We start from the raw sequence: 115,343 nt of genomic DNA on the forward strand, positions 1-115,343 counted from the left end.
TCTACGGTTTTTGGTGCTTTTTCTTCGTTGAGTTCGATAACGATCGCACCCATATTAGTTTCAAGTTCTACTACTGGTGGCATGTCTACCATGGGATATTCCTTTTTGATTGCAGCGCCTTAAATAGCACTATTGTGAGTGGTGGTTAAAAAGTTACGGGTAGTCTAACGGCTTTTTTATCCTGTGTCATGTATCAGGCTGTTAATGCGTTTGCGAAACCTGATAGAATAACGCAACTTTACCCATTTTTGACAAATTTTGATAATGCGGTCGCACTATCTAAGTTTTAATATTCTCGTTTTATTTTAACACTTTAGTTTAAACGTTTCGTGATGCGTGATGGCACGCACCATGAACTGACAATTTGCGTTAGGAGCAATGCCCGATGAGTGATCACTCAAGCAACAATGCACAAAAAGACGAAGCAAAAAACGATTTTATTCGTAATATCATTCGTGACGATGTCAATGCGCAAAAATACCAGCAAATTGTAACGCGCTTTCCGCCTGAGCCAAATGGCTACCTGCATTTAGGTCACGTAAAATCTATCTGCTTAAACTTTGGTGTGGCCAAAGAGTTCGGCGGTGTGTGCAACCTGCGCTTTGATGACACCAACCCAACCGCTGAAAAGCAAGATTACATCGACAATATTAAGAACGATGTGCAGTGGTTAGGTTTTGAGTGGGCAGGCGAGGCGCATCATGCCTCAGGTTATTTCGATCAGTTACATGCCTGGGCAATCCAGTTGATTGAGCAAGGCGACGCTTATGTTGATTTGCAAACCCCTGAGCAAATCAAAGAAAACCGTGGTTCATTCAATGAAGCGGGAACGCCTTCACCATATCGTGATGCCAGTGTTGAAGAAAATCTAGCGCTGTTCAACGAGATGAAAGACGGTAAATACGCTGAAGGAAAGGCTATTTTGCGCGCCAAGATTGATATGGCTAGCCCAAATATGAACCTGCGTGATCCTGTCATCTATCGCGTGATGCATCAAGCGCATCATCAGACTGGTGATAAATGGTGCATTTATCCAATGTATGACTTTGCTCATCCACTCTCGGATGCGTTAGAAGGGATTACCCATTCATTATGTACGCTTGAGTTTGAAGATCATCGTCCATTCTATGATTGGGTCATCGAAAAAATCGGCTTTGACGTACCACCACGTCAGTACGAGTTTAGCCGCTTAAACGTTGACCATACATTGACCAGTAAGCGTAAGCTAAAGCAACTGGTAGATGAAGGTATCGTCAGTGGTTGGAATGACCCACGTATGCCTACCGTCGCTGGTATGCGTCGCCGTGGTTATACGCCAGAAGGCTTGCGTGATTTTTGTGAGCGTGTGGGCGTGACCAAAGCGGATAGTGTGGTTGATTTCCGTTTGCTAGAGTTTAGCGTTCGTCAGTCGTTGGAGACGACAACTGGTCGCGGTATGGCGGTGCTAAAGCCGTTAAAAGTGACTATCACTAACTTTAGCGAAGCGGTCAGCAGTTGGGAGTCGCAAAAAGCCGATAGCGTTAATGCACGTTTTGACAATGCGACTCAGACGCTTTGGTTGACTCAGCCGAACCATCCTAACGTCGATATGGGTGAGCGTGAGATTCCGTTTACCGAGACGCTATACATCGATCAAGGTGATTACGAGATTGAACCGCCAGCAGGCTATAAGCGTCTCTCTCCAGAAAAGCCAGAGATTCGTCTGCGTAACACCTACGTACTAGCCGTCACTGAACATATCACTGATGAAAATGGTAATGTCGTTGAGCTAAAAGCGACGATTGACCCTGCTACTTTGGGCAATAACCCTGAAGGGCGTAAGGTCAAAGGCGTGATTCATTGGGTATCAGCCAGTCAAGGTGTGCCAGCGACTGTGCGTATGTACGAGCAGTTATTCAGTGCTGAGGACCCAAGTGGTGCCGCTGATGTTCATCAAGCGCTAAACCCGAACTCGCTCACCGAGCTAAATGCAGTGGTTGAGCCATCTTTGGTCAATGCAGATGCTGGTACACGCTTCCAGTTTGAGCGTGAAGGTTACTTCATCTCCGACAGCGAAGATCACAGCACGGATAAGCCAGTATTTAACCAAATCGTTAGCTTGCGTGATAGCTATAAGCCAGCTTAATTTATGTTGGCTTAGTATTTAAAAGTATCCTTATCCAAATAGATATTTTGAAATAATACTGAACAATAGTAGTTTGCAAGTTAGCCCATTTCTAGTACGCTAGGAATGGGCTTTTTTATGTGCAGTTATAAATTTAAGCATAGTAAGATTTGAGGAAATAAGAATGGCAAAGTTTCTAAACAGCAGTGGTACAACGTATCATTTAGAAGAGTTGATTGAAAACGCTTCTGACAGGTTGATTATTATTAGCCCATATTTGAAGCTTAATGAACGTATCAAAGAGTTATTGGAAGACCGCAACCGTCTCAAGATCGACATTCGCATCGTTTATGGCAAGAATGATTTGCACCCTGAAGAAATAAACTGGCTCAAAAACCTGAGCTTTATTCGTACTAGCTTTTGCAAAAACTTACATGCGAAATGCTACCTGAATGAAAATGAATGCATTATTACCAGTTTAAATCTTTATGAGTTTAGCCAAGTTAATAACAATGAGATGGGCGTACTGATTTATCGTAATGATGATGCCAAACTTTATGTCGACACCTATGAGGAAGCGCAGCGCATCATTCGTATCAGTGATGAAGTGAGAATGTCCCTTGAAAAAGTGACCGAAACTGAAAGTAAGTCTGAGCCTAGTACCAAAACAACAAACTCTACTACCAACGTAACCGGTAACTCTACGACAGAAACCACACCTAATTACTCTAAACTGACCACCGCCAAGCTTGCTAAAGAGTTGGGCTTTAAAACGCAAGAGTTGAATGACAAGCTGCTTGCAGCGGGTTATCTACAATCGCAAGATGGTGAGCTAGTATTGACTGATGCTGGACGTGCAGCTGGTGGTACCAGTAAAAAGGGTAAGTTTGGCGAGTTTTGCTTATGGGATGCAGGTATGGTGGTTTGATTATTTATCAAAGATGCTTGTCCATAAAATTCATTAAAAGATTTGTCCATCAGCTTAGAGTTAAACGGAATAACCGCATTACAATCCATCACAAGACATTCATAACCAGTTTGTTAAGATAAAGTCAGTTTTTACGGATGTGCTTTATGTTATATTTGATAGCTGAGCACGTCGATGATAATAATAGAACGCGAGGCCGACGTGTCGATATAAGCGTTCATTCACATAGCTAAGGAATCAAGCATGGCACATTTACGTTTAGGTGATACCGCACCAAATTTTGACGCTACAACCACAGAAGGTGACATCAATTTTCACGAGTGGGCAGGTGATCATTGGGTTGTTTTCTTCTCGCATCCAGCAGATTTTACGCCAGTATGTACCACTGAGCTTGGTCGCGCCGCTGCATTAAATGGCGAGTTCCAAAAGCGCAATGTAAAGCCGATTTGTATTTCTGTTGATAGCCTAGAAGATCACAAAGCGTGGGCGAGCGATATTGGTGAGACTCAAGGCACAGATATGAACTTCCCAATCATCGCTGATCCTAATAAAGAAGTCGCTGAACTATATGACATGATGCATCCTAATGCCGATAGCACTCATACAGTACGTAGCGTCTTTATCATTGATCCAAGCAAAAAAATCCGTCTAACGCTGACATATCCTGCCAGCTGTGGCCGTAACTTTGATGAAATTATCCGCGTAATTGACGCACTACAGTTGTCGGATGAGTATAACATTGCAACACCTGTAGACTGGAAAGATGGCGACGATGTGATCATTCCACCAAGTGTGAAAAACGAAGATATTGCTGCAAAATATCCAAAAGGACACAAAGAGATTAAGCCGTATCTACGTACCACACCTGCACCAAACAAATAACTAGACTGATGTGTAAATGTAATTAAATAAAGCCCCATGACTCAAGGTTATGGGGCTTTTATTATTTCTACTTTATGATTAATAACACTTTGCCATGATGGCCAGATTAGGCTATAACTGTGGTATAGCGTATTAATATTTGTGCTTATCAGTACAACAACCATAATAAAGCGTATCAGCGTCAAATCGCTGTCCAATCATTCTTACAAGGAGTTTGCTATGAAAAAACTATATATTACCCGTACAGCGCCCAATCCACGTAAAGCGCTTATCTTATTGGCTTCAAAAGGTATCGATGTCGATGATATGGATGATGTCGATGTGATAGACATTGATTTTGCGGCAAATGAGCAAATGTCAGAAGCCTTTACGCAAATGAATCCGATGCAGACCGTACCTGTTTTAACCTTAGATGATGGTACCGTATTAAATGATTCTCAGGCAGTTTGTGAGTATCTGGATCGCGTTTACGGTGAGCGTTCAGTCATGGGTAATGATGTGGTACAGCGTGCGCAAGTTTGCTCTATGCGCCGTGTTGCAGAGTTTGAGGTGATGTATAACTTGATGCTCGCGTTTCAGCACAGTCATCCATCTAAAGCACAACGTGTTGAGCAAGTGCCAGAGTTCGTCGCACCATCAATTGCTCGTGCGGTTAAAGCCATGGCGTATTTTGAGACGATATTAGAAGGTCGTGAATACCTAGTAGGTGAACAATTAAGTTTTGCGGATATCGTGCTATATCTAAGCTTGGATTTTGGTAAAGTATTGAAAATTAATCCTAATGAGCAAGGCGAAAACCTAGCTCGTTTTTATCAAAAGATGAATGAACGCTTCAGTATTAAAAATATGGCTAAAGCCAAACCTGCCAGTGTGAATGACTAAAAGGTTCTAGAAAAATAGTTTAAATCATAAAATTTATCTATTAACCTATCCGATAAATTGATCGCTATAAAGCAAAACAGCTAACCTCAATGGTTAGCTGTTTTTTTATGAAATATAATAAAAATCAACATTTCGTTACATAGGTTAGTAGTGCCAAGGTTATAGTAGTTAATCTAGCTTAGTTATATCAATTATGTTTTTAAAACGTTTATTTAAGAAGAATACTTTTAAATTATGACTTCTTTTGAATAGGTTTTTAAAACATAGATGGTACGCGAGATAAGTTGTACAAGCTTACTAAGAGGTATGTAATATGGTAGGTAGCCGAAATAAGCCAACGTTAAAAGTACTGCTATTACCCAGTATGATGGCAGTTAGTCTGATGCTAAGTGCGTGTCAAAAAGAAGCAGCGCCTAGCGAAAATGATACATCGCAGGGTGCTGAAGCTGGTGAGATGACAGACTCAGCCGTAAGTGAAGGTCTGGTATCTAGTATGAGCCCTACATCAGACGAATCTGAACCTGTTGAATTAACTGCTCAAGAAAAGCTGACGACCACCTTATCTCATCATCGTTGGACGTTAGTAAATGCAGTCGACGCCAATGAACAACCTATGGCTGAATTTGCGAATATCAACAGTCAGGTAACGCTTGCGTTTAACCAATATCAGGGGCAAGACACGCTAAGCTATAGCGTAGGCTGCAATACGATTAGTGCTGGCTATCAGTTAAAAGGGCATACCTTAACTACTGAAGAGGGCATGAGTACGAAGATGTCTTGTGGCGATTTAGACGTGGCTGAAAACACCTTGAATACGTTGATGCAGGGCAATAATGAGTTCAAAATTGATCAAGGCGATAATCCAGTATTAACGCAGTTTACTGACGACGATGTGACTTTAGTATGGAATGGTAGGCTTACTGCACAAGCGAAATATAACAGTAAGGGTGAAACAGTGTTTTGGGCAGTAAACTCCGAAACAGTACCTTGCGAAGCAGGTAACTCTGAGCAGTGTCTACAAGTCAAGCCTATTACTTATAATGATCAAGGCATCAAAACTCACGAAGGACAGTGGCGAGTATTCGTTGGTGAAATCGATGGCTATCAGCATGACAGCAAACACGAAGAAGTATTACGCTTACAACGCTACCCGCTAAACATCGATGAATTATCAGAGACCAGTAAGCCAACTAAAGATGATACTGCTGATGAAAAGTATGCCTATATATTGGATGCTGTCATTGAAAGTGCAGTTGTAGAGTAGCCTATTATAGTTTGAGCTTTGAAATGCTCATAGTCATAAAAAACACGCGTCTAGTAGCGCGTGTTTTTTATGGGGTCTCTAATTTGCTGTTTATCTATTTTGACGATTGTTTGCTCTAACACCTAGCTATTTTGACGCTGATCTTTAACGCAAGTTACCCAAGTCTTCTTCAGTCAAACGCCAACGGCCTTTCTTTTTAGAAGCACCGCGACCACGCATGGCGCTATTCAATATCAGTTTGTTCATTGAATGGCTTGAGTGAGCATGACAGATGGCGCAGGCAAGACCATCTGCAGCATCTTGTTGCGGTACGACTTCTAACGCTAATATCCGGCACACCATCTCCTGTACTTGCTCTTTGGCCGCCGCTCCATAGCCACAGACGGCTTGTTTGATCTGCCGAGCCGTATATTCTGATACTTCTAAATCTAGTGCAACCATCGCTGCAATCGCTGCACCTCGTGCTTGCCCAAGCTTAAGTGCAGAATCAGGGTTTTCCGCCATAAATACTTGCTCAATCGCCGTATAGATAGGCTCGTCTGCGTATTTTAAATGATGCTGTGTGATACGGGTTAGTCCATTAAAGATACGCTTGAGGCGTTCAGGCATCTCTTTGGTATCTGTACGAATCGTCCCTGCATCGATATAGGTCAGCTTGTCACCTGTCTGCTGTACTATCCCATAACCGGTCATGCGTGACCCTGGGTCAATGCCTATAATAATTGCCATAATATTCCGTCTTGCTTACCTGTCATTTTATATTCAATACAATATAGATTGGATACGGACTCGCTTAGCCTACTATTCGTAGCACTGACGTTTGCCTTTCTTGTAGCCAAATTATATTGTACCGACTATATAGCTTAAAAATTAGCCTTAAGTTTGATAGTATAGCAACCAATCCCCATATACATCATATGTTAGCCATTTTAATTTTCATGGCGCTCAATTTATTGGTTTTTATTTTATAGGACGACACTTTATGGGTCAGATAGTTGGTATAGCCATCGTTTGGTTTATTATCGAGATGCTACTGTGGTATTTGCTTGCTCAGTTTATGAGCGGCTGGTGGGTGTTTATGTGGTTTATTATCGCTGCGGTTATCGGTATCTCTTTGATGCGCAAAGGTATGGCTGCTCTTAATCCAATGGCACAGCAAATGAAAGCTGGTGGCATGATGAACCCTGCGATGCGTCCGCCAGAGACCACGATGATTAAGAGTATCGCGATGGCAGCTGCTGGTATTTTACTGCTTATTCCTGGGGTGCTTAGTGATTTGATGGCGCTGTTGGTCGTATTGCCACCTGTGCAGAAAAAGCTAAAAGACTTGGCCAATAATTACGTCATGAATAATCAGCAGAAAATGATGGAAATGATGGCCAAGCAGATGGGTGGTGGTCAAAATCCATTTGGCGGTGCTGGTGGCATGGGTGGTCAAAACCCGTTCGGTGGCGCAGGTGGCATGAATGGTCAAAATCCATTTGGTCAACAGCAGCAAAACCCATTTGGTGATGTGTTTAAACAGCATACTACGGTTGATGGTACTGCCAAAAACATCCCTAAAGATGTAAAAAAGATTACTAAATCTGCTAATGACGAATAACTATTTAGTTAAATCATAAGCATAAAAAAAGCCCCTCTCGTCGATGACGAAAGGGGCTTTTTGGTGGTAGTAAATAAATGACTTATAAGAAATATATTTACTAACCGAATGAAACAACCGAAGTGCCGCTGTAAGATGGTGACCCATGAACCGTGAAGTTCAGGGCGGATGCGTCATCACCTCTGCAGGTTTCCTGATACACCGCAAGCGGTGCAGGCATACACAATGAGACAATAGGTACCACATCCTGGTAAAGCATTATCGGCTCAGGGAATAAACATCTACTAGCCAACACTTCAGAATAGTTTTATCTTAACCAATGAAAAGAGTGATTGCAAGTCTGAATTACAGATTGATACGTAGCTTGGTTAATTGGCCGCATCCATATTGTCTTGTATAGAAAAGTCATCGCAAGATAACCCTATAAAATTATTCATAAACTCACGAAAAATGCTCAGTTTTTCAGCTATTTCAAGATGTGTGTTAATATAGAGGGCTTTATATTCCTTTACACAGCATTATAGGCGTTCATTCACTCGAGGAGCGGTAATATATGACCAGTACCCAACAAGCATCAGACTCTATTGATAATAATAAAACACAGCTTAGCAATGACCAAGACGGTGCACAGAATAAAAAAATACCGCATGTCTTGATGATATTGGACGGCTTTGGTCATCGTGAAGAAGATAAAGATAACGCCATCGCTGCCGCCAATATGCCAAATTTAGACAAGATTTATCAGCAATATCCTCATGGGCTGATTTCAGCTTCAGGGGAAGATGTTGGTTTGCCAGATGGTCAGTTTGGTAATTCAGAAGTCGGTCACATGAATTTAGGGGCGGGGCGTGTTCTGTATCAGGACTCAACCCGTATCTCAAGTGAACTTGCCAATCGTGAGTTTTATAAAAACGAAGCATTGGTCAATGCCGTAAAAGCGGCCAATGAACGTGGCGGTAACGTCCATATTATGGGTTTGCTCTCTGATGGCGGCGTCCATTCACATCAAGACCATATCGAAGGTATGTGTCACTCAGCATTGGTCCATGGTGCCAAGAATGTCTTTATTCATTGCTTTTTAGATGGCCGTGATACCCCGCCTAAATCTGCTGATAAGTACATCAATCGTCTGCGTGACTATATTGATAAGTTGAATGCTCATTACGAAGGTGGCCGCGTACAGATTGCAAGTATTATAGGTCGCTACTATGCAATGGATCGCGACAATCGTTGGGATAGAGTGCAAAAAGCCTATGAGCTGATTACTGAAGGCAAAGCTGATCGTCTATCGACACGGGCAGATGGCGCTGTTCAAGCTGCTTATAAAGCGCGTGAGACCGATGAGTTTGTCAGTCCAACGACCGTGATTGGACGTGATGAAGTGCCATATACTGTCAATGATAACGACGCACTTATTTTTATGAATTTCCGTGCTGACCGTGCTCGTGAGCTTGCCCAAGCGTTTGTCTTGCCAGATCATGAGTTTTCTGGATTTGCGCGTCAAAAACAGCCAAAATTGGCGGCGTTTGTGATGCTAACTAAGTATTCAGATGTCCTAGCTGACAATTCAAAAACCAGCATTGCTTACTACCCAACATCTTTAGCCAATACATTGGGAGAGTACTTGCAGGATCAAGAAAAAACTCAACTACGTATCGCTGAAACTGAAAAATATGCGCATGTGACGTTTTTCTTTAGTGGCGGCCGCGAAGAAGAGTACCAGGGTGAAACTCGTATTTTAGTGCCATCTCCAGACGTTGCGACTTATGATCTACAGCCTGAGATGAGCGCGCCTGAAGTCACTGATAAATTAGTAGAAGCAATTGAGTCTGGTAAGTACGATGTATTGGTGGTCAATTATGCCAATGGTGATATGGTTGGGCATACAGGTATCTTTGATGCAGCGGTAAAAGCGGTAGAGGCTTTGGATGTATGTGTTGGCCGTATCGAGTCAGCGGTGCGTGCTGCTGGTGGTGATATGCTTATCACAGCTGATCATGGTAACTGCGAGCAGATGCAAGACTATGAAAGCGGACAAGTACATACACAGCATACGACAGAGCATGTGCCATTGATTTATGTGGGCGAGCAAAAGCTACAAGTACGCCGTGGCGGCAAACTTAGTGATGTGGCACCGACTATTTTATCATTGATGAATGTTGATGCCCCTACCGAAATGACAGGTGAGAGCTTATTGACTCCAGCAGTCTAGGCCAGTCGAATTAAAACACAGTACTTAAATGACTGTGGTTTATACTGACTTGACAGCTGTACCAGAAGATATCGAAAAGGAAAGGATAACCTATTATCCTTTCCTTTTTTTGTGATACATTTTACTTAATTTACTTGCAATACTATGCTAGTTCGAAATATGCGTTTGGTGCTATCTTATAAGTCGCTATATAACGATAAATTCGTATTCTCTATTATTCAAATGAGTTCTTTTATGCAGCCTATTTCTTTTGCACGTTCTTTTTTATCCAAAGGGTTAAGTAAATCAGTAGGGAAGGCATCAGTCGCGTCCAAGGTTTTGCAGCCCACAATTTTAATAGGTGTACTTGGTTGTGCGATTAGCATAAATGCACAAGCAGCAGTGGGAGCTTCTACAAATAATGATAATCCTACGAATGGTCTACAGCTCATCAGTTTAAATGCAGATGAAATAGCTGATGAAAACGACGCTGATAATTTATCTAACATTGCTGATATGTTAGATGTCGCCGATGAGCCAGATGACTCGATAGATAGTGTGCCAGATGAAAGCGCGCTAACGGATGATGCTGATGATATTGATACGGAGATTCCCGCAGAAGTTGCACAAGTATCGTTAAATGCTATCTCTCCTGAGACGCTAAAGACATTTGTGGCTGTGGTGGATTTAGTACGTCGTCAATACGTCGATGCGGTCAATGACGAAGAGTTATTTAGCAATGCGATGAGCGGTATGCTGACCAAGCTTGATAGCCATGCTGAGTTTTTAGATGCAGAAGCTTATGAGAATCTACGTGCTTTCACTGAGGGCGACGTTGGTGATATTGGTATTAAGGTTAATTACCAGCCAGAAGCAGGTTATTGGGTCGTCACAGAGGTTATCGATGACTCACCTGCAGACAAAAAAGGCATCGCAGTTGGTGATTACTTGCATCAGGTTGATGAGTTTAAGCTAGACGAAGGGCGACAGGTCAATGATGTTGAGCAGCTCTTAACAGGTATCGCTGGTACGCAGGTAGATATTATTACTTCCAGAGCTGGTCGCCGTAAGCATACAACGACGTTGCAGCGTAATAATAGTCATCCGCAGATTATCGAGACCAAACTGGTTGATGGTATTGCCATTGTCAAATTACCAGCGTTTCAAAATAACAGCCGTGAAAAATTACTAGAAGGTTTAATTAACCTAAACGCTCCAATATCAGGCATTTTACTAGATATGCGTGATAATCCAGGTGGCGTACTGACATCGGCAGTGAGCGTGGCCAGTTTATTTATGGATGATACCGATGTGGTGCGGGTGCAAGCACGTCAGAATAAATCACGGGTACTATCGACTCAAGGTGATGCGATACTTAAGCCTTTACCATTAGTGGTATTACAAAACCGCTATTCAGCATCAGCAGCAGAGGTGCTTGCCAGTAGTTTACAAGCACAAAAACGCGCTACTATTATCGGTGAAGTTAGCTATGGTAAGGGCTCAGTACAATCGGTCATACCGTTAAACGATGAACAAGCCGTTAAATTGACTGTGGCCAATTATATGACGGCAGCAGGCAAACAAATAGATGAGATCGGTGTAGAACCTGATGTGACCTTATCTGGCAGCGAGAACACGTGGGAGCAGAAAGCTTTAGAATTAGTAAAGGCGCGCGCACTTGATTCTGGCATTCGCTTTATTAGAAAAAATGCTACGAAAGAATAGATTTTCGTAGCAGTCAATTAACCGCACATACCATTCAACGCTTAAAAATATTTGATGATGACGTTCAAAAGAAACTAGTCGAACGCATCTTCAGAAATTTCGAGCTTTTTCATACGGTAGCGTAAAGAGCGAAAGGTGGTTCCTAATAATTCAGCTGCTTGGGTTTTGTTCCAGCCAGTTTGTTTGAGTGCTGTGATAATCAGCTGCTTTTCCTGTTCCTGCAAATAATGTTCTAACCCTTGAGACGGTAATTGACCGTCAAACAATTCTTGTAAACCTGATATGTCTTTAGAAGTTTCTTGTTGGGCGGTGGAAGCAAGGAGCGATTCTTCGTCATAAGTATTTGCTACGTTGGTTGACGAACTGTTATTACTAGCTGACGAATGCTGTACCATTGAGGGGTAGTGATTGGTGTTAGTACGATAGGGATGTAAATTGGTCGGTCTTTGCTTAACCTGTGCCGTTGTATTATTGCCAGATTGAATAGTTTGCTCACTGTTCTTCTTAGATTGAACGTCTATTTGATTTTCTACGCTACGAGCAAGTAGCTCAGAGCTATCGATAGCTGAGCTATGATTTTGCTCTTGTGTATTTACAAGCTCAGGTTCAATGTCAGGAAGACCTAAATGACTAACGTCAATGTATGAGGTTTCAGCTAACGTAACTGCACGCTCCAATAAGTTGCGTAGTTCACGGACATTACCCGCAAAATTGTGGCGTTGTAAGCGTTCGCAGGCTTCTATCGTCAATGACGGCGGCGACTCTAATTGCCAATCATCGGCGATCATCGCCAAAAAGTGGTCTGCTAACACAGGAATATCATCACGGCGTGTGTTAAGCGTTGGAAGCTTTAGTTCAATGACATTGATGCGATAATACAAATCTTGTCGAAATGCACCATCTTGTACCAGTTGGCTCAGGTCCTTGTGAGTGGCAGACAAAATGCGGATGTCCACGGGCACTTCTTTTGTATCACCAATTGCCCTTACTGTTTTTTCTTGAATGGCACGTAACAATTTAACCTGCATGGCTAAAGGTAAGTCTGCCACTTCATCTAAAAATAACGTGCCGCCATTGGCTTGCTGGAATAATCCCTGTTTATCAGCGACAGCCCCTGTAAAGCTACCTTTTTTATGACCAAAAAACTCCGATTCCATTAGCTCTGATGGTATTGCACCGCAGTTCACTGGTACAAAGCTGCCATCACGCCGTGGACTTAGATCATGGATCAATCTGGCGACCACTTCTTTACCTGTGCCAGAAGCGCCCGATAAAAACACAGGTGCCTGTGAGCGTGCTAGCTTTAGAATAGTGTTTTTGAGGGGATGCATGACAGCAGAATTACCAATTAATCTACTATCTAGCATTTTTTGTTCAGGAGAGCATTCCGGTGCGGCATGTACTTCATTATCTTGATGAATAACTTTTATGGCATTCTCTACCAGTTGACGTAAACGTGGTAGTTCTAGCGGTTTATTGACAAAATCGAAGGCACCAAGCTTTAATGCCTCAATAGCTAAATCCATGCTGCCATGAGCCGTAATCACCGCTATTGGAATATTAGAGCTATTGCTAATTTCTTTTACCAGCTCCAGTCCAGAGCCATCTGGCAATTTTAAATCTGTCAGACAAAAATCGTAGTCATTGTCTTGCCAAAACGTTCTTGCTTGCGACAATGTATAAGCCACATCACTTTTGATACCCATTTTAGTCAGGGTAATTTGCATCAATCGACATAAATCTACTTCATCATCGACGACTAGCGCGGTTGTTGTCATACATCATCTCATCGTATTTTATGGCTATAAAATCAATAGCTGGGTCTAAATGGGCGTAATAGCTTTCAAAGGGTAAATTTAGGAAAGGTTTTCTTCGATAGTTTGAAATTTATTATCAGATTTAATAGAAGGTACAATCAATCGAAAGCATGTTTTCTCATGTTCAGGAATATAGAGTAAACGTGCTTGATTGGCTTCACAAAATGCTTGTGATAAATAGAGCCCCAGTCCTGTACCAGCTTTATCTGTTGTAAAAAACGGATCGAACAAAAGTTGTAAGTTTCCAGCACTAACACCATTACCATTATCTAATATATCGATTATAACATCGTTGTCTGCGCAGTAAATGTCGATTTCCACATAAGCGTGGGGATGAGCATAGCTGCTATAACGCAAGCCATTGTTGATTAGGTTGATCAATATCTGCTCTAACTGATGAGTATCAAATGATATGATGGGTTTGGTTTTTATTCGTAGAAAAATGTCGTGTCCTTGAAAGTAATTTTCCAAAAACGATGGCATCCATTCAGCTAATTCGAGCACCTGCTGGGTAGCCGTCTGCTGACGAGACAGCTTTAAAATATCCTCAATGATACGGTTTACACGCTTTGTCTGTGAAAATATCATTTCATAAAGCTCATGGTTTCCAGTCATGGCAGCATTCGATTCACTTGTTAATGCACTGTCATCTTCCATTTGTTCTGCAACATCTTCCATTAATAGCTGGCTGGCTTGTGATATCGCTGCTAATGGGTTTCTGATTTCATGGGCAATACTGGCAGTTAATTGCCCTAAAGAAGCCAGTTTCAGTTGTTGAGCACTGGCTTGCTCACGGCGTAAATCTTCTAATATGACAAGCTTGCTATCGTCTTTTAGTGGAATAATTTGTACACGTAATTTGCCAAATATTGAGGCATTTGCGACAGCTGGCACGTCGTAGGTAAAAGCGCGTGACTGCCCAGATGCTACCGACAAGCAGGCATTAAACAACTGTGAATGCTGCTCATTGAGTTGCTGCTCAAAATTAGAGAGAAGTGCTTGGTTCTGAGTCTCTTTTGTATCGTCAAGGGTATTCTGTACTGTGACAGGCGTGGCAGGCGTGACAAATGAAAGGCTCAGCAACTGATGTGCGGCAAGATTTGCTAAGACAATATGTTGCTTATCGATAACGATAACACCATTCACCATCTGCGTGATAACCTCTTGATTAATCACGTTGAGTCGCTCGACTTCCTTAGCATGGTTTGCCGCGACCTTTTCAAGCTGTACCAATCGCTGAGAGATAGACCAGCTCAAACCGCCCACTGCTAAAAAGCTCGCTGACATTAGTAGCGCATCACCTAGGTTGGCTAGACTCATGCTATTAGCAATAGCGTAAAAAAACTGCTGATAAATAACCAGAATGATGGCAAGTAAAGTAATAACCAGCGCTTGTGAACCATGTAGTAGCATAAAGCTAGCTGCGACGACCACCATGTATAGCATGGTTAGCTGCAAATCAGGGTTGCCTGTCGTGTAGAGCAGTAGACTTAATATAATAACGTCTAAGGCCAGTCCGAATGCCAGCTGGCGGCGCATATGTTTTCTAACAACATAAAATAGCCCAAGCAATATCAAGCTTAACAGTACATAAAAGCTTAGAGTCGTTTGTTGTAAAAAACTCGGTAAAGAAGCGCTATTACCAGTACGAGCAGAGATGTATAGCATGAGCATAGAGAACAGGCTAACGACGAAGCGATAGCTGCTATAGATCAGCCCCAACTTACGCAACTGCGGCAGAGGAAGCGTATCGTCATGATGTACATAACGAGTAATGGCAGAGCTAAGATTGGTAGCAGGGTTCATAAACTGGCCGTAATTAAAATAAACGCTAAATGGTTTATGGTTGAATCAGACCATGACGAATGGCCAAATGAGTTAATTTAACATCACTATCAACCCCAACTTTTTCATAAATACGGTAGCGATACGTATTAATGGTTTTGACACTAACAAACAATTGATCGGCTATTTGCTGAGGGCTCTGACAATTAACAACCATCATGGCCACTTGTTTTTCTCTGTCACTTAATAAGTCAAAAGGTGAGTTTGCATTATCAGACAATAAAACATCTGCTAACTGTTCAGCAACATCTTGGCTGAAGTAACGACCTCCCTGATAAATCTTTTTGACCGCACGTATCATTTCATCAAGCGGCGTGCCTTTGGTAATGTAACCATTCACACCTGCTTTGATCAGCATTGAGGGATAGGGCTGTGCAGACATACTACTGACCGCCAAAATCTTGATACCCATGTCGAGTTGTATCAGACGTTTGGTTGCTTCGAGCCCGCCAATATTCGGCATATTGACGTCTAGCAAAATCACATCGGGATGTAGTTGTTTGGCTTGTTTGATAGCCATGTCACCGCTGTCTGCTTCACCTACTACTTCAATATCGGGGCTGTCTGACAACATACGGCTAATACCCATCCGTACCAAATCATGATCATCTACCACTAATACTTTAATCATAACCATACTCTTTATTAATTGTCAGAATGAACGCTTTATTAGGTTCAAATAGTATAAAAAATGAATATATTTCAACCATTATTATTATCTTCGTATATTCAAAATACTGCTGATTAATATAACAAAATACGAGTAATCATAACATTCGAAGTTAAATTATATTGCTGCAGTGTGAATTGATGTTTCTAGAATATAAATTGGTTGTAGTAAAGTTTGAACGAAGCCAAAAAAAACTACTAAATCAGTTTGATAGATTAAACTTAAATGTAAACCATGATACACTAAAAATACAAAAGCTCTATGTGAGTACTTACAAACACATCTATAAACGCTACGTACGTTTTTGGCGTCAGACAATATGTAACTGGCGTAATAGCGACAGCAGGAGGCATAATGAAGCAACTACCATTAACCAAACAGCAATTGATCGCTGCTATGATTTCATTGAGTTTGGGCAGTGTTGCACAAGCCGCACTTACAATTAATGGTAGCACTGATACTACTTCTAGTGCACGCCTAAGTTGGGGCGGCGCTGATAGCTTGTCTGAAGCTCGCAACATTATGTACAAGTCTAATGGCTCTGCTATTAAGAAAGTCGATAATGGCTACGGCACTACCAATATTACAAATACTAATAGTTTTGCTAGTAGTAATAACACCAATAGTGCCCGCTATAACACAACCTACCGTGGGGCTTTCGGTAGCAGCGATATGATTCCGATTAGCACGGATTCACGTAGTGTTGCGGTGATCGACGCTGAGACTGGCGAATCTATCTACGAAAAAGATGCTGATATCGCGCGTCCTATGGCTAGTATCACCAAGGTTATGACGGCTATGGTCGTATTGGATGCAGGCCTTGATATGCGTGAAGAAATCACACTTGATCCAGAAGATTTTGTTGGTCCAAAGCGTGCAAGCTCACGTTTGAAATCAGGTGATCGTTTAAACCGCGCTGAGATGCTATTAATGGCGTTGATGAAGTCTGAAAATCCAGCAGCGAAGAGTTTAGCGCGTAATTACCCAGGTGGCTATGATGCCTTCATGCGTGCGATGAATCGTAAAGCGCAAGACTTGGGCATGAATACGGCATTTTTTGGTGATCCAACTGGACTTGATAAGCGAAACGTAGCTTCTTCAAAAGATTTGGTCAAAATGGTACGTGCTGCTGGTAACTATGATGTGATTCGTCGTTTTTCTACCACTAAGAGCTATGACTTTTTCGTCTCAAACTACTCAAGTGGTAACCGCACCTATAAAGCCAGTAATACCAGTACATTGGTTCGTGACGGCAGCTATCCAATCGGTATCTCTAAAACAGGCTTTATCAATGAAGCCGGACGTTGTGTTGTAATGGAAACTCGTGTCAATAATCGTCCTGCGATTATTGTTATCTTGGGGGCAAACAGCTCAGCAACACGTTGGGGCGATGCTAAAAATATCTTAAATAGTTTGGCTACACGCCGTACAGTATAAGCTATCTGTTCTAAATGTATAGAAAAGCTGTTATATCATATAACGGCTTTTTTATTGTGTTGAATTAAGAATTAAGGATACACGCTATGAGTTATTCACCATTCTCCTCAGTTATGCCTAAGCTATATTTGTTGACCAACGACGATGAGTTCGAGCTGTTGTATCAAAAGCTAGAGGCAGCCTTGTCAACAGGATTGATTGCGTTATTACAAGTTCGTCGTAAACAAGTTCTAAGCCTACCTGATGGGGCTTTAAAGCTTTTTGATGAGGCGCAAAAAATCGTTGAGTTAGCTAAAACATACAACGTGCCAGTTGTTATTAATGATGACGTGAAGTTAGCCGAAAGGCTTGGCGTAGGGGTGCATCTTGGACAAACAGACGGCAGTATCGGTGATGCTCTACAGTCCCTTTCACCGCATCAAATCATTGGTCGTACCTGCCATGGTGATGTAGATCTAATTAAAGAAGCAAAAAACGACGGCGCAAGTTATGCTGCGATGGGTGCTGTATTTACTTCTACAACTAAGCCAAATGCTAATATCATTTCGCGTCAGCAGCTTGTGGAAGGGTGTCAGCAAGGCATACCAATATGTGTGATAGGGGGGTTAACCGCAGAAAATGTCTCAGAGCTGGTAGATTTGCCCATTGCGCTTGTGGCAGTAGTCGGGGATATCATGGATCTACCAGTAGCAGATATAGCTCAGCGCTGTCATGAATGGCAGCAGGCATTTTCTAAATGGAAAATACCTACTTGAAGTACTCTTTTTAGAGAGGTTTTAGAGTAGCAATAGTCTTATAATAGAATATTAATATGACAGCGCTACTCAGCGTGTTCCATACATAAGGTGGCATAGGGTAGCGCTTCTAAGCGTTGCTCTTCGATCTGTTCACCGCAGACTTCGCACTCGCCATAAGTACTGTTTTCAATTCGACTCAATGCATTTTCGACATAGATTAAGCTTTGACGTGCCTCGCTCATCAAATTTTTACGCATGTCATTTTGACGATAGGATATGGCCTGATCTTCCCAATGTTCATTGAGATCATCTTGCGGATTTTGAATGTGATCTTCTATCTTATCAATTCGAGATTCGTACTCATCTTTTAATTTTAATAGGTTTTGTTTCGCAGTGTGTAAGTTGATGCTCATTATTTTCTCCTAATGGATTATTTTTATTGTCAATGTTTCTATCATAAAGAGCTTGACTGCTGAGTACCACCACGAAATGTTACGGTTTATTGACTATGCTCAAAGCTAGCAACGGCAATTGTTGTCATCGAATAATGGTCTGAGAATATAGACTAAATATTTTAAACATGCTGAAATTTGTGTCAGGTTGCTTGTGAGACTGCGCTAGAAAACTGGTAGAATACATCGCCGCTAAATTCTGCTTACTTGATCGATCCATTAGAGTGGTTTGATAAGTGTCAGAGCCAAGCGTTAAAAACATTAATAAGTAATAAAGCGGATAGTGGCTATATGGCAGGCGAGTGAGAGTGCTACAAAATAGTAGCTCGAGCTTAGCACTGAATCTGATTTATATAGAGTTGACTATAATGGTCATATTAGTAACGACAGTAATCGCAAATTAACAGGCATATTGATGCATAGGAGCAGGTAATGAATTTTTTGCGTATGAGTGAGTTGAACTTAACGGATAAAGTGGTCTTAATCCGAGAAGATTTAAATGTGCCTATTAAAGATGGTAAGGTCACGAGCGATGCGCGCTTACAAGCCAGTCTTCCTACTATCAAGATGGCGCTCGAAAAAGGTGCTGCGGTAATTGTTTGCTCACATTTAGGCCGCCCAACAGAAGGCAATCCTGAAGCTGTATATTCATTAGCACCAGTCGCTGAATATTTGACGGAAAAATTAAGCTCGCAATTATCGACACCTGTACGTCTTAATAGTGATTACCTTACCCAAGGTGCCAATGTAAAATCTGGCGAAGTGGTTCTATTAGAAAATGTACGCTTCAATGACGGTGAAAAGAAAAACGATGCCACGCTAGCGAAAAAGTACGCTGATTTGTGCGATGTGTTTGTGATGGATGCTTTTGGTACAGCGCACCGTGCACAGGCATCAACAGAAGGCGTTACGCAAGCGATGCGTCAAGCAGATAAAACTGTGTGTGCAGGGCCATTGTTAGCTGCTGAGCTTGATGCTTTGAGCCTAGCGCTTGAAACGCCAGCACAGCCAATGCTCGCTATCGTTGGTGGGTCAAAAGTGTCTACCAAATTAGAAGTGCTACACAGCTTGGCCGAAGTGTGCACGCAAATTATTGTTGGTGGCGGTATTGCTAATACTTTCTTAGCAGCACAAGGTCACAGTGTTGGCGCCTCATTGTACGAAGCAGACTTGCTTGATACTGCACGTGACATTATGACCAAGACTGAAATTCTACTGCCTGAGTACGTCGTAGTCGCTGATAAAAACGACATTGATTTTGCTGACTTTACTGGCTCATTGCAAAAAGCCACCGCAACGATCAAATCAGTTGATGCGATTGGTGACAATGACATGATATTGGATATCGCACCAGAAAGCGCAAAGCGACTTGCTGATGCCATTATTAATGCAAAAACCATCTTGTGGAATGGTCCAGTGGGTGTATTTGAGGTCGATGCTTTCGGGCAAGGCACACAGATATTAGCTACTGCTGTAAGAGACAGCGATGGTTTCTCTATCGCGGGCGGCGGTGATACGTTAGCGGCTATCGATAAATATCAAGTTGCTGATGGTGTGAGCTATATGTCAACAGGTGGCGGTGCGTTTTTAGAGTTTGTTGAAGGTAAAGTACTTCCGGCAGTCGCTGCGCTGCAAATAGATGCCTAACTAGTTAACGATACTCTGTAGCTTAGTAACATTAGACGTACAACTAACTTTAAATAACTAAGGTAGTCTGTAAAAATAATATTTTAGCTGTTGATTTGCTTGTTTTTATTGATATAAGTAAGCGCAATAGCCATCGATTATTATTAAGCAGTCATTATTTATTTATATACTGAAAATTATTATTGCATGTCTGATTCGCACTCTATAAAATAGCGCGACCATGTATTTTGACATGCATTATTTACGAGAGGTTTATTATGTTAAAACGTCATTTATTACTTGCTAGCATACTTGCTGGTACCTTTGCAATCACTGCATGTAGCCAACAAACAGAAGAAAACACAGAAGCTGCTGTTGAATCTGCTGGCGATGATGCTGCTGCAAACGCTGATGCTGCTGCCGCTGAAACAGACGCTGCTGCTGCTGAAGCTGAAGCTGCTGCTCAAGACGCTGGTGCTGAAGTTGCCGAAGGCGCTGATACTGCTGGTGCAGCTGCGACAGACGCTCTAGAAAACACTGGCGATGCTATTGCTGAAAGCACTAACACAGCGGTTGAAAATACTGCTGAAGCTGTTGCTGATGGCGCTAACGCTGTCGCTGATGGCGCAAATGATGTTGCAGTTGATGCAGAGCAACAGTACTAAGCTACGCGATAACTAAGCACTATAATGACTGATTTACTGGGATTATATCGATTGATAGATAATCCCAGTAAATAGTATCTAAAAAGGGTCATTGCTTTATAAGCCTCAAAATACTAGAAAAGCCTTGGTGATTGCCAAGGCTTTTTGCGTTGTATGTCATTGTGCAGTTTATAAAGTAACAGTTTATGAAAGTTAAACTGAGATCAAAAGACGGTATAGACTGACAAATAGTCGGTCAACTGCTACGAAGACAGAACAATTTTTGCTATAATCACCGCGTGGTAATCATATCCAATAGCATTCAGATTTTTACTAACCTATATACGGTCAGTATGGTCGAATATACAGTGAAATGATTGCTATCAAGCTGTTTTTTAAAATACTATTCAAAATCTAATCAGAGAGCGTCTTATGGCCCTAATATCCTTACGTCAACTTCTAGATCATGCCGCTGAACACAGCTATGGTGTTCCTGCCTTTAACGTCAATAACTTAGAGCAAATGCGTGCAATCATGATGGCTGCGGATGCTTGTGATTCACCTGTTATTGTCCAAGCCAGTGCAGGCGCACGTAACTATGCAGGGTCAGCATTTTTGCGTCATTTGATTATCGCTGCTATCGAAGAATGGCCACATATTCCAGTAGTGATGCATCAAGATCATGGCATGTCACCAGCTATCTGCCAACGCTCAATCCAATTAGGTTTCTCATCAGTGATGATGGATGGCTCACTCGGTGAAGATGGCAAAACGCCAATGGACTATGATTACAATGCTAGCGTCACGCGCGAAGTTGTTAAGATGGCTCATGCTTGCGGTGTCTCTGTAGAGGGCGAAATCGGTTGCCTAGGTAGTCTTGAAACTGGTATGGCTGGTGAAGAAGATGGCTCTGGCGCTGAAGGCGTATTGGATCATGAGCAGCTTTTGACCAGTGCTGATGAAGCTGAACAGTTTGTAAAAGATACCAATGTCGATGCGTTAGCGATTGCTATCGGTACTAGTCATGGTGCCTATAAGTTCACACGCCCACCGACAGGCGATATCTTATCTATTGAGCGCGTAAAAGAGATTCATGCCCGTATTCCTAATACTCACCTTGTTATGCATGGTTCTTCATCAGTGCCACAAGAATGGCTGAAAGTTATTAATGAAAATGGCGGTGATATCGGCGAAACTTATGGCGTGCCAGTTGAGCAAATCGTTGAAGCGATCAAGCATGGCGTACGCAAAGTAAACATCGATACGGATTTACGTCTGGCATCAACCGGTGCTATCCGCGAATTCCTTGCAAAAAATCCAAGTGAATTTGATCCACGCAAATACTTTAAAGCGTCTATGGTAGCGATGTCAGATATCTGTACCAATCGTTTTGAAGCGTTTGGTTCTGCAGGTCAAGCACATAAAATTCGCCCAACCAGTCTTGAAGGTATGGTGAACTTTTACCAATAAGACTGTGTTGTAGAACGTAGTTGTTAATCATGAAGTAGCAGCTGATTTTATAATATTCTACATAAGAGGTTGTAAATAATGATTGGATTGATTACCGGACAGGTGCAGTACTTGATGGCACCAACGGCTTGTATCATGACGACCTCTGGTGTGGGTTATGATATCGAACTGCCATTACCTTCGTTTTGTCAGTTACAGCTTAATGAACAAGCCAGCATTTGGACACATTTCCATGTTCGCGAAGATGCCCAGTTGCTATACGGCTTTATCGATCGAAAAGAGCGTGATGTCTTTCGCCAGTTAATTAAAATTAACGGGGTTGGGGCAAAAATGGCCTTGGCTATGCTGTCTGCAATGTCAGCAGCTGAGCTAAAGATGCACGTCGAGCAAGAGTCGGAGACGGCATTAACTCGTATCCCAGGAATCGGTAAAAAGACGGCGCAACGTTTATTGATTGAGCTAAAAGACAAGCTAAAAAATATCGACGTTGATAATGGTACGTTTGAATTGACGCCTCAAGAAACTACGATTTCTCACGAAGGCAGTATCATCGCTGAAGTGGAAGGCGCGTTGATTAGCTTGGGCTATAAAGAAAAAGAAGCTCAGCTAGCGATTAAAGCTGCTAAGAGTAAAGGAGATACTTTTGCTGATACTCAAGGCTTATTAAAAGCTACTTTACAGCAGCTATCTGGCTTTTAATTCATATTAATTAGCCGTCTATCGATGACAACCACATAATGTATTAAATTAATAAGCGACATTAAATGTCGCTTATTTTCGTTTTAGTGCTCACTTAATGAGGTTTTGCATGACTTATGCGCAGCGTTTGGTTATGCTATTTGTTAACTAATTTTTTAATATAATGATAAATTCTATGACGCAAGATCGTTTAATTAATCCGCTAGAAGGTGCAAGTGACGCTCCTGATGCCAATATCCGACCAGCATTATTGGCTGAGTATATTGGTCAGCCGGTGGTACGTGAGCAGATGGAAGTGTTCATCGGTGCTGCTCGTGGCCGTGACGAAGCGCTAGATCACACACTTATATTTGGTCCACCGGGTCTGGGCAAGACAACCCTCGCTAATATCATTGCTCGTGAAATGGGCGGCAATCTGCGCTCGACTTCCGGGCCTGTGCTTGAGCGCCCAGGAGATTTGGCAGCCATGCTGACCAATCTAGAAGCAGGTGATGTGCTGTTTATTGATGAAATTCACCGTTTAAGCTCGGTCATTGAAGAAATTCTTTATCCAGCGATGGAAGATTTCCAATTGGACATTATGATTGGTGAAGGGCCTGCTGCGCGTTCTATCAAGCTTGATTTGCCGCCGTTTACTTTAGTAGCAGCAACGACGAGAGCAGGACTGCTAACCTCACCACTGCGTGACCGTTTTGGTATTGTACAGCGCCTCGAGTTTTATAATATTGCTGATCTAACAACGATTGTCAGTCGGGCAGCACGTCTAATGCGTGTACCAATGAGCGAAGACGGCGCTGTAGAGATTGCCCGCCGTGCACGCGGTACACCAAGGATTGCTAACCGCCTATTACGCCGTGTGCGTGACTATGCCGAGGTAAGAGGTGACGGTAGTATTAATGGTGCGATTGCAGGTAGCGCGCTAGATATGTTGGCAGTGGATAGACGCGGTCTTGATCATTTAGACAGACGCTATATCGAAATATTGCATGAGCGCTTCGATGGTGGTCCTGCGGGTGTTGAAGCAGTGGCAGCAGCGATGGCTGAAGACCGTGGTACGCTTGAAGATGTGATTGAGCCGTATCTGATTCAACAAGGTTATGTGCTGCGTACTGCTCGTGGCCGTGTACTGACACAGATGGCAATCGATCAGATGCTATAGTAATCAGTATTTAACAAAAAGAATGCGCCTACTTTTGTTTGAAAGTAGGCTTATTTTTTTGGCTATTGCTTTGGTTTTAGTATGGTCTTAGTTTTTCTAATAGTATTAGGAAATAGATAAAGCCTCAGGCCATATTTTCCCTGGGTTAAGGATGTTTTTAGGATCGAGGGCTGCCTTGATAGCTTCCATAAGTATCAGCGCATTACCATGTTCTTGCTGCATATATTTTTGTTTGCCTTGTCCGATCCCGTGTTCACCCGTACAAGTACCGTCCATCTCGATAGCCCGCGTGGCGAGACGACCGATAATACCCTCAGCAGTAGCTACCTCTTCAGGATTATTGGTATCGACCAATAATAAAACATGAAAGTTACCGTCGCCTACATGACCCACAATTGGTCCAATCATCCCTGATGCTTCAATATCTTTTGCAGTGGCGCTGACACATTCTGCCAAGCGCGAAATAGGTACGCAAGCGTCAGTCGATAGGGCGCTTGTCTCAGGACGTAACGCACAGCTAGCATGATAAGCATTGTGTCTTGCCTGCCAGAGACGTTTACGCTCAGCTTCATTGGTATCCCAAGCAAAATCACGACCATCAAACTCTTCGATAATATCAGCAAACATTTGCGCCTGTTCAGCAACACTTGCCTCTGTACCGTGAAATTCAACAAATAGGGTAGGCGTTTCGGTTAGATCGAGATTGGCATATTGATTACATGCTTTGATTTGCATTGCATCAAGCAGCTCGATACGAGCAATAGGTAAGCACATCTGAATCGTTAGCATTACTGCCTGGCAAGCATCTTCGATGGTTGAAAAATGACAAATGCCGCTGCCTATACACTCGCTAATACCAAATAGTTTCAGCGTGACCTCAGTGACAATACCAAGCGTACCTTCTGAGCCTATCATTAAGCGTGTTAAATCATAACCGGCCGCAGACTTCTTAGCGCGTGTGCCTGTTCGTACGATATCGCCACTTGCGGTTACTACTTCTAGTGCGAGTACCACATCTTTCATAGTGCCATAACGTACCGCATTAGTACCTGAGGCGCGAGTGGCGACCATGCCACCGATACTGGCATTAGCGCCGGGGTCTATCGGAAAAAACAGCCCTGTATCACGCAGATAGTGGTTTAGCTGCTCACGCGTCACACCAGGCTGAACGGTAACAGTCAAATCTTCATTATTGACCTGTAAAATAGCATCCATCGCATGCATATCGATGCACAGTCCACCATAGGGAGCATTTAATTGTCCTTCCAAAGAAGAGCCGATACCAAAAGCAATCACTGGCATTTGATGCTGATGACAAATCTCAACAGCTGCAGCTACTTCCTGTTTGTCCTGTACGGTTAATACTGCATCTGGCGGCTGATTGGCTAACCACGTCATGGTATGGCCATGCTGCTCACGCACTGTAGTGTTCAAACTCAGTTGCTTGCCAAAACGTTCTTGCAAAGCTGTGATAGCCTCACTATAGTCTGGTTTACTAGTGTTATGGGTCTGTGACAGTGGTAGCGCTGACATGAGGGTTCCTATAGATAACGAGAATATTTAGCATTAACTTAGCATATTCAATATCCATTTGATATGCTTTATTGACAGACATTTGTTCTATTATAACTAAGTTAGGATGCGCCAAACAACCACTAGAACAGCTAGTATATAAAATATAGGTGATAGCCAGCCGATGACTTGCGTAGCGATAGCGATAAATATAGCAAACCCTGCGAGTGCCAACCAATCACGACGACGGTCATTTAGCATGTCAGCACGAATCTGTTGTATTTCACGTAGTTGACTGTCTTGACGAGAGCCTTGTGAAGCAAGGCTTTGTAGCCCTTGATCTAATAGTTTAGGAATATCGGTGGTCGACAGGAGCATTTCAGGCAGTTGTTGGCGCAGTTGCTGTAGATTACGCATAGGATCTAACTGCTCTTTAATCCAACTGCTTAGAATTGGCTTGGCAAGTGACCAAATATCAAGGTCAGGATATAAATCACGACCGAGTCCTTCCACATGGACCAAGGTTTTTAGCAGAAGCATCAGCTGCGGTGGGATACTCATATGATGTCTACGTGCAATGTCCAAAATCTGCATCAGTACGCCAGCAAAGTCGATATCATCGATTGATTTTTGTAGCATAGGACCAACGGTACGTTTCATATCACGCATCAGGGCATGCTTATCAGCATTTGGTGGTATCCAACCTGCACGACTGACGATATCAACTACAGCGGTAAAGTTATTGTTCATTACGGCAAGTAACATCCGCGCCACGATGAGCTGATCGTCTTTTGATAAAGTACCCATGATGGCGCAATCAAGCCCGATATAACGTGGCTCATGACCTAAATCAACTGCTTCCATACCTGCATGTAGAGTTTGCACAGGTGGCGTCTCTACGAATACATTGCCTGGATGCATATCAGCATGAAAGAAGTTATCACGGAAGACTTGGGTGAAAAATATGGTTAGGCCTTTTTCTGCAAGCGCTGCACGGTCATAACCTAACTGATCAAACATCTCAACTTGTGAGATAGGGACGCCTTGGATACGCTCCATGACCATCACGTTTTTTGCAGCGTCATAAACTTCAGGCACATACATCAATGCTGAACCCAAAAAGTTATTACGCATCTGAGTAGTATTATCAGCCTCAAGCGTTAAATCTAACTCGTTGAGCATGACTTGCCGATAATCTTCGACAATATCAATGATATGGATGGCACGTGCCGCCTCAATGCGTGCAGATGCCCAACTTGCCAATTCCCGCAACAGTTCAAAGTCAGAAACAATCACAGTGCGAATATCAGGGCGCACTACTTTTACCACGACTTCACGCCCATCATGTAGGGCAGCGGTATGAACTTGGGCGATAGAAGCGGCCGCTAACGGTTTGATATCAAATCGGGCAAACAGCGTTTCAATCGACTGGCCAAGACCATGTTTAGGGTGTTGAATTTGGGCGACAGCGATATCAGCGTCAAAAGGCTTAACTTTGTCCTGCAATTGAATCAATTGAGCGATAATCTCAGGTGGTACCAAGTCGCGACGCGTTGAGAGTAACTGGCCAAGTTTCAAAAACAGCGTACCCATGTCCTCAAGCGCATACTTAATCGCATTTGGTTGGTGCTTTTTGCCCCATGCTGCTGGATGAATGCGAATTAATCGCGCCAAAGGTTGCAGCTGCGGTGCTTCTTCAATAGAAAAATGGGTATCAAGGCGATACATTGCGGCGATACGCCAAAGCTCAAGTAGACGAGCGCGGTGCGATAATAGCATGAGGTTAGGTACTCTAAACAAAGACGAAAATGGGGTAAGCGCTGTGCTTAATCGTAAATAGTACTATCGGTAATAGCGTTCATTTATAATTGATGCAGTCGGCTATTGATGAAACGAGTTGTTAAGAAACTGCGCTTGCTCTTCTTTGATAGCAGCAAGTTTGGCTTCTTCTCGTTCGACGTCAGCACGTAATTTTAACAATTGCTGCTTAAGATCATTTACTTCAGCCACCTCGATAGGGTCAGGTGTGCTATTGCCAGCCACTTCATTGGCCCAATCACTAACGTCATCAAAAGCACGTTTTGCACTATGACGCCAGCTACCTTTGAGCTGAGAGATAAGGAGATGTAACTGGCTAGCCATTGGCTTACCAATAAACGGCTCAAGCTGTCCAGCCACGTCAGGATCAAACCCTGCAACCAGTTGTTTGAGCTGCATCAGCACCTTGTAATCACCAGCGATTGGCAGGTTACCTTCTGCGCCACGCATTAGATTGAGCAGTTGAGCGGCATTGTCTACAGTGATGGTACAATCTGGACGACTATGACCAAAACGTGCGCGCTCTATGCTGGCTTTTTGGCGCTCATTCATTTGGCCACTTGGCTCAAATACGCTCTCCGTCGTGACCGGCTCAAAGCGCAAACGCTCATGAGTGAACAAGATGTCTAAATGAATCTCAGGCAATCCCATATTAAGACGTAACACTTTACCTGCAAGCGGTGCTAAACCTGCTTTGGTAATCTCATCACTAGCAATAGCAATGTTAATTAGCTTTTCGGCACCAGCTAATAGAAGGACAGTCAGCATAAGGCTCTCGCATCGTTAAGTGAGCGCCTTTGCATTAGCTGCATCAGCGCATCATGTGTTCGTGTTAGTTTCAATATAGTCTATTAAACGTAATAGTCTTGCCAATCGTACTTTGTCGTTACGATTTAAATCCGCGATGGACAGCCACGATGCCAGCAGTCAAGTTATGATAATCGCAGTTCTCAAACCCAGCTTGTTGCATTATTTGCTTGAGTGTCTGCTGATCAGGGTGCATACGAATTGACTCAGCCAAGTACTGATAACTTTCAGCATCATTAGCAATTAGCTTACCCATCACTGGCAATGCAGTAAATGAATACAAATCATAAGCCTTAGATAATGGCTCAAATACTGGCTTTGAGAATTCTAAAATCAATAGACGACCGCCTGGCTTCAGGACGCGATACATAGACTTTAGCGCGGCATCTTTGTCTGTGACGTTACGCAGACCAAAGCTAATGGTGACCAAATCAAAGCTTTCGTCATCAAAAGGAGCTAATGTCTCAGCGTTTGCCAATACAAAATCAACGTTATTACAGCCTGCATTGATCAGGCGCTCACGACCGACTTCCAGCATCGCAGCATTGATATCAGATAGTACCACGTGGCCATTTCTACCAACTTCACGGCTAAATACTTTAGCCAAATCACCCGTACCACCCGCAATATCAAGGACATGCTGACCAGCGCGCACGCCCGATAAACTAATCGCATAGCGCTTCCATAGACGATGAATACCGAATGACATCAAGTCATTCATGATGTCGTATTTTTTGGCAACAGAAGTGAATACGTCAGCCACACGTGCTTGTTTTTCTGCTTTATTGACTGTCTTATAGCCAAAATGCGTCTGCTCATTACCATCTGTTTCAGGCGTGTGCGGATTATTGATGTCATCACGCTGATTGAACAGTGTCTGTTTTATCGTTTGCTCTGAAGGGTTTGTACGAGTCGTTTTGTCGTTGTTTGGCATAGTGGTTTGTTGGCCTTGCGGTGTCCCAGTTGGTAAATCTTGAACTTTAGTAAAGTCGCTATTGTCGTCATTAGCAACGCTATTATTCTTGCTCGGCACGACATTGGTTGTTTGGTTACGTAATATCTGCGCGCTAATCTGTTGGTTATGAGCAATACTGTCTTTTACTAGCTTGTCTTGCAAATGACCATTGGTCGTTGTGGCTTGATTAGAAGGAGCGCTGCTATCTTTTGAATTATCAGTCATCATGTTGTCCTAGAATTTATTTTTATGATTGTCTTTATCGGAGGAAATCGTTAAATAGTAAGCGTCAATTAGCTATTTAGCGTATTGACCTTATGATACACCAAACGCTACTGGCTTACTGCCATTATCCGTATCATGAACCTGATCGATAATGGACAGTTCACGCTCGCAGAACGGCTCAATAAAATCGCTGACGCTGCTCAGAGGTTTCATGGCCTTAAAGCCTGTATCAATAAAATCATAAAGCGGCTGGTAACCATGACGATAGGCTGTACTTTTTGCTAGTGCAAAGGCTTTTTTGAGCATAAACGAGTTTAGGTGTTTGTCCGTGCGATAACAGACATCTTTTAAATTGGCAATCTGAACTCGTCGCTCATCTTCTTCATCGACAGTACGATAGGCGGTTAGCATATTCTCTTCGTTCACTGGCAAATCTTGAGTGAGTAACCACTGGGCTAAATGAAGATCTAGCTCAATGGCAAAAATCGCCGCTTGGATGCCCATGCTACCAGCCTCTAGGGCTGACTCTTTAGCAAGACGTTCTAGCTTTTTTGCTTTTGGCAAGATACGTGCTAACTGCTCTGCCAATAACTTGAATTCTTCGCCGCCATATAGTTGGGTGAGGAAGTAATCTGCCATTAGTTGGTTTTTAGGTTGTTCAAATAGCTCGCGATGCGTTTGCTGGAGACGTGCTTGTTGCCATGATTGTACTTCTTTGAGCTTAGCGTTTAATGCATCATCTTGGTGATGAGGCATCGCCCAAAAACGTGTTAAATGCTGTTGTAAATCAGCTAAAGCGGTCATGGCAGTGAATCCTGTAGAAGTAAATAGGGTGATCAAATTTAAGTATGGTTGTTTTAAGTATCGTGATTCAGGGTTATGAGCTTTTGAACAACTGTTCTATCCTATACTCAAAATTGCGTTCACCTTAAAAGAAAATAATTAAGAATTCAAATACCAATCTGTTACACAGTAATATTATTTACCCGATTGGCGTAGTGCTATGATTAAATGAAATAAAAATGAACAATAAGATCGAAATATTGAGAGTTGTCCTATTAATAGCTATCCCATAAGTCATTCAACGGTAAAGCAGCCCAATAAGAATAATAGCGAGTGTAGACATGTCTAAAAAAAATGATACTACTGAACCAAAAGCACCACAAGCGGTAAGTACACAATTTAGTGAGCAAGTTGTGGAGCAGCGTCTAAAGCCCAATCCTTTAAGTCAGTTTTCACTGGATGAGGATTCGCTTAGACTGGCATTGGTAACTGCTCAATATGCTTTAAAAGCCACTCGCCAGCAAACGCCGCCGACTCTCAATAAACCAACAGGTCTATTAGTGCTAGTTAATGGGATGGAGCAGGCGGGTAAAGGTACTGCCGTTAAACAGTTACGGCAATGGGTGGATCCCAGGCTGCTTAAAGTTGAGGCCACTATTGGTCATTCGCCATTGAACTATCAACCCATTTGGCAAGCGCATACCCGCGCCATGCCGCGCCATGGGGATGTCATGGTATATTTCGGCAACTGGTATGCTGATTTATTATACAACGTCATGCGACTAGCGACATCAGATAATGAGAACCTTGAAGCATTATCAAATGATAAAGGTCAAAAAAGTAAAAATCCGCTTCCTATCGCTCAGTGGCAAGATTATCTACAGCAGCAATTGGACACGCTAAAAGCATTTGAAAAGGATCTCATTGCCAATCAAACCAAATTATTAAAATGCTGGTTTCATGTTGATATCGAAACGTTGCACAGTCGCTTAAAGGATGATGAGGCAGATCCGCAGTTTCTGTATCAAATTGACTGGAATAATAAGCAAGTTATCGAGAAGTTCAATGAGGTGGCTGCGACCTTGCTGCGTCAGCAGGATGATTGGGTCATTATTGATGGTGACGATAAGTTAGAGGCCGCTGATAACTTTTGTCATTTGGTGCTACATGCTATACAAACCGCGTTGGCGAGTAGTCAGACAGATAGCAATGACAATAATAATGAAAAATCAAAAAACCATTCTCAGTCCGAGACACTAAAACTTAACTCAGATACCAAGCAAAAACAGTTTGAGCCTGTATCGATACCTAAGCAGCTGACGTCTATTAAAGATAAAAAAATCAGTAAGTCCGACTATCGTGAGGCATTGGCGGAGAAGCAAGCAAGGCTCGCTGAATTGCTACGTGCACGCAATGGCCGGCATGTGGTGTTTGCCTTTGAAGGAATGGACGCTGCTGGCAAGGGCGGTGCAATCAAAAGATTGGTCGCACCGCTAGATCCCCGCGAGTATCAAATCTATAATATTGGCGCACCGATGTTATATGAGACTCAGCATCCTTACTTGTGGCGATTCTGGACGCGATTGCCTGACGAGCAAACCAGTCGTATTAGCCGTATCGCTATTTTCGATCGTACTTGGTATGGGCGTGTGCTGGTTGAGCGCATCGAAGGATTTGCATCTCCTAATGAATGGCAACGAGCATATGATGAAATCAACCGTTTCGAGGCGGACTTGGCAGCAGCAGGAACGTTGGTTATCAAGTATTGGTTAGCGATTGATAAAAAAGAGCAGCTTAAACGGTTTGAAGATCGTCAAGAAACACCGCATAAGCAATTTAAACTAACGGATGATGACTGGCGTAACCGTGATAAATGGTCAGACTACGTGCAATCTGCAGCAGATATGCTGGCACGCACGGATACAACGACAGCGCCATGGTGTGTTATTGCAACCAACGAAAAACGTCAAGCGCGTTTAGATGTGTTAGATCATGCTATAGAGCAGTTGTCGGCAATCACCAAAAGCAAGTAGTTGTTAAAGATGCCTGAAGTTTAAGGATTCTTATAGGCTCATATAATTGTATTTTTCAAGTATTTCCTAAGTAGGATGGCTCGAAACATATTCGAGCCATCCTGTCTTTTACAGAGTGTGGTCTTGTCCGTATACACTCGCAGTTACAAATCTCGCAATATCATCATGCATTATGTGCTCATATTTAATATAATAGAGCGCGAAACAGCTTCTGCTAAATAATAATTTTAATTTAGCAAATAACGTGTTTTGGTTATTTAGTATAGATAACTTAATAATTACGACAAAAATTGTTACAATAGCTGTTAGTAGTACCACAAATATCGCTAAGAAATATATAAGCCGCAAGATGCTGTAATCAGACGATTTGGCAATATCACTTGCGGCTTTGTGACATGTTGAGAGATGTATTATTTACTTTCGCTCTAGTCGGTTTAAGACCTTCTAATCGCATGTTGTATATTTTATATATGCTACTTCATTAGATGCCGTAACAAGTACTGTGAGTAGCAGCGCAATATTATCAACCTCATATAATTTTAATCAGCTTACGCAGGACGTACTAACGTATGGGTATTAGCAGCAGTTCTACAGAGTCAGTCAAGCCAGTTGGCTCTATGAGAATAAATCTATTTTTTGCCATTTTACTGATTGCGATGACTTCCTACTTTTTGTGGTGGGGTTTAGATTACACCATGCGTCAGCAAACGACGCTATTCATCGTGGCGACCGCTTTTGGTGTCTTTATGGCATTCAATATCGGTGGTAACGATGTCGCCAACTCCTTTGGTACTTCGGTGGGTGCAGGGACGTTGACTATCCCGCAAGCATTGGGTATTGCCGCGATATTTGAAGTATCGGGGGCAGTCCTTGCAGGCGGGGAGGTTACTGATACGATTCGAAGCGGCATCGTTGATCTAGATGGTCTATCAGTGACGCCCAATCAGTTTATTTATGTCATGCTCTCCGCATTGGTTGCAGCAGCATTTTGGCTGTTATTTGCGACCAAAAAAGGTCTGCCCGTTTCGACCACTCACTCCATTATTGGTGGTGTGATTGGTAGCTCCATTGTTTTAGGTATCACGTTAGGTGGTACGGACATGGCGCTATCAACGGTAGACTGGGGAACAGTTGGAACCATCGCTATTTCTTGGGTGCTGTCACCGCTACTAGGTGGCGTGTTGTCTTATCTTTTATATGGACAAATTAAGAAAAACATCATTGAATATAATGATAAAACCGAAGCTCATATTGCGACGCTAAAAGGCAATAAAAAAGTCTTAAAGCAAAACCATAAAGAGTTTTTGGATGGTTTGACAGAGTCTGAGCAATTGGCCTATACGTCAGCAATGCTACGTGATCAGGAAATCTATAAAGATGACGATTGTATTGTTGAAGACCTAGAAACTGATTACTACAAAAAGCTTTATGATATTGAAAATGAGCGTAGTAGCCTTGATACTCTAAAAGCACTTAAGCAGTGGGTACCTATCATTGCTGCCGCAGGTGGTGCGGTGATGACTTCTCTAGTCGTCTTTAAAGGTCTGAAAAATGTTAATAGCGGCCTGACCACACTACAGGGCTTCCTGATTATGGGTATGATAGCGGCGCTAGTATGGTTAGCGACCTATATTTATACCAAGAGTATCCGCGGTAAGCATAAAGAAGATTTGACCAAAGCGACATTCATTATGTTTAGCTGGATGCAGGTCTTTACCGCGTCAGCTTTTGCCTTTAGTCATGGTTCAAACGATATCGCCAACGCGGTTGGTCCTTTTGCCGCCATTATGGATGTGATTCGTACTAATAGTATCGCTACTGAAGCTGCTGTACCACCTGCTGTCATGCTGACCTTTGGTGTCGCACTAATTGTTGGTCTTTGGTTCATTGGTAAAGAAGTGATTCAAACCGTTGGTACCAATCTAGCGAAAATGCATCCAGCTTCAGGCTTCTCAGCTGAGTTGGCAGCAGCAGCTGTTGTGATGGGCGCATCGACTATGGGTCTGCCTGTATCAAGTACTCATACGCTAGTAGGTGCGGTATTGGGTATCGGTATCGTCAACAGAGATACTAACTGGAAGCTTATGAAACCGATTGGATTGGCTTGGATTGTGACGCTGCCTGCAGCGGCTACTATGTCTGCTATCAGCTATCTAGTATTGAGCAACATTTTTTAATGCGCTGTTTTTATCAGTGAATTATCATAATTGAGTTTGAATAACTAGGTTCAACGCAATAAAAAACGCTTATCAGCATCATGCCGATAAGCGTTTTTTTTAATGATATATAACGATTTACTCGGTACCAAACTGCTTACGTTTTTTGGCAAAAAATCTGTCCAATCTATCCATCGCATTTTCTAGGTCAAGCAAGTTAGGTAAGAACACCAGACGGAAATGGTCGGGTCTATCCCAGTTAAACCCAGTACCTTGAACCATCAATACGTTTTCTTCAACGAGCAAATCCATCATAAAATCCATATCATCGGTGATAGGGTAAACCTCTGGATCCATTTTTGGAAAACAGTAAAACGCGCCTTGAGGCATAGTACAAGAAATACCTTTGATAGCATTAAGACGTGAGACTGCCATTTCACGTTGCTTATATAGGCGACCCTTTTCAGAAGTCAGGTCTTGCATGCTCTGATGTCCACCCATCGCTGTTTGAATGGCATACTGTCCTTGCACGTTAGAACAAAGGCGCATAGATGCGAGCATATCTAAGCCTTCAATAAAGTCAGCTGCGTGCTGCTTGCGGCCTGATACCATCATCCAACCTGAGCGAAATCCTGCAATACGATGCGACTTCGACAAACCATTGTAAGAGAGTACTAGCACGTCGTCAGTTAAGGTGCTCATCGGCGTATGTACATTATCATCATAGAGAATGCGGTCGTAAATCTCATCGGCCATGATGATTAAATCATGCTCTTTAGCGACTTCGATGATTTGCTTTAATAGCTCATCACTATAAAGGGAGCCTGTCGGGTTATTTGGGTTAATAACCACGATACCTTTCGTTTTACTCGTGATTTTAGACTTAATATCTTCAATATCAGGATGCCAGTTGTCTTCTTCATTACAGCGATAGTGCACAGCAGTACCGCCAGCGAGGTTGGCCGCTGCTGTCCAAAGCGGGTAGTCTGGCATAGGAATTAGGACTTCATCGCCATCATTCATTAACGCCTGCATAGTCATGACAATAAGCTCAGAAACCCCATTGCCCAAATATACGTCACGTACGTCAACGGCCGACAGTAACCCCTTTGATTGATAATATTGCAAAATGGCTTTGCGCGCTGAGAAAATCCCTTGCGAGTCTGAATAGCCTGTCGCCTCAGATAAGTTCATAGCGACATCACGCAAAATCTCATGCGGGGCTTCTAAGCCAAAAGGCGCTGGATTGCCCACGTTTAGTTTTAATATGCGTTTGCCTTCTGCTTCCATCTTATTAGCAGTCTGCAATAGAGGACCACGAATGTCATAGCAAACGTTTTGTAATTTATCAGATTTCTTTATGGTGTTCATAGCATGACCGTTTTTCGGATTGGTTGTCGAATTGGTTTTTGAGTCTTTACTAGCGGAATAAGGTGTCGTCGATTGAGCATCAGTTATTTTAATATCTGACTGGGTGTGGGAAATCGTATCTATCTCTTGATGTTCACTGCGCTCTACAGATGATGTTGGCTCGTCTGTATCAATAGCTTCATTGTTGAGGTCGCCGCGCAACAGATATCCCTCACTACAGCCCAAAATACGTGCGAGTGTAGGCAGCTTGGATGAGACAATACCGTTGGTACCGCGCTCCCAGTTTGAAATAGCACCACGACTCACTTTTGCACCAGCGGCTGTCATTGCCTGTGCCAACTGCTCAGCAGTAAACCTTTTGTCACGGCGCAACTGTACCAGTCGTTCCGCTTGCGTACTTTTGCTATTGTCGTTAGACATTGTCGTTTGAGCCTTTATTAATCAGTAATTATTCAATATAGAGATATATTAAACATTTTAATTAAACACTAATGCAAGATATTATTGCATTGATAATTAATTTGCAAATGGTTTTACAATCGCTTCAAATAGTATTTGCAAGATATACTTGCAATTACTATTTTGCTTATATTCATATGGCTCTAAATCTCTTATATAGACTATAAAATGTATGGGTATCAAGATTACATCTTTACCCATCATTATCTAAAATTAATTTGCTATATTTAACTAAATCAATCGCTTCAATCATGCTGTCTATCTCACAATATAGAGAGTACTTTTCTTATATATGCCTTGAATAGTGCGTCGATAACCAACAGATAGAGCACGTCGTTCTCATAATCATATGGCGATAGAATATTTACCGAGATTAGATAACAAATACTCGAATAAGGATAAATTATGCAAGACAACCAACTAAGCAAAGAAGAAATCAGCCAGTTGACTGAAGCTGACTGGAAAGAGCGTTTGACCGCTGATGAGTATCATATTATGCGTGAGAAGGGCACTGAACGCCCATTTACAGGTGTATATAATGATGCGACTGATGATGGCGTTTACCGCTGTAAAGGCTGCGGTGCAAGCTTGTTTGACTCAAGCAATAAATTTGATGCGAGCTGTGGCTGGCCAAGTTTTGATCAAGGTATCGATAACAGCGCGATTGAAGAGCACGTCGATAACTCGCTAGGCATGACTCGTACCGAAGTCACTTGTAGCAACTGCGGCGCACATTTAGGCCATGTATTCCCTGATGGTCCTACTGAGACAACAGGCATGCGCTATTGCATCAACTCAGTATCTATCGATTTGGATAAGTCTGAGAAGTAAGTAGTATTAGAAACGTGAAAGGGAAGTGCACGGTGCTTCCTTTTCAATAGTTTTATTATGTGTATGATAGAAAAAGAAGTAGTGCATAGACACCCAAAACAATAAAACTCTCAATTTAAGGATAAATGATGAGTACAATTTATGATTTTACGGCTGAACGCATGGATGGTAGCTCGCAAGCGTTTTCAGATTACCAAGATAAAGTATTATTAATCGTCAATACTGCAAGCAAATGTGGATTTACGCCGCAGTTCGAAGGCTTGGAATCACTATATCAACAGTATAAGGATCAAGGACTGGTGGTTATCGGTTTTCCTTGTAACCAATTTGGTAGCCAAGACCCAGGTAGCAATGATGAGATTGGTGCGTTTTGCCAAAAGAATTATGGAGTCAGCTTTCCTATGATGGCAAAGACTGATGTTAATGGCGCAGATGCTCATCCTATCTATGAATGGCTCAAAGAACAAAAGGGTGGCGTGCTGACAGATGGTATCAAGTGGAATTTCACTAAGTTCCTAGTCGATAGTAAAGGTCAGGTGATTGACCGCTATGCACCAACGACCAAGCCAGAAGCCATCAAAAACGACATCGAGCAAGCATTAGCCAATAAATAAGCATTGAATCTAAGAAATATTGATTTTGTATGAAAATATAAAATCAATAAAAACAAATGCTTGCTAGATATTCTAATAAAAATCGAAAAAATATCTAAAAAAGTGGTAAATACTGTTTGACACCCAACAGTAAATCTATATAATACACACCCACAGCAACGGAGCTTAGTGACAAACTTAAGAGCTCAGTTGATGTTGAATAAATTGCCTAGCAATTGTTCGAAGGGTGATTAGCTCAGTTGGTAGAGCGTCTGCCTTACACGCAGAATGTCGGCGGTTCGAATCCGTCATCACCCACCACTTCTTAGCAAGTGGCTAAACAAGCTAAGAGACCTAAGCAGCGGTAGTTCAGTTGGTTAGAATACCGGCCTGTCACGCCGGGGGTCGCGGGTTCGAGTCCCGTCCGCTGCGCCATATTTAAAACGAATTTAAACTGTTAAGTTTAAGCAAGTTTCGCCTCAAACATTAGATTGTTTGGGGTTTTTTTGTGTTTGGGTGTTTAAATTAAGCTCTGCCTTAAGTAATAAAATAAATTCACTTATCATTCTAATGACAAATTTTTCAAAAATGCTTCTCTGACATTTTTTGGTATTCGACTAGGACAGATAAAGTCTTCCCCCGCTTTTTTGGCGAACTTTAGTCCTTGTTCACGATTTGGTGCGTTACTTTCGCCTTCCACATCATAGATAATATGGCTTTCGACATCTGTTACCCCGCAGTATGAGAAAATACCAAGATCAATTTGAGTATGCATAGCATGTTCATAATTATACTTATCGTAGGTTGCCTTTTTTGAACCACCGACACCAATTAAAATTGTTGGTATATTTGTCAAAAGGCCATCCAATGGCGCTTTACCGCGATCTTCAACACCTGAACCATATTGATATGCCCAGCCACCAGTGAAGACGCGTTCAATCCAGCCCTTCATTAATGCAGGCATACTCCACCAGTAAACGGGAAAAATAAAAGCAAGTTGATCTGCTTTAGCAACTCTTTGGTGCATTTCTCTTATCTCATCAGGCAGCTCGCCACCCCAAAAACAAGCATGATCTGCTTCAGTAAATCGAGGATCGAACCCTTCGGCATGCAGATCTAATATATTTACCGAGTGACCTGCGTCGATGATAGGTTTGTGAAAAGCCTCCATGACTGCTGCTGGATACTTGTCTCTAAATGGATGGGAAAAAACGGTCAATATATTCATATGATTGCCTCTTACAGTACGGTTGATAGAGAGATAATAAATCCTGTAACAAAAATTTATTTAGTGATTATCCATCACTACGCTTGATAATAATGGATGTATTAAAAAAGTAGAACGTTCGCTCTACTTGAAATAGTATAGAGAACGTTCTACATTGTCAACTATGAATAAAACACAGAAAAAAATCGCAGCAGGTCTTGAAAAAGCATTTGCCCAAAGTGGATTCACCGAATTGGGTGTCGATCAATTACGTGATTCGGCACAGGTGAGCCTGCGGACCCTCTACAAATATTGTCCTTCAAAAGAAGACATGATCATAATGGCACTTGAGAATCGTCATACACGATATCTCAGTTATATTTTTGAGGATTTACCTGACAATACTGAAAATATATCAAACGTCATATTTGATAGAGTCGGGAGGTGGATGTTTGAAAATGTATCGCAGGGATGTCTTTTTCATAGCGCCGTTGCTTCATATCCTCATAGCGAGCCTATCCGCAAGATTATGGAACAGCATAAAAAAGAAGTCGCCGATAAAATGGCTGAGACGACAAATCTCCTAGATAGAAGAGATCATTTGTTATTGATACATGAGGGTGTTGTTCAAAGTTGGCCGATATTAGGATCAAAGGCTGTTATGACTGCTAAATGTCTCTTGGTATCTCTGCTAGAAAGTCATCCAGCAATGGAAGATGACAAATTGCTATAGTGTACGGTTCTAAGTTTTATCTTTGTTATTTACCTAAAGGATCACGAATATTGGAGTAACTAGTTTTACACATGATATATATCTAATCTTATTGGCTTGGTCTATTTAGTAAACTCTGATGTTGGCAGCGGTTCTAATTAATTGGTATATCTGTGCGTGTAACAAAGTGACATGTGGCTAAGGAATAAGTTTTGGGTGATAGTAAAAAATTAGATGTTGATATTGGACAAGATCATATTGTGATACAGCGGCGCTATGATGCCTTGGGCGCGGTAAATGACTTACTTATCGCTATTTGGTTTCTGATCGGTAGCTTTTTCTTTTTAAAAGAATCACTGACAACGGACGGTACTTGGCTATTTATCCTTGGTAGTGCGCAGTTGCTTATAAAGCCACTGATCAAGCTGGTCAGCTTAATTCATGTCGGTAGGGTATACAAACGATCAAGTCAGCGATAAGTTATAGCGTTAGGTAGTACCTCGCTTGTTATAACCCATAAGCTTTAACTATAAATACAATCAATTTATCCAGTATCACTCCCAAGGACAATAGTCATTATTGCTAGAAGTAATTTGGTTCATTGAACGATGGTGAGTGATCTCTGATACTCTTAAAAGACAAAAATTTCATCCAAAAACCATTGAATTATTTCCATATGTCTATATTATTGGACATATGGAAATAACTAATGCTATCGCAAGCTTTGCTGCGCTCTCTCAAGATACTCGTTTAAAGGCTTTTAAGCTGCTAGTCAGCCATGAGCCTGAAGGCCTACCTGCGGGCGAAATAGCCCGTCAGCTCTCTGTTCCTCATAACACAATGTCAGCCCACTTATCGGTGCTAGCACGGGCAGGATGGGTGGTCTCACAGCGTCATAGCCGACAGATTATCTATCGTGCTTCGCTATCACATATGGATAACGTCATTCAGTTTCTGTTGCAAGATTGCTGTGCGGGACATCCAGAATTATGTGCGTCACTCATGGATAGTTTGAGTGGCTGCAGAGTAAATGAGTCTGCTGAGCAAGGTAACGATTAAACCAATTATCATTTCAATAAATACATAAAATAGGTGTAAACACTATGAAGCCATTAATCTTTCATAATCCTAAATGCGGAACCTCTCGTAATACGCTTGCCATTATTAAAGCGTCAGGTGAAGAGCCAGAAGTGGTGGAATATCTGAAAAATACACCAACCCGCGACCGTTTAGTGGAGCTGTTGGCACAAATGCAGATTTCGCCTAGAGAGCTGTTAAGAAGTAAAGAAACTATCAATGATGAGCTTGGTCTAGATAATCCTGAGTTGTCTGACGATCAGATTATCGATGCCATGATTGCGCATCCTATTTTAATCAATCGTCCTATCGTAGTGACTGATAAAGGCGCTGCTCTATGCCGTCCTTCTGAACGTGTGTTTGAATTACTAGCCAATCCAGTAAGTAGCTTTACAAAAGAAGACGGCGAGGTTGTTACTCATGACAAACACTGAGGTTGACCAAGCATTGGAAGCCGAATCTACTGTTTCGCCAGAATCTGGCCTCAATGATCTGCCCAATATCGATATAGACAATCTCCAGCCTATCGATATTGAGTCTTTGGTTGCGCCAAATGACTCATGTCATCCGCCAAGAATACTAGTGCTATACGGTTCTGTCCGTGCGCGCTCGTTTTCTAGATTGGCTGCTGAAGAGTCAAGCCGGTTGCTACGTTGGTATGGTTGTGAAGTAAAAATATTTGATCCATCTGGCTTACCATTGCCTGATGATGTAGATTCAGACCATCCTAAAGTGCAAGAATTGCGGGAGCTTGCGCAGTGGTCGGAAGGCATGCTGTGGGTGAGCCCAGAGCGTCACGGTAGTATCACCAGTATCATGAAAGCGCAAATCGACTGGATACCACTGTCACTAGGTGGCGTACGTCCAACTCAAGGTAAAACCCTAGCACTGATGCAAGTCAGCGGCGGCAGTCAGAGCTTTAATACGGTTAATCAGATGCGTATTCTCGGGCGCTGGATGCGGATGATTACTATCCCCAACCAATCTTCGATACCCAAAGCGTTCTTAGAGTTCAACGACAACAATCGCATGGATATGTCTCCGTTATATCTGCGTCTTGTCGATGTCTGTGAGGAGCTAGTGAAGTTTACTTGGCTCACACGCGGACGTTCAGATTATCTCACTGATCGTTATTCAGAACGCGTTGAGAGTGCTGAAGAACTATCGAGCCGCGTCAATCAAAAATCGATCTAACCCCTTAATCGATCTGATTCCCTATATTAAATCGGCTGAATAAATTCAGCTTAAGTAAGGTCGTATAATGCTTGCATTTGCCATTTTTGTGGTCACTTTAGTCTTAGTTATTTGGCAACCTAAAGGATTGGGCATCGGCTGGAGCGCCATGGGTGGTGCTTTAGTCGCGTTAGCGCTTGGCGTCGTGCAGTTATCAGATGTGGGTATCGTCTGGGATATTGTCTGGGATGCGACCTTTACTTTTGTGGCGCTGATTATCATCTCGCTTATCTTAGATCGGGCAGGGTTTTTTGGCTGGGCCGCATTGCACGTGGCACGTCTTGGCAATGGGCAAGGGCGCTTGTTGTTTCCGATGATTGTCATATTGGGCGCCTTTATTTCTGCCTTTTTTGCCAATGATGGTGCTGCGCTATTACTAACCCCGATTGTCATTGCTATCTTGCTACGTCTGAAATTTTCGCCACCATCAGCTTTAGCATTTATCATAGCGACTGGTTTTATCGCTGATACGGCAAGCTTGCCATTGGTCACCTCAAATTTAGTCAACATTGTCAGTGCCAATTATTTCGATATTGGCTTTGGTCGTTATGCGGCGGTAATGGTACCGGTCAATATAGTGTCTGTATTAGCGACGCTACTGGTATTGTGGGTTGTCTATACGCGTCATATTCCAAAAACCTACTCAACTAGCGAGCTAAGCGCTCCAGAATCTGCCATTACCGATCCATTAGTATTCCGAGCTGCTTTTCCACTATTAGGCTTGCTACTGGTCGCCTACTTTGCAACAGAGCCGTTGGGGCTGCCTATTTCACTGGTTACAGGTATCGCTGCTGTTGCACTAATGGCAATCGCTGGTCGCATATGGCAAGGCGGGCGTGGTGCGGTGGTCTCTGTGAGCGATGTAGTACGCAAGGCGCCTTGGCAAATCGTACTATTCTCAATCGGCATGTATTTGGTGGTATATGGTCTGGGCAATGCGGGGCTTACTGCCTATGGTGCGCAAATACTCAACTGGTTGGGTCAACAAGGCGCAGTCATTGCTACGGTTGGAACTGGGTTCTTGTCCGCCATAGTCGCGTCTGTTATGAATAATATGCCAGCAACTTTAGTCGGCGCGCTTGCGATTGATCAAGCACAAGTGCCTGCTGCGACGCGAGAGCTAATGATTTATGCCAATGTCATTGGTAACGATTTAGGACCTAAGTTTACGCCGATTGGTAGTCTGGCTACTTTACTATGGCTACATGTATTAGCAGAGAAGGACTACAAAATCAGCTGGGGACAGTACATAAAGATTGGTCTACTGATCACGCCGCCTGTGTTGTTAGTGACATTGTTAGCGTTGGTATTCTGGTTGCCACTGTTGCCAAGCTAAGCTAGCCAATATTAAACGATACGCATAAAAAAACCCTCATCAAATTGATGAGGGTTTTGGCAAATGCCATAATTGAATCAAAGTTGACTCAAGAAATTTACTACTAAAATGTGGCTCTCCAACCTGGGCTCGAACCAGGGACACACGGATTAACAGTCCGTTGCTCTACCAACTGAGCTATTGGAGAATAGGCTGTAAGTGTTTAATCGCTTACAACGAGCCTTAGAAGTCTCTAACGAGTTCTTGCTAAGTGGGGCGTATTCTAGCAAAGTTAAAAAATACGTCAAGCCTTTTTTTGCATAATTAGTAAAAATTGTCATTTTAATGATGAGATAGTGTGTTTTTCCTAGTTATGCCCAAGACTCGCGTAAAAAAATACGCCCTATAGTGTACAGAGGGCGTATTTTTTATGAACAGCGGTAAGACTCGTTGCTCTTTACGTTTTATTCAGCAATGTCTAAATCAGCCACTGCTTTTTCGATACGCGATAGCGCGTCTTTTAATGTTGCCTCATCAGTAGCGTACGAGATACGCATATAGCCGCCAAGACCGAATGCATCGCCAGGTACAACTGCCACGCCTACTTTGTCCAATAACCATGCTGAGAATTCAGTACATGATGACAGGCCAGCTGCTTTGATGAGCGGTACGATATTTGGGTATACATAGAATGCGCCATCAGGACGCAAGCAAGTAATGCCTTTAATGGCATTTAAACCATCTACGACTAGGTCACAGCGTTTCTCAAAGGCGGCTACCATCGGCTCTAGTACGCTCTGATCACCACTGATAGCGACTTCCGCTGCCACTTGGCTGATTGACGTTGGGCATGAGGTAGATTGTGACTGTACCTTTTTCATCGCGCCGATTAGCTTAGCAGGGCCACCCGCATAGCCGATACGCCAGCCTGTCATTGCATATGCTTTAGACACACCGTTCAAGATGATTGCGCGATCTTTTAGCTCAGGTGCCGCGTTTAAGATGTTGTAGAACTTATCACCTGTCCAGCGGATGTGCTCGTACATATCGTCTGAAGCTACATAGACTTGTGGATGTTTTTTCAATACTTCAGCGATGGCCTTTAGCTCATCTAATGTGTAAATCATACCTGTTGGGTTAGATGGGCTGTTTAATACCAATAGTTTAGTCTTGTCAGTGATCGCTTCTTCTAACTGCTCAGGGGTAATTTTGAAGTCTTGCTCCGCTGGGCATTTGACGATGACTGGCACACCTTCTGCGATGATAACCATGTCAGGATAGCTGACCCAGTATGGTGCTGGGATGATGACTTCATCGCCAGGATTGATAAACGCTTGGGCAAGGTTAAAGAATGACTGCTTACCACCGACCGATACTAGGATTTCGTTTGGCTCGTAGCTGATGTCATTGTCGCGCTTAAACTTCTCGATGATGGCTGTTTTTAGCTCTGGCGTACCATCAACAGCTGTATATTTAGTAAAGCCATCATTGATTGCATCGATTGCTGCTTTTTTGATGTGTTCAGGAGTATCAAAATCAGGTTCACCAGCGCCCAAACCGATAATATCTTTACCAGCTGCTTTGAGCTCTTTGGCTTTATTGGTAATCGCTAGCGTAGGTGATGGTTGGATGTTGTTGACGCGGTCAGACAGTTGCAACTCGCTCATGAGAGATCCTTTTTTATATGAGGGTGGGATTGGTGAAAATCTGATATTAATTATATAACGTTTTCATTGCTATCAGGACAAGATGTCAGATAGTTTAGGAAAAGATAGCATTATCTTACCGTAATACGGTGGTCATTCGATTATAGATGATGGTAATAATGCTTCGGCAAACGACGCGATTGCTAATTTTTGCATTGTAGCATGCTGATATTGAGCTGTCTTACGACGCTAGTAACAGAATATTGTGTCGTTGCTTGTGATAGTAGCACCCTTATAAAGATGACAAATAACATGCTTATATTAAGCTTGAGCCCAGACGATTGCGAAGACACAACAATAAACCTGTAGCCAACCACTATAATTATTTAGATTTGTTAAATAAAATGGCTTATAGCTTAATAAAATGCGCCCAATGATATCTGCGAAGAATAACGATAATTAATAGCTAGTTGCTATCAAAGGTCTAAGGTTTTATTAGGTAATCAGTTTAAGAGCATTAATTTCATATTATGAAAATACTTAATAAAGATAAGAATACTCAAAAAGGATATTTACGATGACAGATTCTACTGAAAAATTACATATTCTCATTACTGGGGCGACGTCGGGCATTGGTAAGCAGTTGGCAAAAGACTATCTGCTAGCAAATCATCATGTATATGCAGTTGGCCGTGACGACGAAGCGTTGGCTGAACTTCAGGCGTTAGGCGCAGAAACGATTGATTTAGACCTAATGGATCGAGAAAAGGTTATCGAAGCTTTTGAAAAAATCGTCAATGTTGATTTGGCAATTTGTGGCGCTGGTATGTGTGAATACTTAGATATGCCGAACTTTGATAGCAGTGTGTTTATGAAAGTAATGTCGGTAAACATGGGTACCTTATCCCATGCAATTGAAGGGGTGTTACCAAAACTAATCGCTTCAAAAGGTCGCTTGGTCGGTATCGGTTCAGCGTCTGCTTATGTGCCTTTTGCGCGCGCTGAAGCCTATGGTAGCTCAAAAGCTGCTATCCATTATCTAATGAAGACCCTACAGATTAGCCTTGCTCCGCATGATGTGTCAGTCAGCTTAGTCGTACCTGGTTTTGTCGAAACACCGATGACCAAACAGAATGACTTTCCGATGCCGTTTATCCAGACGCCAGCGCAGGCTAGTCAAGCCATACGCGACGGTATCAAAAGTGGGCATGACGTGATTGAATTTCCAAAAAAACTAACCATGCCTTTAAAAGCATTGGGTACGTTGCCTGATTTGGTCTGGCAGCAAGTTAGTGAAAAACTTAATAAAAAATAATCTACCATTGATAGAACTCTTAGCCATCATATCGACAGAAAAACACAAAAGGGAATGCTTTTATGCCGTTTACTCGTTTCAAGCGTGCAAGTAACCAAAAAAATGCTACCGATGCTGCAACAGATTCTGACCGTCAGACTACCTCAAAACGTATCGCTATCATCGGCTCAGGTGTATCAGGACTGACATGCGCCCATTATCTAGGTACGCAACATGATGTGACGGTATTTGAAGCCAATGATTATATCGGCGGGCATGTAAACACGATTGATGTGGCACTACAAGACGGTAAAAAAGCAAAGAGTAGCAATGTAGAGAGTAGTGCGATAGATACAGGATTTATTGTTTTTAACGAGCGCACATACCCGAACTTCTTTCGTTTGCTTCATGAGTTGCAAGTGCCGTTCCAGGCAACAGATATGAGCTTTTCTGTCAAAAATACTGCACGTCATTTTGAATACAATGGCCATACGCTCAACACTTTATTATCACAACGTAAAAATGTACTCAATCCAAAATTCTGGCAGTTTATCAAAGATATTTTGCAGTTTAATAAGCATATCAAACAGCTACGTCAGGATTATGATAGTGCGCGCTCTCAAGGACAAGATGTCAGTAGCTTTGCAGAGCAAACGCTCGGTGGTTATTTGGCACAAAAAAAATACGGTCAGCTATTTACTGATAACTATCTATTGCCAATGGTATCGGCTATATGGTCAACCAGCCTAGATGAAGTGCAAGAATTTCCTTTGGTGTTTTTTGCACAGTTCTTTGACAACCACGGGTTGCTGGATGTGGTCAATCGTCCGCAGTGGTTTACGATAAAAGGCGGCTCAAAGCAGTACGTCAATAAACTGATTCCACGCTTTATTAAAGCGGGTGGCAAGATACTAGTCAATAGCCCAGTACAGTCTGTGGTTCGTGATGGCGATCAAGTGACTTTGACAGTACAGAATGCTTTGACAGTGCAGGATAAAGGTAATGCTAACAATCGTAGCGAAAATCTTGTATTCGATGAAGTTATATTTGCGTGTCATGCAGATACCGCACTAAAGATTTTAAAGGATACGAGCACCGATGAATCTGAAGTATTAGGTCATTTCCGCTTTACCAAGAACACAGCGGTACTACACACCGATACCAGTGTTTTACCTAAGAAACCACTGGCATGGGCAAGCTGGAATTACTTAATAGATGAAACAGTTTCAGGTAATACTAAGGATGAGCAAGCGGCTGGAAACGCACAGATACCTGCAAAGCCAGTGCTGACTTATCACATGAATATCCTGCAACGCTTGACCAAAAAACACAATTATTTGGTCACCCTAAATCCAGCTGTAGACAACAAAAGCGTCGATGATAAGCAGATAATTAAGAGCATTGATTACAGTCATCCAGTATTCGATCTTGCGATGATTGAGGCACAGACTAAATGGTCGAGTATCTCTGGTAACGGTTCGCACACGCATTTTTGCGGAGCCTATTGGTTTAATGGCTTTCATGAAGATGGCGTACGCAGTGGATTACGCGTCTGTCAGGCGCTTGGGCTTGATATTGATATAAAAGACGAGGTTGATCCAGCTCATTTACCTGACGCTGATAGCGCGCATACGCCGTTTCGTTATAAAGACTTGCCTATAAAAGCGGATACCAAATTACGTAGACTGAACAAGCGTGAAGTAACCACAGCGACAACCAATCAGGAGCTGGTTGAGTATGCTGATCGTTTACAGAGTTCAACTGCTGATACGAGCCAATATAAGAAGCGTGGCTTATTCGGTCGCCGTAAAACCAAATAATATGACGATTAATGCCGTTATGTATTCTAAGTGTTTTGAAAGATTCGCTATATAAAAAGTACGCCGTTACCCAAGAGACTATTTATGACCACGTCCGCTCAAGATACCAATGCTATGCCAAGTCATGAGTATTCTTATGATACCACTGCATTGCCGCATCAGCTGTTTGAGGGTACGACATGGCACAGTCGGCTGCTACCTAGTGTGAATAAATTCGTCTACCCTTATCGCTATTGGGGCGTTAATATTAGCGCGCTTGCGAAAGGGAAGGAACTTCCTGAAATTAACACGGCAGCATTTGATCAGAGTAAGTTTTTAGAAAAATTACCATTACCTAAAGTATTATCGAAAAAGCTGCTAGCAAAAGGTCTGCCTCTATTTTCAGCAAAGAAAAAGGCGCTACAACGATTCTGTCCTAATGATTATCTACAGCATACTGACCTACAGAGTAATAATAGCCTAAGCAATGAAAAAAAACTTGATAGTAATATAGAATCTGTTCAAGCGCTGAAAAAACGTCTAAGTCAGGCATTTGAAAAACATGCAGGTAGCGCACCTGAAGGCGATATGTTGGGATTGCTCGTCTGCCGTAATGCTGGCATGTACTTTAGCCCAGTTAACTTTTACTTAGGGTTTGATGCGCAGCAAACGCCCACTCATCTGTTAGCTGAAGTGTCTAATACGCCTTGGGACAAGCGTCATTACTACGGGTTTTTGTTAGAAGGAGAGGATACTGAGTTCTGTCATGACAAGGACTTTCACGTATCACCTTTTAACCCCATCGATCAGCTGTACCGCTGGCAGGTTACGGTAAAAGGTACAAAAACGGATAAGCTGCCTAATACTGGCTTACAAGTGCGTATTGCTATCAATATCAGCGATGAGCGCGGTGAAGTATTAAAAACTGGCATAAAGATATCAGGGGTGCCAATGACAGAAGAGGCTGTTCGTCATAGCTTGCAAAAAAACCCTTTGATGAATATGACGTCCTTAACCCGTATTTATTGGCACGCGTTTAAGCTCTATGCGATAAAAAAAGTACCGTATATCAACTACGATGAAAAATTGGCCGACAGTCAACAGAAAAGCAGACAGTAGAAAAGCAGACAGTAGTATTGAGCGCAAAAAATGTCTTATAGTTACAGCAATTTTTAAATATCAACAATCCAAAAATCTCGTCAATGTACTACTGAAAATGAACCACTAAAAATAAAGCATTTAAACAAGGATAAATACAAGATGCCAGCACGACCGACCGATCGAGCACCAGTCACAAAACTAGAAAAATTAACTGCTCGTGTGAGCAAAGTAGTTAATGAAAGCGCGGTACTACAGCCAGTCAGCAATAGTGTGAATAACTTAGCTAGAAAGCTTATATTTCGTGCGTTACAGCACATTCAGTTTGGTAGCCTCACGTTGATTGAGACATTCGATGAGCAGGAACCTAAGACAAGTAGTTTTGGTAAAGTAGCTACTAATGACGCTAGTAGCTCGGCGGTTGGTCGCCATTCGCTACATGTGACGCTACAGATTCATGATCCTGCTGTCTATCGTCAGCTATTGCTTGGTGGCTCTATCGCGCTAGCAGACAGTTATATCGATGGTGAGTGGGATACGGATGATCTGACAGGTTTGATTCGTTTGGCGGCTCGTAACTTAGCTGTATTGAATAAACTAGAGAATCGCTTTGCAGGTGTCAGTAAAGCCTTTGAAAAAGCGAAGCATCAGCTGCGTAGTAATGACAAATCTGGCTCCAAATCTAATATCCTAGCGCATTATGATTTGGGCAACGATATGTATGAGCGGTTTTTGGACGATACGATGATGTACTCATCAGCAGTCTATCCTACGCCTGACGTGACGCTTAGCGATGCGCAACAGCACAAACTGTCGCTCATATGCCAACGTTTACAGCTCAGCGCTGATGATAATGTGATTGAAATCGGTACAGGGTGGGGCGGCTTTGCTATCTTTGCGGCTAAGCACTACGGCTGTCATGTGACCACCACGACTATCTCTGATGCCCAGTATGATGAAGCGAAGCGACGAGTCGAGGCGGCAGGGCTGTCTGACAAAATCACGCTACTCAAGCAAGATTACCGCGAGTTGACAGGTCAATATGACAAGCTAGTCAGTATCGAGATGATTGAAGCGGTGGGGCATGAGTATCTACCGACTTTCTTTGCTAAGTGTAATAGCTTACTCAAGCCAACAGGTCTTATGGTATTACAGGCTATCACCTTTAACGATCAGAATTATCAAGACTATATCGACTCGGTTGATTTTATTCAAACGCATATTTTCCCAGGTGGTTGTCTGCTCTCAAACCAAGAACTGACGACACAATTTACTGAACAGACCGATATGGTCGTCAAGCAATTGCATGATTATGGCTTCGATTATGCGTATACGCTACGTGACTGGCGTGCTGCATTTATGGCGCAGCGTGCAGAGATTCAAGCGCTTGGCTATGACGATGCCTTTATCCGCCTATGGGAGTTTTACTTTTGCTATTGCGAAGGTGGTTTTTTGGAGCGCACGATCGGTGTGGTACAAGTTACTGCGGTAAAGCCTAACAACATTGATACGCTGCATTTTTCTGATCTGCCATCTGTCGTCTTAAATCATAAAACAGTTTTGAATGACGAGACAGCCTTTAATGATGCAGATATGACAGACACAGCACCAGTATAAGTTAGGTGATACAGATATGGTTTGCTTATAACATTCATAGGGTCTCATACTGTCTAAACAGTTTGAGACCCATATGTTGAGAGGTTGTACATTAAAGAGCTCTACATCGAAAGGTTGTACGTTGAAAGGTTCTATGATGTTTGCAGGGCACGCTTATCACGCAGACCTGAATAGCGTGTGACCGCTAATGCCATTAAAGAGATGACAGCACCGATCCAAGCGGTGTCTTGCAGTGACATATTTTCAACCACGCTACCACCGATGATCGAGCCTAATGCAATACCGATATTGAATGCAGCAATGTTCAACCCAGAGGCAACATCGACAGCGTTCGGCGTATACTTTTCAGCTTGTTTGACCACGTAGATTTGTAGGCCCGGTACATTACCAAAGGCGAAAGCACCCCATACCAAAATAGTCAGCACCGCGGCAATCTTGGATTGCATAGTAAATGTGAACAGTAAAAGAATAATACTTAAGGCGCTAAATATAATGCTAAGCGCACTAATAGGGCCACGTTTATCTGCAAGTTTGCCGCCCCAGATATTACCGATAGCAACGGACACGCCATATACGAGCATGATAAGACCAATGGCTGATGGCGCAAATTTGGTTTGCTGCTCTAAGATAGGTGCTAAGTAAGTAAATGCCGTAAACGTACCACCATAGCCAAGTATAGTCATTAAATAAACCAGCAGTAACTGTGGTTTTACAATGACTTGTAATTGCTCTTTGAACGTTGCAGGGATAGATTTCTTAAGGTTTTTTGGTACTAATATTGCGCTACCGATTAAAGCGATTAAACCCAGTGCTGAGACGACCAAAAACGTAGCGCGCCAGCCAAAATGCTGTCCAATCCATGTACCAAGGGGTACGCCAGTGACGAGCGCCACGGTAAGTCCTGTAAACATAATGGCAATCGCGCTGGCTTCTTTTTCTTTACTGACAAGGCTGGTAGCAATCATGGAGCCAATAGAGAAAAACACACCATGCGCCAGACCGGTCAAGATACGGGCAAGTATTAAGGTTTCATAACTGGGTGCTTGCCAAGCCAGCAAGTTACCCATGACAAACAGACCCATTAGGCTCATCAGTACGATTTTGCGGTTCCAGCGGCCAGTGAGTGCGGTAAGTATAGGGGCGCCGATGGCAACACCGACAGCATATAGGCTAACGAGTAACCCTGCTGAAGGTAAGCTCACGCCTAGATCTGCGGCAATAGTTGGTACCAATCCAACGATGACAAATTCGGTTGTCCCAATTGCAAATGCGCTTAGAGTAAGCGCCCATAAAGCGAGTGGCATAACGACATCCTAATAATTAAATGATGCGCGTAGTTTGACCGATTTATAGTTTGCAAAAAACAGCACAAATGACAAAATACCTTTGTCAATTTTGTAAAGGTAATCATGATGATGGGACATGCTAAAACAGAAGACATAGAGATATTTTTGACGGTAGTAGACACGGGCAGCTTTACTGGCGCTGCCAACTTATTGAATCAGCAAGTAGCTAAGGTATCTCGTGCGGTGTCCAGACTCGAAGATACGCTGCAATGCACGCTGCTAAATAGAACGACACGGCGTTTGGAGCTGACGGAGGAAGGGCATGTCTTTATAAGATATGCGCGTGAAAGTTTAAATACGTTATATACCGGTGAAGAGGCGATTAAGCTGTTAAAACAAGCGCCGAGTGGGCATTTACGGATTGACGCCGCGAGCCCGTTTGTCTTTCATCAACTGACGCCTTTGGTTGGTGATTTTGTGGCGCAGTATCCACACATTACTCTCGATCTTACCTCACATGACAATATTATTGATTTGCTTGAGCACAAGACGGATCTGGCTATCAGAATTGGCGACTTAAAAGACTCAAATTTGCATGCACGTCTATTAGGTAAAAGTAAGCTGCGGCTAGTAGCCAGTCCTGAATATTTACATCAGCATAATGAGGTGACTCATATTGATGATTTGAATGTTGATGATTTGAGCACTCATAAATTAATTGGCTTTAACGATGCGTCAAAACTAAATAGCTGGCCACTAAAAACACCAGTTAAACTGAATTTTCATATGACTGGCAGTAGCGGCGAGACCTTGCGTCAGCTGTGTTTAAATCATCAAGGTATCGCTTTACTGTCACATTTTATGATTGGTGAAGATTTGGAGTCTGGACGATTGGTTGAAGTATTGCCCGAGGCGATAGTCAGACCAAACAACCGTGAAGCCATACAGGCAGTATATTACAAAAACAGTGCCGTATCTTCGCGTATTCTGGCATTTTTAGACTTTATCCAACCAAGACTGACATTATAAATTCTATCCGTTTCTATTCATTTTATAAGAGGTAATATCATGGGTTACGTTTTTATTTATCTCGCTGCTGTGGTTATCTTTTTGGGTGTCGATGCTGTCTGGCTGACGACTATGAAAGGCGCCTTTTATGAGTCGCGTATCGGGCATCTATTGGCTGATGAACCAAACATGATGGCAGCTGGCGTGTTTTATATGTTTTATATATTGGCGCTTTGTATTTTGGTTCTATATCCGCAAATCAAAGCTGGCGCATCCGTTGGTCATATCTTCTTACTCGGCGGGCTGATTGGCTTGATGGCTTATGGCACATACGACTTTACCAATTTGGCACTGTATAAGGGCTTTACACTAGATACAGCGCTCGTTGACTTTGTATGGGGTGGTATTTTGACCGGTTCGGTTAGTGCCATAGTGGCATGGCTTGCTTATCGCTTTCACTGGTTGAGCTAATGCTTATTATTTTGGCCTATATAACGCTGTTTAAATAGTGCCAATTTACACAATCTAGACTGTCTAATGACAGAGGTCCGTTTGTGCTATACGGCGACCTGCTGTATAAATGGTAGGCATAATAAATAAGTGTCAAACCATTAAGGAATATTATGCCGCAATACAATACCAGCTCCACTGCCAAAAAAGCCCCTTTAAACCATGAGCTATACATGTCAGTACTTATGACGCCTGATATGGCGAATTTCATTGGCAATGTGCATGGTGGGGATTTGCTCAAGATGCTTGATCAGGTCGCGTATGCTTGTGCCAGTCGCTATAGTGGTAACTATGTAGTGACACTGTCTGTCGATCAAGTGATGTTCCGCGAGCCGATATATGTGGGTGAGTTGGTTACTTTTGCGGCCAGTGTCAATTATGTTGGCAACACTTCAATGGAAGTAGGTATCCGCGTCGAAGCAGAAGATGTACGTGGTCGTACCGTCCGTCATACCAATAGTTGTTACTTTACGATGGTGGCTATCGATGACAATGGTAAACCGACCTCTGCACCGCCACTCGATATCAAAAACAAGATGCAACAGTGTCGAGCGGATGCAGCAAAAGAACGAAAAAAGCTGCGTATGGAAAGTTCACATCGTCCTAGTTGTGACTTTGAAGAGATTAATAAGCAGTTTGGCGAACACGAAGCAGATGCCGAGGTAGCAAAGTAGCCCAAGTTATTTAAAGCTATCTGAAATTGTATAAAGTTATCTAGTTTTATTGAATTAATAATTCATACAACGACTCACTAAAAAGACACTGATATAGTAGAGCGCTTATTTTAAGCTAATGTATGTTTCAAGCCATTTATCTACGGCAAAAATTCTACTATCAATAGCTTATTTCAGTGAGTCTAGCATGAGTCTAAAGCCATCTATTGCTAATCCCCAGCGCCATTTACCAGCCTCTCCTAAGGCGCAAACACCTCGTGCACGTGGGGCGGGCAATCCTAAAATTCCAAATGACCCTGAATTAAAACATACCCTTAATCAAAGCCCTGAAACCAATGATGAGCATTCAGGCTCACTCATTACCGTGTTGATTGCAGTCGGGGCCAACCTGGTTATCGCTATCGCAAAAACCGTTGCTGCTTTTATGACAGGCTCAGCCTCCATGATTGCAGAAGCAGCTCACTCATGGGCAGATGCTGGCAATGGTACATTGCTCATCGTCGCAGAAAAGAAATCTATCAAACCTGCTGACAAAAGCCATCCGTTAGGCTATGGCAAAGAGTCTTATGTTTGGTCAATGATTGCTGCTTTTGGTGTATTTACGGCAGGTTCGATTGTTTCTATCTATACGGGTATTAAGGAATGGAACGCTACTGAGTCTGAGGCTAACTATACGATTGGCTTTATCGTATTGGCAGTGGCGTTTGTACTCGAAGGGATCTCATTGGTTCAGGCATACAGACAGAGTAAAAAACATGGTGAAGCGCTCGATATCAGTGCACTTGGCTATGTCGTAGATACGTCTAACCCAACGTTGCGCGGTGTATTCTTTGAAGATTTAGCAGCAGTTATCGGCTTGGTGATTGCCGCTGCTGCTATGGGGATGCACGCTTATACGGGCGAACCATATTGGGATGCGTTAGGATCTATCATCGTAGGTCTACTATTGGGTGTCGTCGCCATATTCTTAATCAGTCGTAACCGAGATTTCTTGGTCGGCCATAGAGTCACTGACCGTATGCATGAATACGTTTTAGGCGAGCTGCTAAATCATCCAGATATCGATAGTGTGTCCTATCTGCACTTAGAGTGGGTCGGCCCAAAAAAGATATTTATGGTGGCGGCAGTAGATATCGCCGGCAATCAAAAAGAAGAGCATATCGCTCAGAAGTTTGAAGAGATTGAAAATCTATTCAGAGGTAATCCAGTCTTTCAAGAGGCTATCTTGACGCTGTCAGAACCAAACGCTGAGCTGCTAAGTTTAGAGAATATTTAATCTGGGGATTTGATGGATTGAATGTGTAATATGTAGGTCTTATCGAATGCTTTTAAGTACACTTTCTAAATTCAAAAACTCAGATACAAAAAAGCCGTCAACTATGACGGCTTTTTTTATAACTCTAGTGCTTAGTGCTTAGTGACTAGTCAAATTGAATGCTATTATTTCTTTGGTGCGTTTGCGCCGATGAACCATGCATCTTTATCAACGATACGGCTAGCTTCTGTAAATAAGTCAGCGGTGTCTTCATCACCTGCATCACCAGCAGTAGCAATCGCTTCGCGCAATGTCTCTGCAACTTTCTTATAGCGGCTGGTTAACTCACGAACATGCTGATCTACTTCAGTAATGTCAGTTGGGTAGTCATCTAGAATAGACTCTTTGACTACGCGACTTGCCAAACCGTTTGGTTGACCACCTAGGATTACAATGCGCTCTGCGATAGTATCTGATACTTCGAGGATACGATCTGATGTCTCATCTAGTAATTGATGCACACCGATAAAGCCAGTGCCTTGTAGATTCCAATGGCACTGTTTGCCATCTAAGGTTAAATCGATAACATTTGCTAGATTAGCGTTTAGCAAATCAATCATTTTTTTCGCAGTTTCGTCTGAAATACCACTTGCGTAACGTTCTCTCATATTTTACTCCGTCATTTATTTAAAATTATTATATTGAATGAAAGTTCAATGTATTTTTATTGGTCTTCTATTCGATGACAATCAAGTTAAAACTAATGAATTGCTGTACAGCTATCAATTCATTAATATTGATCACTAATACTTAGAAGTCATCAACTTGTTAATTCAAGAACGATAATAGCAGCTTAAATCAGTGTTGAAACCCTTGAGTGTTAGGCTTTGTTGAGTGGTCGTGTAACGAGTTTGTTAACCGTGAAAAGCTTTGTAAATTTATCGAATACTGTGTGCGTTTTTTATAACGATGTCAGTTTTATCCGCTACTATTAAGCCTTAACTTTTAATAAATAGTACATTTATATACTTATGTTTTGGGCAGCGAGAGAGCGTTTCGACTATAGGATGAGACTCCTTATTCTCCTTTAAAAACCGCTGCTCAGACCCCATATTGTTATAAACCTTAAGAAGAAGAAAGCCATTATGCGAATGCCTGAACCGCGCTCATCGCGTCAGTTAAATCAATTGGCCACTCAGCTCCAAGGCGAAGCTGAAATTAGTGGTGTTAATGCGTCGGGGACGCAAATATCAAGTCGTGCCTTTGAGATGGTTACTGACTTTGAACCAGCAGGCGACCAGCCGCAAGCCATCAAAAAGCTAGTTAACGGTATCAATTCGGACATGGACGAGCAGTTGCTACTAGGTGTGACTGGTTCTGGTAAGACCTATACCATGGCGAAGGTCATCGCTGAAACTCAGCGTCCGACTATTATTATGGCGCATAATAAAACGTTAGCGGCTCAGCTATATGGTGAGTTCAAATCGTTTTTCCCCAATAACGCGGTCGAATATTTCGTCAGCTATTATGATTATTATCAGCCAGAAGCGTATGTCGCTGCTAGTGATACCTTTATCGAAAAAGATAGTGCCATTAACGATCATATTGATCAGATGCGCCTGTCAGCCACGCGTGCCTTGTTAGAGCGTCGTGATGCGATTATCGTCGCTTCGGTATCTTGTATCTACGGCTTGGGTGATCCAGAGAGCTATCTAAAAATGCTACTGCATGTCGTCGTAGGCGATAACATCGACCGTACGGCGACCATCAAGCGTTTGGTCGAGATGCAGTACACACGTAACGAGCTAGATTTTGGCCGTGGTACGTATCGCTTGCGTGGAGAGCTGTTAGATATCTATCCTGCTGAGTCTGAGCAGCTAGCCGTACGTGTGCATTTATTCGATAACGAAGTCGAGAAGATTACGTGGTTTGATCCCTTAACAGGTAAGACGGTACGCAGCGTGCCACGTATTACCATTTATCCAAAGTCGCACTATGTGACGCCGCGTAATAAGTTAGAAGCTGCCAGCCATACTATTCGTGCTGAGTTAGAGCCGCGTTTAGAGTACTTCCGTGATAACAATAAGTTGATTGAAGCACAGCGTCTCAAAGAGCGTACTCAATATGATTTGGAGATGATTCAGCAGCTTGGTTACTGTAACGGTATCGAAAACTACTCGCAGCATCTCTCTGGTCGCCCATCAGGAGAAGCGCCGCCGACGCTGTTTGATTATATTCCAGAAGATGCCTTGCTATTCCTTGATGAATCACATGTGACGGTTTCGCAGATTGGCGCGATGTATAAAGGCGATAGATCACGCAAAGAAAACTTGGTTAATTATGGTTTCCGTCTACCAAGCGCGATGAACAACCGCCCGATGAAATTTGAAGAGTGGGAGCGTATCAAGCCCAAAACCATTTATGTCAGTGCTACGCCAGCGTTATATGAGCTTGAACATAGCGAGCAAGTCGTAGAGCAGGTCGTCCGTCCGACGGGTCTGATTGATCCTGAGATTGAGATACGTCCTGTATTGACGCAAGTCGATGATGTGCTATCAGAGATTACCAAACGCCGTGAAAAGGACGAGCGTGTACTGATTACCACTTTGACCAAGCGCATGTCGGAAGATCTGACCAGTTACCTCAAAGAGTATGATGTAAAGGTCGCTTATCTACATTCGGACATCGATACTGTTGAGCGTATGCAGATTATCCATGAGCTCCGTACTGGCGTGCATGATGTGTTGGTCGGTATCAACTTATTACGCGAAGGCTTGGATATGCCTGAGGTATCACTGGTAGCGATATTTGATGCTGATAAAGAGGGCTTCTTACGTTCAGAGCGTTCGCTTATTCAGACGATTGGTCGTGCCGCCCGTCACTTGAATGGTAAAGCCATTCTCTATGCCGATCGCATTACGCCAAGTATGCAAAAGGCGATAGATGAGACGGATCGTCGCCGTGATAAGCAGATTGCCTTTAACCTTGAGCATAACATTACGCCAAAAGGTGCTCGTCGTAGTATCACGGACAAGATTGATACGGGTGAAAGCTTGGATGCCAATGACAACCAAGCTATCCCAGTTAAGAGTAACCTGCCAGATGTGGATATCAATATTTTGCGTAGTCCTGATTTGCTTGCTAAAGAAATCAAACGATTAGAGAAGCAAATGCAGCAAATGTCGCGTGATTTGAAGTTTGAAGAAGCAGCAAAAACGCGTGATAAAGTACTAGAGTTAAAAGCACATTTAATCTGATAGCGTGGGTCGAATATTGAAGCTAAAAAGAGGCTAAAAAATAGCGAAGGTGAGGTGCTTTTTGAGTACCTCACCTTTTTATGGTTTATTCAATATCGGAACGTACAGAATACTTGTAATACACCGCATTGCCACTTACCATATCCGCATAAACCTCACCATCCATATAATATTTCAAAAATTTAAGTCACAAGCTAGCCTACCAAGTACGTGTAATGTTCTTGGTAGGCTAGGCTTGTTGTTGTCATAGATCAAATTATCAACATAGACTGAATTTTTGGAATGGACATAATCTAGGCGTATTATTCACTGTGCTTACCAACAACTTAATAGAATTAAACTCTAACGAAAATTCACTCGGCATGTCAGATGCGGCCAAACAAGCGGTTATCGACTCTTTAGACATCGGCTTTCGTTATCCCGATGACCAACGTGCGGCGCTGATTACTAAAGTCGCTAAGATAAACGGTGTGACAGAGAGTCAAATCTCACTGGGCAGTGGCTCTAGTGAAAATATTCGTACTGTCGTCCAAATGCTACAAAATCAAGCATTAGTAGCAGGCAAAAAATTCCAAGTTATCGTGCCACATCCAACCTTTGCCTATGCTGAGTTATATGCGACATCTATCGACGTACCTGTGATAAAAGTACCGCTGATGACTGAAAACTACGCCTTTGACTTGCAAGGTATGCAAAAAGTGGCTGATGACTTTGACGGTATTAGCTTGTTTTATCTGTGCAATCCAAACAACCCAACGTCGACTATTACTGACACAGTAAAGCTCAAAGAATGGGTAGGGCGTGCACCAAGTAACCATTACTTTTTATTAGATGAAGCTTATTCAGAGTATGTGACTGATCCAAGTTTTGAGAGTGGTGTTGCATGGATACGAGAGGAGTACTCTGAAAATATCGTTGTGGTGCGTACTTTCTCAAAACTATGTGCACTTGCTGGCATGCGTGTCGGCTATGCAGTTGCTAGCGCGCAAATGATTGCTAGATTAGAAGCATTCATCTCGATTGATAATACTAACTTGGCAGGTGCCGTAGCTGCATTAGCGACTCTCGATGATGAAGCGTTTCTAGCATTGAGCTTACGTACGGCCAATCAATCGCGTCAGCTGGTTGAGCAAACATTAGATGAGCTTGGCTTACGCTATTTGCCATCACAGGCAAGCTTTATATTTCATGAGATACAAGGCGATGTGCAAACCTATATCGATAGAATGAGTGAGCATGATATTGCGGTCGGGCGCGAGTTTGCACCTATCACTGGATTTAATCGCTTAACACTTGGCAGACCTGATGAGATGGCAGTATTTGTAGAGGTACTCAAATCATTTCGTGAAAAAGGTTGGGTTTAACTAAGTCAATGCAGTTCGATAATAAAAAAGGGAAGTTGCTTATTGGCAGCTTCCTTTTTTGTTGGAATGAGTTATAGGGTAAATCTAATAGTAACTATTAGCCAAGAGCAGTAAATATAGTCAGAATTAAAAGTTTTGGTTCAGTCAAATATAACTAAGACATTGATATTTTTTAAAGTAAAATGAATTGTACAAATTCATAAGGTTAGCTGATGAAAACAGTTGAGAATCTTGGCAGAGCATTTCTTAAACCTCTATTTCCATATTTAAAATTTTCACCTGAAGATGAGCTAAGGAACAATAAGTATCGTCTTCTATATGACTATTCTCATCAGCTATATGACGAGGAGGTACAAAGGTTTAAAGACTTAGAAGATAAAAGTTTTAAGCTATTAACAGCTTTGTCTGTTATTTCATTATTATACATACCTACTTTGAACTGGGTTTTAAGCGTAACTAAGCCGTGGTGTGTACTGTCAGTACTAGTAATACCTATGATGATTGTTGATGTAGCATTTTTTTTAAGAGCATGGAAAAGCCTGAGTGAAACTTTTAAATTAACAGAAGTTCCTAAAATGCCTTTAGATAACAACCTACTTGGTATTTTCAATGATGACAACGAGCATATAAATTCTTTATATTATCATTTATATCTAGGATACAATGAATCTATAATTCAATATAAAATAGTTAATGATAAAAAATCTAAATACATTAGTGATGGGCATAAGTACCTTCAAAAAGGCTTCACATATTTTATAGCTATACTATCGTTTGCAGTATTTGGAATGATCCTAGAATCTTTGTAAGGAATATATAAATGTCTGATAATAAACCGATAAGTTCTAAGCCAAACCTAGAGATACCACCTCCCAAGCTAGATATTATTGTAAAAGATAATAGAAATAAAAGTTCTAAACGTTAACTGTATTTTGACGCAGTATAATGATTTCATACTAAAATATGATTTTTACCAACATCAAACGCAGTTTTACATATCGCACCTTAAATAATCTAGCACTATCTTATACGATAACTGAGTACAGCATGACCCATTAATCACGCAAATGAATACTGGGTAACAGTCACAGTGCTCGGCATGCTCACGTATCTTATAATTATAAAGTTAGGGATGTACCTATGTTCGATATCAAATCATTTTTTAAACGAGAAGTAGAGAAAAAGCTTATCAATGTAGATGACTATATTTTTATGCCAGAACGCGTAGAGATGGAGATTGAAGGTGGACTATTAAATTGTGTGTTGAATAGTGATGGTCGCGTAGATATTTTTTATAGTAAAGACGGTGTCACTGAGGTGGGTTCAGCGTCTCGCAAGCACCCATTTACAGCATTTGAAAAAGAGCTATATCATGGTATCTATGATGATGTGATTAATGATTTAATTAAGGAAGTAGATAAAATTATTGATAGCACCTCGAAGTATTTCCGTCGTAGCCAATCATTGCCTTTTACGGCTTCCATAACGTCTCAACCAGCTGACACAAATAAATTTTAGGCTAATTAATTGAACCAATCTATTAGCAATAAAAAGGGTGCGTTAGGTATAACGCACCCTTTTTATTATTTTTTATTCTAATGAATAATTTGATTGTTCTATTGAACAAAGCTTGTATAGCAGCTCTGTAGAGATTTGGCGACGACTTGTGCGACCAACTGAGTACGGTACTGAGAGTCAATCGCGGCATTGCCCAACTCAACAATCGTCACTTGCTGCGGTGCTTGCTCACTGACACAGCCACAAACATTGGTTTTAACAGATTCTTGCTGTGCTTCTGTCATGGCGACGCTTGCAACACGCCACGCGTTTTGTTTTTCAATTTGGCTACGGCATTGGTTGTCGATCGCAGCTCTAAAAACATTCATGCCGATCTCGTTTGCGGTACCGATTGCTGTACCTGTACCACTGTTTGTCGCACCTGTTGTGGTACATCCTGCCAAAGCAAAAGTCGCTAACATCATCGTTGAAGCTAAGATTTTTTTCATAAGTTAGTCCTTTAAGGTGTCTGTCATAAATAAAGCTGTATATTATCAGTAAAACCTAGCAATGACATCATTAACCACAGGCGCATGTTATTTTAAAACTCTATACCCTATATGTATTAACCACAAAAAAGCCAGCTAAGTAATCACTTAACTGGCTTGATATAGACTAGGCTATTCAGCTTATTTACACGTTTTTGCCGTGTTCTTTTTGCTGAATATCTTTTGCTAACTTATAGCATTCGTTGATATGGTCATTGGCGATTTTCTTAAAAATGGTATAGCCCATGGTTGCAGCAACCAATTGACCGCCAAGTGGGATGAACTTGGTCACTTGTTTGGCAGCGATACGACCACCGAAACCTTGGATGGTTTTTTTGACGATGCCACGTGTTGCCATTAGACCAGCGAAATCTACAGTACGGTCTTTTACTGCGCTCCAATGCACTTCGCGTGATTCCAAGTTAATGGCTGATTGACGGTCTTCAATGAGACCAAAACGCTCACTAATCTCTGGAATCAACTGCGTTAACATGCCTGCGTCAACTGCCACATCGAAAAATGGTACTGGCACAACCGCTACACCAGCAGAAACTCTAGCGCGTCTTTTTACCATTCCCTGACATTCTTTTTTAACTTTATCAAGGTCTAGGTTGGGATCGATAGTATTTGGAAGTTTTTCAGCAAGTGGCGTGGTTTTCATAAAGTGTCCTTATAAATAATTAAAATATAAATGATAAAAAGTTCAATAGATAACAAATCCTTCAGTTGCTTACTATTTTATGGATTTATGCGTGGCTTACAATCATTGCTTTGTAGCAAAATGAATGAAATTACTCACACTGTGCACCTTTTTTGTAAGTAATTAAACGAAGGTGATTTACATGAGCTATAAAAATGGCGGTATCAATTATCATTAATGTATGCACATTATTCATCAAGTTGCACAATGCCTAATGATATACAAAGGTAGTATAAATTGTCATTGTGAGCCTCTACTAAAGCCAGTAGAATACCCTCATGCTAAATTTAACCCCCCGTTATACCAGCACTCGCATCGACGAGTTGCCCGCCGCGCTGCAACCATTTGCCGCTCAATCATTCACGCTTGCCCGTCTGTATGCAGGGCGAGGTATCACTGCGCCTGATGAGCTGGAGACTAGCCTGTCAGGTCTATTGCCTGCTGAGGCCCTGCACGGTGTCACAGAAGCCGTGCGCTTATTAGATATGGCCATTGATGAGCGTCAGCGTATCTTGATCGTTGGTGACTTTGACTGTGATGGTGCCACCAGTACGGCACTAATGATTCGCGCGCTCACAAAGATGGGTGCGGTCGTTGATTTCCTAGTACCAGATCGTTTTAAGTACGGTTATGGCCTGACGCCAGAGATTGTCGAGTTAGGTATTGAGACTTTTCAGCCAGATATGATAGTGACGGTTGATAATGGTATCTCAAGTCATGAAGGGGTGGCGCGTGCCCAAGCTGATGGTATTACGGTGATTATCACAGACCATCATCTCACGACCAAAGAGACGCCACCTGCGGAAGCAGTAGTAAATCCCAATCAGCTAGGTTGTGACTTTGCTAGTAAGGCACTGGTTGGAGTCGGGGTAGCATTTTATGTGCTCGGACGATTAGCAAAGCTGCGCCGCGAAGCTGGCAAGTCTACGGTACAGGTAAGCCAATATTTGGATTTGGTCGCACTTGGGACGATTGCAGATGTTGGGGTACTGGATAAAAACAACCGTATCTTGGTACATCATGGATTATCAGCTATTCGTCAAGGCCGCTGCTGTATGGGGATATTGGCATTGCTTGAGCAAGCGGGCCGTGATCCCAAGCAGCTTCATGCACAGGATTTTGGTTTTGTATTAGGCCCACGTATCAATGCTGCTGGGCGTATGGATAATATGCGAATTGGTATCGAGTGCTTATTGACTGAAGACTGGAGTACCGCACAACGTTTGGCACAAGAGCTTGAGCAGCTGAACCGTACGCGTCGTCATGTAGAGGGCGAGATGCGTGCGCAAGCTGATAGTATCGTACAAGCATTGGCCACTGAAAATAATAGCGATGAGAGTGTGAGTGGTGATAGCGATGATAATGCCAGCAACGATGGCATAATTACTCAAGCTGTCTCTACTGCTAAGGCTAGCAATTCAGGTGCGCATAGTATTATTCTATACCAAGATGACTGGCATCAAGGGGTCATCGGCATTGTCGCTGGTCGCCTAAAAGAAAGCCATTATTTACCCAGTATCGTCTTTGCACCAGCAGACACTGAACAAACAGATGAAGATAGTGCCATTAAAGGCTCTGCACGTTCTATCGCTGGCGTACATATTCGTGATGCGATTGAACAAGTTGCTGAGCGTCATCCAGACTTAATCAGTCATTTCGGCGGGCATGCGATGGCAGCAGGCCTGACTCTCAAGCGCCGTAACTTTGAGGCATTTGTTACAGCTTTTAATGAAGTGATGGCTCAGATGGATGATGAGGTATTTGCAGAGCAAAAATTCACCGATGGACCTTTGCAAGCGAGCGATTTTAGCTTATGGTTTGCCGAGCATTTAGCCGATGCCAGTATCTGGGGTCATGGGTTTGCACCGCCAATATTTGACGGTGTGTTTGAGGTATTGAGTTTCAAGATTTTAAAAGACAAACATCTTAAGTTATCACTACGCTATCCAGACGTTCAATATCCGATAGAGGCCATTTGCTTTAACTTCGATAATGAGGCGTGGGATTACCGTGCTAAGCAAGTCCATTTATTATTTCAGCTAGACATCAATGAATGGAATGGCAAACAAAGCTTACAGCTGATGGTCAAAGATTTGGCTGTGGTAGAGCACGGCTAAAGCGACAATGTCAAACCGATAATACTAAACGCGCTCAAATATGGGCGCGTTCGTATTTTTGAAATGAAGACACGCCCTAGTATCAGTATTTCCACTCTAGTGTAGGGAACTGCCAATCGTAACGAATAGCCAGCATCCGCAAAGTAAAAATCGTACTCATCGTAGAGATGTCAGCTACCCAATCTGTCACGCCTAAGTTCTTTAGAGCAAAATACAGCACACCACCTGTCAACGCTGCCGTAATATAAATCTCTTGCTGCAGTACCAATGGAATCTCATTGCAAATCATATCGCGAATGATGCCACCAACCACGATGGTAATCACACCTAATAATAGCGCTACAGGTACATTGGCGCCCATACTATCAGCAACTTTGATACCGATCAGCGTAAATGCTGACAGACCAATGGTGTCAGAAAGTTTGAGAAACTTATCCACTCGTCTTGAATTTGGATGAAAAAATATCTGCATCGCTAGTGATGAAATCGTAATAAGGGTCAGATAGCTCATATCTACCATCCAAAATAACGGATGGCGATCAAGAATGACATCACGTACCGTACCGCCGCCGATAGCAGTGACAATAGACACGAGTAGACAGCCGAAGACATCGAAGTTTTTGTGCTTGGCAAGTATTGTGCCTGAGACGCTACAGGCGATGATGCCAATCATATCAAAGAAATATATCAAAGAGCGCGGGTCAAAAGTAGTGATCAGTACGGTAGGGTCCAATACGATAGCCAACATGGGCAGTTCTCACTATTTTTAATTATTGTCAGTCAAACAAAGGCTATCTACGTAGAGTCTTGCTCAATCAATCAGTCCACGAGCCGAATAGAAGGCAGATGCCAGTCGAATCTGAGCGCGAGCATACGTACTGCAAAGATGACAAACAGCATAATAAATTCGTTGAGACTGGCGCCCACCCCAAAATACTGTAAGCATAAATAAGTCACAGACCCTGCGATACTGGCAGTAATATAAATCTCACGCTGTAGTACCAGCGGAATCTCATTACAAATGATATCACGTAACAAACCACCGATAATGGCAGTCCAGACACCCATCATAATAGCAATCAGGGGAGACATATCTAAGGTTAAAGCCACCTTAAAACCAATGACACTAAAAGCGGCCAACCCGATGGCATCAAAGAGCTTCAACGCATTATCAATCTTATGATAAAGGTGAAAGAATATTTGTAAGATAAGGGAGGTCACCGTGATAACGATCACGTAATTAAGATCAGTCATCCAAAATAGAGGATGACGGTCGAGAGCCATATCACGTAATGTCCCACCGCCGATGGCATTGACCATTGCTACCAGAATACACCCAGCAATATCAAAGCCTTTATGCTGCGCAAGCAAAGTCCCTGCAATCGCGCAGGCAATAATGCCAACCATGTCCAATAAATATAATAGAATATCAGGAAAAATCAAAGCATTACCCATGGTTATAGTGCCAAATCGAGATCATCAAAGTGATAGGTGTTTTTTAGGTGGCTATTCAATGCTTAAGTTTGAAGAAATAGGCATAGCGTTATTGTGCCATTTAGCCATCTTTTGCAAATAATATCAGCCCTACAATAATCAGCCCTATACCGACCAGTCCCATCGCCGAAGGTATGGCATTACCTAATAATAATATACTCCCAATCAAAGCAAAAATAACTTCACTGGCTTGGGTTGAGTCGACGCCTGCAACCTCGCTTGAGGTAACAGCTTGCTCGCGCGCATACAAAAATATAGTGGTCGCTGCCACGCCTGCCAATAGAGCAACGAGCAACGTATTGATTATTTGTGAGGGGTGGGGCTGGTCAGGGCGCACTATAATGCCCAAAAACAGCCAAAATGGCAAACACCCAAGAGTCATTAGCCACACTTTGTTAAAGGCATTTTGCAGTAGCGTGGTTTCGATAGAAGGAATACGAGCAATTAGATTTTGTAGGGATGAGGTTGCCGCAGTGTTGTCACTTTGAAGTACGCTATCGAGGTCGGTAGCATCACATGTCGTAGCTGGCAAATCATAAGCTTCAGATATGAGCGGCTCACTCTGCTCGTTAATATCAATACCAATACTGATGCTAGCTTGTTGAGCACTTAGTTCCGCCGTTTTTTGTAGTTCAGTATTGCGCGCGCGGGCATTATGAGAAGCCTGCCAAACCAGCTGGTTACCAATTGGGTAACTAAAAGCAGCGATAAGAGCGGGTAGCGCACCGTAGATCAGCATGTCAGACATTGGAGGAACAGCGTCAGTTATAGCAGCAGCGTGCAGACCTTCACTGATATTGACGAGTGCTACACCGATAAAGACAATGACAGCATATACGATGAATTTTTTGTCAAAACGTTGACCAAATGCCGATAGCACAAGCAAACTAGCGACGACGGTAAACATAAAGGTAGCCGCTACCACCCATCCCGCAACATGATCTGCGGCATAGCAAATACCGGTGTAAAACAGTCCAAACCCAATGCTGCCAGTAATGCACCAAAAGCCCCAATGCTGTAGAAAAATATTCATTAGCGCTTTAATACGACCAAAGCCATGTTGCATAGTAACAACGGTGGTAATAATCAATAGCATAAAGACATAGCGTAGACTCGCTGACCAAAACCAATGTCCACCTGCGCTACTCATAAGCTCATTTAAGATAAATGTCGAGCTAAAAAACGCACCTGCTAGCAAGCCCAATAAAATGAGTTTGATCATACCGCTACCTTATCCATGGCACTCTACGTATTCACACTTTCTGTTTGTTACTTGCGGATAGTTACTTGCCTTTGGCATCTGCCCAAATGATCTTATGCAATTGTAGCTGAAAACGAACTGGCAAGGCATCAGCCAACATCCATTCTGCCAGCTCACGCGCTAATACAGGTACTTCAGGGCTAAGCTGTTCATCGACATCATTTGCGACATTAAACATCGGAGAGAACCATACCGTACCGACCAATTCGTTTAGCTTATACTCGGTCAATTTAGCTTTTGCCCAGTCGTAATCTGTACGATTCATAATGACAAACTTGATTTGGTCATGCTGAGTGAGATAGTCGAGGTTTGACCATAGATTCTTATCGACTTCACCTGAGCTTGGTGTTTTGAGATCCATTACCTTGCTGACTGCTGCTGGCACGTTTTCTACCGTGAGCGCGCCTGCGGTCTCAAGGGATATCTCATACCCATCGCTCAGCAAACGTTTCATCAATTCAATGGCATTTGGCTGTGCTAACGGCTCACCACCAGTCAGACAGATACGCTTGCACGGATAACCTTTGATGGTTTCTATGATGGTTTCTAATGATTGACGTTCGCCACCAGTAAAAGCATATTCGGTATCACAATAGACGCAGCGCAGCGGACAGCCCGTTAGACGTACAAATATCGTCGGCAAGCCTGAAGTGATTGCCTCACCTTGTAGGGAATAAAAAATCTCAGTCAGACGTAACCCTGCTTCGGGGTCAGTGACAGGGATAGCGGCGGTGCGTAATGATGATTCACTCATAATATTTCAAATACAGTTAAAGGTCGATAAGGCGATGAAGCGCTTATCAATCGTAATAAAAAGGCAGGGGATGGTACGAATGATTTTGTGTTTGTATAAAGACAAACTAAAAGAGGATTATAACGTAACGCGTTATATTAAGCTGCAAAAAAGATGCTGGAGTCATCCTCCAGCATCTTCATATAAAACAATATTATTCAATAGACAACGGTACTTGCCAAATATTTAGGCTAGGCGTAATAGCTCGTTTACTGATGTTTTTGCACGAGTTTGCGCATCAACTTTTTTCACGATGATAGCGGCGTACAAGCTGTGAGTACCATCTTCTGACGGTAAGCTACCTGGTACAACAACAGAACCTGCTGGTACACGACCACGATGAATCTCGCCAGTTTCACGATCATAGATGCGCGTCGATTGACCGATGTAGACACCCATAGAGATGACAGCGCCTTCTTCAACGATAACACCTTCAACGATTTCAGAGCGTGCACCGATGAAGCAGTTGTCTTCGATGATAGTAGGGTTTGCTTGCAATGGCTCTAATACGCCGCCGATGCCAACGCCGCCTGACAGATGCACGTTTTTACCGATTTGAGCACATGAACCAACAGTCGCCCATGTATCAACCATTGCGCCTTGATCGACATAGGCACCTATGTTGACGTATGACGGCATCAATACTGCGCCTGCTGCGATGAATGAACCTCTACGAGCGACAGCTGGTGGTACAACGCGTACGCCTGCTTCTTTAAACTGTGCTTCGGTCCAGTTAGCAAATTTAGTCGGTACTTTGTCATAGAACTGTACGTGTTCGCCAGCAGCTTGGACATAGTTGTCGTTTAGACGGAAAGACAATAATACGGCTTTTTTGGCCCACTGATTGACAACCCATCCGCCATCTTTCTTTTCTGCTACGCGCAGGCTACCGTTATCTAGTTGCTCAAGTACTTGATTGATAGCATCACGCACGTCTTGTGGCATATTGGCTGGGCTGTATTCATTGCGATTTTCAAATGCTTGCTCGATGGTTTGTTGTAATGACATAAAGGTTCCTAAAATGAATGAAAGGGAGGGTGATCTTAATGTTATGGTTAAAGATTTATATGACCCAGCCTAAAGAAAATTCAAGGTATGGCTTGGTCTAAAAACTTGCTTGCCGTATTGTCCCTAATTTGACCGCTTTTAGCAAACACGTTGAGGGTCTTATTATGACAATATTAAATGAGTTGTTCTCAGGTACTCCCTTAAAACAACTCATTTATCATGATTTAATCGTCTGTCGTATTGGTCTCTATCCACTCTAAAATATCTTGATAGACGGTCTGTTTATCCTTTTCGTGCAGCACTTCATGGCGCATATTAGGATACAGCTGAATATCGACATGACTGAAATGACGCTTGTCCAGACGCGTGACAACCCTACGTATACCGCGACCCATTTCGCCAATCGGATCATCTTCACCGCTAATAAACAGCATCGGGAAGTTTTTGGCAATAGTAGTAGCCCAATTTTTATTTAGTCCAGTATCCATGAGCGTAAACAATGTCATAAAGCCATTATTGGTAAAGTCAAAACCAGTCTTAGGATCGGCTTCATAGGCTTCAATGTTTGCGGTATTTTCACTGAGCCACGCAAACTGTGAGGACGAATTGCGATCAGGTAGTTGGCTGTTAAGGACTTTGTTCATTACCTTGGCAAAAACTGTATTCGGTTGTCGTGGGGCGACTCTGGCCAGTAGCTTGTTAATAGGTAATAACACCTTGGCCAGTGGGTTGGCGTCTGCGGAACCCATTAGGATGGCGCCTGTGAAATTATGCGCATGATGCTTGAGTACATTGCGCACGATAAATGAGCCCATCGAGTGACCCATCACAAAATGCGGGACGTCTGGATGACGATCTTTTAGGCTATCGGCCATCACAATCACGTCTTTTAGTAACGACTGTACCGGATGCTCTTCACCAAAAAACCCAAGATCGGCCTCAGTCTTGATAGTCTGTCCATGACCCAAATGGTCATAAGTCGCCACAGCGATACCATTATCTGCCAAAAACTGTGCAAAATCGCTATAGCGCCCGCTGTGCTCTGCCATGCCATGCACAATCAGTAAAGTCGCGCTAATCTCGACGTCTTTGCTACTTGGCTCAAAAAAGTCATGATGCAAGTAGTGAATATTGTCAGAAGACAAAATGTGATCGTTACTGGTATCGATATTGGTACTCATGTAATGTTCCTTGATTACTTATAATTTTCATTAACGGTTTTGACGATGTTTCTCAAATAATGGGTCAAGCAGCGCAATTTATCATGCGGCTCTTATAATGTCCTATTGTACTGGGCGATGATAAATAATTTCATCTTATTTTATGATTTTAATTCAGTTATACAAAATATCATTCTACTAATAATGGTTAGCGCAGTGACTATCGCTGAATCCGTATAAGCCACATATAAGCCATTTACGCTCTTACTGTTTGCCCGCAACAGACTGGTCTTATTTATATGATACTTTTAAATGAGTTTTTAAAGTCATTTATATCAATCAACATTCGATCAAACACTAACAGCAACCAACCGCCTTGATAAAATCATCTATGACGAAATTTTTACCGAAAAAGACATTACTATTGGCAGGCGCAGGTCATGCTCACATTGGCATGTTACGCCGACTTAGCGCAGCGCGTTTAAAAGATGCCGATACTATAGATGCGGACATTCACTTAATTAGTGAGCAACCGCAAACGATATATTCTGGCATGTTACCGGGTTGGATGGCAGGGCATTATCAGTTGCATGATATCAGTATCGATATCAAATCGCTTTGTGTGCGAGCAGGTGTGCGCTTTATTCAGCAATCGCTTGTACAAGTAAACGCAGCGTCAAATAAGGTGGTTACGACTGGCGATGAACAAACGGATTTTGACTACGATGTCTTGTCTCTAAATACGGGCGCAGATACAGACATGCGTTGGCTACCTGACCACAATAGCTACAACGAGTACAGAAGCGATAATGACGATAACAATACTGGCGCTGCTAATACTAACGTGATTGCCATACGACCGTTGTCAACATTTATCACGCAATGGCAGCGGACTCTAAAAGCCGCTCAGCAGTCTGAAAAGTATCAATTGGCTATTATTGGGGCAGGTGCTGCGGCCATAGAGTTGGTGATGGCAGCCCAAGTCACGCTACGGAACATCAATCGTAATCATCAGGTGACATTAGTATGCGGTGAGAATCTATTGTCAGGGTTTAACTCAGGCTTTCGACAACGGGTTATTAAGCAATTACATCGTCATGACATTACGATAGTTCGAGAACGAGCGACCGATTATCGTGATGGCAAATTATCAACTACGCATAAATCATTGCTCATAAATGCTGTCATCGCTGCGACTGGCGTCATAGGCTCGGCATGGACGGCTTCTACGGATTTGGAAATCGAAGGTGATGGGTTTGTCGCGGTAAACGATAAGCAACAGAGCGTCTCTCATCCTAATGTGTTTGCGGTTGGTGATGTGGCGACACGAGTCGATAAATACGTGGCGCACTCGGGGGTTCACTCAGTGCATGGCGGTGCTGTCGAAGCCGATAATTTACTGGCCTATTTGAAAGATAGTGTAATGAAGAGTTATCAGCCAAAATCACGCACGCTATATCTACTGTCTTGCGGTGATAAATACGCCATTGGTAGTTGGGGTAATGTAAACCTACAAGGCCGCTGGGTATGGCATCTCAAGAAGTATATCGATAAGCGTTTTATCGAAGTTGATAAGAATTGACGAAGCTGATAAGAACTAACGAAGGTTAATGCTCATTTGGAATAAACCATAAAATCCATATGATTAGTTGTCACTCCTTATTGATAATCAGGTATGATTGATTAGATAAACCGTAAAATGAGCAAGTGGGTTTTACGTTGTAAATCTTAAAAATAAACAGTAAAAGCAATGCGCTATCTGTGTTTTCTAATCTTTAATGTCACGTTGCTATCCTTTTTTAGTTGTACTGCTAACAGGATTTTAGACCACCATGAAATCAACTATCGAGCTACTTGAGCATACTGATTTTCCAGCGATAAAACGACGTCAATTGACGATATTGCAAGTCAATATGGGCTACTTATGCAATATGTCCTGTGTGCACTGTCATGTGGCTGCAAGCCCTTATCGTACCGAGATGATGTCACGTGAGTTGGTTGAGCTGATACCAGAGGTATTACAAGCACAAAACATCGATACGCTTGATTTGACGGGCGGTGCACCTGAAATGCATGAGGATTTTAAGTATTTGGTCAAGGCCGCTCGGGCATTAGGTGTCAAAGTGATAGACCGCTGTAACCTGACCATTCTTATGGAAGAAGGTTATGAGGATATGGCGCATTTTCTAGCAGATAACCAAGTTGAAGTGGTGGCATCTTTGCCTTGTTATTCATTAGAAAATGTGGATAAACAGCGCGGTAAAGGTGCGTTTGACGACAGTATATTGGGGTTGCAAAAACTCAATCAGTTGGGGTACGGCAAGCCTGATTCAAATTTAACATTAAACTTGGTCTTCAATCCGCAAGGCGCGACGCTGCCACCCAATCAACAGCAGCTTGAAGCCGACTATAAGCGTGAGTTAAAAGCACACTTTGATATTGAGTTTAATCATCTATTTGCCCTAACCAATATGCCGATTCAGCGTTTTGGGGCGGTGCTGTTGGCAAAAAACCAGTTCCACCCGTATATGGATTTACTCAAAGCTAATTATATGGCTGCCAATTTAGCCGAAGTTATGTGCCGTTCGACCATTAGCGTCAATTGGTTGGGTAAGCTGTTTGATTGTGATTTCAATCAGCAGTTAGAGATACCTGTCCCCAACAAGTCACGGCGACACCTAAGTGATTTGTTAACGCAAAACCCGTCTGGTGATGACATTGCCATTGCTGACCACTGCTATGGCTGTACAGCAGGACAGGGCAGTAGCTGTGGCGGCGCGTTAGAAGAAGAGGCAGTAGAACCAGCGTTAGTAGACACGCCTTAGTCGTTCTAATATAAGTACGTTCAATATAAGTACTAAGGCATAGATAAAAAACATAGATAAAAAACAATCAGTGTAAACGGAGTAAGCCTTATGTCGGTATTTAATTTTTCAGCGAAAACGTTGTTCGCCCAACCAGTGATTGCCACGACTATTTTATTAGCAAGCGTGGCCGCTCATGCTGACTTTAATCATCAAAGTTGGGATAGCTTGTTAAATAAGCATGTAACTATGACCAACGGTGGCAAAGCTTCAGTGGTCAATTATGCTGGCATGAAGGCAGATCAAAGTAAGCTGACAAGCTATCTGGAAGCGACAAGCAAGGTATCTCAATCAGAGTTCAATCGTTGGAGTAAAAATGAGCAGTTGGCATTTTTAATCAACGTTTATAACGCTGGTACGGTAGATTTGGTATTGACGAAATATCCAAACGTTAAATCTATCAAAGATATTGGCGGACTGTTTGGGTCACCATGGAAGCAAGAGTTTGTTTCGGTACTTGGTAAGACGCGCTCACTTGATGATATCGAGCACAACCTGATTCGTGGTTCTAAACGCTACAACGATCCGCGCATTCACTTTGCAGTCAATTGTGCCAGTATCGGTTGCCCTGCACTGCAAGATGATGCCTTTACTGGCAAGCGTCTAGACAGTCAGTTAGAGCAGGCAACGTCTAAGTTTTTAGCAGACAGTAGCCGCAACAGTCTCAAAGGCGATACGCTCAAAGTGTCACCGATTTTTAAATGGTATAAAGAAGATTTTGCAACTAACTGGCGCGGCACAAAAGATTTAGCAGGGTTTCTAGGTCGTTATAGCTCGTCACTAGGATTGAGTAAAGCTCAGACAGTGGATCTCAAACAAGGTAAGATAAAAATCAGCTATACCGATTACAACTGGAATTTGAATAAAAAATAAGCCAGTTTTTAATCTTACTCGCTGATTAACATAACGGTGCATCCATTGAACCTATCAATTATTGTTCCATTATTAAATGAAGCGGACAGCTTGCCTGAACTTATGGCTCATATTGTCCGTCTCGATCCGGCTCCGCAGCAAGTGATATTGGTCGATGGTGGTTCAGTGGATGGTTCAGTTACTGTCGCCAAAGAGATGCTCAAAAGTACAGAGATTGCTCAATCAATTATTGATTGGCATATTATCGAATCTACCGTAGGACGTGCTCAGCAGATGAATGCGGGCGCTATGTTGGCAACAGGTGATGTACTACTATTTTTACACGCTGATACCGAGCTGCCTACTGACGCGATAGACAACGTTCAACAAGCAATAGCTCAGTACGATTGGGGCCGTTTTGATGTGCGTTTAGACAGCCGTGAGCCATTGTTAAAAATCGTCGGATTAATGATAAACCAGCGCTCGCAATTAATGGGTATAGCCACTGGCGATCAAGCAATATTTATCAAAAAGTCTTTGTTTGAGCAGATTGGTGGCTATGCCGATCAGCCACTGATGGAAGATGTTGAGCTCTGTAAACGGCTAAAGAAAAATTCTCAACCAGCTTGTCTAAAGAGTAAAGTCACGACCTCAGCGCGGCGTTGGCAGCAACATGGTACATGGCGGACGATTTTCTTGATGTGGCATTTGCGCTTTGATTATTGGCGTGGCGTATCGCCTGATGTCTTAAAGCAACGGTACTATAATTAGTGAAGTTATTTGATTTATCAACATGATAGACAAGATAAGAAAGAGTTCGTCCTTGTACATTTGACCAATTGAGAGACCGTTATAGTGACAGCTGATTTATCTGCAAGACAGCAAGATACCTGCATCATTCTGTTTGCAAAATATCCAGCGCCTAATAAGGCGAAGACCCGTTTGCAGCCAGCGCTAGGGATAGATGGTGCTGCACGTATGGCAAGGCAGCTATTACTGCATAGTATTGAGCAGGCCGTTGATACGGGCTTTGCTGTCGAGCTATGTGTGAGTCCAGCACCAACAGGCCCATGCTGGCAAGCGCTTGATTTGCCTGACTCGTTGCGTTGGTCTGCGCAGGCCGAGGGTGATTTAGGATTGCGTATGTTGATAGCCAGTCAGTGCGCATTGCAACGTTTTGACAAGGTTGTGTTAATTGGTACGGACTGTCCTAGTCTCACGACAGCGCGTATTCAGACAGCGGTACAGCAGCTAAATCAACACGATGCGGTCATGATTCCAGCGACTGATGGTGGTTATGTGCTGTTAGGGTTTAAGCGAGTTGATGCAAGCCTGTTTTCGGACATTGTTTGGAGTACGGCTAGCGTGGCCACTGTGACCAAGCAGCGCATGGCGGCACTAGGTTGGACACTTGCACTATTTGATCCTTTGCACGATATCGATGAGCCTAAAGATTTAGTGCATTTACCGTCAAGCTGGCTAGATTCTTACATCAATATTAAGGTCGATAATAGCTGATTACGGATAATTGACAACTGAGTTAATAAACTCACTAACGTAGTTGTATATTCTAAGATGATTTACTAAGATTTCTCAATGGATGGCACATTCAATAAGGATATTGTTATGCATGACGTCGTGCAAAATTACTATGGCAAAGAGTTACAGAGTACCGATGATTTAAAGACCTCAGCTTGTTGTGATATTAGTAATATGCCTGAGTGGCTCAAGCCATTACTCGCAAATATTCACGATGAGGTATTGAATCGCTATTATGGCTGCGGTCTGGTATGCCCAGCACTGCTCGAAGGCTGCCGAATTTTAGATTTGGGCAGTGGCTCAGGCCGAGATGTCTATGCATTGGCACAACTGGTCGGCGAGAGTGGCCACGTAGTCGGTGTTGATATGACCGATGAGCAGCTAGCCGTGGCCAGACAGCATCAAGCCTACCATGTCGATAAGTTCGGTTATGATAATGTGACATTTTTGCATGGCTATATCGAGAAACTAGATGAACTAGACCTTGAAGCTAATAGCTTCGATATCATTGTCTCAAACTGCGTTATCAATCTATCACCAGATAAAGCCGCGGTTATGGCCAGTGTACAGCGTTTGCTGAAACCTGGTGGGGAGTTTTATTTTTCTGATGTCTATGCTGACCGCCGTATCCCGCAACACTTAATCGATGATCCCGTTTTATATGGCGAATGTTTGAGCGGTGCATTGTATTGGAAGGACTTTACCCGTTTGTCACGAGATGCAGGTTTCTTAGACGTACGTCTGGTTGAAGATCGCCCACTTGAGATTACAGATTCTGCCTTATCAGCTAAAATTGGTGATATTCAATTTTTCTCTGCGACTTATCGCTTATTTAAAATAGCGTCGCTTGAGGATGCTTGCGAAGATCATGGACAAGCGGTGATATATAAAGGAACTATCGAGCAGTCCCCGCATCGTTTTGATCTCGATAAACACCATGCTATCGAAGCTGGTCGGGTATTCCCAGTATGTGGCAATACGTTTCGCATGCTGCAAGAATCACGCTTTGCGCCGCATTTTGAGTTTATCGGTGATGACAGTCATCACTACGGTATTTTTGCGGGTTGCGGTGAGTTAATGCCATTTAATCAGGCTATGATGCTGGCATCTGGCGCAGGTAGTTGTTGCTGATATCAAAGTGATGTATTTAGCATAAATTTCGAATATACGTGCTTAATTATAAGAAAGGCCATTATTTTAGATAATGGCCTTTTTTGACTTGATTGAAGTCAGATTAAGACTAAACCGATTAGCAGTAGTCAGTCAAAGATGGAAAAAATGCACTAAAATTACGCTAGCAAGGCGGCCAGTCTAATCTTGGTATGCTCGTCCATCGCATCTATAGGTGTGACCAATGCTTGCGCGAGAGCATTGTGAGCGATTGACTCAGGCAGTTCGGCAGCAATCAAGGCAACGGCTTGCCGTATCACTTTTTGAGCATTATCCGCATTTTTCATTAGGTTCTTTATCGCATAGTCGGCACTGACGGCTTCTTCCGTCGGATGCCAGCAGTCGAAGTCTGTCACCAGAGCTAACGTGGCATAAGCAATACTGGCTTCACGAGCCAATTTGGCTTCTGGCATATTGGTCATGCCAATAATATCTGCCTGCATCTGACGATACCATTCTGACTCTGCCCGAGTTGAGAATTGAGGGCCTTCGATGCAGACATAAGTTGCTTTAGAATGGCTGGTGCCTTCTATAATATCTGCTTGGTCATAAGCGCGCGTCAAGAGTTCTGCTAGGGCAGGGCATAGTGGGTCTGCCATCGACACATGGGCGACGGCACCTTCACCAAAAAAGGTACTCACTCGCTGCTTGGTCATATCGATCATTTGATCAGGCACGACCATATCTAATGGCTTAAGATGCGCTTGCAACGAGCCAACAGCTGATACGGAGACGATATAGCGTACCCCAAGCGTTTTTAGCGCATAGATATTGGCACGATAAGGCACTTCAGACGGGGTCAGTCTGTGGCCCTGACCATGCCTCGTCAAAAAAGCAACGGTCACTCCCTCAAGCTCACCTAAGACAATATCATCAGATGGACTGCCATAAGGCGTCTGTATCGTTACACTGCGTTTGTTGGTCAGCGATGACATTTGGTAGAGACCGCTGCCACCGATGATAGCAATATCAGCAGATAACGTTGCCAGTACTTCCGTGTGAGGTATTGTCATAAGGACTATCCGAGTAGATTAATAAAAGAGAGATACAGACTAGCGCCATGTAACATCCTGAACCAAAAAATAGCTCAGATAAAATATAGCAGAACTTTTGTCCTTATAGTTATAAATCGAGAATTCTTATTAATTTGCTATATCTAAAAATTCCTAAGAAATAATGCGATATGACAATATTTTTTAGATATCGATAAAGGTTTACAATAGCAACAATTTTTGTTTTAATATTTATTAAATGAAACTTTGTTTCGCATAGCAAAACATACGTATATATTAGCTCAATTAATGAATGACCTATATTTTCTCTAATAGCTTTAAATATAAGGTATTGAAAGAAAAAGAGAAAGTAAGCTAAGGTTTATTTATTGACAGAATTACTATATTATTACTCGTCTGTAACGTATTTATGTATAAATACGGATATTGTTAAACGTACAAAACCGATTACTTCAAGGATGAATTCAATGCTTAATTCTTTAAAATCCCCATTACTTTTGTCAGCTATGTTGAGTGCTGCGTTAGGTCTAACCGCATGCTCATCTCCAAGCTCAGAGAGCAGTGATACTGCATCTGCAGATAGCGCGGCAACAGATACTGCAGCAGATAAGCTTGATACTAAGTTTTTGACCATCGCTACTGGCGGCGCGTCTGGCCCTTACAACATTATTGGTACTTCATTATCTGAAGTCTATGTCAAAACCTTTGGCGTAAACTCAAAAACTCAAACCACTGGCGCATCAGTCGAAAACGTCAATCTATTGACCCAAGGCAAGGTCGACATGGTCTTGGCACTAAGTGACGTGGTGACAGATGCTGTCGAAGGTAAAAACAACTTTGAGCAGCCAATCACTAACATTCAACAGATTGCTGTTTTGTACCCTAATGTCGTGCAAATCGTGACCTCGAAAAAATCTGGTATCAAAAACATTGAAGATTTACGAGGCAAGCGTATTGCGGTAGGCGATCAAGGTTCTGGTACAGAAGTCAATGCTCGTACTTTACTTGAAGGGTTTGGTATCACATATGATGATGTCACCGTTGATTATCTAGGCTTTGCTGAAGCTGCTGATGGTATGAAAGCAGGTAAGATCGAAGCGGCATTCTTTAGTAGTGGCCTACCAAACTCATCTTTGATGGAGCTAGAGCAAGGCTTAGATTTACAGATTGTCACTATCAACCAAGACAAGCTAAAAGAAATCATCGCGACCAAGCCTTACTTCAAAACCTTTGAGATTCCTGCTGGCACTTATGGCAACGAAACTGCCGTACCAACTGCAGCAATCATGAATGCATTATTGGTTAGCTCTGATCTATCTGAAGCGGATGGTTATAAATTAACCAAAGCATTGTTTGATAATTTAGATGGTCTAAAAACAGCTCACCAAGCGGCCAATGATATCAGTCTAGAAACCGCTCGTGATGGCATGGTAGCCCCAATCCATCCTGGAGCTAAAAAGTACTATGACGAACAAGCAGCCAAGTAATTCATTGTGGTTATTAACTGGCGCGGCATTTATTGCAGCGCTGGTTTTTTTTACGCTATGGTTAGGCTTTACGCTTCAGTCTGTCGTTGAAGTGCGAGTCGCAGGCGTAGACGGTACTGATGATAAAGTTTGTTACTTTACTGAGCCTGACTTTCAGCTGCGTTGGATACATTCTGTAGAAAAACAGTGGTGGGAAGAGCAGTATCAACGCATAGACGGCAGCAGTACAGAAGGTGCTGAGCTGTTATTGACCACGACCTATTTTGAAGCATTCGGTGCAGGGACACCCTCCACCGAAATGCTCGCTCCTATACAAAAGCCTGGCTATCTGGGTTATCAAATCAACGAAAAACTGCCTCACCTTAATTGGGTCGTATCCAGACTGACCAAAGGTGAAATGGATTATGGTGGTCATCGTTTCTTGATTCACCAGTGGGTGCCAGACTATTCTGAAGTGGTGATCATGCCTAAGACGTATGATTTAATTGATAGATTTAAAAAGGACTTTTGTCATGAACTCCCAAGTGACGGATCAAGGTAGTGTGACTACCATGCCAGATGCGCAAGTTGATAACGATGCTGAGGCGGATGCGGTCAACCGAGCAGTATTGGAAAAATATGACCGAGAGTCAATCACGCGTCATATCACTCAAGGACCAGTGAAGTATTTTATCGCTGGCATTTGTATACTCTATTCGCTGTTTCATTTATATATCACTTTTAATCCAATGCCAGCATTGTTACAGCGCTCTGTACACGTGGGTGTTGGTTTTGCATTGATATTCCTGATTTTTCCAGCCAGCAAAAAAAGCAGTCGCAAACGAGTGGCATGGTATGACTGGATTTGGTTTGCCCTGTCTCTATCCGGTATGGGCTATCTCATTTATGAGTATCAAGACATCGTCACCTCGCGTGGCGGTATGGCCAATCAGGTCGATGTGATATTTTCCTTAATTACGGTAGTTTGCGTGTTAGAAGGCAGCCGCCGTATCACTGGGTGGATTTTGCCAATCTTGGCCGGCATATTTTTGGCCTATCCATTTGTCAGTCATTTAGACTTTATGCCTGACAGGCTTTTGACTCGCCCTTATGATATGGGTGATATCTTTGGTCAATTGTTCTTAAAAACAGAAGGTTTATATTCTGTTGCGATTGGTGCATCGGTAACGTTCATTTTCTTGTTCATTCTATTCGGTGCGTTTTTAGCACGTTCAGGAATGGGGCAGTTATTTAATGACTTGGCATTGGCTATCGCTGGTCATAAAAAGGGCGGACCTGCAAAAGTAGCAGTCATCTCTAGTGGCTTTATGGGCAGTATCAACGGCTCAGCTTTGTCAAATGTGGTTAGTACGGGTGCCTTTACCATTCCATTGATGAAAAAGGTCGGCTATCACAAAGATTTCGCAGGTGCAGTTGAGGCGAGTGCCTCGGTTGGTGGACAAATCTTGCCTCCGATTATGGGTGCCAGTGCCTTCATCATGGCTGAGACAACAGGCTTGCCGTATAGCACGATTGCCTTAGCAGCATTATTGCCAGCGATATTGTACTATTTAGGCGTCATTGCGCAGGTGCATTTCCGAGCTGGACGTCGCGATCTAAAAGGTATTGCTAAAGAAAATTTACCAGCGGTCAAAGAAGTATTAAAAGCCCGCGGTCATATGCTATTACCGATTGTCTTCTTGATTTTCTTATTAATCAGAAACGTACCTGTGGGATATGCAGCAGCTTATACCATTGGTTTCACCATTGTGATTAGTATGCTACGTGCCGAAACGCGCATGAGCTTTTCTGATATTTTGGGTGCATTAGAAGATGGTGCGCGCCAGTCATTAGCGGTTATGGCTGCGTGTGCGGTCGTCGGTATTATCATTGGGGTTGTGAGTCTGACCAGCTTTGGTACGGTGATGACATCCTCTATCGTCACGCTAGGTGCAGGATCACTATTCTTTACGCTTATCCTAACGATGTTGGCATCAATGGTCTTGGGCATGGGACTACCGTCTATTCCTGCCTATATTATTACGGCGACGATGGCTGCACCAGCATTGGCCGGTTTTGATATTCCAATCTTGTCAGCGCACATGTTTGTTTTCTATTTTGGTATCTTTGCCAATATTACACCGCCTGTGTGTCTTGCAGCCTTTGCGGGTGCAGGTATATCCGGTGGTGATCCGATGAAAACAGGGTTCTTATCTCTCAAACTTGCTCTCGCGGGATTCATCGTGCCATTTATGTTTATTTATAATCCAACGATGTTGATGATAGATCCTACCGGTTTGGCAGTTACAGCAAAAGATTTCCCACTGCCACCTATTGTAGATATCATTACAGTGGTAGTGACTTCGGTGACGGGTGTTATTGCGCTGAGCTCGGCACTTGAAGGCTACTTTAGAGGCAGTATGAATACGGTGACTCGGATCATCTTAGCTATTGGTGCTTTGCTATTGATTTATCCTGAGATTACGACTGGTATCGCAGGTGGTATTATTGTCCTTGGTATTGCTGCATTCAATATAAAAACAGCTGGAAAGCCAACGCCAACTTTAACCGTGTAAAGCATTGGGTTTAATCATTCGTAAGTTTAATAAAGCTAAAAAAAAGGGTGAATAACAAATCTGTTATTCACCCTTTTTAATATTCTTAAGAGATGTTCTAGCGGCTGTTGTTCGCAACTACTTTCACATCAATTTATTGCTAAATTAGCAGCCAAGTTTGCCTTCAGCTTCTAATGCTTTTTTGCTGCGGATAGGTGCTGGGCAGTCTTCGCCATAGTACTGACGATCTGCAAAGTAGCTTGAGCGTACCATTGGACCTGCCCAAATGCTAAAGAAGCCAATTTTTTTGCCGTAGTCCATATAGCGTTGGAACTCGTCTGGATGGACATAACGATCGACAGGCGCATGGTTTTTACTAGGCTGTAGATACTGACCGATAGTGATCATATCTACATCATGAGCTTTTAGATCATCGAGTAGGGCATAGATCTCTTCTTCTGTCTCGCCAAGACCAACCATAAAGCCGCACTTGGTGGCGATATCAGGACGACGCTCTTTATAAATCTTAAGCAAATCTAGCGAATGCTGATAGTCAGAACCTGGACGGAAGGCTTTGTATAGACGTGGCACGGTTTCGATGTTGTGGTTAAACACATCTGGTGCAGTTTCTGTCAATAAATCCAATGCAATATCCATACGACCACGGAAATCGGGCACTAGGATTTCAATCAAGCAATTTGGGCTAAGCGCTCTTGATTCGTTTAGCACTTCTACAAAGTGTCCAGCACCGCCGTCTTTTAGATCGTCACGATCGACAGAGGTAATTACGGCATACTTAAGCTGTAGACCTTGAATCGTCTCAGCGGTATGACGCGGCTCATCCTTGTCTAGCTCATTAGGACGACCATGACCTACATCACAGAACGGGCAGCGACGCGTACAGATATCACCCATGATCATAAAGGTGGCTGTACCATCAGCGAAGCACTGTGGCAGGTTAGGGCAGGCCGCTTCTTCACAAACGGTATAAAGCTTTTGCTCACGCAAGGTTGCTTTGATACGAGCGACTTCAGCAGGCGAGGACATTTTTACCCGAATCCAATCAGGCTTTTTCTTTGCCTCGACAGTCGGGATCACCTTAATTGGGATACGGGCAACTTTGTCATAGCCACGCAGCTTTTCGCCTTGGATGGCTTTTTTTGGTTTGGCCTTAGCAGCAGGTACATGTGTTTGTACGGCAGTTGTCATAATGGAGTTATCTCTTAACCCTTTATATTATAAGGGTTTATGGAATTATCAGAATGTTTTATGAGTGCAGATATTATAGCAGAAATTTGATCGTCGATTTTTAAACAATATTGTTAAGATTACTATGATTGCTCGGACGACCATAGTTTTAAATATCTATATCGATTTCTAACTCATTCAGTATATCTATGGCGGCGCGAAACGCTTCTTGAGTAGCAGGTGCACCGCAGTACGGCAAGCTATGCATGAGCACTTCTCTAATCTCGGCGACACTAGCCCCGTTGTTAATGGCACCGCGTATATGACCTTTCAACTCGTTTGGACTTTTTTGGGCAATTAAAAAGGCAATAGTGATTAATGAGCGATACTTGCGTGGTAATACTGAGTCATCTTGCCAAGTGCTGCCCCAAGCGTGCTCAATAATCCAGTCTTGCAGCGGTTGGGTAAATCCTGTGGCAGCATCAAGCGAGCGTTTGACATGCTGCTCACCCATTACCTCAGTGCGTACCTTGAGACCATTGTCATAGTTAGGATTGTTGCCCGTATTGCTATCAGTCATATCGTCGTCCTTAATGTTTACACCAAAATGTTTTTATCAAATCGACTGTTAATACATCGAAGTTGCTACATTTTTTTAAGCGAGATTTTATCGAAGTTGTTTCTTACAAAAGCGTATATCAGTCATATGGTGTCTGCTCAGTCATAAAGCAAGCGCTTATTGATAAGCGTAATCAGGCAAATGCCAGTTATAATGAGCGCTACAATCATATTATTGATGGCACTATTTTTATAATAAATGTTCAATATGGCCTTACTATGCGCCTTTTCAGAGCTGAGCCATTAACATTTAAAGCGTTTTAAGCTATGATTGCACGGATAATTATTTCATATAGTATATAGACGCAGGCAGTCATGCTGACTACCCACGTAATGTGCTACACCCCAACTGACGAGGACGACTATTGTGTTAGAAGCTTATCGTAAACATGTCGAAGAACGTGCTGAGCTAGGAACTGTACCCCTACCACTAAATGAGAAACAAGTAGTAGAGTTGGTTGAATTATTAAAAAACCCGCCTGCAGGCGAAGATGCGTTCTTGATGAACCTATTAGAAAACCGTATCCCTGCTGGTGTTGACCAAGCAGCATACGTTAAAGCGGCATTTTTGGCTGCTATCTTAAAGGGTGAAACATCATCACCACTTATCAGTAAGCAAAAAGCTGTTGAAATTCTAGGCACTATGCAAGGTGGCTACAACGTTCAGCCATTAGTTGCTGCACTAGATGATAGCGAAGTTGCACAAGACGCTGCTGAAGCATTAAAGAAAACTTTGCTAGTATTTGACGCGTTCAATGACGTGACTGAAAAAGCTGAAGCTGGCAACACTATTGCTAAAGAAGTGATTCAGTCTTGGGCTGACGCAGAATGGTTCTTGAACCGTGCTGAAGTACCAAAGAAAACCACTTACACGACGTTCAAAGTAACTGGCGAGACCAACACGGATGACTTGTCACCTGCGCAAGACGCATGGAGTCGTCCTGATATCCCATTGCATTCACTAGCCATGCACAAAAACTCTCGCGACGGCATCAATGCTGACGAAGAGGGCGTTGTTGGCCCAATGAAGCAAATCGAAGCGCTGAAAGAAAAAGGCCATCCGCTAGCCTATGTTGGTGATGTTGTTGGTACTGGTTCTAGCCGTAAGTCTGCGACCAACTCAGTATTGTGGTTGATGGGTGAAGATATCCCTAACGTGCCAAACAAACGTGGCGGCGGTCTCGTACTTGGTAATAATATCGCTCCTATCTTCTTCAACACGATGGAAGATTCTGGCGCATTGCCAATCGAAAAGGTTGCAGTTGATAACCTAAACATGGGCGATGTATTTGACATCTATCCGTACGAAGGCAAAATCACTAAGCATGACTCTGATGAAGTACTATCAACGTTCTCACTAAACTCACCAACATTGCTTGATGAAGTTCGTGCTGGCGGCCGTATTCCATTAATCGTTGGTCGTGGTTTGACTAACCGTGCTCGTGAATACATGGGTCTTGGTCATTCAGACATCTTTGCTAAGCCAGAAGAGCCAGCTGATACTGGTAAAGGCTTTACGCTTGCACAGAAAATGGTTGGTAAAGCGTGTGGCCTGACAGGCGTACGTCCAGGTATGTACTGTGAGCCTAAGATGACGACTGTCGGTTCTCAGGATACCACTGGTCCGATGACACGTGATGAGCTAAAAGACTTGGCATGTTTGGGCTTCCAAGCGGACCTAGTGATGCAGTCATTCTGTCATACTGCTGCTTATCCAAAGCCAGTTGACGTTGAGACTCAGCACACACTACCTGACTTTATCATGAACCGTGGCGGCGTCAGCTTACGTCCAGGTGATGGTATCATTCACTCATGGTTGAACCGTATGCTACTTCCAGATACCGTTGGTACTGGTGGTGACTCGCATACTCGTTTCCCAATGGGTATCTCGTTCCCAGCGGGTTCTGGCCTAGTTGCTTTCGCAGCTGCAACTGGTGTAATGCCACTTGATATGCCTGAATCTGTTCGTGTTCGTTTTGTTGGTGAGCGTCAAGCTGGTATCACTCTACGTGACCTAGTACATGCTATCCCTTACCAAGCAATCAAAGAGGGTTACTTGACGGTTGATAAGAAAGGTAAAATCAACGAGTTTAACGGCCGTATTCTTGAAATCGAAGGCCTAGAAGATTTGACCGCTGAGCAAGCGTTTGAATTGTCTGATGCCTCAGCTGAGCGTAGTGCTGCTGGTTGTACCATCACTTTGTCTGAAGCGTCAGTGACTGAGTACCTAAACTCAAACATCACGCTGCTTAAGTGGATGATCTCAGAAGGCTATGGCGATGCACGTACGATCAGCCGCCGTGTTGAGCAAATGCAAGAGTGGTTGGCTAACCCAAGCCTCATGCGTGCTGATGATGATGCTGAATACGCGATCGACATCACTATCGATATGAGCGAAATCAAAGAGCCTATCCTTTGCTGCCCGAACGATCCAGATGATGCAAAAACGCTAGCAGACGTGGCTGGTGATACCATTGATGAAGTATTCATTGGTTCATGTATGACCAACATCGGTCACTTCCGTGCCGCTGGTAAATTGCTACAAGACGTACCAGCAGGTAGCCTGAAAACTCGTCTATGGATTGCACCACCTACTAAGATGGATGCACGCCAGTTGATGGAAGAGGGTTACTACAACATCTATGCACAAGCCGGCGCTCGTACTGAAATGCCAGGTTGTTCACTATGTATGGGTAACCAAGCACGTATCGCACCGAAATCTACTGCGGTATCGACCTCAACTCGTAACTTCCCGAACCGTCTAGGTCAAGGCGCTAACGTATACCTAGCTTCTGCAGAGCTTGCAGCAGTCGCAGCGGTACTTGGTAAACTACCGACTAACGATGAGTATCAGCAATATGCTGGCATGCTAAACAGCATGGGTGATGAAGTCTATCAATACATGAACTTCGACCGTATGGAAGACTATACTGAAGAAGCAGACAAGATTAACGTTGCTCAGTTGACCTAATATTGAGTATATAAGCTTTTAAAATTAGAAGCTTTATACGTAAAACAAAAAAACCCCGTATCGTCATGATGCGGGGTTTTTTATTGATGACTCTAAGAAAACTAGTATTCATTTACAAACTTTTATTGAGTATCTATAATCAAAGCCAATTATTAATAATGTTAACTGACGATTTCTACTTTTCACGACTGAGATAAAAAGCCCTATGGAAAATAATATTAAGCTCGATAAAGCGACTCCGCCGCCACTGCCCAGATCTACGATGGCTAACAATCATAGCGCTGAAACAAATTATGGCATCATTGATTGGTTTAAAAAGGGCATGAGAAATTACACGAATTTTTCTGGCCGTGCGCGCCGTAAAGAGTATTGGTATTCTTTTCTAGTACAAATGGGGGTGATGATCGTTGCAATGCTGTTAGACGCAATAATATTCAGCTCAGAGACAGGTTTATTTTACATAGTAGCGGCGCTCGGTTTATTTCTGCCTGGTCTTGCCGTGACTATCCGTCGCTTACATGATACTAGCCGCTCAGGATGGTGGTTTTTGATAGGGATAGTGCCACTGATAGGCTCTATTATATTGCTGGTATTTCTAGTGAGTGATACCAAGCCTGAAACCAATAAATGGGGTCTACCGGCAAAATAGTCCGGTTAAAACAGGCGATAATCGTTAATAAAACGGCTTACGCCTGTTTACAAATTTGCTCACTGATTTTTGACTCTGATTTCTGTATAATATAGGGGCAGGCGGAAACCGTGGCTCTGCACTCAATCTATCTTTTTCTCTCGGGACGGACCGATACTTTGATATGCACCTTACTGTTTAAATACAGGTGCTTTGGAGTCTTGGTTGATTACTTTATCCCCAGTTAAACGCCGAATTGTCTATGTGATTGTGTTTGAGATTTTGGCAATCATCTCCTCTACCTTTGTACTAATGAAGCTTAGCAATAGTGATGCATCAGAATCGCTGCCCGCTGCTATGATGATATCGCTCGCTGCCATTATTTGGAACTTCGTCTACAACACCGCTTTTGAGACTTGGGAGCAGCGCAGGCATATAGCTGAGCGTACGCTGCTTATTCGTAGTGCGCATGCGCTAATTTTTGAAATCGGTCTGGTATTGATCTGCTTGCCAATATATATCGTCTGGTACGATGTTGGCTTGATCGAAGCATTTATGATGGAAGCGGCTTTGATGGTTTTCTTCTTAATATACAACTTCGTTTTTACTTTTATTTTCGATAAAATATTTACTTTGCCTTATCATTATAACTCCGCGACTGCCTCTTGATTAAAAGTACAGATAAAAAAGGGCTACCATACTGGCAGCCCTTTTTTGATAGCATCATTGTTTATTTTCTTATTTACCTTGATATACAGGCTTACGCTTTGCGATAAAGGCGCTAACCCCTTCGATAAAGTCATCGGTTTTTGCCATTACGGTCTGCTGTTCTACCTCCGTATCTAACGCTGCGCTTAAACCAGCGAAGGCGTGTACGTTGAAGCTCTCTTTCATAGCGGCCAATGCTTTGCCTGGCAGTTGGCTCAATCGTAACGCCAATGCTTGTACGGTGGCTTCTAGCTCGTCAATACTTACTACGTTGTTCACTAGATTTAAACGTGCCATATCTTCGGCTTTCAGTTTATCACCCAGCATTACAAGCTCAGTGGCTTTTGCTGCACCAACCAATTGGTTTAATAAGTAAATACCACCTGCATCTGGCACTAGGCCAATATTAACGAACGCTTGTACAAACTTTGCATTGTCTGCGGCAATTCGGAAGTCACAAGTAAGCGCCAAGTTCATGCCAGCACCAGCTACGGCACCTTCTAATTTGGCAATAATCGGCTTATGGATATGACGTAATTTTAAGCTGACTTCGCCTGCACCTTCTACCATACCTCTTAATTTGTTTGAAACAATATCCTTGTCTAATCCTTCAGACAACATCTCTTTAATATCGCCGCCACTTGAGAAGTTACCACCAGCCCCTTGTAAAATAATCACTCGTACTTGATCATCTGCAGCTGCTTTATCTAGCGCTATCAAGACTTGGTTTTTTAAAGGTGTGCCAAAGGCATTTAAGCTTTTTGGATCGTTAAAGGTAATGGTAGCAATGTGCTCTGCAACTTGATAATCGACGAGAGACTGTGACATTTGAGATTTCCTTATATTAAATGACTGTTTTAATATTTTGTATCAATGACAATGGTACGAAATAAAAGTGAAAATGGTTCAATGCTGATTACTATAGCAGCTTGCTATGATTATAAAAGCGTGTTTTGTGGGCGCTTAAGACACATCTACATACTGGTAAACTTTCCTATTCTATCGTAAAAGCTGATGCTAGCTAATGGGACAAAACGACTGGCTCGTAAAAAGGCTATGACCTAAGGGGCTAATGGATTATGCTAATATGCCAGATTGAGCGTAAAAGAGTCGTAAAAGACACAAGGGTACGCTCGAACTTTTCATTGATCAAACAAGGATGTGGTTATGCCAACTATCACTGTAAATAACGCTGATATTTATTACGAAGACAGTGCACCGAACGACACACAAAAGCCCGTTATCGTATTTGCTCACGGTCTACTGTGGAGCTCACAGATGTATGATAAGCAAGTAGAGCATTTTCAAACAGACTACCGTTGTATTGCTTTTGATTTTCGCGGGCAAGGTCAGTCTCAGGTTACTAAGTCTGGCTATGATATGGAGACGCTGACTGAAGATACGCTTGACTTGCTTGCAGCGCTTGGTATTGATAAATGTCACTTTGTTGGGCTATCTATGGGCGGGTTCGTGGCTCAACGTATTGCGCTCAAACGCCCTGAGCTGCTATTGTCGTTAACGCTGTTAGAAACCTCTGCTGACCCTGAAGATCCAAAAAACATACCTCAGTATCGCAAGCTGGTCAAAGCCATTCGCTGGTTAGGTATGAAGCGTGTGAGTAATAAAGTCATGCCAATCATGTTTGGTAGTACGTTTCTGGCAGACAAACTGCGCAAATCCGACCGTAAGCAGTGGCTGACTATGCTACAAAGCAATCGCAAGGGCGGCGTGGTCAAAGCAACAATGGGCGTGATTGAGCGTACAGGTACTTATGAGCAGTTGGGTGAGATTACAACGCCAACACTGATTGTGGTAGGTGATGAAGATGCCGCCACGCCTTATGCTAAGTCTGAACGCATGCATTTTGCTATCGCTGGGTCCAAGCTTGCTATTATCAAAGGTGCGGGTCATACATCGACAGTAGAAGAGCCTGATCAAGTGAACCAAGTACTTCGTCAGTTTTTGGAAAGTTGTGCTTAGTGTAGCTACTGTTCGAGAGCTTTAAAGCCTCATATCTATAGAAAACCCTAAGCAAATATCTATATAAAAAAGCCGCTACCTGTCATTTGATAGCGGCTTTTTGCATGGTACAAGTTGTTAAATGGCAGACAGCCATTATCGGCAATGAAAGCTACATTCGTGAGCTGTATTGGCTATGTCCATCATCAATGGTTCCAAAGGCTTCTGCACGATTAACAATTTCAGTCGCCCAAGCACGGTGCGTCGCAGGCTCTAGCATCGTATTATTGTACTTAAATACGGCTTTGGCTTCAGTGTGAAGGATCGCTTGTGCTTCATCCAGTGTACTCAGTGGCACACAGTAAGCTTGCTGTACTAGGGCGATTTGGCTTGGATGAATGACAGTTTTTCCCACCATGCCTAAGCTGACGTCTCGGTTCAACTCTTGCATAAATAGCGTCGGCTGATCCAAGTACTCAAATACTGGCGCGGTAAGATAAAAACCATGCGGCACAAAACAGCCAAGCATTTGATAAGCCAACGTACCGATAGGTGAGTCGTAGACAATACTGTTTTTTGGGCGACGTAAGCGCAATGCTGCGAATAAGTCATTACCACCAATACGCAATGCAAAAACTGGCTGGCTAAACGCTTCTTTAAAAGCGATGGCAAGCTCCTGATTGTGATGCGGATTAAACAGCGCTGCGGTTTCAAGCGTCGGCATAAGTAGTTGATCTACTTTTAGGTTCTGACAAGCCATGCGCCAGTTAGATAGGCTATACATATCAACTTTTGGCATGACGAAACCATCGATAAGATCGATATGGGTATAGTCAGCCAGTTGCTGTAGCATCATCGGGCTACGTGGACGTATAAAGACCAGTGGGCGCGTCGGATGCTGGGCATGAATCTTCGCCGATTTAGATGGCGCATTAATGCTATTCACATGCTCAGCCCAAGTATTTAGGAGGGTTCGCAAACGCTCAAGCGCTAACTCAACATCCTGCTGACTGACAGCATCTTCTAGACAGATAATAATACTATTAATCGTCGGTAATTTATCTCGTTTGATGACTTGCCAAATATCTTGGCGAGTCGCAGGCATGTATAAGCTAGCACCGAGCTGATATGGATGGTGCGTGTGCGGCTTGACCATCGCATGACGCTCAGTGATCAGATGCGCATAAGATTGGGTATCATTGTAAAGGTCTGACTCGGTTTTTAGCATATCTGACATAATTGGCATCATAAGTAGAGAGTATAAGAGAACGAAAAAGAAAATATTTAATACCGTTAAATGTATTAAGTGTCTTGGGAGCGCTGCTTGATAAGCGTGATGGCTTGATAAGGCAGTATTTTATCACCTAATACACTGATAGTGATGTTTCGTTGCGCACATAAATGGCGTAGCAATATGGTATCAGGGTGCTCAGCAGTAGCGAGCAATATACGCTCGGGATCACGGCGTAATATGGCACGTGTTGCCTCAGCAATAGTCGGCTTAATACGGTTGCGATTGACGATATGATAATCTGCTGCCAGCGTCTCTATCAACGCCGCAGTCTGGTAGCGTGGCTGCTGGTAAGTCGGTAAACGCGCTGGAGTTGTAGCCAATGATCGTCTCACGGCATCGATACGCTCAATAAATGCCAAACTGTGATCTACCTCAATTAAATCATCATAAAAGACACTGCGATGCAGGCCTGATGACGGCTCTGTATACAAGCTGCGTGAAATTAATCCTGATACGGTGCTATTTAACAACCCTGATGGGATTAACCAGTCTTCTTCACTAGCCGCGAGCCAAGCAACGCCAGCCGGATCGGCAAGAGTCAGTAGCGGAATGACGTTAGCACCTTGATGAAAAATATTAGCAAAATTAACATGAGTAGAATCGCTAAACGTCTCTAGACTACGAGCCAACTCTTGATATATGGCACCTTTACCTGTCCAGCCATCGACGAATATGACTGGACTGTTTGGATAAGCTTCCAGTAGCATTTGCAGGGCCACTGGATCAAGACCACGATCCCGAATGATACTGATGCCATAATGTACACTTGGCAGGCGATAGCTACTGTCTGTATCCGACAGCGCACGCTGCAATAACACACCAATCGGCAGACCAGCTCGCACCAAACTGACTAAAACCAGTGGATGCTCATCACTCACATTCTGCTGAAAAACATGATATAGCGTATGAGATAAATGAGCGATATCAGTCGCGGTCCTTGTTGAGCCTTCCTCTAATGCCTGTATGTATAGCTGCTCATGCATGGCAGTAGGTGATTGCTCTAAAGTCAGCATGTCAGAGTAATGGCGTTGTCCGCTTTGGATAAGCGCTTCTTTTTGACTGACGGGCACATCGGCAACCGCGTCCTTATCCACTATATCGAGTAGGACAGTGACATCGCTTGCAAGATAGCTGCCTGAGCCATAGTTTTGCAGAGTAGCTCTTTTTATCTGTATATTAGGTAAAGTCATAGTATGAATAATAGCACTCGTGATGATGACAGTGGATTTGCGTGGCTGCAGTTTAAGCTGATGATTTAAACTAATGGTTTAGCCTGACGATTTAGACTGGTATTGCTCATGCAGTTGGCCATGATTGGGCATACCGTACCAGTCCAATAACTGTAAGAAAGGCAGGTCAGCTAAGCTATCACCAAAGCCAAAACTGGGACGCTGATGGTCTAAATGATGCTCTAATAAAAACTGTACCGCATGACGCTTATGAACCGCATGGGGCAATATCGCTAGGTTATTAGCATTCACATGTACATAGAAATCTTGGTCAAAATCACGTATCAGAGTGGGCAGTTTCTCAGCTAAATCTACGAGCGCTTGATGGTCTTTCTGTGCATGTTTGATAGCCAGATAAATGGTTAGCTCTTCATCCGTAGAACCATTGTTAAAGCTATCGATATGCGGTGTAAATACTAGATGACTTTGCTCGCTTTGACTATGACTGGTAAATAATTCGCTTAACTGATTAAGCTTATCTTGCAATGGCGCAAGCTTACTATACATATGCTGCTGCCAACTGCTCAGCAGCGCTCCGTCAGACGTTAAAATAATCGCTCCATGGGTCAATACTTGCCAGCTATCAAATGGCAGCTTAACGCGTTTTATTTCACTACGATCCCGCGCCGTCACTACGATTAATTCAGTGCTAGCAAGTAGCCAGTTAAAAAAGATTGCTTGGCGCTGGCTCATAAAACTCAGTGGCTCGTCTTGTTTATTGACCGTCGCACAAACCAAAGTTTCACGCTCAGTAGTGGGTAAGTCCCATGCATCAATTTTACGCTGGGTTTGGAATAACGTGTCATCCAAATCCATCAAGGCATAAGGCTTATTAATATCTGAGTTGGCTTTAAAAAATGAGGTAGTCATGGCGTCGTCCGTAAATAATAGGTTTGAAAGTTAGAGAGCAGTTTAATGACTAGGGCTCACCACTAGCACGTTATCTAAACCTCGCCACATAGCATCCACACTATCAGCTGATGTTTCTATACACAACACTATCAAATCCCAATCACTAGGCTCAACGTTATAAGCAAAATTGGTCATACCAAGCCCGTAATTATCATGAAAGCTCAGCATCGTGGTAATCGCTCCACCAAGCGCAATCGGTGAACGGGTTAATGCGCTAAAATTAACCATGGACGCTGTATCGTCGTTGAGCTTGTCGGACTCTGTTTCAAGCCATTCAGCCAATAGAAATGGCAACCAAACAAACTCATTGCTACCCAAGACTAAGATTCTTTTTGGTAGCTGAGCAACATCAAAGTTTTCTTGATCATTGAAACGGGTAAATGCAGCTTGAAAACTCGAAAGGTAGTTAGCAAAACCCTCTGTACTGTCTAGCGTTGGAAAACGCCCCCAGTTGCCCGTATCACCGAGCGCCTGACTACCAGCGGCAGTAGTATCAACCGATGGCATCGTAATAGGTTCAGGATTGGGTGCATCTGTCCATTGCCATGCACCAGACAGTAAATGATGACGATGAAACTCAATACCAGCGAGACGATCGGCCATACGTGCAGGTGTAGCATCTGACTGTGGATTAGGTGTTTCTTGATCTAATGACCAGTCGACCAATGTTGTTAGATGCACTTGTTCTAACTGGCTCAGTCCTGCTTCACGTAAGGCAGTGACGACATTCACACAGGTATTACCCGTTGAGGCTTCATCATCGACCATAATCAGTATTTTACTAGCCAGTAGCTGCGCTTGAGTAACGCTATCTTTGCTCTGATAAATCAAATGCTGGCTGGCATGACTGTGATCTTCACAAAATGTCGTCAGCAAGGAGTTGGTACCATTGGCATCACTACTTTTATCGTGCTGTGCATGACGCGTAGAGTTCAATAGCAGGGCTTGAGGATAGCGCGTTTGTATCGCTTGATGTACACCAGCAGATAGGCCAACAGCGGTCTCTGCCATACCGATGACTAGTACTGGCTCAGCCAAGTTATTAGGCACTAAGTCAGCCAAATCAGTAAATGCCTCTCGCATAGTACTTGGCGCAACGGGAATATGACGACCTAGCACTTTTGAGACAAACAAAAACGCACGCTTTGGATTAATACGCTGGGCAAATCCTAGCAAATCTTCTAATTGATAATGCTCGTGTTGTTCTGCGCCATTTTTATTGGTGGCTGATTTATTGGTGGCTGAGTTAGTTTGATAAGTGAGATCTAGCGTACCACGGGGTAGGGTGATGGTCGTACTGTGTTGCTCATTTAACATTCATATTCCTTGGCGCTTTTAATTATATGTCGTCGTAGATTTTTAACCCTGACAGCCAACCAGCCATAAGGCCCTGCGACTTTGCTTGCTTAGCTGAGGTGTTGTAAGAGGCGTAGCACTGGTCAAATCAGACGTTTTCTCCAAACTGATGCCAGCGCTCGCCAGTAGGGCAGATAATAACTGAAATTTCACCGCATAGTTCATATTTTGTGCATGTTCATGAACCAGACTGGATGTGACCATGCCGACGACCTCTCCAGTCGGCAATAATAAAGGACTACCACTAGAACCAGGCTGAATGGGTGCGGTGAATTGCACGTGACGGATATCGTTGTTTAAGCCTGTCAGTCCTGATATACAGCCTTGAGTGACTTGCAGTTGACTACTCAGTCCTGATAACGGAAACCCCAGTGTGGTAATGGTCTCACCCAATATATCAACACATTGCTGCGCCAATGGGAGGTAGCTAGGCAAAGGATCGCTAACTCTAATAATAGCTGAATCGCTTCCGATATCGCTGAGTACAACTTGTGCCTCGCGATCAGGCTGACCTTGCTGACGTATGCCAACCATCGCTGCTGACTCAATCACATGATAGCAGGTCAGCAGATGATAGGGATCAATAGCAAACGCTGTTCCTGTCCAAGTCTCGCCTGCTTGTACTTGACGAGGAGGGCGAGCTTCGTTGTTTGGTTGAGTACGCTGCTGCTGTTGCGCTTCTTGAATAAGCGTATGTGTGCTAGGTGGACGAACATCCAGACTAACCTGTACATGATGCTCAAGGCTTGCTAAGCCTTGCGTTGATGCCTCACCAAGCGCCCGACACTTGAACTGTCCATTACGCTGATATATTTCTAATATAATCGCCGCTTTGATATGCCGATCGTTTGTTGTGAAGTTATAGCGAATATCTCCATTATTGAGCGTGAGGCTTACGTCGTTCAACTCTACCGCTGGCAAGTTCAGGCTTGGATCATGATAAACATAAGCAATCAGTTGTAAGAAACTAACATTATTTTTATCAAATAACAGGGGTAAATCTAACTGCCATGTACTTGGATTATCCTTGTTATCGAGCTGAGCCCAGTCTTTAGACTCATGTAAATAAGCAGGACTACAAACGGCTTTACGATGGGTATCTAATGGCAACCATAATAGCCCAAGCTGCTGTCCAAACTCTAATGGTTTAGTAGTAGAAAATGCGATCGAACATTGTGGATTTTCGATAACCGTATTGGCTCCTAGCACTAATTCGACTTGCTTCGACATCACATTTCCTTAGTTTATTTGCGCGATTATGATTATTTTTATTGTTTAATTATTTTATCCTTGAGACTAAAGTCTGACTACATAAAGGGTTTTGATTTTATTTCGAACCTATCATTCTACAAAGAGAAAACGTTAATAGGTGTTTTAATATACAGTTAAGATTAATTGCATAATAGATATATCAAGATATATAGGTTTTAATAGTTTCGGAATTCCTTTTAATAATTAATTACTTTTAGAAAATAATAATGAGGTTTTATAGTCTAGCCATTTGTCGGTTAATGTAGCCACTTATCGGACAAAGCCATATAGCGTATTGCTACAAAACAAGATTCCGGTGATAATACAATCAAAATCTATTGCTATTTAGTAACTCTACTGTGACCAAGTGTTATCTGTAAAGTTTAAAAATAGTATTTGATTTAAACCTATTAATTCTAATCTTATTTTCAAGCTTATTGCTGTTTCTCGATTAATGAATTTCTAGTAGTTAGAGCACTTGTATGCTTAATAACTATAAAAATCGAAGTTTCATCTACTGAATATAGTTCATTTCTTATAATATAAAAGATATATAAAAACTGTCACATGGTTGATGTCTGCATATCTTTTATATTGTGAGAAAGCCAGTTGGTCGGACCTTTGAAACGTTATTCACATTAGTTTATCTAGATAGCTTGTTATAAGAAAGCGTAGCAGTATTTTAAGAAAAGGAGTGCTCTGTGAAATTCTCTTGTGCATTAGAAACATCTTCTGAACGTATTCGTCTGGTCAATGTTATTTCGCCGCTTATCAAAGCAGGTTATCAGCTGGTCTCCCAAAAGCAAGAACCTTCAGAGAATGGTGGTAACATCATTCATGTGATCGCAAGAAGTCTAGGCTCTAAAACGCAAGCAGATCTAATCGATGATTTATCTTCAATTGAAGGCTGTACGCTTTTTAATCTAGAAATAGATGAAGAGGGCGGCTCGTCAGCTGCCCCTGCAAAAAAGACATTGGATGAAAAAAGCGTCTTATCAGCCATCGGTGCTTATTACCCTAAAATAGCAGATATTGTCAGCCAGTATGAGGATAGTTTACCTATTGAGCGACGTGTGACTGCATTGCAAGAGTTGGGTCGTAAGGTTGGCGGCGGTATTTACCAGCGTGATTATTCACTTGGTAGCCCACTAAAGATGCCTACTACGATCACTCGTGAGCTTGTGCCAGCACTAAAAGGTCTGTCTAAAGTTAAAGCAAAGAATAATGTGATCTATTTAATCAAATGTCCGTTCTGTAAGTCGTCAGATCATACTCACTCAGGATGCCATTTTATTGTAGGTTATATAGAAGGCTTTTTGGCAAGCAACCCTGCTATAGATGTGGTTCAGGTTGAAGAGACTAACTGCGGCGCAGGTAGTACCAATATTTGTGAATTTACCATTGGGTAGGAAAAATTGTGCATAGATAATTTTATGTCTATGCAAAAAAAATCAACGAGCGAATGACGCACCGTGTTGCAATAAAAGTAACGTTATTTGACTCAATTCTTATGATAGATAAAAGGCAAAAAAATGATGGAAGTTGAATATAACTTACTTTTGGTGTTGGTCTCATACGCCATTGCAGTATTTGGTTCTTATGTTGGCTTAAACCTTGCCATTCGAGTACCTTCTGCTAAACCAGGAACAGATTTGTATTTTTGGGTAGCGCTATCATCTATTGCTATCGGTGGTGCGATTTGGTCTATGCATTATATCGGTATGATGGCAGTAGATATGAAGATGCCTGTGACTTATGACTTAGGGTTAACAATTGTATCAATGCTACTCGCAATTTGTTTCGTTGCAGTCGGTATTGTTATCGTAGGTCGCGGTGAACCAAGCGTTGCTAAGTTAATCGGTGGCGGCGTACTTACTGGACTGGGTGTTGCAGCCATGCATTATACTGGTATGGCCTCTATGCAGATGGACGCTACCATGTCATATAATATACCGCTGCTTATCTTATCGATTGTAATTGCTATTGCAGCCGCTATCGCTGCGCTATGGTTGGCATTCAATCTACGTGGTACAGTACAGCGTTTTGGTAGTGCCTTCATCATGGGTCTTGCAGTTTGTGGTATGCATTATACTGGTATAGCCGCGATGGAAATGACGATGACTGATCACTCAATGTCTATGGATTATACCCATGCAGGTGCCATCTCTTCATCTATTATGATCTTCATCGGTTCAGCAATCGTATTGAGCTTATTATGGGTCATTGCTTCTAAAAATGCACCTAAGCAAGCGACACTAGCCTTTGGCGAGTAATTTTAAACGTTGATTTTTAATACTTTTCAAGAATGAAAATAATAAAAAAGGTTTTTAGATTAATATCTAAAAACCTTTTTTTGTGCCTGTTCAAATCCTCTGCTAAACACGTGCATGCCTAGCGGATTATTTACTCAGCAACGTTTTCAATTTTGACACTCATCATAATAGAGCGTACTTGGCATGGTTCAATATGCTGAATATTGGTCTCTAAGTTAGGTCTCTCTGATAACCCCAACCAATAAGAAAATCCGACTTGCGTCAAATCGATCCCACTATGAGAAGTATAACCAATACCACCTGATGGGCGGCTATTAATCTCAAGAACGCGGTGCTGACCACTATCATCAGCTTTAGTTTGTACACTGACGATACCATCACAGCCAAAAGCCCTAATCAAAGGGATTACAACATCCATGACAGACTGCTCATAACCAACATGTTGTATTTTTCCTGTTTTATGACGAGTGACAGCAGCTAGGACTTCGCCATATTCACAGACCACATCGATAGAGTACTCTTGCCCTGACAAATAAGGCATGAGCAACATTGGAATAGGGCGCTCGTGTACCATTTGGCTGTTGGTATAAGCATTTACAAACTGGGCCGTATTAATTTTTTTCTCTTCAGTGAAATATAAGTGCTCAAAGCTATCGTACTGCTCGCCATATTCCTTACCCGTATCTAATCGCCAAAACCCTTGTGCAAAAATACCGACTACAGGTTTGACACATAGAGGCTGGTCACCATGTTCGGCCAGTAAAGCCTCAAGCTCAGTAGTATTGTCAAAACGCCATGCGTCCGCGACTGGAATATTGTGAGTGTGACACTGCTGCATAAAAGCAAATTTATCATCGATTGATTCTAGTGCCGCCACGCTGGTTGCGCCCGTCAATAAGCGAATACCAACAGCGTCAAATTTCTCACGATGCACTTCATAATCGATACCATTGCGTCCAGTCAGTAGTACTTTTACGTTATGCTTTTGAGCTTGTTCTAATACGAACTGCCAGCGTGGTATAGCAGTTTCGCCAGTCATGTGGTTATCAGTATCTACGATCGAGTCAGATGGCTCGCGATAAATCATATCGGCGAATTCAAAAATTTCAGGTCTATCATGACGGTGTGAGGCAATAACTTGAAAAGGGTTGTTTGAAGGACTGCTTGATTTGCTCTTTAGACTTTGTAAGCTCTCCAACATATCACGCTGGCTAGATTGGCCTTCAGCTAACCACGCCGCTACTGATATTGAAGGGTTACTATTGTCAGCAAGATTATTCATAATTCTCTCAGCGTTGTCATTGGGTGTAGGGGAATCGGCAAGTCAATACTGCTATTGCAAATCTAGTAGTAATATTAGCAAAGGTATACGGTTTAATAGGACGTATTATATACAAATGATATGCGTTATAAACGCCTCTGATAAAATAGTCATAGGGATTTGTAAGGATGACTTTATCGCTTATATTGCGATTGTCTGGTTCAAAATTTTCATAATATCCATGCTACTATATGATGATAGTCAGCATGATGATGACAATAATATAATAAATAATCTAAAGGATGTATGATGAGTCAAAACCAACCTCAAAAACTAATTGCAGGTGCTAATGCACCACTACCAACTGACAATATTAGCATTCGTATTTTAAGCCAAAATGCCATCGATTGTGCCGCTTATCGCCTGACTAATGACGGCAAAGTACGCGGTGATGGTGACATGATATTTTATGGTCAGACACGTAGCGATGATGGTAGCGTTAGCTTCCGTGGTCATGACAGTGATGGATTTTTTGATGTTAATTTGTCTGCACAGCCTGCAACTATTGAGAAAATTGCCTTAGCGTTCTCTAGTGCGCAAACATTGTCACAAATTGGCGATGTGGACATTCAAGTCTTGCAGGGCAGTCATGTGCTGATGACCTGTCAGCTGAGTAGCACAGGCCGTAATGAAAAAGCCATTATATTGGCTGAATGCTATCGCAGACAAGGAAGCTGGAAATTTCGTTTTATCGCCCAAGGTTTTGAGGGAGGGTTAAAACCTTTGTCTGAACATTTCGGTGTTGAAATCGCTGATGACGCACCTGCTCAAAATCATAACCCTGCACAAAGCCAACCTCAACCTATCAACACGCAGCGACCAATCAATACGCAAAAAGCAGGCAACACGTCTCAAGCTAACAACCCGCCACCGATTCCTGCCAGTCCTTCGATTAACTTAAGTAAGATAACCTTAACTAAAAACCAATCTAGCATCAATCTAAAAAAACGTGATGACTTTGGCAAAATATCAGTCAATTTAGATTGGAATCAACGCCCGCAAAGTGATAAATCAGCGCCCAAGAAAGGCATACTGGGTGATTTATTTAAGCAACATCAATCAAGCGGTATCGATCTAGATGTCGGCGCTATGATTCATCTAAAAAACGGTGAAAAAACCCTTATTCAAGCGTTGGGTAATCGCTTTGGTAGTTTACAATCAGCGCCTTATGTTTGCTTACGTGCGGATGATAGAACGGGGCAGGTAAGCGGCGGTGAATGGCTAGATATTAATGGTCAGCAATGGTCGCAGATTGAAGAAGTATTTATCTTTGCATTTATCTACGAAGGCGCACCCAACTGGGAAAAAACCGATGGGGTTGTGACTATTCATGTGCCAGAGCAGTCACCAATTGAGACACGTTTGACCGAAGGTGCAGGTAATCTACCAATGTGTGCCATTGCCCGTTTGGTCAATCAGCAAGGCAGTATCAATGTTGAGCGTATCAACCAATATTTCAAAGGTCACCAAGAAATGGACAAAGCATTTAACTGGGGCTTTAGCTGGAAGCGTGGACGTAAATAGTATTCTTAAGTATAGATAATAAACATAAAAGAGCGGCCCAGCTATTGATAGATGGGCCACTCTTTTTGAAATAAACTGTTTAACTAGATTGGTAATAATCCAGTTAAAGTCTAAAGTCAATTACGCATGCGGTGTGATAGCAGGCATTAAATCGTGGAAGGTGCGGCCAGAAGCTGTTTCGCCAATCGCATGCATTTTCCATTCATTGTTATGACGATAAACTTTTGCCATTACCATTGCTGTGTGTCCACCTTGCGCCGACAAGTTATAACGTGCTACTTCACTGTTATTATTGGCATTGACGATACGGCAAAACGCATTTTCTACGGTCTCAAATGTTTGACCAGTAAAGCTATTGACCGTAAATACCAATGAAACCACATTAGCAGGTACTCTTGAGAGATCAACATTGATGACTTCATCATCGCCATCACCGTCGCCAGTACGGTTATCACCAGTATGGACGATACTGCCATCTTTCGATTTTAGCTGACTGAACCAAATGGCATCGACCGCTTGCTTGTTAGCATCGAACATGATGCATGAAGCATCTAAGTCGATAGAGTCGCCACCAGAACCGCCACCAAATAATTTTCCTAAGAAACCACCTTTTTTATCTTGTGGCCCTTGCGCAACATCCCAGCCTAGACCCAATTTAACTTGAGTCAGCTCGCCGCCAGCTTCTTTGCTTAGGGAGATTTTTTGACCTTTTTGAAGACTAACTGCCATGTGAGTATCCTTATAATAATTGTGAGTAAAACCGTTGAAAAATAATGCTAAAGAGTATTATAAATTGCGAAATGCACTATAAGATATTGTCTAAAAAGCCACCACCGCCGCCACGTCCACCTGAGCTACTACCGAGGACGCTTTGTATCCAACCTTGATAACTGTCACGATTGCGCGAGCAAATAATGACTTTACCACTTCCTGAGAAGTTCAGAACCATCCCTTCGCCACTGGTGACAGAGTTGATAATATTGCTCATGATGCCTTTTTTCTTACTGGTCGAAACTGACAATTTGTATTCGAGATTTGAGTCCCAACAGACCACATGACCGTTATCAATGATGACGTCTTTGTCTGGTGTGATATCAATCTCAAACAACGAGCCAAAACCAGATACCACGACTTGACCTTGGCCTTGGGTCTGCATCACCATGAAGCCGCCTGTATCACCAAACACTGCGCCACCTAAATTGCGCTGGATATTGGCTCTGATATCGACGCCAGTTTGGGCCGCGACAAACGCACCATCACTCAATGTATACTGCTGCTTACCAACTTCTATGATTTGCATATCACCATCAAGCGTAGGCGCAAGCAAACAGTCGCCCTCACCATTAACCGCTTCAATCTGCTGTTGAAACAACGATTCATCGTTTGCAAAGCGGCGCATCAGTGACTGCATCAGGCCACCTTGTAGCTTACCTTTCAGCTCAAGATTGGACTCCATCATCACCATTGCATTGGCTTCACAATAAATTGAATCGCCTTTTTTAAGATTACAATGCAAAAAAGGTTCAATAGTACCAATTAAACTGAATGTTGCGGCCATGGCTTGCAAATCCTTATTCTAATATCTTTGTTAAATGCTCTTAATATGTGCGTATGCTTTTATGTGCTCTATAGATTTTAATGATAAGCCAATTAAATTTAAAGCCATCAAATGCGTTAAAGGGGCACACTTGATGGCTCATTAGATCATAACCAGACGTCTGATTATGATAATTGGCTTGCTAAACGTTTACGTTGGTTTTAACGTTAAACATTTACGCCATAAGAGGCTGCTAATGGTCCAAGACCACCGCTGAAGCCTTGACCAACCGCACGGAATTTCCAATCACCGCTGTGACGATATAATTCACCGAAAATCATCGCTGTTTCAGTGCTGCCGTCTTCTGATAGGTCGTAACGAGCGATTTCAGACTCACCATTGTCGTTTACAACGCGGATATAAGCATCACCAACTTGACCGAAGTTTTGGTTACGTGCTTGGCCTTCATAGATGATGGCACAGATAGCTACTTTGTTGACATCAGCTGGGATGCTAGCAAGATTGATTTTGATTTTCTCATCATCGCCATCGCCTTCGCCAGTACGGTTATCACCAGTATGTTCAACAGCGCCGTTATCTGATTTTAAATTATTGAAAAAGATAAAATCTTGGTCGTTACGGACTTTGCCTGCTTCGTTAATCAAGAAACCGATTGCATCTAAGTCAAACTCTTGGCCGTCAGTGGCACGTGGATCCCAGCCTAGACCGACTGTAATGTTAGTTAAACCTGGCGCTTCTTTTGATAAGTTTACGTTGCCGCCTTTTGTTAAGCTAATAGCCATACAAATATCCTTTGGATTAATAGTTAAGTGGATTGATTGATAAAAAATAAACTAAAAGTTGTGCAGTGACTGATATCTCAGAGCAAATAATAAAAACTTACCTGTACGCTATGCCCTGCATATTATTACGTTTTACTATACTAAGCGTTTGCTCACTAAGCAAGGCGTATTTTGTGCGCTTACTATATGCTTACTAAGGGACATAATACTTCTGTATCTTTGATAATTTCTAATCAACTTAGCAATAGTCGTTAAGATATTGTTATGAAAAGTAATGTTTCATACAAAAGGAATTTAGCACAAAGGTCGCTTAGATAAAGCAATCGCTTTAAAAAGCACCGACTGACTATATGGGCTTAGAACAAACTAACTCATGGCTTAGGTATGCTTCGCAGCTAGTATGAGAGCATGGCATTATATAAAAAACCTATTTAGATAAATATACATGTATCTCTTATTCTGCAAAAACCGACCAGCCAGTTTTTTGTACGAAGCGCTCTAGTGCTTTTAGTCCAAGCTTAGAGTTACCTACATGATCAAGCCCTGGTGACCAGACAGCGATAGAACCTTTACCAGGTGCTATCGTCAAAATACCGCCACCAACACCACTTTTGCCTGGTAAGCCCACGCGGTAAGCAAATTCGCCAGAGCCATCATAATGACCACACATCATCATCAATGAGTTAATACGGCGTGCTCGTTTTTCATTGATTACACGTACTCCTGAGTGCTTATCAACTCCGTTAGACACTAAATAAAGACCGGCACTGGCCAACTGTTGGCAGTTCATTGCAATTGAGCACTGATGAAAATACGTACCTAATACATTATCCACATCGTGTCTTAAACGACCAAAGGATTTCATAAAGTGCGCCAGAGAGGCATTTCGGTCCTTGTGCGCCATCTCAGAAGCCGCTACTTTATGATCAAAGCGAATTGACTCATCATCTGCAATGAGGTGAACAAACTGCAGGATTTCACCCAGTGTTTCTTTGGGTTTATGCCCCATCATAATAGCATCCACCACGGCAATGGCACCAGCATTGATAAATGGGTTGCGCGGTCGGCCAGACTCATGTTCGAGCATCACAATTGAATTGAAAGGATCGCCAGATGGTTCGCGTCCGACGTGTGTCCAAAGTGTATCGCCTAGCTTGCCAAGACCAATGGTCAAGGTAAATATTTTAGAGATACTTTGGATGGAAAACAGAGTGCTTGCATCACCTGCTGCATACATATGCCCATCAGGAGTCGCTACAGCTATACCGAACTGGTTCGGATCAATATGAGCCAATTGAGGGATATAATCTGCTACTTTGCCGCGGTCAGTTTCTCTTGCCATCTCTGCGGCAATATCATCAAGAATTTTTTGCATATTGTTTATAGGGTCTTATTTCGACAATTTATTTAAGGATGAGGATTTTAACTGAAGATAGGGTAATAGTAACAGGGCAAACGTAATTTTAACCATTGATTGTCTTAATTATTGGTTATTCCGATATCTTGGGGCTTCAATACGGCCTAACAGTAAGGCAAAATTGTCAAAAAAAACAGGCCATACCTGATGATATGACCTGCTTAGATGTATAACTAGATACAGATTACACTGAGAACATGCCTTAGTTTAAGCTGGCTTTCTCAGCTTTACGATGCTGAAGTGACGCTAGCAGCGCCCAACCAATAAAGGCAATACCAATCAGACCAGTGATAATCTCTGGCACGTGGAACTTCACTGACAATAGCATAATCAGTGCCAATGCGCCGATTGCATAATGTGCGCCATGCTCAAGATAGATGAACTCGTCAAGCGTGCCTTTGTCTACCAAGAAGATAGTCATCGAACGTACGAACATCGCACCAATCGCAAGACCTAACATAATAACAATCACGTCATTGGTGATTGCAAATGCGCCAATCACACCATCGAAACTGAATGAAGCATCTAGGACTTCTAAGTATAGGAAACCAATGATACCGCCTTTCATAATGGCACTGGTCGCTGCAGCGCCCGAACCATTCTCTTCGTTTTCTAGGTCTTCTTCCAGATCGCCCTCAAGCATACCTGATACAACCTGTACGCCCAGATAAACCAAGATACCCCAAACACCTGCGATTAGAACAGCACTTGACTGCTCTGCATTGGCCCACGATACCGCAATCATCAAGACGATAAGCGCTACAAATACGCTCATGGCATCGACTTTACCTAGCTTGGCTAAACGGCTCTCAAGCCAGTCAAACCAATGTACTTCTTTGTCATCAAAAATAAAGTTCAAGAATACCAATAGTAAGAAGATACCACCAAATGCTGAGATTTCCGCATGGTGTGCCATCAGTCTTGCCGAGTACTCTTCAGGACTATATAAAGCCAAGTTGATGACTTCCATCATACCAAGGTCAGCAGTAACCGCGACGATGACAATAGGGAAGACCAATCGCATACCGAATACAGCGATTAGGATACCAACGGTTAAAAATATCTTTTTCCAAAATTCGTCCCAGCCCTTAAGGACTGAAGCATTGACCACCGCATTATCAAAAGATAATGAAATCTCCATGACGGCCAAAATAGCGGTAATAGAAAGAGTGGCTATCATGCCACCCATACCGCCATGTGAATATCCCCACCATGCTGCTATTGCCAAAGCAATTGCGGTGAAGATAAAGTCTAAATAAAAATGTCTCATGACACATCCTGTATGGTTGCGTAAAGCTAAGGTCTACCTAGTATAGGCATGAACCGCAAAAAAGCGGTTATTACTAACCACTTTTTATGCATAATTTTAAACGAAACGTAAAGCATTACTAGTCATTTGGCCATTAAAAATTGTGACTATTTGCAACGATGGCGGTTTGCTATTTTGGACGTGATGACGGCGACTAATAACTGACTAAATACCAGTAAATAATGGTTTTAGATATCAACACCGTATTGCTGACACATCGCTTGCAAGCCGCCTGAATAGCCTTGACCAACAGCACGGAATTTCCATTCGCCGTTGTGACGATATACTTCGCCAAACACCATCGCTGTCTCTACAGAGTAGTCTTCTGCTAAATCAAAACGTACCACTTCAGTGCCTGTCTCTTCGTTAACGACACGGATAAAGGCGTTTGCGACTTGACCAAAGTTCTGGCTGCGAGCAGCAGCGTCATGAATAGTCACGGTCACGACTACTTTATCTACGTCTGCAGGTACTTGAGTTAGGTTTACTTTGATAACTTCATCATCACCGTCACCTTCGCCAGTACGATTGTCACCAGTATGCTCGACAGCGCCATTGTCAGACTTCAGCTGATTGTAAAAGATAAAGTCATGATCGCCGCGTACTTTACCCGCGCCATTTAGTAGAAACACGCTAGCATCAAGGTCGAACTCAGTACCAGAAGTGGCACGCTCATCCCAACCAAGACCGATAAGTAGCTTGGTTAAATTTGGGTCGGTTTTCGTTAGCGATAAATTACCGCCTTTATTAAGTGATAAAGCCATGGTGTTATCCTTTTTATTAGACGTTAGTGGTTTTGTGAGGTCATCGAAAAAAGGCGATGCTTACGCAATAACTGCGCAAATCCATCGCCTAGTAACGCTCTATCATAGCAACAAAAAATGGCCCAATCAAAGCTGATTGGGCCATTGTTATATTTCATATACATTCGGCAAAAAACAGAAGTTTCAGATACTTATATTGCCCTTATAAATCTATAGTCTTATTTATCAAAATCCTGTTTACGGACTTTAGATTCTAAACTGTAAATCTAAAACTTCGAATTATAGACGATGACGAATCTCAAAGCTTTGATGAATCGGCTTTTTGATATTGAAATCAAAGCCAATGGTTTTTTGCGTGATATCAATGATGTCATAACGCTGAGTCAACTGCTCATCTAACTCAAAACGCGTAAAGTTGTTAGAAAAGTACAAGACGCCATCAGAGGTGAGGCGGTTCATGGCACGATTAATCAATGCAGCATGGTCACGTTGCACATCAAAAGTACCTTGGAATTTCTTAGAGTTTGAGAAGGTTGGTGGATCAATAAAGATAACATCAAACTGTTCGGTATTGTCTTTAATCCACTCAAAGATATCGGCAGCAACGAACTGGTACTTATTGCGGCTAACGTCCAAACCGTTCAAGACAAAGTTTTGTTTGCCCCAATCTAGATAGTTCTGTGACAAATCAACGCTAGTGACCTTCTTCGCGCCAGCAAGCGCTGCATGTACACTTGCAGTACAAGTATAAGCGAACAGGTTAAGTACTGCTTTACCGCGGCTATTGTCCTTGATACGAGCACGCATATTACGGTGATCGATAAACAGACCAGTATCTAAGTAATCTGTAAAATTGACGTAAAGGTAAGCACCATCTTCGCGTGCAACATGAAACTTGCCACGTTTTTCTGTGGTGTTCTGCTTGCTGTACTGATCGTTACCAGACTGACGAGCACGCGTTTTGATAAAGATCTGTTCACGGTTAATATCAAAGACTTCACGGATACCCATCAATGCCAAGTTAAAGCGTTTTTTTGCAGTCTCAGGTGGGATGGTCTTTGGCGGCGCATATTCTTGCACATGTGCATAATCACCGTACAAGTCGATCGCAACTTTGAAATCAGGTAAATCAGCATCGTAAACACGAATGTTGCTTACATTGTCTTTTTTGGCCAGTTTCTTGAGCTTAGCAAGGTTCTTTTGCAGACGGTTAATGAAGTCTTGACCGTCTTCTACTTCAATCTCGCGTTTCTCAAAACGACTGACAAGGTTGCCTGTTTGCCCAGCGATAAGCGTTCCGTAGCGGAAATAGACGGTAATAGCACCGTTATGACAGCGTAAGGTTTTTGGTTCTTTAATCGGTAGAATATCTACTTGTTCGACATGAGAGGCCAATATGCCAAGCATCGGATCAATGCCACTACCGGCAAAGCTGTCTTGCAATATCAGCCCAATCGCTTGATACAACGGCTTAATCATTTCTTCATCACCCAAACGCTCACCATACGGTGGGTTGGTAATAACCAAGGGGTTGCTCAATCGACCGTCATTGACTAATGGCTTGAGCACGTTGCTGAGTTGGTCAAGCGCACGATGTTCGATATCGAGTAGCGGTAAAAGGTCTTGTAAACCTGCGGCAATTAAGTTTTTTTCTGTGGCAAGAATCGCACCACTATCAGCATCAAAGCCCAGCATAAGCGGCAATGTATCAGGTTGCTCATTGGCAATCTCTAATGCTTCGCGGAAACGCGTTTGAGCATCATCGATCATTTCTTGCCATAGCGTCTCGTTATGATGCTGCCACTGGTAAAAGCCAAATTGATTGGCAACTTTGTCGATACCCACGGCATAGTCGCAATGCATCAATAGCGCTTCGATAAGGAACGTTCCAGAACCGCACATTGGGTCGATTAACGCATTATAGAAAGGTGCGTCGCCAGCTTCATTTTTCTTGTGCCAACCAGCGCTATAGAGTAGGGCAGCTGCCAAGTTTTCTTTTAGTGGTGCTTCTGTCATGGCCACACGGTAACCACGGCGATGCAAACTGGTACCGGATAAATCTAAATACAGCTCTGCTTGCTTATCATTGATAGTTGCAAAAACAGAGAAGTCTGGGTTTTTGCTGTCGACGTTAGGACGGCTGTCGTAAACTTCGTTAAAGGTATCGGCAATCGCATCTTTGATACGTAGCATGGCAAATTGCTGACTGACAGCGACACGCTTATCGACAGACAGACGAATAGCAAAGGTTTGCTCCAAGCTAAATTGCTCAGTCCAATTGACCGATTTTGCCAAGCCATATAGCTGCTCTGCGACATCGTATTCTGCATTGATGTTTTTACGTTTAATCAGCATCAATACCCGTGAGGCCACGCGTGACCATAGGCAGATAGTATATAGCTCACGTAAGCCGCCAGTTACGGCTAGACGGCCAGTACTTTTGATTTCGCTATCAATGCCAAAACTGGTTAGCTCAGTCTGCAGTGGTGCCTCAAGCCCATCGGCACAGGTAATAATAAGATCAAGCGACAACTCTGGTGAAGCTGCTGTTAGAGATGCGGGCGCGGTTTGTTCGGTCATACGGGTACCTGTGGGCTAAATTGACAAAAAAGCAAATAATAAGATAATCGGTGTAACCGGCAATTTTACCATAATTCACAGTAGGATGGTTCAAAGTAGCCGTGTTTAAGATTTTAAGATGTGATAGTTAAATACGTGACAATAAATTCTTTACTTACCCTTCGTCAATGGTAATTCCTCTGGAACGATTTGAGTGGTGGTTGCAAAAGGCTTGGTCGCAATAGGGTAGTCAACATCCTTTGGCATCAGCAATCGCATATGCGGATAAGGCGTAGAAATATTAGCCGCATCAAACGCAATTTTAATCTCTTCTTGCAGCACTTCTTTAATTTTGGGGATACGGGCAACGGCTGCTGGTTTGACCCAGAATCTCACGATAAAGAACACCCCGTACTCGCCAATTTCTGCCACGGTCGCTGAGGTCTCAGGACGATTAAGCACCGCATCGGTATCGCTCAGTACTTGCAAGATTTCCTTACGAGCCGTTTCTATATCATCTTCGAACGCGATACGTACACGAATATCAAAACGGATAAAGTTTTTGGAGGTTAAGTTAATCACTTCCGATGAGGCGACATTAGAGTTTGGAATAATAACAGTAATATTGTCTCGAGTTAGGATATGGGTAGTGCGCAACGCGATAAGTACCACGCGTCCTTCATTGTCATTGATATGAATCCAATCACCGACTTGAAAAGACTGCTCAAGCAGAATGGTAATACCAGCGATAAAATTGGCAAGGGTTGATTGAGCGGCGAAACCTACTGCCAAACCAACAATACCCAAACCTGCGACTAAGGATACGATGTCAAAGCCAAATTGCGCCATAACGCTGGCAAGCCCGAGTACCAATAGTAGTACAGATAAAATATTTTTGAGTAGCTGCTCTATGGAAGCATTGAGACCATAATGCTGTAGGACTCTGTGAATGATTTGTCCTGATGATGCCCAAAGTACGTAATAGATACCTGCCCAAGTGCTTGCCTTTGCAGTGGCTTTGATGGTTTCTGGCTCAAAGTTTATCTGACTCATAATCGCTATCAGACTGGCGACAATCCAGACATAGCGCAAAACTGAACGGATAATCTTGGTGCGGCGCTCATTTAATCGAATTTTGGCTCGGCTTTGCCTAAGGATATAATTGGCCAACCAATAAAAAAATCCCAATACCGCAAGCAGTATTAGGATTTTGATGCCAGTGCTCGCCAGTTCTACTGCTTGAGAGGACCAGTTAAGTGACTCTTCATCGATAGAGCCGCCGAGAGCAAGATATAGGCTAGTATGTAAGTCGCGAACGATCTCTTGAAAAAAGTCGGTAACACTAGCGATTGGCATTTTTTCGTCCATGCAGGATGTGTTTGTACAAAAAATTATAAACGAATATATATTTATAAATTACCTCAAGTCGTCGAAGCAATCAAATAAAGTAATGGTAAGACTAGCTACTATTAATTTAAAGGCATTGCTGACTTGAGGAGTTAGCTAAAGGGTCGATTAAGAATTATCCGTTTGGGCATCTAGAGACTGGAAAGGTATTTCCATTTTATATTGAACATCACGTAGCGCCGTACGTAGTCCCTCTAGTATCGTCGGATGATAAAAAGGGGTGTCGAGCATGTCTTTAATACTCAGATCATTGGTAATCGCTGTAGCAAGTATATGACCGATATATTCAGCATCAGGGCCGACCATACTAGCGCCCAAAATTCTGTCTGTCTTTTTACAGCCATAGATATGTAGTAAGCCGCAGTTGACACCCATTACACGGCTACGTCCTTGATTATCAAAGCTCACGCTACCGATAACAAATTCGAGTTCTGAATCTTTTTGAATCTCTGGTAGCGACATACCAACATTGACGATTTGCGGTGAGCAAAATACGATAGAAAAAGGAGTCGCAGGTGGGCGAATATAGGCCGCTTCTGTATTTTCGCAGACCATACTGCCCGCACTATAGCCTTCATCGCTGGCCACGTGCAGTAACGGAATATTAGCATTGGCATCACCAACGATATAGACGTTTAAGTCACCAATCTGACCTGTTTTTTTACTCAAGTTTTTTGGGCGGTTCTTGTCGTCTAGCTCGACACCCAAGTTTTCGACACCTAGCTGCTTAATATTGTTGCGACGACCAGTAGCAACTAATACGTACTCACCTTGCCATTGCTGAGACTCACCAGCACTGTCTTCATATTTGATAAACGCACTTTTATTACCTTCTTCTGCTTTTGTGCCTACATCGGTAATTTCGCTGCCTAGATGCATGGTTAATTCATGACTTAAGCAATCCATGGCTTTATTGTTAATATCATCATCTTTTAGACCAGCCACTTGTTTGGCACGGTTTAGCAGCGTAACTTCCACACCTAAACGTGTGAATGCTTGCGCAAGCTCTAGACCGATGGCACCAGCACCGACGACAGCCATCGTTTTTGGTAAGTCTTCAAGCTCAAAGACACTATCAGACGTTAGCATGGTATCACCAAGCTTGTCCGCCCATCCATCAGGAATAAACGGCGAGCTACCTGTGGCGACAATGATTTGCTCAGCAGCAATTAGCTCATCATTGACCTCGATTAGCCCTTGCTCATTGATACGAGCACGACCGTCGATTTTCTTATGATCAGGCCAGCTGTCTACTTGCTTTTTAATGTAGCTGGCAAAATGACTGCGTTCGTCACGTACACGCTCCATGACTCGTTTGCCATCAATTTGCGCGGTCGCATGAATACCAAACTCAGCAGAATGGTTGGCATCATGTGCGCGATCAGCAGCTGCAATTAATAGCTTACTAGGCATACAGCCGACCACAATACAGGTCGTGGTCCAAAACCCTTCATTAATAATGACCACGTCATCTTTGATTTTACTCGCTTGGCGAAAAGCGTTTTGACCTGCGGTACCCGCGCCAATAATAGCGACAGATACTTTACGCGTGACTTCTTTCAGCGTATCGTCGGTGGTCGTGTCAGATTGTTTATTCATATTATTCTCTAATAGGGGCAAGGTTACATTCAATAATAGACTGAATGCTTGGCTTATATTTTTTTATTCGGTTTTTATCGTTCTTATGATCAATACTGATTTAACTATAACGTCAATAATACTGACTTAATTACAGAACCAGTAATTATGGCACCAATAATTATGGCACCAATAATTACGGCGCCAATATAGTCAGTAAGCGACTGGTATAATCTTTGGCACGTAGGTTGCGCTGGGCATGAGTCAGCTCGCTGTTTTTATTGAATACAAATGCCGAACGTACAAGGCCTAGCGTAACTTTGCCGTACATATTTTTTTCTTTGATAACATCAAAATACTGGCATAGCTTTTCATCAGTGTCACTGATAAGTGGAATCTGTAAGTCATATTTGTCAATAAACTTTTCATGAGATTCAACACTATCACGAGAGACACCGATAATGTCGTAACCCAATTCATCGAAGTCATGAAGGTGCGAAGTAAATTCTGTTGCCTGTGTGGTACAGCCTGGCGTGTTGTCTTTGGGATAAAAATAGAGAATAAGTCCTTTATCAGTATTGGCGACCATTTCTTTTAAATTGATTTCATCATGAATAAAATTACCAGCAAGCTTGCGTACTATGGTTACTGGAAAATCAGGTAGGTGAATGGTTTCTGTTGTTGGCTTGGCCATTATAAAATCCTTATTAGTTTTAGTTATGTGTATCGGCTTAATGATGCTTCTATTTATAGTGTTCTTATTATAGGCAGATTAGTAGAAATAAATAATTAGTTTTACACTTTGCCCATTCATTGGCAACAAAAAAGACTGGCAATGGCCAGTCTTTTGTATATCAAACGATTAGAGGTTACGCAGGTTTTTGCGGCTTCTTCAAATCTAAGCCAACGGTGCATTGCTGCAAATCTTTTTGCATCGCTTTCACATATGGCAAATTAGAAGGGTCTTTCTTATCTTGCGCGTAGCTTTCGATTTCCCACATTTGACCGATAGTCATGTTACTGCGCACACCAATAGTACAGTTACATAGTTTGGTTGCGTTGCTTTTGTCAGCGACTTTGTATTTGACTGCGCCATTGACACATGAATTGATATTGTCTTGCTTAATGTCAGCAGCGTTGGCTTGTGGCATGGCAAACAGGGCCGCTAAGGCTAGGGGTAGTACTGGCAACAACTTCATAAATTTCCTCTTACGGGTAGCGTCAATTTTTTATCTTTTGCTCAATGCAAAGTCAACTCATCAATATATGAGTGACCGATATCGTCATGTACATCTTTCGATAAATATAATCGTTCATACGATAGCAAGTATGTCGATTAGAATACAAGAACGACGTGCTGTGTTAATGCAAGCGAATGTTGCGCGAATGTTGATGGGTATCATAATGCCACGCAGCATTTAGCGTTAATACATAGTCGGCCTTATATGATTTGGGTACAAGGTAGATGAGTAGACGTACTACAAGTAGTAGACTAAGCGCGCCTGATACTTTATCCAATTTATATAGGACTGACTAAAATTAATTAAGACTGATAATGAGTAGGGTCGGTTACGCCAGCTTGGGCAAAACCCTGACGACGTAATGCACAGCTATCACAAACACCGCAAGCAAGACCATTGGCATCTGCGCGATAACAAGAAATCGTCTGTCCGTAATCGACACCTAATGACAGACCAAGCTCAATAGTTTGGGCTTTTGATAATTGCTGTAATGGCGTTTGAATCGATAAGCGATGACCAGTAACGCCCGCTTTTGTCGCGAGATTGGCCATATGTTCAAAGGCAGCTATATACTCTGGGCGACAATCAGGGTAGCCAGAATAGTCAACTGAGCTGACACCGATGACGATATGGTTGGCATCAGCGACTTCGGCGACTGCTAACGCGTATGATAAGAAGATAGTGTTACGCGCAGGCACGTAGGTATTCGGGATAGCGTCGTTATCGATTTCGTCGCGTTTTTTGCTAGGGAATTTGTCCGAATCACCATCTGGCACAATCATGCTGTGATCTGTTAGTGATGAACCACCCAGTTGTGCGATATCAATATCGATGATTCTATGATTGATACCTGCTGTCTCAGCGATGGTCTTTGCGGCCACAAGTTCACTATTATGACGCTGACCATAGTTAAAGCTGACTGCTGTCACTGATGCATAGCGCGCTTTTGCCCAATATAAGCAAGTCACCGAATCGAGACCGCCTGATAAAAGGACAACCGCATTTTGGCTTTTAGTAAGAGCAGCTAAATCAGCATCTGATACTTGATTAGGGGTGTCTTGCAAAGTAACGTTAGTCATAGTGATATCTATTATTGGTTTACGAAAACGGCTATTTTAGCAAAAATACGTCTACTACAGAACCACGAAGCGACCAATCACCCGTCACTAAGCTGTCAAAGCTAGTTTACATAGCACTGCAATAAAATAAAGTCGGTATTACTGTCATCTTTTCAATCTGTTAGCAATATTTGTTATAATCGCAGCTTTTAAAGTAGTAGTCACCTGACATCGGTGATAATGCTTTAAAAGCCTTATCGAAAATCGCTTTATAGTAAAATCACCTTTATAAAGATATTGAGTAACTTATGACCGCAGCAACCTTATTTACGCCAAATATTCCTTCTCAAGCTGATGATGTATCGGATGCA

Annotated in this window: 100 protein-coding genes, 3 tRNA genes and 1 other RNA gene (1 of these 104 only partly in view); 56 read left to right on the top strand and 48 right to left on the bottom strand. The window is 42.7% G+C overall.

From position 1 onward, the window contains the following. Positions 1-92: the start of a peptidylprolyl isomerase gene (locus ABFV72_RS09395; protein ID WP_057760980.1), read on the bottom strand. It extends 424 nt beyond the left edge of the window; the window shows 92 of its 516 coding nt (coding positions 1-92); it begins with the start codon at positions 90-92; the stop codon falls past the left edge of the window. A gap of 293 nt (positions 93-385) precedes the next feature. Here ABFV72_RS09395 and ABFV72_RS09400 point away from each other — a divergent pair, with 293 nt between their 5' ends. The 5 genes from ABFV72_RS09400 (at position 386) to ABFV72_RS09420 (ending at position 6,060) form a co-directional block, all read left to right on the top strand. Then, positions 386-2,125 (top strand): glutamine--tRNA ligase/YqeY domain fusion protein, encoded by a 1,740-nt coding sequence (locus tag ABFV72_RS09400; protein ID WP_347163366.1) that lies wholly within the window; start codon positions 386-388, stop codon positions 2,123-2,125. A 163-nt stretch (positions 2,126-2,288) separates the two neighbouring features. Next, positions 2,289-3,032: a phospholipase D family protein gene (locus ABFV72_RS09405; protein WP_347163368.1), complete on the top strand. Its 744-nt coding sequence runs from the start codon at positions 2,289-2,291 to the stop codon at positions 3,030-3,032. 243 nt (positions 3,033-3,275) lie between these two features. Next, on the top strand, positions 3,276-3,914 hold the full coding sequence (locus ABFV72_RS09410; RefSeq protein ID WP_114700376.1) for a peroxiredoxin: 639 nt from the start codon (positions 3,276-3,278) through the stop codon (positions 3,912-3,914). A gap of 219 nt (positions 3,915-4,133) precedes the next feature. Then, a complete protein-coding gene (locus ABFV72_RS09415; protein ID WP_101206376.1) occupies positions 4,134-4,796 on the top strand; it encodes a glutathione S-transferase family protein in 663 nt (220 codons plus the stop codon). A gap of 313 nt (positions 4,797-5,109) precedes the next feature. Further along, the gene (locus tag ABFV72_RS09420) at positions 5,110-6,060 is read left to right on the top strand and encodes an META domain-containing protein (protein WP_347163369.1); all 951 of its coding nucleotides are present in this window, start codon (positions 5,110-5,112) and stop codon (positions 6,058-6,060) included. 144 nt (positions 6,061-6,204) lie between these two features. Here ABFV72_RS09420 and ruvC read toward each other — a convergent pair whose 3' ends face one another. After that, entirely contained in the window at positions 6,205-6,789 is a 585-nt protein-coding gene (ruvC, locus tag ABFV72_RS09425) for a crossover junction endodeoxyribonuclease RuvC (protein WP_057760973.1), read from the bottom strand. Between the two features lie 253 nt (positions 6,790-7,042). Between ruvC and ABFV72_RS09430 the strand changes: the two genes are divergently transcribed. Continuing rightward, positions 7,043-7,663 carry an FxsA family protein gene (locus tag ABFV72_RS09430; protein ID WP_347163371.1) on the top strand — a complete coding sequence of 207 codons (621 nt, stop codon included), beginning with the start codon at positions 7,043-7,045 and terminating at the stop codon, positions 7,661-7,663. 110 nt (positions 7,664-7,773) lie between these two features. Here ABFV72_RS09430 and ssrS read toward each other — a convergent pair. Further along, positions 7,774-7,969, bottom strand: a non-coding RNA gene (ssrS, locus tag ABFV72_RS09435) — 6S RNA. A gap of 247 nt (positions 7,970-8,216) precedes the next feature. On the opposite strand from ssrS, the gene gpmI reads away from it, so the two are divergent. Together gpmI and ABFV72_RS09445 are read left to right on the top strand one after the other, a co-directional pair. Continuing rightward, positions 8,217-9,875, top strand: a complete 1,659-nt coding sequence (gene gpmI, locus ABFV72_RS09440) for a 2,3-bisphosphoglycerate-independent phosphoglycerate mutase (RefSeq protein ID WP_347163373.1) — start codon at positions 8,217-8,219, stop codon at positions 9,873-9,875. Positions 9,876-10,109: 234 nt separating this feature from the next. Then, complete coding sequence (locus ABFV72_RS09445) at positions 10,110-11,579, top strand: S41 family peptidase (protein WP_347163374.1); 1,470 nt, start codon at positions 10,110-10,112, stop codon at positions 11,577-11,579. A 74-nt stretch (positions 11,580-11,653) separates the two neighbouring features. Here ABFV72_RS09445 and ABFV72_RS09450 read toward each other — a convergent pair whose 3' ends face one another. The 3 genes from ABFV72_RS09450 to ABFV72_RS09460 all read right to left on the bottom strand — a co-directional run bounded on the left by ABFV72_RS09450 (position 11,654) and on the right by ABFV72_RS09460 (position 15,872). Next, on the bottom strand, positions 11,654-13,357 hold the full coding sequence (locus tag ABFV72_RS09450) for a sigma-54-dependent transcriptional regulator (protein WP_347163375.1): 1,704 nt from the start codon (positions 13,355-13,357) through the stop codon (positions 11,654-11,656). A 78-nt stretch (positions 13,358-13,435) separates the two neighbouring features. Beyond that, positions 13,436-15,202, bottom strand: a complete 1,767-nt coding sequence (locus ABFV72_RS09455; protein WP_347163377.1) for a sensor histidine kinase — start codon at positions 15,200-15,202, stop codon at positions 13,436-13,438. Positions 15,203-15,236: 34 nt separating this feature from the next. Further along, positions 15,237-15,872, bottom strand: a complete 636-nt coding sequence (locus ABFV72_RS09460; protein WP_101206382.1) for a response regulator — start codon at positions 15,870-15,872, stop codon at positions 15,237-15,239. 393 nt (positions 15,873-16,265) lie between these two features. On the opposite strand from ABFV72_RS09460, the gene ABFV72_RS09465 reads away from it, so the two are divergent. Continuing rightward, complete coding sequence (locus ABFV72_RS09465) at positions 16,266-17,348, top strand: serine hydrolase (RefSeq protein ID WP_347163379.1); 1,083 nt, start codon at positions 16,266-16,268, stop codon at positions 17,346-17,348. Between the two features lie 86 nt (positions 17,349-17,434). Further along, positions 17,435-18,103: a thiamine phosphate synthase gene (locus tag ABFV72_RS09470; protein WP_347163380.1), complete on the top strand. Its 669-nt coding sequence runs from the start codon at positions 17,435-17,437 to the stop codon at positions 18,101-18,103. A 65-nt stretch (positions 18,104-18,168) separates the two neighbouring features. On the opposite strand, the gene ABFV72_RS09475 is transcribed toward ABFV72_RS09470, so the two are convergent. Further along, complete coding sequence (locus ABFV72_RS09475) at positions 18,169-18,498, bottom strand: TraR/DksA family transcriptional regulator (RefSeq protein ID WP_347163381.1); 330 nt, start codon at positions 18,496-18,498, stop codon at positions 18,169-18,171. A 471-nt stretch (positions 18,499-18,969) separates the two neighbouring features. Between ABFV72_RS09475 and ABFV72_RS09480 the strand changes: the two genes are divergently transcribed. From ABFV72_RS09480 to ruvB, 5 genes are all read left to right on the top strand, one after another. Beyond that, positions 18,970-20,184 (top strand): phosphoglycerate kinase, encoded by a 1,215-nt coding sequence (locus ABFV72_RS09480; RefSeq protein WP_347163382.1) that lies wholly within the window; start codon positions 18,970-18,972, stop codon positions 20,182-20,184. A gap of 257 nt (positions 20,185-20,441) precedes the next feature. Continuing rightward, the gene (locus tag ABFV72_RS09485) at positions 20,442-20,828 is read left to right on the top strand and encodes a hypothetical protein (protein WP_347163384.1); all 387 of its coding nucleotides are present in this window, start codon (positions 20,442-20,444) and stop codon (positions 20,826-20,828) included. A 411-nt stretch (positions 20,829-21,239) separates the two neighbouring features. Beyond that, a complete protein-coding gene (fba, locus tag ABFV72_RS09490) occupies positions 21,240-22,277 on the top strand; it encodes a class II fructose-bisphosphate aldolase (RefSeq protein WP_057760953.1) in 1,038 nt (345 codons plus the stop codon). Positions 22,278-22,355: 78 nt separating this feature from the next. Further along, a complete protein-coding gene (gene ruvA / locus ABFV72_RS09495; protein ID WP_165597025.1) occupies positions 22,356-22,976 on the top strand; it encodes a Holliday junction branch migration protein RuvA in 621 nt (206 codons plus the stop codon). Positions 22,977-23,151: 175 nt separating this feature from the next. After that, positions 23,152-24,135, top strand: coding sequence for a Holliday junction branch migration DNA helicase RuvB (gene ruvB / locus ABFV72_RS09500; RefSeq protein WP_057760949.1), 984 nt, complete (start codon positions 23,152-23,154; stop codon positions 24,133-24,135). A gap of 105 nt (positions 24,136-24,240) precedes the next feature. Here the strand turns inward: ruvB and ABFV72_RS09505 are convergent, their stop codons facing one another. The 5 genes from ABFV72_RS09505 to ABFV72_RS09525 form a co-directional block, all read right to left on the bottom strand. After that, positions 24,241-25,668 (bottom strand): FAD-binding oxidoreductase, encoded by a 1,428-nt coding sequence (locus ABFV72_RS09505; RefSeq protein WP_347163386.1) that lies wholly within the window; start codon positions 25,666-25,668, stop codon positions 24,241-24,243. Positions 25,669-25,764: 96 nt separating this feature from the next. Further along, positions 25,765-27,426 carry an ABC1 kinase family protein gene (locus tag ABFV72_RS09510; protein ID WP_347163388.1) on the bottom strand — a complete coding sequence of 554 codons (1,662 nt, stop codon included), beginning with the start codon at positions 27,424-27,426 and terminating at the stop codon, positions 25,765-25,767. 102 nt (positions 27,427-27,528) lie between these two features. Then, the gene (locus ABFV72_RS09515; RefSeq protein WP_347163389.1) at positions 27,529-28,233 is read right to left on the bottom strand and encodes a ubiquinone biosynthesis accessory factor UbiJ; all 705 of its coding nucleotides are present in this window, start codon (positions 28,231-28,233) and stop codon (positions 27,529-27,531) included. A gap of 118 nt (positions 28,234-28,351) precedes the next feature. After that, positions 28,352-29,452, bottom strand: a complete 1,101-nt coding sequence (gene ubiE, locus ABFV72_RS09520; protein WP_347163391.1) for a bifunctional demethylmenaquinone methyltransferase/2-methoxy-6-polyprenyl-1,4-benzoquinol methylase UbiE — start codon at positions 29,450-29,452, stop codon at positions 28,352-28,354. A 90-nt stretch (positions 29,453-29,542) separates the two neighbouring features. Continuing rightward, positions 29,543-30,256, bottom strand: coding sequence for an FFLEELY motif protein (locus ABFV72_RS09525; protein ID WP_347163392.1), 714 nt, complete (start codon positions 30,254-30,256; stop codon positions 29,543-29,545). A 320-nt stretch (positions 30,257-30,576) separates the two neighbouring features. Between ABFV72_RS09525 and ABFV72_RS09530 the strand changes: the two genes are divergently transcribed. Both ABFV72_RS09530 and ABFV72_RS09535 read left to right on the top strand, forming a co-directional pair. Beyond that, positions 30,577-32,268 carry an ATPase gene (locus ABFV72_RS09530; RefSeq protein WP_347163393.1) on the top strand — a complete coding sequence of 564 codons (1,692 nt, stop codon included), beginning with the start codon at positions 30,577-30,579 and terminating at the stop codon, positions 32,266-32,268. A gap of 569 nt (positions 32,269-32,837) precedes the next feature. Beyond that, positions 32,838-34,445 carry an inorganic phosphate transporter gene (locus ABFV72_RS09535; protein ID WP_102092917.1) on the top strand — a complete coding sequence of 536 codons (1,608 nt, stop codon included), beginning with the start codon at positions 32,838-32,840 and terminating at the stop codon, positions 34,443-34,445. A 117-nt stretch (positions 34,446-34,562) separates the two neighbouring features. On the opposite strand, the gene ABFV72_RS09540 is transcribed toward ABFV72_RS09535, so the two are convergent. Further along, the gene (locus ABFV72_RS09540; RefSeq protein ID WP_431192096.1) at positions 34,563-36,122 is read right to left on the bottom strand and encodes an aminotransferase class I/II-fold pyridoxal phosphate-dependent enzyme; all 1,560 of its coding nucleotides are present in this window, start codon (positions 36,120-36,122) and stop codon (positions 34,563-34,565) included. A 537-nt stretch (positions 36,123-36,659) separates the two neighbouring features. On the opposite strand from ABFV72_RS09540, the gene msrB reads away from it, so the two are divergent. The 4 genes from msrB to ABFV72_RS09560 all read left to right on the top strand — a co-directional run bounded on the left by msrB (position 36,660) and on the right by ABFV72_RS09560 (position 38,113). Beyond that, the gene (msrB, locus tag ABFV72_RS09545; RefSeq protein ID WP_057760931.1) at positions 36,660-37,085 is read left to right on the top strand and encodes a peptide-methionine (R)-S-oxide reductase MsrB; all 426 of its coding nucleotides are present in this window, start codon (positions 36,660-36,662) and stop codon (positions 37,083-37,085) included. Between the two features lie 128 nt (positions 37,086-37,213). Further along, positions 37,214-37,699 carry a glutathione peroxidase gene (locus ABFV72_RS09550; RefSeq protein ID WP_191113932.1) on the top strand — a complete coding sequence of 162 codons (486 nt, stop codon included), beginning with the start codon at positions 37,214-37,216 and terminating at the stop codon, positions 37,697-37,699. 224 nt (positions 37,700-37,923) lie between these two features. Then, a tRNA-Val gene (locus ABFV72_RS09555) sits at positions 37,924-37,999 on the top strand. 37 nt (positions 38,000-38,036) lie between these two features. Then, positions 38,037-38,113, top strand: a tRNA-Asp gene (locus ABFV72_RS09560). 127 nt (positions 38,114-38,240) lie between these two features. On the opposite strand, the gene ABFV72_RS09565 is transcribed toward ABFV72_RS09560, so the two are convergent. Continuing rightward, on the bottom strand, positions 38,241-38,906 hold the full coding sequence (locus tag ABFV72_RS09565) for an NAD(P)H-dependent oxidoreductase (protein WP_347163397.1): 666 nt from the start codon (positions 38,904-38,906) through the stop codon (positions 38,241-38,243). Between the two features lie 163 nt (positions 38,907-39,069). Here ABFV72_RS09565 and ABFV72_RS09570 point away from each other — a divergent pair, with 163 nt between their 5' ends. From ABFV72_RS09570 to ABFV72_RS09595, 6 genes are all read left to right on the top strand, one after another. Further along, positions 39,070-39,618: a TetR/AcrR family transcriptional regulator gene (locus ABFV72_RS09570; RefSeq protein WP_347163398.1), complete on the top strand. Its 549-nt coding sequence runs from the start codon at positions 39,070-39,072 to the stop codon at positions 39,616-39,618. Between the two features lie 191 nt (positions 39,619-39,809). After that, positions 39,810-40,076, top strand: coding sequence for a YrhK family protein (locus ABFV72_RS09575; protein WP_347163400.1), 267 nt, complete (start codon positions 39,810-39,812; stop codon positions 40,074-40,076). 217 nt (positions 40,077-40,293) lie between these two features. After that, complete coding sequence (locus ABFV72_RS09580) at positions 40,294-40,656, top strand: ArsR/SmtB family transcription factor (protein WP_201579761.1); 363 nt, start codon at positions 40,294-40,296, stop codon at positions 40,654-40,656. A 44-nt stretch (positions 40,657-40,700) separates the two neighbouring features. Beyond that, positions 40,701-41,108 (top strand): arsenate reductase (glutaredoxin), encoded by a 408-nt coding sequence (gene arsC / locus ABFV72_RS09585; protein WP_114700353.1) that lies wholly within the window; start codon positions 40,701-40,703, stop codon positions 41,106-41,108. After that, positions 41,095-41,868 (top strand): arsenical resistance protein ArsH, encoded by a 774-nt coding sequence (gene arsH / locus ABFV72_RS09590; protein WP_347163402.1) that lies wholly within the window; start codon positions 41,095-41,097, stop codon positions 41,866-41,868. The genes arsC and arsH overlap by 14 nt, the downstream gene beginning before the upstream one ends. Before the next feature lie 67 nt (positions 41,869-41,935). Next, a complete protein-coding gene (locus ABFV72_RS09595; RefSeq protein WP_431192094.1) occupies positions 41,936-43,243 on the top strand; it encodes an arsenic transporter in 1,308 nt (435 codons plus the stop codon). Between the two features lie 111 nt (positions 43,244-43,354). Here the strand turns inward: ABFV72_RS09595 and ABFV72_RS09600 are convergent. Both ABFV72_RS09600 and ABFV72_RS09605 read right to left on the bottom strand, forming a co-directional pair. Continuing rightward, positions 43,355-43,430: transfer RNA gene (locus ABFV72_RS09600), tRNA-Asn, on the bottom strand. Positions 43,431-43,686: 256 nt separating this feature from the next. Further along, complete coding sequence (locus ABFV72_RS09605) at positions 43,687-44,889, bottom strand: pyridoxal phosphate-dependent aminotransferase (RefSeq protein ID WP_347163404.1); 1,203 nt, start codon at positions 44,887-44,889, stop codon at positions 43,687-43,689. A 556-nt stretch (positions 44,890-45,445) separates the two neighbouring features. Between ABFV72_RS09605 and ABFV72_RS09610 the strand changes: the two genes are divergently transcribed. The 4 genes from ABFV72_RS09610 to ABFV72_RS09625 all read left to right on the top strand — a co-directional run bounded on the left by ABFV72_RS09610 (position 45,446) and on the right by ABFV72_RS09625 (position 50,676). Beyond that, entirely contained in the window at positions 45,446-46,183 is a 738-nt protein-coding gene (locus tag ABFV72_RS09610) for an SDR family NAD(P)-dependent oxidoreductase (RefSeq protein WP_347163405.1), read from the top strand. A 62-nt stretch (positions 46,184-46,245) separates the two neighbouring features. Continuing rightward, a complete protein-coding gene (locus ABFV72_RS09615) occupies positions 46,246-47,982 on the top strand; it encodes an NAD(P)/FAD-dependent oxidoreductase (RefSeq protein WP_347163406.1) in 1,737 nt (578 codons plus the stop codon). A gap of 84 nt (positions 47,983-48,066) precedes the next feature. Continuing rightward, positions 48,067-49,080 carry a DUF1365 domain-containing protein gene (locus tag ABFV72_RS09620; protein WP_347163407.1) on the top strand — a complete coding sequence of 338 codons (1,014 nt, stop codon included), beginning with the start codon at positions 48,067-48,069 and terminating at the stop codon, positions 49,078-49,080. A gap of 141 nt (positions 49,081-49,221) precedes the next feature. After that, positions 49,222-50,676, top strand: a complete 1,455-nt coding sequence (locus ABFV72_RS09625) for a cyclopropane-fatty-acyl-phospholipid synthase family protein (protein WP_347163409.1) — start codon at positions 49,222-49,224, stop codon at positions 50,674-50,676. A 131-nt stretch (positions 50,677-50,807) separates the two neighbouring features. On the opposite strand, the gene ABFV72_RS09630 is transcribed toward ABFV72_RS09625, so the two are convergent. Next, entirely contained in the window at positions 50,808-51,980 is a 1,173-nt protein-coding gene (locus ABFV72_RS09630; RefSeq protein WP_347163410.1) for an MFS transporter, read from the bottom strand. A gap of 108 nt (positions 51,981-52,088) precedes the next feature. Between ABFV72_RS09630 and ABFV72_RS09635 the strand changes: the two genes are divergently transcribed. The 4 genes from ABFV72_RS09635 (at position 52,089) to ABFV72_RS09650 (ending at position 55,430) form a co-directional block, all read left to right on the top strand. Further along, positions 52,089-52,991 (top strand): LysR family transcriptional regulator, encoded by a 903-nt coding sequence (locus ABFV72_RS09635; protein WP_347163412.1) that lies wholly within the window; start codon positions 52,089-52,091, stop codon positions 52,989-52,991. Between the two features lie 39 nt (positions 52,992-53,030). Beyond that, positions 53,031-53,441, top strand: coding sequence for a DUF2177 family protein (locus ABFV72_RS09640; protein ID WP_057760908.1), 411 nt, complete (start codon positions 53,031-53,033; stop codon positions 53,439-53,441). 152 nt (positions 53,442-53,593) lie between these two features. After that, complete coding sequence (locus tag ABFV72_RS09645; protein WP_347163414.1) at positions 53,594-54,154, top strand: acyl-CoA thioesterase; 561 nt, start codon at positions 53,594-53,596, stop codon at positions 54,152-54,154. 187 nt (positions 54,155-54,341) lie between these two features. Further along, positions 54,342-55,430: a cation diffusion facilitator family transporter gene (locus ABFV72_RS09650; RefSeq protein WP_347163415.1), complete on the top strand. Its 1,089-nt coding sequence runs from the start codon at positions 54,342-54,344 to the stop codon at positions 55,428-55,430. A 164-nt stretch (positions 55,431-55,594) separates the two neighbouring features. Here ABFV72_RS09650 and dps read toward each other — a convergent pair whose 3' ends face one another. After that, a complete protein-coding gene (gene dps / locus ABFV72_RS09655; RefSeq protein ID WP_057760902.1) occupies positions 55,595-56,077 on the bottom strand; it encodes a DNA starvation/stationary phase protection protein Dps in 483 nt (160 codons plus the stop codon). Positions 56,078-56,554: 477 nt separating this feature from the next. On the opposite strand from dps, the gene uvrB reads away from it, so the two are divergent. The 4 genes from uvrB to ABFV72_RS09675 all read left to right on the top strand — a co-directional run bounded on the left by uvrB (position 56,555) and on the right by ABFV72_RS09675 (position 61,548). After that, entirely contained in the window at positions 56,555-58,666 is a 2,112-nt protein-coding gene (gene uvrB / locus ABFV72_RS09660; RefSeq protein ID WP_101206411.1) for an excinuclease ABC subunit UvrB, read from the top strand. A gap of 311 nt (positions 58,667-58,977) precedes the next feature. Continuing rightward, complete coding sequence (locus ABFV72_RS09665) at positions 58,978-60,030, top strand: pyridoxal phosphate-dependent aminotransferase (RefSeq protein WP_347163417.1); 1,053 nt, start codon at positions 58,978-58,980, stop codon at positions 60,028-60,030. 212 nt (positions 60,031-60,242) lie between these two features. Next, on the top strand, positions 60,243-60,839 hold the full coding sequence (locus ABFV72_RS09670; protein WP_347163418.1) for a hypothetical protein: 597 nt from the start codon (positions 60,243-60,245) through the stop codon (positions 60,837-60,839). Between the two features lie 331 nt (positions 60,840-61,170). Next, positions 61,171-61,548 carry a hypothetical protein gene (locus ABFV72_RS09675; RefSeq protein WP_165597842.1) on the top strand — a complete coding sequence of 126 codons (378 nt, stop codon included), beginning with the start codon at positions 61,171-61,173 and terminating at the stop codon, positions 61,546-61,548. Between the two features lie 98 nt (positions 61,549-61,646). Here the strand turns inward: ABFV72_RS09675 and ABFV72_RS09680 are convergent, their stop codons facing one another. After that, the gene (locus ABFV72_RS09680; RefSeq protein ID WP_347163420.1) at positions 61,647-62,036 is read right to left on the bottom strand and encodes a hypothetical protein; all 390 of its coding nucleotides are present in this window, start codon (positions 62,034-62,036) and stop codon (positions 61,647-61,649) included. A 184-nt stretch (positions 62,037-62,220) separates the two neighbouring features. Beyond that, on the bottom strand, positions 62,221-62,736 hold the full coding sequence (locus tag ABFV72_RS09685) for a hypothetical protein (RefSeq protein ID WP_057760892.1): 516 nt from the start codon (positions 62,734-62,736) through the stop codon (positions 62,221-62,223). Positions 62,737-63,053: 317 nt separating this feature from the next. On the opposite strand from ABFV72_RS09685, the gene recJ reads away from it, so the two are divergent. Then, positions 63,054-64,892 (top strand): single-stranded-DNA-specific exonuclease RecJ, encoded by a 1,839-nt coding sequence (gene recJ / locus ABFV72_RS09690; protein ID WP_347163422.1) that lies wholly within the window; start codon positions 63,054-63,056, stop codon positions 64,890-64,892. 82 nt (positions 64,893-64,974) lie between these two features. On the opposite strand, the gene ABFV72_RS09695 is transcribed toward recJ, so the two are convergent. The 6 genes from ABFV72_RS09695 to ABFV72_RS09720 all read right to left on the bottom strand — a co-directional run bounded on the left by ABFV72_RS09695 (position 64,975) and on the right by ABFV72_RS09720 (position 70,629). Continuing rightward, positions 64,975-65,640: a trimeric intracellular cation channel family protein gene (locus tag ABFV72_RS09695; protein ID WP_057760888.1), complete on the bottom strand. Its 666-nt coding sequence runs from the start codon at positions 65,638-65,640 to the stop codon at positions 64,975-64,977. 71 nt (positions 65,641-65,711) lie between these two features. After that, positions 65,712-66,347, bottom strand: coding sequence for a trimeric intracellular cation channel family protein (locus ABFV72_RS09700; protein ID WP_201549133.1), 636 nt, complete (start codon positions 66,345-66,347; stop codon positions 65,712-65,714). A 100-nt stretch (positions 66,348-66,447) separates the two neighbouring features. Beyond that, positions 66,448-67,608 (bottom strand): multidrug resistance efflux transporter family protein, encoded by a 1,161-nt coding sequence (locus tag ABFV72_RS09705; protein ID WP_347163424.1) that lies wholly within the window; start codon positions 67,606-67,608, stop codon positions 66,448-66,450. A gap of 61 nt (positions 67,609-67,669) precedes the next feature. Beyond that, complete coding sequence (gene queE, locus ABFV72_RS09710) at positions 67,670-68,401, bottom strand: 7-carboxy-7-deazaguanine synthase QueE (RefSeq protein WP_101206419.1); 732 nt, start codon at positions 68,399-68,401, stop codon at positions 67,670-67,672. Between the two features lie 225 nt (positions 68,402-68,626). After that, complete coding sequence (gene dapD / locus ABFV72_RS09715; RefSeq protein WP_347163425.1) at positions 68,627-69,448, bottom strand: 2,3,4,5-tetrahydropyridine-2,6-dicarboxylate N-succinyltransferase; 822 nt, start codon at positions 69,446-69,448, stop codon at positions 68,627-68,629. 224 nt (positions 69,449-69,672) lie between these two features. Continuing rightward, the gene (locus tag ABFV72_RS09720; protein ID WP_057760879.1) at positions 69,673-70,629 is read right to left on the bottom strand and encodes an alpha/beta fold hydrolase; all 957 of its coding nucleotides are present in this window, start codon (positions 70,627-70,629) and stop codon (positions 69,673-69,675) included. Between the two features lie 370 nt (positions 70,630-70,999). Between ABFV72_RS09720 and ABFV72_RS09725 the strand changes: the two genes are divergently transcribed. The 6 genes from ABFV72_RS09725 (at position 71,000) to ABFV72_RS09750 (ending at position 76,994) form a co-directional block, all read left to right on the top strand. Then, positions 71,000-72,190: an FAD-dependent oxidoreductase gene (locus ABFV72_RS09725; RefSeq protein WP_347163427.1), complete on the top strand. Its 1,191-nt coding sequence runs from the start codon at positions 71,000-71,002 to the stop codon at positions 72,188-72,190. 250 nt (positions 72,191-72,440) lie between these two features. Next, complete coding sequence (gene arsS / locus ABFV72_RS09730) at positions 72,441-73,433, top strand: arsenosugar biosynthesis radical SAM (seleno)protein ArsS (RefSeq protein WP_347163429.1); 993 nt, start codon at positions 72,441-72,443, stop codon at positions 73,431-73,433. 90 nt (positions 73,434-73,523) lie between these two features. Then, on the top strand, positions 73,524-74,345 hold the full coding sequence (locus ABFV72_RS09735) for a DUF547 domain-containing protein (RefSeq protein ID WP_347163430.1): 822 nt from the start codon (positions 73,524-73,526) through the stop codon (positions 74,343-74,345). Positions 74,346-74,381: 36 nt separating this feature from the next. Continuing rightward, positions 74,382-75,095 (top strand): TIGR04283 family arsenosugar biosynthesis glycosyltransferase, encoded by a 714-nt coding sequence (locus tag ABFV72_RS09740; RefSeq protein ID WP_347163431.1) that lies wholly within the window; start codon positions 74,382-74,384, stop codon positions 75,093-75,095. An 84-nt stretch (positions 75,096-75,179) separates the two neighbouring features. Then, complete coding sequence (locus ABFV72_RS09745; protein WP_347163432.1) at positions 75,180-75,842, top strand: TIGR04282 family arsenosugar biosynthesis glycosyltransferase; 663 nt, start codon at positions 75,180-75,182, stop codon at positions 75,840-75,842. A 108-nt stretch (positions 75,843-75,950) separates the two neighbouring features. Further along, positions 75,951-76,994, top strand: coding sequence for a methyltransferase domain-containing protein (locus tag ABFV72_RS09750; RefSeq protein ID WP_347163433.1), 1,044 nt, complete (start codon positions 75,951-75,953; stop codon positions 76,992-76,994). Between the two features lie 158 nt (positions 76,995-77,152). Here the strand turns inward: ABFV72_RS09750 and mtnP are convergent, their stop codons facing one another. Beyond that, entirely contained in the window at positions 77,153-78,046 is an 894-nt protein-coding gene (mtnP, locus tag ABFV72_RS09755) for an S-methyl-5'-thioadenosine phosphorylase (protein ID WP_347163434.1), read from the bottom strand. A gap of 467 nt (positions 78,047-78,513) precedes the next feature. Between mtnP and ABFV72_RS09760 the strand changes: the two genes are divergently transcribed. From ABFV72_RS09760 to ABFV72_RS09770, 3 genes are read left to right on the top strand one after another with little or no spacing between them, the layout of a single operon-like run. Beyond that, complete coding sequence (locus ABFV72_RS09760) at positions 78,514-79,533, top strand: TAXI family TRAP transporter solute-binding subunit (protein ID WP_347163436.1); 1,020 nt, start codon at positions 78,514-78,516, stop codon at positions 79,531-79,533. Then, positions 79,511-80,074, top strand: coding sequence for a DUF1850 domain-containing protein (locus tag ABFV72_RS09765; RefSeq protein WP_347163438.1), 564 nt, complete (start codon positions 79,511-79,513; stop codon positions 80,072-80,074). Before ABFV72_RS09760 ends, ABFV72_RS09765 begins: the two co-directional genes overlap by 23 nt. A 10-nt stretch (positions 80,075-80,084) precedes the next feature. Continuing rightward, entirely contained in the window at positions 80,085-82,088 is a 2,004-nt protein-coding gene (locus ABFV72_RS09770) for a TRAP transporter permease (protein WP_347163481.1), read from the top strand. A gap of 144 nt (positions 82,089-82,232) precedes the next feature. Here ABFV72_RS09770 and lipA read toward each other — a convergent pair whose 3' ends face one another. After that, positions 82,233-83,276, bottom strand: coding sequence for a lipoyl synthase (lipA, locus tag ABFV72_RS09775; protein ID WP_057760861.1), 1,044 nt, complete (start codon positions 83,274-83,276; stop codon positions 82,233-82,235). Between the two features lie 148 nt (positions 83,277-83,424). Next, entirely contained in the window at positions 83,425-83,835 is a 411-nt protein-coding gene (locus tag ABFV72_RS09780) for a carboxymuconolactone decarboxylase family protein (RefSeq protein WP_347163439.1), read from the bottom strand. A gap of 405 nt (positions 83,836-84,240) precedes the next feature. On the opposite strand from ABFV72_RS09780, the gene acnB reads away from it, so the two are divergent. The 3 genes from acnB (at position 84,241) to ABFV72_RS09795 (ending at position 88,141) form a co-directional block, all read left to right on the top strand. Next, positions 84,241-86,844, top strand: coding sequence for a bifunctional aconitate hydratase 2/2-methylisocitrate dehydratase (gene acnB, locus ABFV72_RS09785; RefSeq protein ID WP_057760857.1), 2,604 nt, complete (start codon positions 84,241-84,243; stop codon positions 86,842-86,844). A gap of 205 nt (positions 86,845-87,049) precedes the next feature. Continuing rightward, positions 87,050-87,493 carry a DUF805 domain-containing protein gene (locus tag ABFV72_RS09790; RefSeq protein WP_347163441.1) on the top strand — a complete coding sequence of 148 codons (444 nt, stop codon included), beginning with the start codon at positions 87,050-87,052 and terminating at the stop codon, positions 87,491-87,493. A 204-nt stretch (positions 87,494-87,697) separates the two neighbouring features. Further along, complete coding sequence (locus ABFV72_RS09795) at positions 87,698-88,141, top strand: PACE efflux transporter (RefSeq protein ID WP_298807216.1); 444 nt, start codon at positions 87,698-87,700, stop codon at positions 88,139-88,141. 69 nt (positions 88,142-88,210) lie between these two features. Here ABFV72_RS09795 and ABFV72_RS09800 read toward each other — a convergent pair whose 3' ends face one another. After that, a complete protein-coding gene (locus ABFV72_RS09800; protein ID WP_201567434.1) occupies positions 88,211-89,008 on the bottom strand; it encodes an enoyl-CoA hydratase/isomerase family protein in 798 nt (265 codons plus the stop codon). A gap of 339 nt (positions 89,009-89,347) precedes the next feature. On the opposite strand from ABFV72_RS09800, the gene ABFV72_RS09805 reads away from it, so the two are divergent. After that, complete coding sequence (locus tag ABFV72_RS09805; RefSeq protein WP_347163443.1) at positions 89,348-90,160, top strand: alpha/beta fold hydrolase; 813 nt, start codon at positions 89,348-89,350, stop codon at positions 90,158-90,160. Between the two features lie 151 nt (positions 90,161-90,311). On the opposite strand, the gene ABFV72_RS09810 is transcribed toward ABFV72_RS09805, so the two are convergent. From ABFV72_RS09810 to ABFV72_RS09830, 5 genes are all read right to left on the bottom strand, one after another. Further along, positions 90,312-91,376 carry an HpcH/HpaI aldolase/citrate lyase family protein gene (locus ABFV72_RS09810; protein ID WP_227670654.1) on the bottom strand — a complete coding sequence of 355 codons (1,065 nt, stop codon included), beginning with the start codon at positions 91,374-91,376 and terminating at the stop codon, positions 90,312-90,314. Between the two features lie 65 nt (positions 91,377-91,441). Next, entirely contained in the window at positions 91,442-92,623 is a 1,182-nt protein-coding gene (locus tag ABFV72_RS09815; RefSeq protein WP_347163444.1) for a cysteine protease StiP domain-containing protein, read from the bottom strand. 78 nt (positions 92,624-92,701) lie between these two features. Continuing rightward, positions 92,702-93,532 carry an HAD hydrolase family protein gene (locus ABFV72_RS09820; protein ID WP_347163446.1) on the bottom strand — a complete coding sequence of 277 codons (831 nt, stop codon included), beginning with the start codon at positions 93,530-93,532 and terminating at the stop codon, positions 92,702-92,704. 42 nt (positions 93,533-93,574) lie between these two features. Next, the gene (locus ABFV72_RS09825) at positions 93,575-94,891 is read right to left on the bottom strand and encodes a phosphoribosyltransferase domain-containing protein (RefSeq protein ID WP_347163447.1); all 1,317 of its coding nucleotides are present in this window, start codon (positions 94,889-94,891) and stop codon (positions 93,575-93,577) included. 42 nt (positions 94,892-94,933) lie between these two features. After that, entirely contained in the window at positions 94,934-96,160 is a 1,227-nt protein-coding gene (locus ABFV72_RS09830) for a S1 family peptidase (RefSeq protein ID WP_347163449.1), read from the bottom strand. Between the two features lie 722 nt (positions 96,161-96,882). Here ABFV72_RS09830 and ABFV72_RS09835 point away from each other — a divergent pair. Together ABFV72_RS09835 and ABFV72_RS09840 are read left to right on the top strand one after the other, a co-directional pair. Beyond that, positions 96,883-97,590, top strand: a complete 708-nt coding sequence (locus tag ABFV72_RS09835; RefSeq protein WP_102092344.1) for a hypothetical protein — start codon at positions 96,883-96,885, stop codon at positions 97,588-97,590. Between the two features lie 123 nt (positions 97,591-97,713). Then, positions 97,714-98,454, top strand: coding sequence for an MHYT domain-containing protein (locus ABFV72_RS09840; RefSeq protein ID WP_347163450.1), 741 nt, complete (start codon positions 97,714-97,716; stop codon positions 98,452-98,454). A 130-nt stretch (positions 98,455-98,584) separates the two neighbouring features. On the opposite strand, the gene ABFV72_RS09845 is transcribed toward ABFV72_RS09840, so the two are convergent. Then, positions 98,585-99,736, bottom strand: coding sequence for an ATP-grasp domain-containing protein (locus ABFV72_RS09845; protein WP_347163452.1), 1,152 nt, complete (start codon positions 99,734-99,736; stop codon positions 98,585-98,587). 288 nt (positions 99,737-100,024) lie between these two features. On the opposite strand from ABFV72_RS09845, the gene ABFV72_RS09850 reads away from it, so the two are divergent. Further along, positions 100,025-101,299, top strand: a complete 1,275-nt coding sequence (locus ABFV72_RS09850) for a TerD family protein (RefSeq protein WP_347163454.1) — start codon at positions 100,025-100,027, stop codon at positions 101,297-101,299. 120 nt (positions 101,300-101,419) lie between these two features. On the opposite strand, the gene ABFV72_RS09855 is transcribed toward ABFV72_RS09850, so the two are convergent. From ABFV72_RS09855 to queC, 12 genes are all read right to left on the bottom strand, one after another. Continuing rightward, positions 101,420-102,028 (bottom strand): TerD family protein, encoded by a 609-nt coding sequence (locus ABFV72_RS09855; protein WP_057760836.1) that lies wholly within the window; start codon positions 102,026-102,028, stop codon positions 101,420-101,422. A gap of 76 nt (positions 102,029-102,104) precedes the next feature. Next, complete coding sequence (locus ABFV72_RS09860) at positions 102,105-102,857, bottom strand: TIGR00266 family protein (RefSeq protein ID WP_347163456.1); 753 nt, start codon at positions 102,855-102,857, stop codon at positions 102,105-102,107. A gap of 206 nt (positions 102,858-103,063) precedes the next feature. Continuing rightward, positions 103,064-103,639 (bottom strand): TerD family protein, encoded by a 576-nt coding sequence (locus ABFV72_RS09865; RefSeq protein ID WP_057760832.1) that lies wholly within the window; start codon positions 103,637-103,639, stop codon positions 103,064-103,066. A gap of 454 nt (positions 103,640-104,093) precedes the next feature. Then, positions 104,094-105,014, bottom strand: a complete 921-nt coding sequence (locus ABFV72_RS09870) for a glutaminase (protein WP_347163457.1) — start codon at positions 105,012-105,014, stop codon at positions 104,094-104,096. Positions 105,015-105,258: 244 nt separating this feature from the next. Continuing rightward, entirely contained in the window at positions 105,259-106,326 is a 1,068-nt protein-coding gene (locus tag ABFV72_RS09875; RefSeq protein ID WP_057760827.1) for a DUF475 domain-containing protein, read from the bottom strand. Between the two features lie 227 nt (positions 106,327-106,553). Then, positions 106,554-107,129 (bottom strand): TerD family protein, encoded by a 576-nt coding sequence (locus ABFV72_RS09880; RefSeq protein WP_347163458.1) that lies wholly within the window; start codon positions 107,127-107,129, stop codon positions 106,554-106,556. 279 nt (positions 107,130-107,408) lie between these two features. Beyond that, positions 107,409-109,709 (bottom strand): bifunctional 23S rRNA (guanine(2069)-N(7))-methyltransferase RlmK/23S rRNA (guanine(2445)-N(2))-methyltransferase RlmL, encoded by a 2,301-nt coding sequence (rlmKL, locus tag ABFV72_RS09885; RefSeq protein WP_347163459.1) that lies wholly within the window; start codon positions 109,707-109,709, stop codon positions 107,409-107,411. Positions 109,710-109,859: 150 nt separating this feature from the next. Further along, positions 109,860-111,044 (bottom strand): mechanosensitive ion channel family protein, encoded by a 1,185-nt coding sequence (locus ABFV72_RS09890; RefSeq protein ID WP_347163460.1) that lies wholly within the window; start codon positions 111,042-111,044, stop codon positions 109,860-109,862. A 159-nt stretch (positions 111,045-111,203) separates the two neighbouring features. Further along, positions 111,204-112,694, bottom strand: coding sequence for a dihydrolipoyl dehydrogenase (locus ABFV72_RS09895; protein WP_347163462.1), 1,491 nt, complete (start codon positions 112,692-112,694; stop codon positions 111,204-111,206). Positions 112,695-112,869: 175 nt separating this feature from the next. After that, positions 112,870-113,367, bottom strand: a complete 498-nt coding sequence (locus ABFV72_RS09900) for a peroxiredoxin (protein WP_347163464.1) — start codon at positions 113,365-113,367, stop codon at positions 112,870-112,872. A gap of 175 nt (positions 113,368-113,542) precedes the next feature. Further along, on the bottom strand, positions 113,543-113,872 hold the full coding sequence (locus ABFV72_RS09905; protein ID WP_057760815.1) for a hypothetical protein: 330 nt from the start codon (positions 113,870-113,872) through the stop codon (positions 113,543-113,545). 344 nt (positions 113,873-114,216) lie between these two features. After that, positions 114,217-114,993: a 7-cyano-7-deazaguanine synthase QueC gene (queC, locus tag ABFV72_RS09910; protein ID WP_347163465.1), complete on the bottom strand. Its 777-nt coding sequence runs from the start codon at positions 114,991-114,993 to the stop codon at positions 114,217-114,219. Between the last annotated feature and the right edge of the window lie 350 nt (positions 114,994-115,343).

Source organism: Psychrobacter proteolyticus, from assembly GCF_039762275.1.
Lineage (GTDB): Bacteria > Pseudomonadota > Gammaproteobacteria > Pseudomonadales > Moraxellaceae > Psychrobacter > Psychrobacter proteolyticus_C.

Bases quoted from the DNA above. Each gene is read 5' to 3' on its own strand.
- ABFV72_RS09400 (WP_347163366.1), top strand. From the start codon at position 386: ATGAGTGATCACTCAAGCAACAATGCACAAAAAGACGAAGCAAAAAAC.
- ABFV72_RS09405 (WP_347163368.1), top strand. From the start codon at position 2,289: ATGGCAAAGTTTCTAAACAGCAGTGGTACAACGTATCATTTAGAAGAG.
- ABFV72_RS09410 (WP_114700376.1), top strand. From the start codon at position 3,276: ATGGCACATTTACGTTTAGGTGATACCGCACCAAATTTTGACGCTACA.
- ABFV72_RS09415 (WP_101206376.1), top strand. From the start codon at position 4,134: ATGAAAAAACTATATATTACCCGTACAGCGCCCAATCCACGTAAAGCG.
- ABFV72_RS09420 (WP_347163369.1), top strand. From the start codon at position 5,110: ATGGTAGGTAGCCGAAATAAGCCAACGTTAAAAGTACTGCTATTACCC.
- ruvC (WP_057760973.1), bottom strand. From the start codon at position 6,789: ATGGCAATTATTATAGGCATTGACCCAGGGTCACGCATGACCGGTTAT.
- ABFV72_RS09430 (WP_347163371.1), top strand. From the start codon at position 7,043: ATGGGTCAGATAGTTGGTATAGCCATCGTTTGGTTTATTATCGAGATG.
- gpmI (WP_347163373.1), top strand. From the start codon at position 8,217: ATGACCAGTACCCAACAAGCATCAGACTCTATTGATAATAATAAAACA.
- ABFV72_RS09445 (WP_347163374.1), top strand. From the start codon at position 10,110: ATGCAGCCTATTTCTTTTGCACGTTCTTTTTTATCCAAAGGGTTAAGT.
- ABFV72_RS09450 (WP_347163375.1), bottom strand. From the start codon at position 13,357: ATGACAACAACCGCGCTAGTCGTCGATGATGAAGTAGATTTATGTCGA.
- ABFV72_RS09455 (WP_347163377.1), bottom strand. From the start codon at position 15,202: ATGAACCCTGCTACCAATCTTAGCTCTGCCATTACTCGTTATGTACAT.
- ABFV72_RS09460 (WP_101206382.1), bottom strand. From the start codon at position 15,872: ATGATTAAAGTATTAGTGGTAGATGATCATGATTTGGTACGGATGGGT.
- ABFV72_RS09465 (WP_347163379.1), top strand. From the start codon at position 16,266: ATGAAGCAACTACCATTAACCAAACAGCAATTGATCGCTGCTATGATT.
- ABFV72_RS09470 (WP_347163380.1), top strand. From the start codon at position 17,435: ATGAGTTATTCACCATTCTCCTCAGTTATGCCTAAGCTATATTTGTTG.
- ABFV72_RS09475 (WP_347163381.1), bottom strand. From the start codon at position 18,498: ATGAGCATCAACTTACACACTGCGAAACAAAACCTATTAAAATTAAAA.
- ABFV72_RS09480 (WP_347163382.1), top strand. From the start codon at position 18,970: ATGAATTTTTTGCGTATGAGTGAGTTGAACTTAACGGATAAAGTGGTC.
- ABFV72_RS09485 (WP_347163384.1), top strand. From the start codon at position 20,442: ATGTTAAAACGTCATTTATTACTTGCTAGCATACTTGCTGGTACCTTT.
- fba (WP_057760953.1), top strand. From the start codon at position 21,240: ATGGCCCTAATATCCTTACGTCAACTTCTAGATCATGCCGCTGAACAC.
- ruvA (WP_165597025.1), top strand. From the start codon at position 22,356: ATGATTGGATTGATTACCGGACAGGTGCAGTACTTGATGGCACCAACG.
- ruvB (WP_057760949.1), top strand. From the start codon at position 23,152: ATGACGCAAGATCGTTTAATTAATCCGCTAGAAGGTGCAAGTGACGCT.
- ABFV72_RS09505 (WP_347163386.1), bottom strand. From the start codon at position 25,668: ATGTCAGCGCTACCACTGTCACAGACCCATAACACTAGTAAACCAGAC.
- ABFV72_RS09510 (WP_347163388.1), bottom strand. From the start codon at position 27,426: ATGCTATTATCGCACCGCGCTCGTCTACTTGAGCTTTGGCGTATCGCC.
- ABFV72_RS09515 (WP_347163389.1), bottom strand. From the start codon at position 28,233: ATGCTGACTGTCCTTCTATTAGCTGGTGCCGAAAAGCTAATTAACATT.
- ubiE (WP_347163391.1), bottom strand. From the start codon at position 29,452: ATGACTGATAATTCAAAAGATAGCAGCGCTCCTTCTAATCAAGCCACA.
- ABFV72_RS09525 (WP_347163392.1), bottom strand. From the start codon at position 30,256: ATGACCGCTTTAGCTGATTTACAACAGCATTTAACACGTTTTTGGGCG.
- ABFV72_RS09530 (WP_347163393.1), top strand. From the start codon at position 30,577: ATGTCTAAAAAAAATGATACTACTGAACCAAAAGCACCACAAGCGGTA.
- ABFV72_RS09535 (WP_102092917.1), top strand. From the start codon at position 32,838: ATGGGTATTAGCAGCAGTTCTACAGAGTCAGTCAAGCCAGTTGGCTCT.
- ABFV72_RS09540 (WP_431192096.1), bottom strand. From the start codon at position 36,122: ATGACAGCCGCTGGTGCAAAAGTGAGTCGTGGTGCTATTTCAAACTGG.
- msrB (WP_057760931.1), top strand. From the start codon at position 36,660: ATGCAAGACAACCAACTAAGCAAAGAAGAAATCAGCCAGTTGACTGAA.
- ABFV72_RS09550 (WP_191113932.1), top strand. From the start codon at position 37,214: ATGAGTACAATTTATGATTTTACGGCTGAACGCATGGATGGTAGCTCG.
- ABFV72_RS09565 (WP_347163397.1), bottom strand. From the start codon at position 38,906: ATGAATATATTGACCGTTTTTTCCCATCCATTTAGAGACAAGTATCCA.
- ABFV72_RS09570 (WP_347163398.1), top strand. From the start codon at position 39,070: ATGAATAAAACACAGAAAAAAATCGCAGCAGGTCTTGAAAAAGCATTT.
- ABFV72_RS09580 (WP_201579761.1), top strand. From the start codon at position 40,294: ATGGAAATAACTAATGCTATCGCAAGCTTTGCTGCGCTCTCTCAAGAT.
- arsC (WP_114700353.1), top strand. From the start codon at position 40,701: ATGAAGCCATTAATCTTTCATAATCCTAAATGCGGAACCTCTCGTAAT.
- arsH (WP_347163402.1), top strand. From the start codon at position 41,095: ATGACAAACACTGAGGTTGACCAAGCATTGGAAGCCGAATCTACTGTT.
- ABFV72_RS09595 (WP_431192094.1), top strand. From the start codon at position 41,936: ATGCTTGCATTTGCCATTTTTGTGGTCACTTTAGTCTTAGTTATTTGG.
- ABFV72_RS09605 (WP_347163404.1), bottom strand. From the start codon at position 44,889: ATGAGCGAGTTGCAACTGTCTGACCGCGTCAACAACATCCAACCATCA.
- ABFV72_RS09610 (WP_347163405.1), top strand. From the start codon at position 45,446: ATGACAGATTCTACTGAAAAATTACATATTCTCATTACTGGGGCGACG.
- ABFV72_RS09615 (WP_347163406.1), top strand. From the start codon at position 46,246: ATGCCGTTTACTCGTTTCAAGCGTGCAAGTAACCAAAAAAATGCTACC.
- ABFV72_RS09620 (WP_347163407.1), top strand. From the start codon at position 48,067: ATGACCACGTCCGCTCAAGATACCAATGCTATGCCAAGTCATGAGTAT.
- ABFV72_RS09625 (WP_347163409.1), top strand. From the start codon at position 49,222: ATGCCAGCACGACCGACCGATCGAGCACCAGTCACAAAACTAGAAAAA.
- ABFV72_RS09630 (WP_347163410.1), bottom strand. From the start codon at position 51,980: ATGCCACTCGCTTTATGGGCGCTTACTCTAAGCGCATTTGCAATTGGG.
- ABFV72_RS09635 (WP_347163412.1), top strand. From the start codon at position 52,089: ATGATGGGACATGCTAAAACAGAAGACATAGAGATATTTTTGACGGTA.
- ABFV72_RS09640 (WP_057760908.1), top strand. From the start codon at position 53,031: ATGGGTTACGTTTTTATTTATCTCGCTGCTGTGGTTATCTTTTTGGGT.
- ABFV72_RS09645 (WP_347163414.1), top strand. From the start codon at position 53,594: ATGCCGCAATACAATACCAGCTCCACTGCCAAAAAAGCCCCTTTAAAC.
- ABFV72_RS09650 (WP_347163415.1), top strand. From the start codon at position 54,342: ATGAGTCTAAAGCCATCTATTGCTAATCCCCAGCGCCATTTACCAGCC.
- dps (WP_057760902.1), bottom strand. From the start codon at position 56,077: ATGAGAGAACGTTACGCAAGTGGTATTTCAGACGAAACTGCGAAAAAA.
- uvrB (WP_101206411.1), top strand. From the start codon at position 56,555: ATGCGAATGCCTGAACCGCGCTCATCGCGTCAGTTAAATCAATTGGCC.
- ABFV72_RS09670 (WP_347163418.1), top strand. From the start codon at position 60,243: ATGAAAACAGTTGAGAATCTTGGCAGAGCATTTCTTAAACCTCTATTT.
- ABFV72_RS09675 (WP_165597842.1), top strand. From the start codon at position 61,171: ATGTTCGATATCAAATCATTTTTTAAACGAGAAGTAGAGAAAAAGCTT.
- ABFV72_RS09680 (WP_347163420.1), bottom strand. From the start codon at position 62,036: ATGAAAAAAATCTTAGCTTCAACGATGATGTTAGCGACTTTTGCTTTG.
- ABFV72_RS09685 (WP_057760892.1), bottom strand. From the start codon at position 62,736: ATGAAAACCACGCCACTTGCTGAAAAACTTCCAAATACTATCGATCCC.
- recJ (WP_347163422.1), top strand. From the start codon at position 63,054: ATGCTAAATTTAACCCCCCGTTATACCAGCACTCGCATCGACGAGTTG.
- ABFV72_RS09695 (WP_057760888.1), bottom strand. From the start codon at position 65,640: ATGTTGGCTATCGTATTGGACCCTACCGTACTGATCACTACTTTTGAC.
- ABFV72_RS09700 (WP_201549133.1), bottom strand. From the start codon at position 66,347: ATGGGTAATGCTTTGATTTTTCCTGATATTCTATTATATTTATTGGAC.
- ABFV72_RS09705 (WP_347163424.1), bottom strand. From the start codon at position 67,608: ATGATCAAACTCATTTTATTGGGCTTGCTAGCAGGTGCGTTTTTTAGC.
- queE (WP_101206419.1), bottom strand. From the start codon at position 68,401: ATGAGTGAATCATCATTACGCACCGCCGCTATCCCTGTCACTGACCCC.
- dapD (WP_347163425.1), bottom strand. From the start codon at position 69,448: ATGTCATTACAACAAACCATCGAGCAAGCATTTGAAAATCGCAATGAA.
- ABFV72_RS09720 (WP_057760879.1), bottom strand. From the start codon at position 70,629: ATGAGTACCAATATCGATACCAGTAACGATCACATTTTGTCTTCTGAC.
- ABFV72_RS09725 (WP_347163427.1), top strand. From the start codon at position 71,000: ATGACGAAATTTTTACCGAAAAAGACATTACTATTGGCAGGCGCAGGT.
- arsS (WP_347163429.1), top strand. From the start codon at position 72,441: ATGAAATCAACTATCGAGCTACTTGAGCATACTGATTTTCCAGCGATA.
- ABFV72_RS09735 (WP_347163430.1), top strand. From the start codon at position 73,524: ATGTCGGTATTTAATTTTTCAGCGAAAACGTTGTTCGCCCAACCAGTG.
- ABFV72_RS09750 (WP_347163433.1), top strand. From the start codon at position 75,951: ATGCATGACGTCGTGCAAAATTACTATGGCAAAGAGTTACAGAGTACC.
- mtnP (WP_347163434.1), bottom strand. From the start codon at position 78,046: ATGACAATACCTCACACGGAAGTACTGGCAACGTTATCTGCTGATATT.
- ABFV72_RS09760 (WP_347163436.1), top strand. From the start codon at position 78,514: ATGCTTAATTCTTTAAAATCCCCATTACTTTTGTCAGCTATGTTGAGT.
- ABFV72_RS09765 (WP_347163438.1), top strand. From the start codon at position 79,511: ATGACGAACAAGCAGCCAAGTAATTCATTGTGGTTATTAACTGGCGCG.
- ABFV72_RS09770 (WP_347163481.1), top strand. From the start codon at position 80,085: ATGCCAGATGCGCAAGTTGATAACGATGCTGAGGCGGATGCGGTCAAC.
- lipA (WP_057760861.1), bottom strand. From the start codon at position 83,276: ATGACAACTGCCGTACAAACACATGTACCTGCTGCTAAGGCCAAACCA.
- ABFV72_RS09780 (WP_347163439.1), bottom strand. From the start codon at position 83,835: ATGACTGATAGCAATACGGGCAACAATCCTAACTATGACAATGGTCTC.
- ABFV72_RS09790 (WP_347163441.1), top strand. From the start codon at position 87,050: ATGGAAAATAATATTAAGCTCGATAAAGCGACTCCGCCGCCACTGCCC.
- ABFV72_RS09800 (WP_201567434.1), bottom strand. From the start codon at position 89,008: ATGTCACAGTCTCTCGTCGATTATCAAGTTGCAGAGCACATTGCTACC.
- ABFV72_RS09805 (WP_347163443.1), top strand. From the start codon at position 89,348: ATGCCAACTATCACTGTAAATAACGCTGATATTTATTACGAAGACAGT.
- ABFV72_RS09810 (WP_227670654.1), bottom strand. From the start codon at position 91,376: ATGTCAGATATGCTAAAAACCGAGTCAGACCTTTACAATGATACCCAA.
- ABFV72_RS09815 (WP_347163444.1), bottom strand. From the start codon at position 92,623: ATGACTTTACCTAATATACAGATAAAAAGAGCTACTCTGCAAAACTAT.
- ABFV72_RS09820 (WP_347163446.1), bottom strand. From the start codon at position 93,532: ATGACTACCTCATTTTTTAAAGCCAACTCAGATATTAATAAGCCTTAT.
- ABFV72_RS09825 (WP_347163447.1), bottom strand. From the start codon at position 94,891: ATGTTAAATGAGCAACACAGTACGACCATCACCCTACCCCGTGGTACG.
- ABFV72_RS09830 (WP_347163449.1), bottom strand. From the start codon at position 96,160: ATGTCGAAGCAAGTCGAATTAGTGCTAGGAGCCAATACGGTTATCGAA.
- ABFV72_RS09840 (WP_347163450.1), top strand. From the start codon at position 97,714: ATGATGGAAGTTGAATATAACTTACTTTTGGTGTTGGTCTCATACGCC.
- ABFV72_RS09845 (WP_347163452.1), bottom strand. From the start codon at position 99,736: ATGAATAATCTTGCTGACAATAGTAACCCTTCAATATCAGTAGCGGCG.
- ABFV72_RS09850 (WP_347163454.1), top strand. From the start codon at position 100,025: ATGAGTCAAAACCAACCTCAAAAACTAATTGCAGGTGCTAATGCACCA.
- ABFV72_RS09855 (WP_057760836.1), bottom strand. From the start codon at position 102,028: ATGGCAGTTAGTCTTCAAAAAGGTCAAAAAATCTCCCTAAGCAAAGAA.
- ABFV72_RS09860 (WP_347163456.1), bottom strand. From the start codon at position 102,857: ATGGCCGCAACATTCAGTTTAATTGGTACTATTGAACCTTTTTTGCAT.
- ABFV72_RS09865 (WP_057760832.1), bottom strand. From the start codon at position 103,639: ATGGCTATTAGCTTAACAAAAGGCGGCAACGTAAACTTATCAAAAGAA.
- ABFV72_RS09870 (WP_347163457.1), bottom strand. From the start codon at position 105,014: ATGCAAAAAATTCTTGATGATATTGCCGCAGAGATGGCAAGAGAAACT.
- ABFV72_RS09875 (WP_057760827.1), bottom strand. From the start codon at position 106,326: ATGAGACATTTTTATTTAGACTTTATCTTCACCGCAATTGCTTTGGCA.
- ABFV72_RS09880 (WP_347163458.1), bottom strand. From the start codon at position 107,129: ATGGCTTTATCACTTAATAAAGGCGGTAATTTATCGCTAACGAAAACC.
- rlmKL (WP_347163459.1), bottom strand. From the start codon at position 109,709: ATGACCGAACAAACCGCGCCCGCATCTCTAACAGCAGCTTCACCAGAG.
- ABFV72_RS09890 (WP_347163460.1), bottom strand. From the start codon at position 111,044: ATGCCAATCGCTAGTGTTACCGACTTTTTTCAAGAGATCGTTCGCGAC.
- ABFV72_RS09895 (WP_347163462.1), bottom strand. From the start codon at position 112,694: ATGAATAAACAATCTGACACGACCACCGACGATACGCTGAAAGAAGTC.
- ABFV72_RS09900 (WP_347163464.1), bottom strand. From the start codon at position 113,367: ATGGCCAAGCCAACAACAGAAACCATTCACCTACCTGATTTTCCAGTA.
- ABFV72_RS09905 (WP_057760815.1), bottom strand. From the start codon at position 113,872: ATGAAGTTGTTGCCAGTACTACCCCTAGCCTTAGCGGCCCTGTTTGCC.
- queC (WP_347163465.1), bottom strand. From the start codon at position 114,993: ATGACTAACGTTACTTTGCAAGACACCCCTAATCAAGTATCAGATGCT.